Source organism: Rhizobium sp. 11_C7_N12_5, assembly GCF_051811145.1.
GTDB lineage: Bacteria > Pseudomonadota > Alphaproteobacteria > Rhizobiales > Rhizobiaceae > Rhizobium > Rhizobium lusitanum.
Genome location: NZ_JBPWPY010000001.1, coordinates 2,139,646 through 2,254,661 on the forward strand (window position 1 = coordinate 2,139,646; position 115,016 = coordinate 2,254,661).

The 115,016-nt window shown below is 60.0% G+C and carries 104 protein-coding genes, 1 tRNA gene and 2 pseudogenes (2 of these 107 only partly in view); 52 read left to right on the forward strand and 55 right to left on the reverse strand.

All coding sequences use genetic code 11. The features are described 5' to 3' along the window. A protein-coding gene (locus AB8B29_RS10545; RefSeq protein ID WP_037194786.1) for an ATP-dependent Clp protease proteolytic subunit crosses the window boundary here: on the reverse strand, positions 1–183 show its 5' end (the start). It extends 405 nt beyond the left edge of the window; the window shows 183 of its 588 coding nt (coding positions 1–183); it begins with the start codon at positions 181–183; the stop codon falls past the left edge of the window. 230 nt (positions 184–413) lie between these two features. Here AB8B29_RS10545 and AB8B29_RS10550 point away from each other — a divergent pair, with 230 nt between their 5' ends. Beyond that, a complete protein-coding gene (locus tag AB8B29_RS10550) occupies positions 414–1,226 on the forward strand; it encodes a DUF2076 domain-containing protein (protein WP_047562962.1) in 813 nt (270 codons plus the stop codon). A gap of 55 nt (positions 1,227–1,281) precedes the next feature. Here the strand turns inward: AB8B29_RS10550 and queF are convergent, their stop codons facing one another. Then, on the reverse strand, positions 1,282–1,746 hold the full coding sequence (queF, locus tag AB8B29_RS10555) for a preQ(1) synthase (protein WP_037194787.1): 465 nt from the start codon (positions 1,744–1,746) through the stop codon (positions 1,282–1,284). A gap of 1 nt (position 1,747) precedes the next feature. Further along, entirely contained in the window at positions 1,748–2,662 is a 915-nt protein-coding gene (locus tag AB8B29_RS10560) for a cation diffusion facilitator family transporter (RefSeq protein WP_037194788.1), read from the reverse strand. 388 nt (positions 2,663–3,050) lie between these two features. On the opposite strand from AB8B29_RS10560, the gene bluB reads away from it, so the two are divergent. After that, entirely contained in the window at positions 3,051–3,797 is a 747-nt protein-coding gene (bluB, locus tag AB8B29_RS10565; protein WP_234903740.1) for a 5,6-dimethylbenzimidazole synthase, read from the forward strand. Positions 3,798–3,827: 30 nt separating this feature from the next. On the opposite strand, the gene AB8B29_RS10570 is transcribed toward bluB, so the two are convergent. From AB8B29_RS10570 to AB8B29_RS10590, 5 genes are all read right to left on the reverse strand, one after another. After that, positions 3,828–4,463 (reverse strand): bleomycin resistance protein, encoded by a 636-nt coding sequence (locus AB8B29_RS10570; RefSeq protein ID WP_047638669.1) that lies wholly within the window; start codon positions 4,461–4,463, stop codon positions 3,828–3,830. Positions 4,464–4,589: 126 nt separating this feature from the next. After that, entirely contained in the window at positions 4,590–5,324 is a 735-nt protein-coding gene (locus tag AB8B29_RS10575) for a TIGR02117 family protein (RefSeq protein WP_052224170.1), read from the reverse strand. A 105-nt stretch (positions 5,325–5,429) separates the two neighbouring features. Further along, a complete protein-coding gene (locus AB8B29_RS10580) occupies positions 5,430–7,619 on the reverse strand; it encodes an anthranilate synthase (protein ID WP_113118498.1) in 2,190 nt (729 codons plus the stop codon). Between the two features lie 254 nt (positions 7,620–7,873). Beyond that, positions 7,874–9,397 carry an ABC-F family ATP-binding cassette domain-containing protein gene (locus AB8B29_RS10585; RefSeq protein ID WP_047638671.1) on the reverse strand — a complete coding sequence of 508 codons (1,524 nt, stop codon included), beginning with the start codon at positions 9,395–9,397 and terminating at the stop codon, positions 7,874–7,876. Between the two features lie 432 nt (positions 9,398–9,829). After that, positions 9,830–12,049: a TonB-dependent hemoglobin/transferrin/lactoferrin family receptor gene (locus AB8B29_RS10590; RefSeq protein ID WP_112440459.1), complete on the reverse strand. Its 2,220-nt coding sequence runs from the start codon at positions 12,047–12,049 to the stop codon at positions 9,830–9,832. 276 nt (positions 12,050–12,325) lie between these two features. On the opposite strand from AB8B29_RS10590, the gene AB8B29_RS10595 reads away from it, so the two are divergent. Beyond that, entirely contained in the window at positions 12,326–13,144 is an 819-nt protein-coding gene (locus tag AB8B29_RS10595; RefSeq protein WP_047638673.1) for an extensin family protein, read from the forward strand. Positions 13,145–13,179: 35 nt separating this feature from the next. On the opposite strand, the gene AB8B29_RS10600 is transcribed toward AB8B29_RS10595, so the two are convergent. Both AB8B29_RS10600 and AB8B29_RS10605 read right to left on the reverse strand, forming a co-directional pair. After that, positions 13,180–14,028 (reverse strand): protein-L-isoaspartate O-methyltransferase family protein, encoded by an 849-nt coding sequence (locus AB8B29_RS10600; RefSeq protein ID WP_439006478.1) that lies wholly within the window; start codon positions 14,026–14,028, stop codon positions 13,180–13,182. 75 nt (positions 14,029–14,103) lie between these two features. Continuing rightward, entirely contained in the window at positions 14,104–15,783 is a 1,680-nt protein-coding gene (locus AB8B29_RS10605) for a formate--tetrahydrofolate ligase (RefSeq protein ID WP_047638674.1), read from the reverse strand. Positions 15,784–15,954: 171 nt separating this feature from the next. On the opposite strand from AB8B29_RS10605, the gene AB8B29_RS10610 reads away from it, so the two are divergent. Next, on the forward strand, positions 15,955–16,467 hold the full coding sequence (locus AB8B29_RS10610) for a TIGR00645 family protein (RefSeq protein ID WP_080760686.1): 513 nt from the start codon (positions 15,955–15,957) through the stop codon (positions 16,465–16,467). A 19-nt stretch (positions 16,468–16,486) separates the two neighbouring features. On the opposite strand, the gene AB8B29_RS10615 is transcribed toward AB8B29_RS10610, so the two are convergent. Next, positions 16,487–17,440, reverse strand: a complete 954-nt coding sequence (locus AB8B29_RS10615) for a hypothetical protein (protein WP_047638675.1) — start codon at positions 17,438–17,440, stop codon at positions 16,487–16,489. 575 nt (positions 17,441–18,015) lie between these two features. On the opposite strand from AB8B29_RS10615, the gene AB8B29_RS10620 reads away from it, so the two are divergent. Continuing rightward, positions 18,016–18,744, forward strand: a complete 729-nt coding sequence (locus AB8B29_RS10620) for a helix-turn-helix transcriptional regulator (protein WP_037194803.1) — start codon at positions 18,016–18,018, stop codon at positions 18,742–18,744. A gap of 101 nt (positions 18,745–18,845) precedes the next feature. Here AB8B29_RS10620 and AB8B29_RS10625 read toward each other — a convergent pair whose 3' ends face one another. From AB8B29_RS10625 to AB8B29_RS10640, 4 genes are all read right to left on the reverse strand, one after another. After that, the gene (locus tag AB8B29_RS10625; RefSeq protein ID WP_037194806.1) at positions 18,846–19,985 is read right to left on the reverse strand and encodes a DUF2333 family protein; all 1,140 of its coding nucleotides are present in this window, start codon (positions 19,983–19,985) and stop codon (positions 18,846–18,848) included. 198 nt (positions 19,986–20,183) lie between these two features. Then, positions 20,184–21,206, reverse strand: coding sequence for a hypothetical protein (locus AB8B29_RS10630; RefSeq protein ID WP_047638676.1), 1,023 nt, complete (start codon positions 21,204–21,206; stop codon positions 20,184–20,186). Between the two features lie 70 nt (positions 21,207–21,276). Continuing rightward, entirely contained in the window at positions 21,277–21,663 is a 387-nt protein-coding gene (locus tag AB8B29_RS10635) for a c-type cytochrome (protein ID WP_047638677.1), read from the reverse strand. A gap of 85 nt (positions 21,664–21,748) precedes the next feature. Further along, the gene (locus tag AB8B29_RS10640) at positions 21,749–22,330 is read right to left on the reverse strand and encodes a thymidine kinase (RefSeq protein ID WP_047562958.1); all 582 of its coding nucleotides are present in this window, start codon (positions 22,328–22,330) and stop codon (positions 21,749–21,751) included. 233 nt (positions 22,331–22,563) lie between these two features. Here AB8B29_RS10640 and AB8B29_RS10645 point away from each other — a divergent pair, with 233 nt between their 5' ends. From AB8B29_RS10645 to ade, 7 genes are all read left to right on the forward strand, one after another. Then, the gene (locus tag AB8B29_RS10645) at positions 22,564–23,520 is read left to right on the forward strand and encodes a choline ABC transporter substrate-binding protein (RefSeq protein ID WP_037194815.1); all 957 of its coding nucleotides are present in this window, start codon (positions 22,564–22,566) and stop codon (positions 23,518–23,520) included. Between the two features lie 178 nt (positions 23,521–23,698). Next, the gene (gene choW / locus AB8B29_RS10650; protein WP_037194817.1) at positions 23,699–24,544 is read left to right on the forward strand and encodes a choline ABC transporter permease subunit; all 846 of its coding nucleotides are present in this window, start codon (positions 23,699–23,701) and stop codon (positions 24,542–24,544) included. Next, positions 24,541–25,590, forward strand: coding sequence for a choline ABC transporter ATP-binding protein (choV, locus tag AB8B29_RS10655; RefSeq protein ID WP_037194820.1), 1,050 nt, complete (start codon positions 24,541–24,543; stop codon positions 25,588–25,590). Before choW ends, choV begins: the two co-directional genes overlap by 4 nt. Before the next feature lie 36 nt (positions 25,591–25,626). After that, positions 25,627–26,118: a pyridoxamine 5'-phosphate oxidase family protein gene (locus AB8B29_RS10660; RefSeq protein ID WP_047638678.1), complete on the forward strand. Its 492-nt coding sequence runs from the start codon at positions 25,627–25,629 to the stop codon at positions 26,116–26,118. 367 nt (positions 26,119–26,485) lie between these two features. After that, entirely contained in the window at positions 26,486–26,803 is a 318-nt protein-coding gene (locus AB8B29_RS10665) for an ArsR/SmtB family transcription factor (protein ID WP_080760685.1), read from the forward strand. A 354-nt stretch (positions 26,804–27,157) separates the two neighbouring features. After that, a complete protein-coding gene (locus AB8B29_RS10670; RefSeq protein WP_037194824.1) occupies positions 27,158–28,486 on the forward strand; it encodes an aspartate aminotransferase family protein in 1,329 nt (442 codons plus the stop codon). Between the two features lie 94 nt (positions 28,487–28,580). Beyond that, a complete protein-coding gene (gene ade, locus AB8B29_RS10675; RefSeq protein ID WP_047638780.1) occupies positions 28,581–30,278 on the forward strand; it encodes an adenine deaminase in 1,698 nt (565 codons plus the stop codon). Here ade and bglA read toward each other — a convergent pair whose 3' ends face one another. Next, positions 30,279–31,925 (reverse strand): beta-galactosidase BglA, encoded by a 1,647-nt coding sequence (bglA, locus tag AB8B29_RS10680; RefSeq protein ID WP_037194825.1) that lies wholly within the window; start codon positions 31,923–31,925, stop codon positions 30,279–30,281. A 292-nt stretch (positions 31,926–32,217) separates the two neighbouring features. Here bglA and AB8B29_RS10685 point away from each other — a divergent pair, with 292 nt between their 5' ends. From AB8B29_RS10685 to AB8B29_RS10720, 8 genes are all read left to right on the forward strand, one after another. Further along, the gene (locus tag AB8B29_RS10685; RefSeq protein WP_037194830.1) at positions 32,218–33,798 is read left to right on the forward strand and encodes a peptide ABC transporter substrate-binding protein; all 1,581 of its coding nucleotides are present in this window, start codon (positions 32,218–32,220) and stop codon (positions 33,796–33,798) included. Positions 33,799–33,861: 63 nt separating this feature from the next. Continuing rightward, complete coding sequence (locus AB8B29_RS10690) at positions 33,862–34,785, forward strand: ABC transporter permease subunit (RefSeq protein WP_047562602.1); 924 nt, start codon at positions 33,862–33,864, stop codon at positions 34,783–34,785. Then, positions 34,782–35,699: an ABC transporter permease gene (locus AB8B29_RS10695; RefSeq protein WP_034504004.1), complete on the forward strand. Its 918-nt coding sequence runs from the start codon at positions 34,782–34,784 to the stop codon at positions 35,697–35,699. The genes AB8B29_RS10690 and AB8B29_RS10695 overlap by 4 nt, the downstream gene beginning before the upstream one ends. A gap of 1 nt (position 35,700) precedes the next feature. Beyond that, positions 35,701–36,696, forward strand: a complete 996-nt coding sequence (locus AB8B29_RS10700) for an ABC transporter ATP-binding protein (RefSeq protein ID WP_047638679.1) — start codon at positions 35,701–35,703, stop codon at positions 36,694–36,696. Beyond that, positions 36,689–37,675 (forward strand): ABC transporter ATP-binding protein, encoded by a 987-nt coding sequence (locus AB8B29_RS10705; protein WP_037194837.1) that lies wholly within the window; start codon positions 36,689–36,691, stop codon positions 37,673–37,675. The genes AB8B29_RS10700 and AB8B29_RS10705 overlap by 8 nt, the downstream gene beginning before the upstream one ends. 94 nt (positions 37,676–37,769) lie before the next feature. Continuing rightward, a complete protein-coding gene (locus tag AB8B29_RS10710; protein WP_113118520.1) occupies positions 37,770–38,687 on the forward strand; it encodes a sugar kinase in 918 nt (305 codons plus the stop codon). 124 nt (positions 38,688–38,811) lie between these two features. After that, a complete protein-coding gene (locus AB8B29_RS10715; protein ID WP_439006479.1) occupies positions 38,812–39,918 on the forward strand; it encodes a glycosyltransferase family 4 protein in 1,107 nt (368 codons plus the stop codon). A 247-nt stretch (positions 39,919–40,165) separates the two neighbouring features. Further along, entirely contained in the window at positions 40,166–40,606 is a 441-nt protein-coding gene (locus AB8B29_RS10720; RefSeq protein ID WP_037194841.1) for a MarR family winged helix-turn-helix transcriptional regulator, read from the forward strand. A 466-nt stretch (positions 40,607–41,072) separates the two neighbouring features. Here AB8B29_RS10720 and der read toward each other — a convergent pair whose 3' ends face one another. From der to AB8B29_RS10735, 3 genes are all read right to left on the reverse strand, one after another. Beyond that, positions 41,073–42,527, reverse strand: coding sequence for a ribosome biogenesis GTPase Der (der, locus tag AB8B29_RS10725; RefSeq protein WP_051963373.1), 1,455 nt, complete (start codon positions 42,525–42,527; stop codon positions 41,073–41,075). A gap of 15 nt (positions 42,528–42,542) precedes the next feature. Beyond that, entirely contained in the window at positions 42,543–43,226 is a 684-nt protein-coding gene (locus AB8B29_RS10730; protein ID WP_037194843.1) for a tetratricopeptide repeat protein, read from the reverse strand. A 215-nt stretch (positions 43,227–43,441) separates the two neighbouring features. Then, a complete protein-coding gene (locus AB8B29_RS10735) occupies positions 43,442–44,023 on the reverse strand; it encodes an NnrU family protein (protein ID WP_047562594.1) in 582 nt (193 codons plus the stop codon). Positions 44,024–44,200: 177 nt separating this feature from the next. Here AB8B29_RS10735 and AB8B29_RS10740 point away from each other — a divergent pair, with 177 nt between their 5' ends. Next, positions 44,201–45,181 (forward strand): polysaccharide deacetylase, encoded by a 981-nt coding sequence (locus tag AB8B29_RS10740; protein ID WP_439006480.1) that lies wholly within the window; start codon positions 44,201–44,203, stop codon positions 45,179–45,181. Between the two features lie 185 nt (positions 45,182–45,366). Here the strand turns inward: AB8B29_RS10740 and sbmA are convergent, their stop codons facing one another. Then, on the reverse strand, positions 45,367–46,632 hold the full coding sequence (gene sbmA, locus AB8B29_RS10745) for a peptide antibiotic transporter SbmA (RefSeq protein WP_092575796.1): 1,266 nt from the start codon (positions 46,630–46,632) through the stop codon (positions 45,367–45,369). A gap of 418 nt (positions 46,633–47,050) precedes the next feature. Between sbmA and AB8B29_RS10750 the strand changes: the two genes are divergently transcribed. Next, on the forward strand, positions 47,051–47,617 hold the full coding sequence (locus tag AB8B29_RS10750; protein ID WP_037194859.1) for a PadR family transcriptional regulator: 567 nt from the start codon (positions 47,051–47,053) through the stop codon (positions 47,615–47,617). Positions 47,618–47,730: 113 nt separating this feature from the next. On the opposite strand, the gene map is transcribed toward AB8B29_RS10750, so the two are convergent. From map to glpK, 9 genes and pseudogenes are all read right to left on the reverse strand, one after another. Then, positions 47,731–48,483, reverse strand: coding sequence for a type I methionyl aminopeptidase (map, locus tag AB8B29_RS10755; RefSeq protein WP_047562592.1), 753 nt, complete (start codon positions 48,481–48,483; stop codon positions 47,731–47,733). A 211-nt stretch (positions 48,484–48,694) separates the two neighbouring features. Continuing rightward, entirely contained in the window at positions 48,695–49,207 is a 513-nt protein-coding gene (locus AB8B29_RS10760) for a GNAT family N-acetyltransferase (RefSeq protein WP_037194864.1), read from the reverse strand. Between the two features lie 53 nt (positions 49,208–49,260). After that, complete coding sequence (locus AB8B29_RS10765) at positions 49,261–49,689, reverse strand: DoxX family protein (protein WP_113118497.1); 429 nt, start codon at positions 49,687–49,689, stop codon at positions 49,261–49,263. 30 nt (positions 49,690–49,719) lie between these two features. Continuing rightward, positions 49,720–50,189: pseudogene (locus tag AB8B29_RS10770) on the reverse strand (SRPBCC family protein). 99 nt (positions 50,190–50,288) lie between these two features. After that, on the reverse strand, positions 50,289–51,545 hold the full coding sequence (locus AB8B29_RS10775) for an RNA polymerase sigma factor (protein WP_113118496.1): 1,257 nt from the start codon (positions 51,543–51,545) through the stop codon (positions 50,289–50,291). After that, a complete protein-coding gene (locus AB8B29_RS10780; RefSeq protein ID WP_037194880.1) occupies positions 51,542–51,916 on the reverse strand; it encodes a YciI family protein in 375 nt (124 codons plus the stop codon). Before AB8B29_RS10780 ends, AB8B29_RS10775 begins: the two co-directional genes overlap by 4 nt. An 80-nt stretch (positions 51,917–51,996) precedes the next feature. Continuing rightward, the gene (locus AB8B29_RS10785; RefSeq protein WP_439006481.1) at positions 51,997–52,836 is read right to left on the reverse strand and encodes a S66 peptidase family protein; all 840 of its coding nucleotides are present in this window, start codon (positions 52,834–52,836) and stop codon (positions 51,997–51,999) included. A gap of 166 nt (positions 52,837–53,002) precedes the next feature. Beyond that, positions 53,003–53,812, reverse strand: coding sequence for a hypothetical protein (locus AB8B29_RS10790; protein ID WP_047638685.1), 810 nt, complete (start codon positions 53,810–53,812; stop codon positions 53,003–53,005). A gap of 169 nt (positions 53,813–53,981) precedes the next feature. After that, the gene (gene glpK, locus AB8B29_RS10795; RefSeq protein ID WP_037194886.1) at positions 53,982–55,478 is read right to left on the reverse strand and encodes a glycerol kinase GlpK; all 1,497 of its coding nucleotides are present in this window, start codon (positions 55,476–55,478) and stop codon (positions 53,982–53,984) included. Between the two features lie 235 nt (positions 55,479–55,713). On the opposite strand from glpK, the gene AB8B29_RS10800 reads away from it, so the two are divergent. The 3 genes from AB8B29_RS10800 to xdhB all read left to right on the forward strand — a co-directional run bounded on the left by AB8B29_RS10800 (position 55,714) and on the right by xdhB (position 60,495). After that, positions 55,714–56,490, forward strand: a complete 777-nt coding sequence (locus AB8B29_RS10800; RefSeq protein WP_037194889.1) for a 3-hydroxybutyrate dehydrogenase — start codon at positions 55,714–55,716, stop codon at positions 56,488–56,490. 72 nt (positions 56,491–56,562) lie between these two features. Beyond that, positions 56,563–58,029 (forward strand): xanthine dehydrogenase small subunit, encoded by a 1,467-nt coding sequence (gene xdhA, locus AB8B29_RS10805; RefSeq protein WP_047638686.1) that lies wholly within the window; start codon positions 56,563–56,565, stop codon positions 58,027–58,029. A gap of 126 nt (positions 58,030–58,155) precedes the next feature. Next, the gene (xdhB, locus tag AB8B29_RS10810) at positions 58,156–60,495 is read left to right on the forward strand and encodes a xanthine dehydrogenase molybdopterin binding subunit (RefSeq protein ID WP_047638687.1); all 2,340 of its coding nucleotides are present in this window, start codon (positions 58,156–58,158) and stop codon (positions 60,493–60,495) included. A 103-nt stretch (positions 60,496–60,598) separates the two neighbouring features. Here xdhB and AB8B29_RS10815 read toward each other — a convergent pair whose 3' ends face one another. Further along, complete coding sequence (locus tag AB8B29_RS10815) at positions 60,599–60,802, reverse strand: hypothetical protein (protein WP_047638688.1); 204 nt, start codon at positions 60,800–60,802, stop codon at positions 60,599–60,601. Positions 60,803–60,904: 102 nt separating this feature from the next. Here AB8B29_RS10815 and AB8B29_RS10820 point away from each other — a divergent pair, with 102 nt between their 5' ends. Beyond that, a complete protein-coding gene (locus AB8B29_RS10820) occupies positions 60,905–61,801 on the forward strand; it encodes a LysR substrate-binding domain-containing protein (RefSeq protein WP_080760683.1) in 897 nt (298 codons plus the stop codon). A 3-nt stretch (positions 61,802–61,804) separates the two neighbouring features. On the opposite strand, the gene AB8B29_RS10825 is transcribed toward AB8B29_RS10820, so the two are convergent. Next, on the reverse strand, positions 61,805–62,137 hold the full coding sequence (locus tag AB8B29_RS10825; RefSeq protein ID WP_047562946.1) for a hypothetical protein: 333 nt from the start codon (positions 62,135–62,137) through the stop codon (positions 61,805–61,807). Between the two features lie 206 nt (positions 62,138–62,343). On the opposite strand from AB8B29_RS10825, the gene puuD reads away from it, so the two are divergent. Genes puuD through AB8B29_RS10840 form a run of 3 tightly spaced genes read left to right on the forward strand, consistent with a single transcriptional unit; the run spans position 62,344 to position 66,073 of the window. Beyond that, positions 62,344–63,582: a urate hydroxylase PuuD gene (gene puuD / locus AB8B29_RS10830; protein WP_047562574.1), complete on the forward strand. Its 1,239-nt coding sequence runs from the start codon at positions 62,344–62,346 to the stop codon at positions 63,580–63,582. Continuing rightward, the gene (gene guaD, locus AB8B29_RS10835) at positions 63,579–64,886 is read left to right on the forward strand and encodes a guanine deaminase (protein ID WP_113118495.1); all 1,308 of its coding nucleotides are present in this window, start codon (positions 63,579–63,581) and stop codon (positions 64,884–64,886) included. The genes puuD and guaD overlap by 4 nt, the downstream gene beginning before the upstream one ends. A gap of 47 nt (positions 64,887–64,933) precedes the next feature. After that, positions 64,934–66,073, forward strand: a complete 1,140-nt coding sequence (locus AB8B29_RS10840) for an alpha-hydroxy acid oxidase (RefSeq protein ID WP_113118494.1) — start codon at positions 64,934–64,936, stop codon at positions 66,071–66,073. Here AB8B29_RS10840 and AB8B29_RS10845 read toward each other — a convergent pair. From AB8B29_RS10845 to AB8B29_RS10880, 8 genes are all read right to left on the reverse strand, one after another. Beyond that, on the reverse strand, positions 66,070–66,810 hold the full coding sequence (locus tag AB8B29_RS10845; RefSeq protein WP_113118493.1) for a metallophosphoesterase family protein: 741 nt from the start codon (positions 66,808–66,810) through the stop codon (positions 66,070–66,072). The two genes, AB8B29_RS10840 and AB8B29_RS10845, sit on opposite strands and share 4 nt — an antisense overlap. Positions 66,811–66,813: 3 nt before the next feature. Further along, complete coding sequence (gene uraH / locus AB8B29_RS10850; RefSeq protein WP_037194927.1) at positions 66,814–67,170, reverse strand: hydroxyisourate hydrolase; 357 nt, start codon at positions 67,168–67,170, stop codon at positions 66,814–66,816. Beyond that, a complete protein-coding gene (locus AB8B29_RS10855; RefSeq protein WP_113118492.1) occupies positions 67,167–67,667 on the reverse strand; it encodes an ureidoglycolate lyase in 501 nt (166 codons plus the stop codon). The genes uraH and AB8B29_RS10855 overlap by 4 nt, the downstream gene beginning before the upstream one ends. Positions 67,668–67,674: 7 nt before the next feature. Beyond that, positions 67,675–68,037, reverse strand: a complete 363-nt coding sequence (locus tag AB8B29_RS10860; protein WP_113118491.1) for a HepT-like ribonuclease domain-containing protein — start codon at positions 68,035–68,037, stop codon at positions 67,675–67,677. Positions 68,038–68,107: 70 nt separating this feature from the next. Beyond that, positions 68,108–68,605, reverse strand: coding sequence for a 2-oxo-4-hydroxy-4-carboxy-5-ureidoimidazoline decarboxylase (gene uraD, locus AB8B29_RS10865; RefSeq protein ID WP_439006482.1), 498 nt, complete (start codon positions 68,603–68,605; stop codon positions 68,108–68,110). A gap of 1 nt (position 68,606) precedes the next feature. After that, positions 68,607–69,530 carry an allantoinase PuuE gene (gene puuE, locus AB8B29_RS10870; RefSeq protein WP_047638694.1) on the reverse strand — a complete coding sequence of 308 codons (924 nt, stop codon included), beginning with the start codon at positions 69,528–69,530 and terminating at the stop codon, positions 68,607–68,609. Positions 69,531–69,697: 167 nt separating this feature from the next. Beyond that, positions 69,698–70,405 carry a DUF1045 domain-containing protein gene (locus AB8B29_RS10875; RefSeq protein WP_037194932.1) on the reverse strand — a complete coding sequence of 236 codons (708 nt, stop codon included), beginning with the start codon at positions 70,403–70,405 and terminating at the stop codon, positions 69,698–69,700. A gap of 105 nt (positions 70,406–70,510) precedes the next feature. Further along, positions 70,511–71,695, reverse strand: coding sequence for an NAD(P)/FAD-dependent oxidoreductase (locus AB8B29_RS10880; protein ID WP_037194933.1), 1,185 nt, complete (start codon positions 71,693–71,695; stop codon positions 70,511–70,513). Here AB8B29_RS10880 and mnmD point away from each other — a divergent pair. Then, complete coding sequence (gene mnmD, locus AB8B29_RS10885) at positions 71,694–72,428, forward strand: tRNA (5-methylaminomethyl-2-thiouridine)(34)-methyltransferase MnmD (RefSeq protein ID WP_113118489.1); 735 nt, start codon at positions 71,694–71,696, stop codon at positions 72,426–72,428. The genes AB8B29_RS10880 and mnmD overlap by 2 nt on opposite strands. On the opposite strand, the gene AB8B29_RS10890 is transcribed toward mnmD, so the two are convergent. Continuing rightward, positions 72,425–75,673: a response regulator gene (locus AB8B29_RS10890; protein ID WP_113118488.1), complete on the reverse strand. Its 3,249-nt coding sequence runs from the start codon at positions 75,671–75,673 to the stop codon at positions 72,425–72,427. The two genes, mnmD and AB8B29_RS10890, sit on opposite strands and share 4 nt — an antisense overlap. A 215-nt stretch (positions 75,674–75,888) precedes the next feature. Here AB8B29_RS10890 and AB8B29_RS10895 point away from each other — a divergent pair, with 215 nt between their 5' ends. The 3 genes from AB8B29_RS10895 (at position 75,889) to AB8B29_RS10905 (ending at position 79,963) form a co-directional block, all read left to right on the forward strand. Then, positions 75,889–77,475 (forward strand): trimethylamine methyltransferase family protein, encoded by a 1,587-nt coding sequence (locus AB8B29_RS10895; RefSeq protein WP_113118487.1) that lies wholly within the window; start codon positions 75,889–75,891, stop codon positions 77,473–77,475. A gap of 143 nt (positions 77,476–77,618) precedes the next feature. Beyond that, entirely contained in the window at positions 77,619–77,942 is a 324-nt protein-coding gene (locus AB8B29_RS10900; RefSeq protein ID WP_092575842.1) for a hypothetical protein, read from the forward strand. A gap of 380 nt (positions 77,943–78,322) precedes the next feature. Next, a complete protein-coding gene (locus AB8B29_RS10905) occupies positions 78,323–79,963 on the forward strand; it encodes a DEAD/DEAH box helicase (RefSeq protein ID WP_047562555.1) in 1,641 nt (546 codons plus the stop codon). Between the two features lie 49 nt (positions 79,964–80,012). On the opposite strand, the gene AB8B29_RS10910 is transcribed toward AB8B29_RS10905, so the two are convergent. Beyond that, positions 80,013–80,906: a DMT family transporter gene (locus AB8B29_RS10910; RefSeq protein ID WP_113118485.1), complete on the reverse strand. Its 894-nt coding sequence runs from the start codon at positions 80,904–80,906 to the stop codon at positions 80,013–80,015. 399 nt (positions 80,907–81,305) lie between these two features. Between AB8B29_RS10910 and AB8B29_RS10915 the strand changes: the two genes are divergently transcribed. From AB8B29_RS10915 to AB8B29_RS10935, 5 genes and pseudogenes are all read left to right on the forward strand, one after another. Further along, entirely contained in the window at positions 81,306–82,715 is a 1,410-nt protein-coding gene (locus AB8B29_RS10915; protein ID WP_047562550.1) for a circularly permuted type 2 ATP-grasp protein, read from the forward strand. A gap of 7 nt (positions 82,716–82,722) precedes the next feature. Then, on the forward strand, positions 82,723–83,664 hold the full coding sequence (locus AB8B29_RS10920) for an alpha-E domain-containing protein (RefSeq protein ID WP_113118484.1): 942 nt from the start codon (positions 82,723–82,725) through the stop codon (positions 83,662–83,664). A gap of 12 nt (positions 83,665–83,676) precedes the next feature. Further along, positions 83,677–84,495, forward strand: coding sequence for a transglutaminase family protein (locus AB8B29_RS10925; RefSeq protein WP_037194967.1), 819 nt, complete (start codon positions 83,677–83,679; stop codon positions 84,493–84,495). 211 nt (positions 84,496–84,706) lie between these two features. After that, positions 84,707–85,392: pseudogene (gene plsY, locus AB8B29_RS10930) on the forward strand (glycerol-3-phosphate 1-O-acyltransferase PlsY). A 181-nt stretch (positions 85,393–85,573) separates the two neighbouring features. Beyond that, on the forward strand, positions 85,574–87,427 hold the full coding sequence (locus tag AB8B29_RS10935) for an ABC transporter ATP-binding protein (protein ID WP_439006483.1): 1,854 nt from the start codon (positions 85,574–85,576) through the stop codon (positions 87,425–87,427). A 164-nt stretch (positions 87,428–87,591) separates the two neighbouring features. Here the strand turns inward: AB8B29_RS10935 and araD are convergent, their stop codons facing one another. The 6 genes from araD to chvE form a co-directional block, all read right to left on the reverse strand. Then, positions 87,592–89,337, reverse strand: coding sequence for an L-arabinonate dehydratase (gene araD / locus AB8B29_RS10940; protein ID WP_047562535.1), 1,746 nt, complete (start codon positions 89,335–89,337; stop codon positions 87,592–87,594). A 63-nt stretch (positions 89,338–89,400) separates the two neighbouring features. Next, the gene (locus AB8B29_RS10945) at positions 89,401–90,834 is read right to left on the reverse strand and encodes an aldehyde dehydrogenase family protein (protein WP_439006484.1); all 1,434 of its coding nucleotides are present in this window, start codon (positions 90,832–90,834) and stop codon (positions 89,401–89,403) included. 66 nt (positions 90,835–90,900) lie between these two features. Next, positions 90,901–91,899, reverse strand: a complete 999-nt coding sequence (gene araD1, locus AB8B29_RS10950) for an AraD1 family protein (protein ID WP_037195415.1) — start codon at positions 91,897–91,899, stop codon at positions 90,901–90,903. A gap of 117 nt (positions 91,900–92,016) precedes the next feature. Then, the gene (gene mmsB, locus AB8B29_RS10955; RefSeq protein WP_092575856.1) at positions 92,017–93,225 is read right to left on the reverse strand and encodes a multiple monosaccharide ABC transporter permease; all 1,209 of its coding nucleotides are present in this window, start codon (positions 93,223–93,225) and stop codon (positions 92,017–92,019) included. Continuing rightward, complete coding sequence (gene mmsA / locus AB8B29_RS10960) at positions 93,222–94,760, reverse strand: multiple monosaccharide ABC transporter ATP-binding protein (protein WP_047638707.1); 1,539 nt, start codon at positions 94,758–94,760, stop codon at positions 93,222–93,224. The genes mmsB and mmsA overlap by 4 nt, the downstream gene beginning before the upstream one ends. Before the next feature lie 105 nt (positions 94,761–94,865). Next, positions 94,866–95,930, reverse strand: coding sequence for a multiple monosaccharide ABC transporter substrate-binding protein (gene chvE / locus AB8B29_RS10965; protein ID WP_047562528.1), 1,065 nt, complete (start codon positions 95,928–95,930; stop codon positions 94,866–94,868). A 274-nt stretch (positions 95,931–96,204) separates the two neighbouring features. On the opposite strand from chvE, the gene AB8B29_RS10970 reads away from it, so the two are divergent. Both AB8B29_RS10970 and AB8B29_RS10975 read left to right on the forward strand, forming a co-directional pair. Continuing rightward, entirely contained in the window at positions 96,205–97,212 is a 1,008-nt protein-coding gene (locus AB8B29_RS10970) for a LysR family transcriptional regulator (protein ID WP_037194984.1), read from the forward strand. A gap of 79 nt (positions 97,213–97,291) precedes the next feature. After that, a complete protein-coding gene (locus AB8B29_RS10975; RefSeq protein ID WP_113118481.1) occupies positions 97,292–97,753 on the forward strand; it encodes a hypothetical protein in 462 nt (153 codons plus the stop codon). Here the strand turns inward: AB8B29_RS10975 and AB8B29_RS10980 are convergent, their stop codons facing one another. Next, entirely contained in the window at positions 97,754–98,014 is a 261-nt protein-coding gene (locus AB8B29_RS10980; RefSeq protein ID WP_047638709.1) for a hypothetical protein, read from the reverse strand. It lies immediately after the preceding gene. A 234-nt stretch (positions 98,015–98,248) separates the two neighbouring features. Here AB8B29_RS10980 and iolG point away from each other — a divergent pair, with 234 nt between their 5' ends. From iolG to AB8B29_RS11000, 4 genes are all read left to right on the forward strand, one after another. Next, complete coding sequence (gene iolG, locus AB8B29_RS10985; RefSeq protein WP_113118480.1) at positions 98,249–99,241, forward strand: inositol 2-dehydrogenase; 993 nt, start codon at positions 98,249–98,251, stop codon at positions 99,239–99,241. A 146-nt stretch (positions 99,242–99,387) separates the two neighbouring features. Further along, positions 99,388–99,702, forward strand: a complete 315-nt coding sequence (locus tag AB8B29_RS10990; RefSeq protein WP_037194992.1) for an ArsR/SmtB family transcription factor — start codon at positions 99,388–99,390, stop codon at positions 99,700–99,702. Further along, on the forward strand, positions 99,699–100,055 hold the full coding sequence (locus tag AB8B29_RS10995) for an SRPBCC family protein (RefSeq protein WP_113118479.1): 357 nt from the start codon (positions 99,699–99,701) through the stop codon (positions 100,053–100,055). The genes AB8B29_RS10990 and AB8B29_RS10995 overlap by 4 nt, the downstream gene beginning before the upstream one ends. Before the next feature lie 47 nt (positions 100,056–100,102). Beyond that, positions 100,103–100,726: an ATP-dependent Clp protease proteolytic subunit gene (locus AB8B29_RS11000; protein ID WP_037195000.1), complete on the forward strand. Its 624-nt coding sequence runs from the start codon at positions 100,103–100,105 to the stop codon at positions 100,724–100,726. 59 nt (positions 100,727–100,785) lie between these two features. Here the strand turns inward: AB8B29_RS11000 and AB8B29_RS11005 are convergent, their stop codons facing one another. Beyond that, entirely contained in the window at positions 100,786–102,027 is a 1,242-nt protein-coding gene (locus tag AB8B29_RS11005) for an ROK family transcriptional regulator (protein WP_113118478.1), read from the reverse strand. A gap of 222 nt (positions 102,028–102,249) precedes the next feature. Between AB8B29_RS11005 and xylF the strand changes: the two genes are divergently transcribed. The 5 genes from xylF (at position 102,250) to AB8B29_RS11030 (ending at position 107,286) form a co-directional block, all read left to right on the forward strand. After that, positions 102,250–103,290 (forward strand): D-xylose ABC transporter substrate-binding protein, encoded by a 1,041-nt coding sequence (gene xylF / locus AB8B29_RS11010; protein ID WP_047638714.1) that lies wholly within the window; start codon positions 102,250–102,252, stop codon positions 103,288–103,290. A 288-nt stretch (positions 103,291–103,578) separates the two neighbouring features. Then, the gene (locus AB8B29_RS11015) at positions 103,579–104,907 is read left to right on the forward strand and encodes a sugar ABC transporter permease (RefSeq protein ID WP_047562514.1); all 1,329 of its coding nucleotides are present in this window, start codon (positions 103,579–103,581) and stop codon (positions 104,905–104,907) included. 15 nt (positions 104,908–104,922) lie between these two features. Further along, positions 104,923–105,705: an ATP-binding cassette domain-containing protein gene (locus AB8B29_RS11020; RefSeq protein ID WP_034503944.1), complete on the forward strand. Its 783-nt coding sequence runs from the start codon at positions 104,923–104,925 to the stop codon at positions 105,703–105,705. Between the two features lie 163 nt (positions 105,706–105,868). Then, positions 105,869–105,945, forward strand: a tRNA-Arg gene (locus tag AB8B29_RS11025). 741 nt (positions 105,946–106,686) lie between these two features. Beyond that, positions 106,687–107,286 carry a hypothetical protein gene (locus tag AB8B29_RS11030; protein ID WP_439006485.1) on the forward strand — a complete coding sequence of 200 codons (600 nt, stop codon included), beginning with the start codon at positions 106,687–106,689 and terminating at the stop codon, positions 107,284–107,286. 102 nt (positions 107,287–107,388) lie between these two features. Here the strand turns inward: AB8B29_RS11030 and AB8B29_RS11035 are convergent, their stop codons facing one another. After that, a complete protein-coding gene (locus AB8B29_RS11035) occupies positions 107,389–108,240 on the reverse strand; it encodes a hypothetical protein (RefSeq protein WP_439006486.1) in 852 nt (283 codons plus the stop codon). Positions 108,241–108,460: 220 nt separating this feature from the next. Between AB8B29_RS11035 and AB8B29_RS11040 the strand changes: the two genes are divergently transcribed. From AB8B29_RS11040 to AB8B29_RS11050, 3 genes are read left to right on the forward strand one after another with little or no spacing between them, the layout of a single operon-like run. Next, complete coding sequence (locus tag AB8B29_RS11040) at positions 108,461–108,967, forward strand: hypothetical protein (RefSeq protein WP_439006487.1); 507 nt, start codon at positions 108,461–108,463, stop codon at positions 108,965–108,967. A 40-nt stretch (positions 108,968–109,007) separates the two neighbouring features. After that, positions 109,008–109,730, forward strand: coding sequence for an SOS response-associated peptidase (locus tag AB8B29_RS11045; RefSeq protein WP_439006488.1), 723 nt, complete (start codon positions 109,008–109,010; stop codon positions 109,728–109,730). Positions 109,731–109,738: 8 nt separating this feature from the next. Continuing rightward, positions 109,739–110,029 carry a hypothetical protein gene (locus AB8B29_RS11050; protein WP_439006489.1) on the forward strand — a complete coding sequence of 97 codons (291 nt, stop codon included), beginning with the start codon at positions 109,739–109,741 and terminating at the stop codon, positions 110,027–110,029. 58 nt (positions 110,030–110,087) lie between these two features. Here the strand turns inward: AB8B29_RS11050 and AB8B29_RS11055 are convergent, their stop codons facing one another. From AB8B29_RS11055 to AB8B29_RS11075, 5 genes are all read right to left on the reverse strand, one after another. Next, complete coding sequence (locus tag AB8B29_RS11055) at positions 110,088–110,894, reverse strand: DNA adenine methylase (protein ID WP_439006490.1); 807 nt, start codon at positions 110,892–110,894, stop codon at positions 110,088–110,090. 166 nt (positions 110,895–111,060) lie between these two features. After that, entirely contained in the window at positions 111,061–111,711 is a 651-nt protein-coding gene (locus tag AB8B29_RS11060) for a DUF4376 domain-containing protein (protein WP_439006491.1), read from the reverse strand. Positions 111,712–111,729: 18 nt separating this feature from the next. Further along, the gene (locus AB8B29_RS11065) at positions 111,730–112,149 is read right to left on the reverse strand and encodes a hypothetical protein (RefSeq protein ID WP_439006492.1); all 420 of its coding nucleotides are present in this window, start codon (positions 112,147–112,149) and stop codon (positions 111,730–111,732) included. Continuing rightward, entirely contained in the window at positions 112,139–112,570 is a 432-nt protein-coding gene (locus AB8B29_RS11070; RefSeq protein WP_439006493.1) for a hypothetical protein, read from the reverse strand. The genes AB8B29_RS11065 and AB8B29_RS11070 overlap by 11 nt, the downstream gene beginning before the upstream one ends. A 4-nt stretch (positions 112,571–112,574) precedes the next feature. Continuing rightward, a protein-coding gene (locus AB8B29_RS11075; RefSeq protein WP_439006494.1) for a phage tail protein crosses the window boundary here: on the reverse strand, positions 112,575–115,016 show its final stretch. It continues 2,652 nt past the right edge of the window; only the last 2,442 of its 5,094 coding nucleotides appear in the window; the start codon falls outside the window, past its right edge; its stop codon occupies positions 112,575–112,577.

Consider the following 115,016-nt stretch of genomic DNA (forward strand, 5'->3'; position numbering starts at 1 on the left):
GATGCGGATGTCTTCGTCGCTGGCGGCGGCGAGCGCTACGAGCTGCGCGCAGGTCTTCTGCGCCAGTTCCTGCGTGATGCCGCCATAAATGAAGATCGAACGCGACTTGAAAAGATTCGCCTCCGCGTCCTTGCCCAAGGGCAGCTCCGTCTTCTTGTCTTCCTGTTCGTCTTCGTCGTTCATTCAACTCTCCAGCAGATGCGTCGTTCACCGCACATAGTGCGACTCAATCCGTAAAACAATGCCGGAAAAAGACAAGGCGGGAATAGCACCAGGGAACATGGTGTTATGGCTGCGGATTACCGAAATGTAACTTGAAAGGCTTTGAAAAGCCGACATTGGATCCTACGTCAGGTCAGCGCGATGAGGATCGCGTCCCAAATTTGCAGCAACAGATAGCCAAGGAGGCCATCATGTCGCCTGAAGAACGTCAACTGCTCACCTCTCTCTTCGACCGCGTGCGCGCCGCATCCAGCGCTCAACGCGACGCCGATGCGGAGACCTTCATCAACCAGTCGGTTCGCGACCAGCCCTACGCGCCGTATTTCCTGGCGCAGGCCGTTATCATGCAGGAACAGGGCATGAAGGCTGCCGCCGATCGCATCCAGCAGCTCGAAGCGCGCGTGCACGAGCTCGAGCAGCAGGGGGCCGACAGCCATCCGCAGGGTCAGAGCGGCGGTTTCCTCGGCGGGCTCGGTTCCCTCTTCGGCGGTGGCCAGCCGCCGCGCGCGCCGGCGCCTCAGGCCGGATATCCGCAACAGCAGGGTCGTCTCTATGATGATTATGCCCGCAACGCCCAACCGCAGCCAGGCCCATGGGGCGGCCAGCAGCCGCAGCCATCCGGCCCGTGGAGCCAGCAGGCAGCAGCCCCCTCGGCCGGCGGCAGTTTCCTGCGCGGCGCTCTCGGCACGGCAGCCGGCGTCGCCGGCGGCGTGATGCTGGCGGAATCGCTCTCCAGCCTGTTCAGCCCGCATCTGGGCGGCACTGGCGGCGGTCTCTTCGGTGGAAATTCCGGCAGCGGCCTCTTCGGAGGCACGGCGGCCAATGCAGCCGAACAGCCAGTGCAGGAAACGATCATCAACAACAACTATTTCGGCAATGACGATAATAGCGATCCGAATGATCAGAGTGCTGCCGATTACGCCCAGGACGCCGCGCAGGACGCCCAGGACGACGCCAATGACGATTCGTTCGACAATGGCGGCGACGACAGCTCGTTTGCCTGACACCAGGCTACCGTGAGCTCAAAGAAAAAGCCGCCATCAGACGGCGGCTTTTTGTTCAGCCTCGACCACGATAGGGCTGCACGCCCTGATCCGGCAGCCAAACGCCTTCCGGCGGCTTGCCGGTCTGCCAGAAGACGTCGATCGGGATGCCGCCGCGCGGATACCAGTAGGCGCCGATGCGCAACCACTTGGGGTCCAGCAGTTCCACCAGACGCTTGGCGATGTAGATCGAGCAATCCTCGTGAAATGCGCCGTGGTTACGGAAGGAATGGAGGAAGAGCTTCAACGACTTCGATTCCACCAGCCATTCGTTCGGCACGTAATCGATGACGATATGGGCGAAATCCGGCTGACCCGTCATCGGGCAAAGCGAGGTGAATTCGGGCGCCGTGAAGCGGACGACATAATCGGTGCCGGCATGGCCGGACGGCACTTTTTCGAGAACGGCCGCTTCTGGGTTCGCTGCCGTTTCTGTCTGGCTGCCGAGCATCGACAGGCCGGAAACATCGGTATTGGGCATATCAGGCCTCCTTGATCACTTTGACGCGGATGCCGTGGGCTTTCTCGCCCTCGGGCTCCACATGAATGGTTATTTCGGCGCCCGCATGGATCACCCGTATGGCGTCTTCAAGGCGGTCGCAGATGCGATGCGCGTCACGCACCGGCATGGCGGCGGGTACTACCATATGGAAATCGACAAAGGTCACGGATCCCGCCCGGCGCGTCTTCAGATCGTGCACGCCAAGCGACCCCTCGGCATTCTTGGCGATCGCATCCTTGATCGCGCTCTCCTCCTCCGGCAACACGGCCTTGTCCATCAGCCCGTCGATGGAACTGGAGATGACCATCCAGCCCTGATAGAGAATGTTGATGGCGACAAGAATGGCAAGCACGGGGTCGAAGATCGGCTGACCAGTGCCAAGCGCCAGCAGCAGGCCGATCAGCACGCCGATCGAGGTATAGACGTCGGACATGATGTGCTGCCCGTCCGCCAATAACGCCGGCGAGCGATGCGCTTTGCCCGCGCGGATCAGCGTCAAGGCCCAGACACTGTTGATGACGCCGGCGACGACGTTGATCGCAAGTCCGAGCGCCGGAGCCTGCATCGGCTGCGGATTGCCCAAATGCCCCACCGCTTCCTGCACGATCATCAGCGCCGCAACAATGATCATCGCCCCCTCGGTGACGGCGGAAAGATATTCCGCCTTGTGGTGGCCGAAGGGATGATCGTGGTCGGCCGGCTTTTGCGCGTAACGGATGACAAAGAAGGCAATCAAGGCGGCGACGACATTGACGAGGGACTCCAGGCCGTCGGACAAAAGCGCCACGGAGCCCGTCAGCCACCAGGCCAGCATCTTCAACCCCATGACGCCAAGCGACAGCGGAATGCCCCACAGGGCGAGCCGCCTGATCGTGTCGTTTCCTTGCCCGCTCATACCCTTCTCCGATGTCCGCGCGCCATGCATATGCGAATGAATTGCAAAAAACGCGCCGTTGAAATGCAAAACCGCCCGCGCGAGTTTCGCGCAGGCGGTTCATTGACGGGTTATATGATGCAGGACGCCTCATTTGTCAAAGGAGGCGGCACATTTCTCAGCACAATTCCTCCCGAGCGGGCGGTTCAAACGAAGGGCGGAGCATGGGGAGAAATCCACTTGAAACGACGCTTCGCGGCAATTGGAAGCCGATTATATGCTCGCCTGTGAAGAATCGTGCTGGTAGTTTCGCTTGTGATCGCGCACTAAGCTGTGCTTCAGCCCGATATGCGAAGGTGGACGGCATCGACCGACGAACCGCCGCTCCCTCACGAAACCATGGTTGAACATGTCTGCTCTTGACGACCCCACCGACGCCAATCTTGCGCCCTCCATCGCCGATGCTCCGGCAGGCGTATCGGATCATCTGATCGCGGCCGGCGCGTTCTCCGAGGGAGAGCGCAACGCAGTCTATCGCGCCATCGAGACCCGACGCGACGTGCGCGACCAGTTCAGGTCCGACCCGCTGCCGGAGGACCTCGTCAGGCGATTGCTGCAGGCGGCCCATTCCGCCCCTTCGGTCGGCTTCATGCAGCCGTGGAACTTCATTCTGATCCGTCAGCCGGAAACGCGCGAACGCGTCTGGCAGGCGTTCCATCAGGCAAACGAGGAAGCCTGCGCAATGTTCGAGGGCGATCGGCGCGCGCAATATCAGCGGCTGAAGCTGGAGGGCATCCGCAAGGCGCCGCTCAGCATCTGCATCACCTGCGATACCACGCGTGGCGGCCCTGTGGTGCTTGGCCGCACCCATAATCCGGCGACGGATGTCTATTCGACCGTCTGCGCCGTCCAGAATCTCTGGCTCGCCGCGCGCGCCGAAGGTGTCGGCGTCGGCTGGGTCAGCATTTTCCACGAAGAGGCCATCAAGACGATCCTGGGCATACCCGAGCACGTCAAGATCGTCGCCTGGCTGTGCGTCGGTTATGTCGACGAACTCTACGACATGCCGGAACTTTCCGTGAAGGGCTGGCGCGACCGGCTGCCGCTCGACAGGCTGATCTTCGAGGAATGCTGGCAGGATGGCGAGGAGCCCTAAGCTCCCTCACCATCACCGATAGTCCGAATATCACGATTTGAATGCCACAAACGAGATCACGTTCCCGTCCGGATCGCGCACGTGAAAATCGGTGCCGCCCCACGCCTGCTTCGCAAGCGGCTGCGCAAACTCCACGCCCTTGGCCTTGAATTCCTCGAACAGTCCCTGGACATTGGAGACCTCGATCGAAGCCAGGATCAGCGACTTCTCGCGCGCGGCGGCGGCCGCAAAAAATGGCTGATGGACGAGCCGCAAATGCAGGCAGATACCGTCACGCGAAACCGCGCCATAGAAAGGCGGTGCGCCGTGTAGGAAATCCACCAGAAAGCCCAGCCTATCCCCAAAGAAGGCCGCACTCGCGGTCACGTCCCGCACGAAGAGGATCGGAACCACATTCATCATGACAGGCGGCTCCGGCGAAGCGGTCGGCACCTTGGGCGCATCCACTGCCACGGCTTTCAGCTCGGCCCAGCTCTTGTGGCCCGCTTCGATGGCGACGATTTCCTGCGCCAGTGTCAGCGGTAACTTCATCGCCAAGACCTTGCGGTCGGTCAGCGATTTGAAGCGCTCCAGCGTTCTAACTCTTTCTCCGATGGAATAATCGCCGTCACGGTGCCAGCGCAGCAATAGCTTGGCTTGTTTGCGATAGGTATCAAGGGTCGGCATGGGCACATTCCTGCTGAGGGTTGTCAGCGGGCGGGCTTAGCCCTTTCGGCCCCAATGCCGATGTGCCCCACGGGAACGTGAAAAGACTAATTTACAACCATTGGCAAGTCAAACCGGCTCCTACAGCTATTCGGTGGATGAAAGGCTTGCAGCAAAACGATCGCGCGCATTATGCAGGCTGAGCGACAGCCGCAGCATCCACGGCAGCGCAGTCCATAGACCCGAGGTCAATCCCGCCTGCCGCAATCCGGCGGCCGTCCAAGTGTTGCATCCCATCAGTGCATTGAAATATCCCCTCGCTTCGAAGAACGCATCGTTCTCGCCGTAATTGCTGCCCGGCAGGGACACCGGTCCGCTATCAGCCTGCGCAAGGCTGTCGAGGACGAATTGCTTCAACCGCTCAAGGCCGCCGTCATCGATGCTGAGCACGGTCACCGCAGGCGCATTTTCTGGGATGGCGCCCGCCAACTCGGCATGGATGACGGACTGATCCAAGGTGAAACTCTTCAGCACCGGTTCCACCTTCAGGTCCGCCCAGGTCGGCGTCTCAGTATAGAAGCTCCGGCCGCCCCAGCCGAAAACGAGGTAGCGCAGGTTCGGATTGTCGAGATCAAGCCCCGCCGCTCGCAGAAAACCGAAGCGGGCCATGAGATCGTCGTCGACGGGGATGGCGATATCCGTATGAATGGGATTGCTGAGCACGAGGATGCGATGGGAACGTTCGGCCAGCGCAGGCTCGTCATGCCAGAGCGGCCGCGGCACGGCGATTCCGAAAGCGGCAATCGCAACAAGCGCCAGCACGGCGAGTAGAACGCGTTTGAATATTTTCGCAATCGACAACCGGAAGCCCCTACCCGACATGAGATGTCTTCAAGTGCTTGTTGGCTCTTTCAAGGCAAAAAACATCCCCATGCACTTTTTCCGAGTGCATGGGGATGTCTAAATCCGCAGCCGCCGGGCTTCGGGTCAGGCAGCCTTCGTCTTCGCGCGTCGCGCTAGATGCGCCACCACGTTCTCGATCATCCGCATGCCTGCATCGCCGCCGAGCGTCATGATCGATTCCGGATGGAACTGCACGGCCGCGATCGGTTCCTTCACATGCTCGATACCCATGATCGTGCCATCCTCGCTTTCGGCCGTGATCATGAAGTCACGCGGCAGGGTCGAAGGATCGGCAAAGATCGAATGGTAGCGGCCGACGGTGACTTCGCGGCCGAGGCCGGAGAAGACCAGGCCCGGTTCGAGCACCCGGATGCGCGAGGGCTTACCGTGCATCGGCAGTGCGAGGTGGCGCAACTCGCCGCCATAGGCTTCGGCCAGTGCCTGCAGCCCCAGGCAGACGCCGAAGATCGGCAGGTTGCGCGCCCTCGCCTTCTTGATCGTCGCCTTGCAGTCGAAATCCTTCGGATTGCCGGGTCCCGGCGACAGCACGACCAGATCGGGATCCAGCCGGTCGAAAATCTCCTCCGGCACCGGTGTGCGCACGGTCGAAACGGTCGCGCCCGTCTGGCGGAAATAGTTCGCAAGCGTATGGACAAAACTGTCCTCGTGGTCGATCAGCAGGATCTTCACGCCCTTGCCGACGGAGGCAACGTCGCGCTGCTGCTTGCCGGAATTCGCAGCCTTGGCATCACGGATCGCAGACAGCATGGCGGAGGCTTTCAATTCGGTTTCGGCTTCTTCTTCCTCGGGGATCGAGTCGTTGAGCAGCGTCGCGCCAGCCCGCACCTCGGCAATGCCGTCCTTGATGCGCACGGTGCGCAGCGTCAGGCCGGTATTCATGTCGCCGTTGAAGCCGACCATGCCGATCGCGCCACCATACCATGCACGCGGGCTCTTTTCATGGCTCTCGATGAAGCGCATGGCCCAGAGCTTCGGTGCACCGGTGACGGTGACGGCCCATGCGTGGCTGAGGAACCCGTCGAAGGCGTCCATGTCGTCGCGCAGGCGGCCCTCGATATGGTCGACCGTGTGAATGAGGCGCGAATACATCTCGATCTGCCGGCGCCCGATGACCTTGACCGAGCCCGGCTCGCAGACGCGGCTCTTGTCATTGCGGTCAACGTCGGAGCACATGGTCAGCTCGGACTCGTCCTTCTTGGAATTCAACAGCTTCAGGATCTGCTCGCTGTCGGCGATCGGATCGTCGCCGCGCTTGATCGTGCCTGAAATCGGGCAGGTCTCGATGCGGCGGCCGGAGACGCGCACGAACATCTCAGGCGATGCGCCCACCAGATATTCCTGATTGCCGAGATTGATGAAGAAGGAATAGGGCGACGGATTGATCGCCTTCAGCCGCTTGGAAATATCCGAAGGCTTGCTCTCGCAGCGCTCCATGAACTTCTGGCCGGGCACGACTTCGAAGAGATCGCCCTTGCGGAAGCTCTCCTTCGCCTTGACTACCAGCTCGGCATATTCGCCGGGGCGGTGATCGCTCTTCGGCGGGATGGCATCGGTATTGCGGAAGGGCTCGGCGGCGATCTCGCCGGACTTACCCTCGGTCGAAATGCCACCCTTGGCGAAGTCGTAACGGTCGATCCAGGCCTTGGCGGAGTAATTATCGACCACCAGGATCTCGTCCGGCAGGTAGAGCACCATGTCGCGCTGGTCGTCCGGGCGCTTGAGCTTCAGGTTGATGGCATCGAACTGGAAAGCAAGATCGTAGCCGAAGGCGCCGTAGAAGCCGATGCTGGCATCCGCCTGCGAATAGAACAGCTCCGTCACCGCGCGCAGCACGGTAAACACGGTCGGCATCTTCGAGCGTTCTTCCTCGGTAAACACCCGATCCGGCGTCTTGACAGTCAGGTCGAGCCGGCGCGGTGTCGAGGCACCAAGCGTCAGCTCGGAAACGGTCTTCAGCTTCTCGGCGATGAAGCCGAGAATGGCTTCGCCGCGCTCATTATAGGCTTCGATCCAGACGTCGCGGCCAAAGCAGGAAAGGCCAAGCGGCGGGTCGACGATGGCGGTATCCCAACGCGTGTAGCGGCCGGGATATTCGTAGTTCGACGAGAAGACCGCGCCGCGGCGCTCGTCGAGCTTGTCGATATAAGACGAAACAGCATCCGCATAAGGGGTCGGCCGACGCTGCCGGGTAACGGTGATCCCGCCCTTCGTCTCGTAGATTTCCGCACCATCATCCCGAAGGATCGTTACCATTATTCCCACTCCGTTATCGGGCCCGGATGACAGGCAGCCTTTATAACAAAAAAGCCGCCTCGAAATCTCGGGCGGCTCACTCGTGGTCTTTGAACACGATTGGTCGAGGCCGCCTCAGCGAGCCCACCACCAAACTGCAATGTTGTTCAAGGACATGTTCATGGCGTGAATTGTTAGCGTGAGATGCGGTGATGCGCAAGCCGCAATCTCAGCGAATGGGCAGAAACGATTTTCCGTCTCTGCCCACCCTTCCGCTACTCTTGCGCCTGGGCCGCCTCGAAGAACTCTTCCGGTCCCTCCACTTCGATCAACTGCTTCCGCTCGATCAGCCAGAAGCGGTTGCCGATGTTGCGGACGAAGCTGCGGTCGTGGGAAACGAGCAGACAGCTTGCCTCGTTCGCCCTCAGCTCGTCCTCCAATGCCTCCTGGCCGTCGATGTCGAGATGGTTGGTCGGCTCGTCGAGCAGGTAGAAGTTGGGATTGGTCAGCCGCAGCACCAGCATGGTCAGCCTCGCCTTTTGCCCGCCGGAAAGCCTGCCGATGGCGCGGCCCTGCATGTCGATGCCCATGCCAGCGCCGGCAAGCAGTGTGCGTGCCCGTTGCTCGCCGAGTTCGAACAGCCGCGTGATCACGCCAAGCGGCGTATCGTCCTTGCTGAGATCGGACAGAGCCTGATCGGTATAGCCGAGCACCAGCGACGGTGTCACCTTGACCGCTCCCAATGTGATCTGATCAGCAATAGCCTTGCGGATCATCTCGACAAGCCGGGTCTTGCCGGCACCGTTAGGCCCGAGCAGGACGATGCGGTCCCCCTGGCAGATCCAGCGTTTGCCGGTCTTGAACAAAAGCGTTCCATCCGGCGTCTCGACGGAGGCGTCGTCAAGCGTCACCAATATCTTTGCCTGAGTGCCGCGATTGGCGAGCTTGATCGCACCGGCTGAACGCTCCTGATAGCCTGGCCGGGCTGCGTCCTCCAACCGCTCGGCTCGCGCCTTCAACTGCTTCGTCTTCGTGGTCAGCAGATCACTGCCGGAATTGACGCCGATATTGTAGAGCTTGGCCGCCTGCTTGCGCAGCTGCTGTGCCGCCTTCATGTCCTTCTGGTAGCGCCGCTCTTCCGAGGCATCGGCCTCCTCCAGCGCCGCCCGCGCCCGGCTGTATGGCAGCGCGTAGATCTGCGACTGCTCCTGACGCAGGAACAGCGTCCGGTTGCCGACGGCATCGAGGAAGGCGCGGTCGTGGCTTGCGATCAGGACGGCCACATCGCGCGGCAGAGCGTTCAGCCAGTCCTCCAGCAGCGCGATCTTGGCGAGATCGAGATGGTTGGTCGGCTCATCCAGCAACAAGACGTCCGGCTCGGTCACCCAGACGCGCGCAAGCATGGCAAGCCTTTGCCAGCCGCCGCTGAGCTGGGAGAGCGTCCTCTCCCGCATCACCACGGGCACATCAAGCGAATCGAGGGTGACATCGACCCGCCAGCTCTCGCTCGCGGCCTGTTCCGTCGGCAAGGCCTGCAGAATGGCATCGTAGAAGGAAACTTCAGCCAAATCCGCGGGCACATTCTGTTCGACATAGCCAATCCGAAGACCGCGCGAGCGGGTGATGTCGCCGGTCGTGGGCTCCAGCCTGCCCGCAAGAGAGTTGAGCAGCGTGGTTTTTCCACGTCCGTTCGCAGCGACGATCCCGATGCGATCACCGGCATCGACGGTAAGATTGAGGTTGGAAAACAAAGGCGCACCTAGGGTAACGCCAAAATTGCGGAGATTGATCAGAGTCATGGTTTCTTCCGGTCCTGATCAAGCATTCACGAATGCATCGTCAGCGGCTCCTTGCCGCCGTTCCACGCGCACGTCGTCGGCCGTATATCGGCCAATGCTCGAAAACATGTCATGACGCGGCGACACGAGCACGAAGGCGGTGCGCCACGTCTCCCAAAAGGGCAGACCAGAAGAAATGAGTGAGTTACAGCCTCTGATCAGCCCTGCAAACGCATCTGCAGGGCCTGAGTCGGACCGAACTGGCGAATATGCCAGACTATCTTGGTCATACGGTCCTCCTCTCTTTTCTCTCAATAGGTTAAAGACTGCACGCTTCCAATAACACCGAACATTGCGATTTTCAATTACACAACCTCGCGATGCCGCGGCTCAAAGGCAAAAAAAGAGGCGATGCCGAAGCATCGCCTGAGTTTGCTGCCTCGATGTGAAAGCTCAGAACCTTTGCGTCAGCGTCAGCTTGAAGGTTCTGCCGGGCTCGGAATAGTAGGCCGAAGGCTGTGTGAGGCCCGTGGACGCCACATTGAGCGAGTCGTAGTAGGTCTTGTTGAAGATGTTGTAGACACCGGCGCGCAGCGACAACCCCTTCACCTGCTCCGGCTCCCACCAACCCGTCAGATCGAAGATGCCGTAGCCGGGAGTGCGGAAATTATCGCCATCCTTCTTCGGTTCGCTGGTTGCGGTGACGAAGGTAAAGTCCGTACCCCAGACCTCGGTCGCATATCCCACAGTGAAGGCGGCCTTGGCGGGAGCGACGGAATCGATCCATTCGCCGCTGTCGGAGTCCTTGCCGTTGACATAGGCAAGAGAGCCCTTGATATGGATGCCATTGTCGAACTTCTTGTGCGCATTGACCTCGACACCGAACATCCGGACATTGGCGCGGTTGAAGTATTCGGTAATGCCAAGAGGATAGGTGCGCGTCGGATCGGCTGATGTTTCCGAGTCGATGAAGTTCTTGTACTTGTTGTAGAAGCCGCCGATATGGCCGCCGAAGTCGTCGTCGCCGAGATTGGTGCCGATTTCGATGCCGTTGCTGGTCTCCGGCTTCAGGTCCGGATTGCCGTAGCTGACATAGCCGCCGGGCACGCCGTAATTCACGTAGAGCTCGCTGACATTGGGCGCACGGAAGGCCATCGCCCATTGCGCATAGAGCTCGACATTGTCCTGCGGCTGATAGGATGCGCGCAGCTTCGGCGAGAAGCGGCTGTCGGACTGACCGGATGACAGGCCGCTATAATTGGCACTGTCGCGATAGGCATCCGTGTTCTTTGGCGAGTAGTCGTACCAGTCGAAGCGCAGACCCGGCGTCAACGAGACGTTGCTGGAGCCCAGGTCGATCTTGTCGTCGATGAAAGCACCAACACGCTTGCCGTCGACATCAGGCATGTCAGACTGATTGGTATGCAGGAATGCGCAAGTAGCGCGCCAACGGGGAAGAGCGCAGCTATCTTGGCCCGCCGAATATTGATGCACCTTGCTGAACGCAACGTCGAGACCGAAGGTGACCTTGTGATGCAGGCTGCCGGTATCGAAGGATTTCGACGCGTTGCCGTTAAAGCCGATGCTGCGGTCTTCCATTTCATTGCGGCGCCAATAGTCGCCGATGACGGACGTGTAGCGGTAGCCTTCGGCGCCCTCTTCCCGCAGCAGATTTTGCCAATAGAAGACAGCGTTGGCGGTGTCGAGAAGGGAATCGGCGCTCTCGGCGTCGTACTTGTAGTCGAGCGAAACACGGTTGCGTTCGGTATTGTCCGTCGTATCGTAGTTGCCCGGGCGGAAATTTCCGGTCAGGCTCTGCGAGTGCATCGCATCGATGGTCTTGTCTTTGTTGTAGTGCTCCGCCGTGATACCGAAGGTGCCGATGTCTGTATATTGGCGGATCTTGAAGAGGCCGCTTCTCTGATTGTAGTCGGCGGGATCCGCCTTGGTGCGCTTGGTTGAATAGCCGCCGACATCGCCATTGTTTTCAAGCTCGTGACCATGGGTGTAGCCGCCTTCGAAAAGAACGGCCGTGTTGTCGATGCGCTTGGCAACCGCAGCCGAGCCGCCGATGCTTCGGTCATCGCCATTATAGCCGAACTTGAAGACGCCGCCCCAGGTGGAACCGGGGGCTATCAGGTCTTCAGGCTCCAACGTGCGCAGCACGAAGGCGCCACCGAGAGCGCCCGAACCGGCCCGGCTGGAATCGGCGCCGCGCACGATGTCTACACTTGAAAGCGAATTGAAATCGAAGCTGTTGACACCGCCGTCCGCCCCGCGGGCGACATCGAGCATATAGGGGATCTCGATGCCGTCGACCGTCGTCAGCACACGGTCATCACCGAGGCCGCGAATGTTGACACCGCCGGTAGCGCGGTTGAAGCCGACGCCGACCTCGGTGCTGCGGCCAAGATCCTCGATGCGCGTGATCTGGTTGTCGTCGATCTGCTTTGCCGTCGTCTCTGTGGCGGTCGGGGAATCGGCAAGCACATCCTTTGCCGCCTTGCCCTTGACGACGATCGGCTTCAGGTTGGTGACGCGGTCGCTCTTGGCCGCTTCGCCCGTCGCCTCGTCGGTCTGAGTTGCTGTTTGCGCGTAAGATGTCGTTGCCAGCCCTAGAGCCAGAAACGCAGTGCATGCCAAGAGAACCGAGCGGGAGCGCCGGACAACCATAACCGTTCCTTTCGAACTGCTTCACCGGGCTGGCTGGTTGCTGCGACAGAGGCAGACAAGGGGCTGGCTGGGTTAGTTTTGCTAACAAAGCGGAAATATTCCGCCCTCTTTCTGCCGCATAAAAAACATGAGTATTATTGTCAATATATCTAGCGCCCATAATCATGAATAAAATTATCATGTTTAAAGACGAACGGAAAAAGTTGCTGAATTGCAACGAAATGGCCGCATCAAGCGTTCTACCGGCATCATCATTAGTATTGGCTGAATTATTTGATGCTGTTCCGATTCGTTTTCGTAGTCCCTGCCATGATCTTACTGGCAGCCGCCTCTCTTCCGCAGACCGGCCCGATACCGCAACAAAAACCGGATAGCGAACAAGCCCAACCATCCGCTGAACCGCCGATCCCGGCGGAGAAACCCATTGCGCCCGCGGAAAAGCTCGTCACTCCCGTGGAGAAGCCAGCAACCCCAGAGGACGAGCCGACGACCGGCGAGATGCAGGGGCCGCCTCGGCCGCCACTGACCATCGCTTCGGAATCGGACGAAGAACACAAGACATGCCTCTCCGAGCTGAGTGCCATGGGCGCCACTTTCAAGGAGATTCCACGCATTGACGACGGCAATGGCTGCGGCATCGACAAGCCGATCACGCTTTCCTCGGCTCTGCCAGGCATCGAATTCAAACCCGAGGGCAAGATGCGCTGCGAGGCGGCACTGGCGCTTGCCCATTGGGTCAAGGAAAGCGTGATTCCATCGGCTGCTGCACTGGACAATGGCAAGATCGTCACCATCAACCAGGCTTCGACCTATGTCTGCCGCCTGCGCAACAATGCCTCCACCGGCAAGATTTCCGAACATGCCCGCGGCAACGCCATCGATGTCGCCAGCTTCACCTTCGAAAACAGCAAGACCATCGGCATCGAACCGCGCCGCGAAGATCCGACATTGACGGGCGCATTCCAGCGCGCCACGAGCGCGTCGGCCTGCCTCTATTTCACGACCGTCCTCGACCCGGAAAGCGATGCCGCCCACGAAACGCACTTCCATCTCGATGTGCTCGAAAGAAACGGCGGCTTTCGATACTGCCACTAGAAGGCGGTATGGGCGACAATCCTCAGGTCGTAACCCTACCCTTGCGGCACATCGGCGTTCGAGAACCACAGATCCCTGTAGATCGCGACTGCCGTCTCATCCGGGGAGCGATCCTGCGTCAGCCAGACCGATCGGATAGACCGGGCTCCACCGACGGTTGGGACCTTGCTGCATTGCTCTGGATCCGACGCCCCGATGCAGGGAATGAACCAGGCCGGCATTAACGCCCGAGCACTGTATCCATGCTCCGTGCGGGTGATCAAAACGGCGAGACCGATCCTGTCACTGGCTTGCCACGGCACGATGATCCGGCCTTCGGGCCGCAGCGCCTGAAGCCATGATATGGGTGGCGCCACGACGCCCGCATTCACATAAATCAGATCGGCAGCCGGTAGCTCCGCAGAAGTCGCGTCGCCATGGATAACCGAAATGTCCTCGAACGATGCGAGATTTTCGCGCGTGCGGTTCGCCAACGTCTCATCGATTTCGACTGCGTGAACATGGCCGCCGGGTGTGACAAGCGTCGACAGAAGAGCAGTGTAGTAGCCTGTCCCAGTCCCGATCTGGATGACAGTCTCGCCCGGCTTAGGAGCGACAGCACCGAGAAAAGCGGCGTGGAGAAACGGCTCTCCATTGTTGATACCCTTTGACCTGTCCAGACAGACAAGCACGTTCTGGTAGAGAAAGGCGGGATCGTCGCTTGGTGTTTCGAGGTGGCGTCTGTTGACCACGATCTGCCAGGGTCCGGGACCCATGAATGCTTCGCGCCTTACGAGCCTGAAAGCCTGCTCCAGTCTTTCATCCGTCGAGTTGCTGGCCGCCGCCATCATCTTCGCGTGGAAAGCGCGTATATCGTCCAAACTGGCACGGCCATCTGCGGTCATGATCTGCCTCCGCTCTCACATAAGATGATGTCGATACGCACCAAGCCATACGCGCATTTGAATCAGCGTCAGAACTTAAAACAATCCCTCGATGTAGCCCTGATCATTGAGGAAAATCCTCTCCGCCGCCGGCGATTTCGGCAGGCCGGGCATGGTCATGATCTCGCCGGTAATGACGACGACAAAGCCGGCGCCGGCCGAAAGCCGCACTTCGCGAACCTGTACGATATGCCCCTCGGGTGCGCCGCGAACGGTCGGGTCCGTCGAGAAGGAATATTGGGTTTTGGCCATGCAAACAGGCAGGTGGCCGTAGCCCTGGTCTTCCCAGGAACGCAACTGGTCGCGCACGGCCTTGTCAGCCGTGACCTCGCCCGCGTGATAGATCTTCGACGCGACGATCTCGATCTTCTCCAGCAAGGAAAGATTATCGGGATAAAGCGGCTGGAATTTCGCCTGGCCGGATTCGGCAAGTTCCACGACCTTGTGCGCGAGATCCACAATCCCGGCCGAGCCCTCGGCCCAATGGCGGCAGAGGATCGCCTCGGCGCCGAGCCGCGCGACATAATCCTTGAGCGCCTCGACCTCGGCCTCCGTATCCGAGACGAAATGATTGATGGCCACCACGACGGGCACGCCGAACTTTCTGACATTGGCAACGTGCCGGCCAAGATTGGCGCAGCCTTTGACCAGCGCTACGACATTCTCCTTGCCGAGATCGTCCTTCTTGACGCCGCCATTCATCTTCAGCGCCCGGACAGTCGCGACAATGACGGCCGCGTCCGGCGAAAGTCCCGCCTTGCGGCACTTGATGTCGAAGAATTTCTCCGCGCCGAGATCAGCGCCGAAGCCCGCTTCCGTCACCACATAATCGGCAAGTTTCAACGCCGTGCGCGTGGCGATCACCGAATTGCAGCCATGGGCGATATTGGCAAAGGGACCGCCATGCACCAGCGCCGGGTTGTTCTCCAGCGTCTGCACGAGGTTCGGCTGCATGGCGTCCTTCAACAGCACCGCCATGGCGCCGTCAGCCTTCAGATCGCGGGCATAGACGGGCGTGCGGTCGCGACGATAGCCGATGATGATGTTGCCGAGCCGCTTTTCGAGATCCTTGAGATCCGAAGCAAGGCAGAGGATCGCCATGACCTCGGAGGCAACGGTAATGTCGAAACCGCCTTCCCGCGGAAAACCGTTTGCAACGCCCCCGAGCGAAGCGACGATGTCGCGCAAGGCCCGGTCGTTCATGTCCATCGCCCGACGCCAGGTGATGCGGCGGATGTCGATATTCTGCTCGTTGCCCCAATAGATATGGTTGTCGATCAGCGCGGCAAGGAGATTGTGGGCCGAAGTGACGGCATGGAAATCGCCGGTGAAATGCAGGTTGATGTCTTCCATCGGCACGACCTGCGCATAGCCGCCACCCGCCGCCCCGCCCTTGACGCCGAAGCAGGGGCCGAGCGACGCCTCGCGCACACAGACGACTGCCTTCTTGCCGATACGGTTCAAACCGTCGCCAAGGCCGACGGTTGTGGTGGTCTTTCCCTCGCCGGCCGGCGTCGGGTTGATGGCGGTGACGAGGATGAGCTTGCCATCCTTTTTGTCGGCTTGCGCCGCAATGAAACCGGCGCCGATCTTTGCCTTGTCGTAGCCATAGGGCGCGAGATCTTCCGCCGGGATGCCGAGCTTGGCACCAATCTCGATGATCGGCAGTTTCTTCGCAGCGCGCGCGATTTCGATATCGGATGCCACCGTTGCCATAAAACTCGCCCTCGGCCTTAATATGCAGTCATTCCCTTGTCGGGATAGCTCAATAAATATCCACTGTGAATAGCCGCGATTCGCTGTCCCACGCGAAACTAACGAGCCTTGTCGCCGAACCGAGGCGCGCTTATTGTCCGCGCGCCAATGCAGGATAGAAAAGGAAAATATATGAAGTCCCTGGAACTACTGGTCGAGCGCATCATTCTCTCCAGCCGCTGGCTTCTGGTTGTCTTCTATCTTGGGCTAGCAGCCTCACTGGCGGTCTACGCCGTATCGTTCGCCTACAAATTCTACAAGGTCGCCATCAACGTCTTCCAGTATGACGAGGCCGACATGATCCTTGCCATTCTCGGCCTGATCGACGCCGCCCTGGTGGCGAGCCTGATCGTGATGGTGATGATTTCCGGCTACGAGAATTTCGTAAGCCGTTTCGATGAAGCCGAAGACGAAGTTTCCTTCCTCGGCAAGCTCGATTCAGGCAGCCTCAAGATCAAGGTCGCCTCCTCTATCGTCGCGATTTCCTCGATCCACCTGCTGCAGATTTTCCTGAACGCCACGCAGTATGACAACGCCAAACTGATGTGGTTCACGATCATACATCTTGCCTTCGTCGTCTCGGCGCTGCTGCTTGGCTTCCTGGAACAGATCATGTCGAAAGCCAAAAGCAATAAGAACGGCTGAGACCGAACGAAGCGAACGGCTATTTGCCTGCCATCGTCGGCGCGACGGCAACCGGCGGCGGCGGCGATACGGGTGCGGCGCAATCGGCTATCGATTGCTTGTCCTTGCAATCATGCGCCAAGACGAGTTCATCGGCCGCGGCAAGCTCCGTCGTCAGCTTGAGCTTCAGCGCATCCATCTGCGGGATCAGATGGATCCCGTTTGGCTCGGTTCCGAGCATCAGATCGACAAGCGATCTGTCGACGCCCATCTTGTCCAGAAACTTGACCAGCCTCGCCTTCTGGGCCTTGTCGAGCTTGGTCGTGTCGTACTTTCCGACGAACTTGCGCCCGATCTCCCGCTTGGAGATGACCTTTCGCTTGCCGCCTACCATTTCGTATTCGGTGCGATATTGAACGCGCACCTCGCTGTACGTCGTGGTGATCTGATGCACTCCGAGCAGCGCAAAGGGGCTGTAAACGCGCTGGATGCCACCGGCGAAAAATAGTGGACAGGCCGAAAAGCAGATCGCCCCAGCGGAAAACGGCTCGCCCTTGATGGAACCATCCTTTGCCAGGGCAGCCGAGCAAATCGGTTCAGCATAGGGACAAGCGCGCGAACGCGTGCGGCCTACCGCGACCGAAAGCTTCTGCGTGCGGATGGCATAGGCCATCTCCATCGCCGCCCGCACGTCGCCACCCGGCGAATTGACCACGATCGGCAAACTCTGGCCGCCGAGCCGTTTCAGGAGTTTCTGCAGCTTCTTCGGTGAATCCGGCATGATCTGCCCTTCGGCGGAGATCCAATCCGGGCAATTATTCTCGGCGCGGCACTTGGCCATGTCGCCATGAACCAGCAAAAATTCCATCGGCTTGCCGCCGTCAGTGGCTCCGGCGAACGCGGGCGGTGGCACCAGGAGCGATAGAGCTGTCAGGAACCACAGTGCCGTTTGACGGCACCACACGGCAAACTGCGGGAAGAAGCGAAAATTCATGAGATACGCGCCTGGAAGCGATTGCTTTGGCAAGACCGATAGCAACCGCTTTTGGCCTTCGCAAGGCGCGCCTGTGTCCACTTGCGACATTTGCGCAAAGGCACCTTATTTATATGTAACCATGAAGGGCGTCTGTCGGAGACAGGGAGCCTTTGTGATCAGGCTAACCGGCATGCAATACAATGCATACTCATCATACCATATAAACACAAAATCGTACTACGATTAGCACCAGAACGGCCCGGATCAAGCCCAGATTGCCTTAGCGATCGCTTGTGGATGACCTGGAAAACAAGGGCAGACACAGCCTGAGACCAAACGACGATTCTCATCAGATCCCATCTCAGGCTCATCAATCGAAGCAGGCTGTATATCCGCGGCGCAATACGGGCAGCAGGGAAGAAAATTTCGCTTCCAAGGCCGCTTTTCGTAAAAAGTCATACAAATCCGTAGGTTGGTATATTAAAATATATGAAAATAAACTTATTTATGGTCCTGTGATATTTTTGCGTCTAGCATTCACTCATAAATTCGGTATTTGATAACGATAACACGCTGTGGGCTCCTCAACTCATATGTCCTATATCATCACCGCCGAGAGACAACTGTTGCTTTCCGCCGAGTTGGCTGCAGCCCGGACGCAGGCGGCTTTTGCGCATGCATTGGAGCGAACGAGCGCTGCCTTTGGCTTCAGCCATACGGCCTTCATGAATGCTCCGGCTCCCGAAGATTCGATGATGACGCCGCTGCTGATCGAGGGGTCGGTGCCGCTGCAGTTCATGCGTGAGTTTGATCGGCAGCAGTTGGTGCGACGCTGTCCCATGTTGCGTGTGCGCGATACTGTGATGCCGCGCTCGTGGCACTTGTTGGAAAAAGACAACGATCCGGACATGAGTTTGCCGCGCGAACTGCACGCGCTGCTGATCAACTACAACTGCCCTATGAGCATTGTCATACCCATCAACTCCCCGGACGGGCAGCATCTTGTCTTCTGGTTTATGGGCAATCGCAACAGCCTGAGCCAGAGTGAGCTCAACGAGCTCACCATGATTATGCTGCAAGCGCTTGATTCCTATAATAATCTGAGGCGCAACGACGGCTCGGTGCCGCACATGCTTTCGGCCCGTGAGCTCGAAGTGGTTCGCTGGACAGCCCAGGGCAAGACCTCGGTGGAAATCGGCCAGATCCTTTCCCTCTCCGACCATACGGTCAACGCCTATATGATGAACGCGATCAAGAAGCTTGATTGCGTCAACCGCACGCAGCTCGTTGCGAAAGCCATCCGGCTCAAGCTCATCAGCTAGCCGCTCCAATTATCCCCCGCAAGCAGATCCAGCCCTTGCCGATCTTCGATCGATGAGGGTCATCTATCCGTTACAAGCTCAGCGAAGTGCCGACGCCATGCTTAGCGGCCGCCAAGAACCGTGCGGATTTCAACCAGGCTCGAACGCACGCGCAGAATATGGAAGCCCATCGTCGCCAGATGGCTCGGCATGAATGAGCTGTCCTCAGGTCCATTGGATATGATGGCGGGCTGGATACGCAACGCTGCTTGCAACTGCGTTATTGTGCCGGTCCAAAGCGTACCGACATTGCGCTCGGCTATGACCTGTTGAAAATCTGCGCCGGCCGCGCTCAGAATGCCGTAAGTGGCGTAAAGCTGACCGTACGCGAACCAGAAGCGATCGTCCGCACGCGTGTCTAGCCAGCCGTAGCTGTGATCTGCGGCTCGCTTTGCCAATATGTCCGCCGTGCTGCCAAGGTCGTTCGCGATGTGGTCGACAAACTGCAGGAGATTGTCAGCGCGTCCGTCGAAAAGCGCCTTGCAGGTGCCAAGATCGGCATTGAAGCTGCGCAGGTTGGTAATTGCCGCGCGATAGTAGCTCGGCGTCGGTGTCTTCGGCCCGAACGGATGCAGCCCGAAATACCAACTCGACTCGTCGAACTGCAAATTGCCGCGTGCCTTCTGCAGGTCGCTGTTGATGCCGGAGGTACCACGCACGCGGCCGATCGTGTCAACCAGTTCCGCCGAAGTACGGCGAACCACAGAGTTTACGCCCCGTTGGAAGGAGGCCTTGTTGTCGAGAAAAGGCGTGTCGTCCCATGACATGCCGAAGAGCCCCAACTTGTAGAGCACCATCGAGGAGATCCAGGCATTCTGGTTGACGTTGAAATCGGTAAGATCTGCAGCAACATCGACGATTGCCGAGGTTTGGCAGGTCTTCGGCGCGCCGGCGGCGGCTTGTTGTCCGCTTGGTGCTGGAAGCTCCTGCCCGGCAGAGAGCTTGCGGTCCGAAAACTTGTAGACGTCGGGATAAGCGGGATTGAAACCTGTCCAGATCTGCGTCTGCCAGATGAAATAGATGTAGAGAAGTGCCAGCAGCGTCACGAAAGCGACGACCGGCAGCTTGATCAGCCAGTTGCGCTGCCGATACCAGCCATGTGCCGCGAGAAGCGGCCAGGTGATCCAGACGAAGACCAATCCCAGCCACCGCGCAATGGCGCCAACCATTCGCCTGAAAAGTGCTGTGATCGAGTCAAGCATGGACACGTCTCCTAAACCACACCGCGCATCACGCCGACACGCGAACGACGCACTGCACTGAATCCGCGCACCGGCCTTTCCGAAAATCCTTTTCGATTTCCGCACGATAAGGCCTTATCGCCATTCGCATTCCAGCAAATATGTGTTCCTGGGGAAAACAACAACCGTCTGCACCGATATTTCGACTCCGGACAGCAATCAATCCTGTGGTTGCGCTTCATCGGAAACGTCATTCGCATCCACCGGCACAGGCAGAAGATGAGGCTCCAATCGCCTGGTGAATACGCCGTCCGCGCGCGCCTTGCGCGCCGCCAGATCATGTCCCGCCAGCACGTTCATCTCGAAGGCCTCGATCAGCTGCGCAACCGGCGCCGAGCGCGCAACTGCGGGCAATGGAGAATCGATCTCCGACGCCAGCGCCTTCAACAGGGCGATACGCTGTTCGATATCGACCGAGAGCTTGCCCGCCATGGCGTTCACGGCAGCGATCTCGGCATTCAGAGCGCCCGCCAGCCCCTCATAAACGTCGATGAGGCGCTGGTGCGCTGTTCGACCCGACTGCAAGACCCTCTCTTTCTCCCGAAGGCTATCCTGCTCGAGGAGCAATTCACGGTAGGTCGCCTCCGGCTCGGATTGCAAATCGCGAACACGCGCTGGAGAAAGATTGCGGCGGTGATCGTTGGTCTTCACCGCCACGGCATCGGCCTGACGCCGTACTTCCTCGATGTCGAAATCAAGCCTCTGCCGCCGCTCGATCACGCCCTCCAGATGCATCTCGCAATCGTGGAAGGATTGCGACAGAGCGGGGCGAGCCTGCTTGAACAAAAGATCAAGCGTGGCCGAGGCATCCAAGACCGCGTCGAGACCGGTGATGATGGTCTCCGGCTTTACCTGACCGTGCCCCAGCCTTCTGCTCAGCAAGCCGGGCTTTTCGAGACCGGCCTTCTCGTCGTACAGCCGCCGATGCTGCAAATCTGCCTGAGCTGTTGTGAGATCCAGTTCCTTCACCAGCGACAGGCCAAGGAATTTCCAGCGGCCCAGCAACTCGACGGCCTCGCGCACCAGCGCTTCTTCTACCGGGAAATTGACGGCTTCCGCACGCCCCCCGCCCTTCGAATGGCCGGCCAGCAGGGTCACGGCTGCGTTCACGCCATTGATGGCATCGCCTAGCGTGATGCGCAGCTTGTCGATTGCGCCCTCGAAGGAATGAGGCCTGACCATGAAAGCGTCTCTCAATTGCCTTTAAGGCGAGACTAACCGCTTCCGTCGGCAAAGAAAATGCCGAACAAACCTATTGGGCCGCAGCGGGATTCTTCAGATAGGCGATCAGATTGTCGAGATCCCTTTCGTTCTTCAGACCGGGAAACGTCATCCTGGTGCCTTTGACCAGGAACTGCGGACTCGGCAGGTATTTCCGCAGCAAAGCTTCGTCCCAGACCTTGCCGCCGGCTCCGAACGCTGTCATCGCGGGCGAATATTGATAGTCCGGCACGCTGGCGACCGGACGACCGACAACGCCCATCAGCGACGGTCCGACACGGTTCTCGGGTGCGGTTGCCGTATGGCAGGCTCCGCATTTCCTGAAAACGACAGCGCCCGCAACTGCATCGCCATCGGCACTGGCCGCGGAGGCAAAGGCGAAAACGACGAATGCCAATGTCAGACAGAGCAGTTTCATCCTTCCTCCCGATCCGTCATTCCCGTCAACCGGACGATGGGCTGCTTCAGGAACGCCTGCCAGATGATGGAGAGGCATGACTACGTCACTCGCCCGATATCGCCTCTTCCCAATGATGGCGGCATAGCGAGACATATTTGTTGCCACCGCCGATCTCGATCTGTGCGCCTTCGCGCACCACTTCCCCAGCCGAATCCAGTCGCACCACCATTGTCGCCTTGCGCCCGCAATGACAAATCGTCCGCACTTCACGCAGCTCATCAGCAATGGTCAGCAACTCCTGCGAACCTGGAAATAATCTCCCGTGAAAATCCGTGCGCAACCCATAGGCCATGACAGGCAGACCCAGGCGATCGACGATATGGGCGAGCTGCCACACTTGCTCACGCGACAGGAATTGCGCTTCGTCAAGGAAGACACAAGCCAACGGTTCGTCGGCATGCATTCCTTCGACCATTGCATAGAGATCGTCCGTAGCCTCGAACGGTATGGCGTCCATCGTCAAGCCGATGCGGGACGCTATCTTGCCACGGCCCGCGCGATCATCCAGCGCCGCGATGAAGGCTGCCGTGCGCATGCCGCGTTCCTGATAATTGTAGGCGGCCTGCAGCAGCATGGTCGATTTACCGGCATTCATCGTCGAATAATGGAAATAGAGCTTGGCCATGACGTTCTCCTTGAACGCTTCATGAAAGCGCTGACGCAAGAAGGAAAGACGCCTCCGCCGAAAACCACAGGAATTAAGTAGGGATTCACGCAACAGGGCATCGACCTGTTAAACTCGACGGGAAAAATGCATGCGTCGCAATCAGCCCCTCCAAACCGGCGCAAATACACTGTGGTTGCTTGAAAATGTCAGTTATTGGTGATTGCTTGGGAACGTAGACTGGGAGTCACGCAATGATAAAAATGACCTTTACCGCATTTGCCTTCGCTTCAGCTCTCTCGGCACTGACATTCGGCGCTTCAGCCGTCTCCGCCGCCGAGGCGGCCAGCTGTAGCACCGTACATTTCGCCGACGTGGGCTGGACTGATATCACCTCCACCACGGCAACCGCCTCCATACTTCTGAAGGCGCTCGGCTACGACACCGACGTCAAGGTGCTGGCCGTGCCGGTGACCTACCAATCGTTGAAAAACAAGGATATCGACGTCTTCCTCGGCAACTGGATGCCCTCCATGGCCGAGAACATCAAGCCGTTCGCCGCGGACAAATCGGTCGAAACCGTCCGCGCTAACCTGGAAGGCGCCAAATACACGCTGGCGACGAACGAAAAGGGTGCCGCCCTCGGCATCAAGGACTTCAAGGATATCGCTGCTCACAAGGACGAACTTGACGGCAAGATCTATGGCATCGAGCCGGGTAACGACGGCAACCGCCTGGTTATCGACATGGTCGACAAGAACTCCTTCGGCCTAAAGGGCTTCGAGGTGGTCGAATCCTCCGAGCAGGGCATGCTCGCCCAGGTCTCCCGCGCCGACAAGGATGGTAAGCCGATCATCTTCCTCGGCTGGGCGCCGCATCCCATGAACACCACCTATAAGATGACCTATCTCACCGGCGGTGACGACGTCTTCGGACCGAACTTCGGCGGTGCGACCGTCTACACCAACGTTCGGGCCGGCTATCTGCAGCAATGCCCGAACGTCGGCGCCTTCGTCAAAAATCTCGTCTTCTCGCTGCCGATGGAAAACGAAATCATGGGCAAGATCCTGAACGACGGCAAGGATCCGGAAGTCGCTGCAACGGAATGGCTGAAGGCCAATCCGGCCGCAGTCACCCCCTGGCTCGCCGGCGTCACCACCAAGGACGGCGGTGACGGGCTTGCAGCGGTAAAGGCCAAGTTCGGCCTGTAACATCGGGGGGATAAGGGGCGGCTCAACCGCCCCTTTCTCTTCCATGGGACTGCTCCCCTCCTATTGCGCCGCGCATCGGGCAACGCCCCATGTGGCGCCATAGGCCGTTATTCTCCGGCGGCCCTATCCGGAACGACCCAAGACGTCCGGGTTCGCCGCCCCAATAGTGGGCAAAGACGTGAACTGGTTAACCGATTTTCGCATCCCCATTGGTCCATGGGCCAAAGCCGCCGTCGATTGGCTGACGACCAATTTCACATGGTTCTTCGACGGCCTTTCCTTCGTCGTCGCGCATGGGATCAATGCGCTGCTGTTCCTCCTGCAGGCGCCGCATCCGCTGATCGTCGTCGTCTTTTTCGCCGCTGTCGCCTACTGGATGCGTCGAAGCGTTGCAGTCACCGCTCTCACCTTCATCGGCCTGCTCATCACCATCAATCAGGGTTACTGGAAAGAGACGACCGAGACGCTTGCGCTGGTTCTGGCTTCCACTTTCGCCTGCATGCTGGTCGGCGTCCCGCTCGGCATCGCCGCGGCGCGACGTCCCTGGCTCTATGCCATCATGCGGCCGATCCTCGACCTGATGCAGACCATCCCGACCTTCGTCTATCTGGTGCCGGCGATGATCCTGCTCGGCCTCGGCATGGTGCCCGGTCTCGTCGCGACCGTCGTCTTCGCCATTCCCGCCTCGATCCGCATGACACGCCTCGGCATCATCTCGACGCCGCCCTCTCTCGTAGAGGCGGCCGAAGCCTTCGGTGCGACGCCGCAACAGGTGCTCCGTAAGATCGAACTGCCTTTCGCCGCGCCGCAGATCATGGCCGGCCTGACGCAGACCATCATGCTGTCGCTCTCGATGGTCTCCATCGCAGCTCTCGTCGGCGCCCCTGGCCTCGGCGTGCCGGTTCTTCGCGCGCTGAACAGCGTCAATGTCGGCAAGAGCTTCGATTCCGGCGCCTGCATCGTCATCCTGGCGATCATTCTCGACCGCATGTTCCGTGCCCCCGGCGAAGGAGATCGCTCATGACCGTCGCTGTCGGATTCAACAATGTCAGCATCATCTTCGGCGACCGTCCGGACACGGCGCTGAAACTCGCCGACGAAGGCAAGTCGCGCGATGAGATCGGCAAGGCAACGGGCATGGTACTCGGCGTCGCCAACGCGACGCTCGAGATCGAGGAAGGCGAGATCCTCGTGCTCATGGGCCTCTCTGGCTCGGGAAAATCGACGCTGCTGCGCGCCGTCAACGGCCTTGCGCCGGTCGTGCGCGGCGATGTCGTCGTCAACTCGAAGAGCGGTCCCGTCAACCCCTATTCCTGCAGCCCCAAGGCGCTGCGGGACCTGCGCATGCACACCGTCTCCATGGTGTTCCAGCAGTTCGCTCTATTGCCGTGGCGTACGGTTGCCGACAACGTCGGCTTCGGCCTCGAGCTTGCCGGCGTGCCGGAAGCGGAACGCAAGAAGCGTGTCGATGAACAGCTTCAGCTCGTCAATCTCACGCAATGGGCAAGCCGCAAGGTCAACGAACTCTCGGGCGGCATGCAGCAGCGCGTGGGACTGGCGCGCGCCTTCGCCACCGGCGCGCCGATCCTGCTCATGGACGAGCCGTTCTCGGCGCTCGACCCGCTGATCCGCACCCGCCTGCAGGACGAACTCCTGGAATTCCAGCGCCGCCTCAAGCGCACGATCCTGTTCGTCAGCCACGATCTGGACGAGGCGTTTCGCATCGGCAACCGCATCGCCATCATGGAGAGCGGGCACATAATCCAGTGCGGAACACCGCAGGAAATCGTCAAGAATCCGGCCGATCAGTATGTTGCGGACTTCGTGCAGCACATGAACCCGATCAGCATGCTGACGGCGCAGGACGTCATGCAACGGGGCATCGCGCACTCGGCGGCCGGCGGCTCGGTCACCGCGACGGCGAACGCCACCACGCCGCTTGTCGATATCCTCGACGCGCTGACACGCCAGCCGGGCAATATCGGCGTTGTTGACAACGGCACGATTATCGGAACGATCTCTGCGCAAGACGTCGTGGCTGGCCTCACCAGCCACCGGCGCAAGGAGTAGCCGTTCACGGCTGCTCCTCGAACCACGGAGCAGTTCATGAACGACAAGCGATCGGTCACCATGGAAACAGACGAGGATGCGCGCAACCAGGCGCGCACCCTCATGCACAAGGCCGCCCACGCGGCGCTGGCCGTCATCGATCCGGAAACCGGTTTTCCCTCGGTCAGCCGCGTTCTGATCGCCGATGATGCTGATGGCGTGCCGGTCATCCTCGTTTCGGGTCTGGCGACACATACCAGGGCGCTACTGAAAGATGCGCGTGCATCCGCTCTCTTCGGTGAGCCCGGCAAAGGCGATCCCCTTGCCCATCCTCGCCTCACCGTTCGATGCAGTGCCGAGCGCGTCGACCGTCAAAGTGACGCGCACGAGCGCATCCGTGGGCGTTTTCTCGAGCGCCATCCAAAATCGAAACTCTATATCGACTTCCCGGATTTCTGCTTTTTTCGCCTTATTCCACTCGACGCCAGCCTGAACGGCGGCTTTGGAAGGGCCTACATTTTGTCCTCTGAGGACCTTGTGATTCTTTAAGCCGAAAACAAATCGCCGACGCAGTAAGAGCATACAATAGTGCGAGAATTAGTAGCCTGACACCCTGACGTAGCAGAGACCATTACTGGTAGGTTGCAAAGAAATTCTCACGAAAATCGGCATATTTATGGCCTGGAGTTGTCAAGAATCGACCTATTTTGGGGTAATTGGCGCTTCAGGCAGGGAACAGACAACCCCTCTCCCATGTTGTCGCCATCATATATACATGCCTAAAATAGCATACTCGATACCTTAAATTTAGGTATATACAATCTTCGGCCCATATTGGTATTGTTAGATATCGGGTTGGACCGGTTTAGAAATAGCACAATTTCTGATGTACGCTCCACATTAGGAAGTTTAAAACATGAAGACAAGAAATTTGGCCGAACACTCCAATGTTGCGGCAGCGTTACTATCAGCAATGGCGAACCCAAAGCGCCTTTTGATCCTTTGCAGTCTTGTTAAGGGTGAAGTTCCTGTTGGCGTTTTGGCCACTCAGGTCGGACTGAGCCAATCTGCACTTTCCCAGCACCTTTCGAAGCTGCGTGCTCAGAAGCTGGTGAAAACACGCCGTGATGCTCAAACCATTTATTACTCCAGCACATCGGAATCGGTTATTCGAGTTCTCGAAACGCTGGAAGATATTTATTGTGAACCTGAAAAAAGTAGATCGGCTGCTTAGGAGTTGTAACCAGCTCCAAGTCTGCCGACGAACGATCCATGGGCGCGATGCTTTCGAACCTTGAAGATCGACTTGCTTTCATCACCACATGTTTAACTTTTTCAGCTGGCAAATCTTTGGATTTGCCAGCTTTTTCGCGCATGTTCGAGCAATGCTCCTTCGGTGGACAGGCGGCCCGACGCTGTCAACTCGACCCACAGACGCGGCCTCTACATAGAATCCCTCCCCTTTCCCGACGCCATCTTTGCCTTGACGCCAAGAGGCCGATTGATAATTTGACCAGGCAGTAAATATCATCACGCAGCGTAACGCCGCGATCGGGAAATGGCCCCCGAATGGCCGTTGGAGAACAGCATGTCGGACCGTTTGAATGCCACCCCTAATGATTTGCGCGCATTCTGGATGCCGTTTACGGCCAACCGTCAGTTCAAGAAGGAACCGCGCCTCTTCGTCAGCGCCAAAGACATGTACTACACCACCCATGATGGCCGGCAGGTTCTGGATGGAACCGCGGGGCTATGGTGCGTAAACGCCGGGCACTGCCGCCCGAAGATCACCGAGGCCATTGCCCAGCAGGCCGGCGAGCTCGATTATGCGCCCGCCTTCCAGCTCGGCCACCCCAAGGCATTCGAACTGGCGAACCGGCTGGTGGACCTCGCCCCCGAAGGCATGGACCATGTCCTCTACACGAACTCCGGTTCGGAATCGGTCGAAACAGCCCTGAAGATTGCGCTCGCCTATCACCGCGTGAAGGGCAACGGCTCGCGCTTCCGTCTCATCGGCCGTGAGCGCGGCTATCACGGCGTCAATTTCGGCGGCATCTCCGTCGGCGGCATCGTCACCAACCGCAAGATGTTCGGCACGCTTCTGACTGGTGTCGACCATATGCCGCACACGCACGTTCCCGGCAAGAATGCCTTCACGCGCGGCGAGCCCGAGCATGGCGGCGATATTGCCAGCGAGTTGGAGCGTATCGTCACGCTGCACGACGCCTCCACCATCGCCGCCGTCATCGTCGAGCCGGTTGCCGGCTCCACCGGCGTGCTGATCCCGCCGAAGGGCTATCTGCAGAAGCTGCGTGAAATCTGCACCAAGCACGGCATCCTGCTGATCTTCGACGAAGTCATCACCGGCTTCGGCCGCCTCGGCACTCCCTTTGCTGCCCAATATTACGATGTCAAACCGGATATCATCACCACGGCCAAGGGCCTGACCAACGGCGTCATTCCGATGGGTGCTGTTTTCGTCACCTCGGAGATCCATGACGCTTTCATGCAGGGCCCCGAGCACATGATCGAGTTCTTCCACGGCTACACCTATTCGGGCAACCCGATCGCATCCGCCGCCGCGCTTGCCACGCTCGACACCTACAAGGAAGAAGGCCTGCTGACGCGCGCAGCCGAGCTCTCCGACTACTGGGCCGACGCGCTGCATTCGCTGAAGGACTGCCCGAACGTCATCGATATCAGAAATACCGGCCTGATCGGCGCGATCGAGCTCGACCCGATCGCCGGCGAGCCCACCAAGCGTGCCTTCACAGCTTTCCTCAAGGCCTATGAAAAGGGCCTGCTGATCCGCACCACCGGCGACATCATCGCGCTCTCGCCGCCGCTGATCATCGAAAAGCATCACATCGACGAGCTGTTCGGCAAGCTTCGCGAGATCTTGCAGAATAATATCTGAGGCATAGGCTCAGTCACTTCTGCGCCCCTCACGCCCCTTTTTGCACAAGCAGAATGGTTGGGCATGAGGGGCGATCCATATGCGAGGAATGAACATGACCACCAAACTCGAACGCTATATCGATCAAGGCGTGGGCCGAGAGCCGGCGGATATCGTGCTGAAGGGCGGGCGGTTTTTCGATCTGGTGACGGGAGAGCTTGTTGCCTCTGATATCGCCATTTGCGGCGACCGCATCGTCGGCACCTGCGGCGATTATCAGGGGCGCGAAGAGATCGACATATCGGGCCGCATCGTCGTCCCTGGTTTCATCGATACGCATCTCCATATCGAATCCTCGCTGGTGACGCCGCATGAATTCGATCGCTGCGTCCTGCCCTATGGCGTGACGACAGTCATTTGCGATCCGCATGAAATCGCCAATGTGCTCGGTACCGAGGGCATCCAGTATTTCCTGGACAGTTCGCTTGAAACCATCATGGATATCCGCGTCCAGCTTTCCTCCTGTGTACCGGCGACGCATCTGGAAACCTCCGGCGCCGATCTGCCGATCGAAAAGCTGCTGCCCTTCCGCGACCACCCGAAGGTGATCGGCCTTGCCGAATTCATGAATTTCCCCGGTGTGGTCCACAAGGATCCCATCTGCATGGCAAAGCTTGAGGCCTTCCAGGGCGGCCATATCGACGGCCATGCGCCGTTGCTGCGCGGTAATGATCTCAACGGCTATCTCTCAGCCGGCATCCGCACGGAGCATGAATCGACCACCGCCGAGGAGGCGCTGGAGAAGATCCGCAAGGGCATGCAGGTGCTTGTGCGCGAAGGTTCGGTCTCCAAGGACCTGTATGCGCTGATGCCTATCATCACCGAGCGCCTGTCGCCCCATCTCGCACTCTGCACCGACGATCGCAATCCCCTTGATATCGCCGAGCAAGGCCATCTGGATTACATGATCCGCACCGCGATCACACATGGCGTCGAGCCGCTGGCCATCTATCGCGCCGCTTCGATTTCGGCGGCGCGTGCTTTCGGCCTGCGGGACCGCGGTCTGGTGGCGCCCGGCTGGCGCGCCGATCTCGTCGTTATCGACAGCCTGGAGAGCTGCAAGGCCGAGACCGTCTTCTCCGCCGGCCGCCGCGTCACGGCCGAGCTCTTCGCCAGCCGCAAGCTCATCGCTCCCGTCGGCCTCGACAGTGTCAAGGCCCGCCCGATCAACGCCGCCGACTTCGGTGTGCCGGTCAGCGAGGGCGAAAGCTCCGTCATCGGCGTCACCCCCGGCAAGATCATCACCGAACATCGCCGCTATCGCCTGCCCGCCAAGGGCAACCAGACCGATATCGACCTCGGCAACGATATCATCAAGGTCGCCGTCATCGAACGGCACGGCAAGAACGGCAATCATGCCAACGGCTTCGTTCAGGGCTTTGGGTTGAAGAAGGGCGCGATCGCCTCCACAGTCGGTCATGACAGCCACAATATCTGCGTCGTCGGCGTCGACGAGGATGACATGGCGCTCGCCGCCAATCGCCTCAGCGATATCAACGGCGGCTTCGTGGTCGTCGAGAACGGTGTCGTCACCGGCGAGATCGCCCTGCCCATCGCCGGCCTCATGAGCCTCGAACCCTATGAAAGCGTCCGCGACACGCTCCACCACTTGCGCCAGGCAGCCTACGCTCTCGGCGCGACGCTGGGAGAGCCCTTCCTGCAGCTCGCTTTCCTGCCGCTGCCCGTCATCCCGCACCTGAAGATATCGGATAAGGGGCTCGTCGATGTCGACAAGTTCATGCTGATCGGCTGATCAGGCAAGCTCACCGCAATAGACGTCAAGCGCTGAGAGCGTCACCGTCGCCCCTGCGTCGGCGGTCTCGAAACCCGGCATGGCAATGGTCTTTGCCAGCTTGATGCCCTCCGGCAGGGCGACCTTCACCGGCTTGCGGGACAGATTGAAGACGAAAAGCAGCGTCTCGCCATCCTTCGAGCGCGTGAAGGCGAGAACATCTTCCTCGGTGTCAAGGAAGGTCATATCGCCGTCGCGCAAGGCGGCATATTCCCTCCGGAAGGCCAGTGTCTGCCGATAGTGATGCAGCACGGAATCCTCGTCCGCCTCCTGCTTGTCAACGGCAAGGGACGCATGCTGGTAAGGCACCGGCAGCCAGGATTTCTCGGCGGTCGTAAACCCGGCATGGGCACGGCTCGCTTCCCAGGGCATCGGCGTGCGGCATCCGTCACGCCCCTTGAAGGCCGGCCAGAAGCGAATGCCATAGGGATCGCGCAGATCCTCGAAGGCAAGCTCCGCCTCCGGCAGACCCAACTCCTCCCCCTGATACAGGCAGATCGAGCCGCGCAGCGTCGAGAGCAGCGAAATCGCAAGCTTGGCGACGCGCGGCTGCTCTTCCTCCGTCAGCGCGAAGCGGCTGACATGGCGTTGCACATCGTGATTGGAAAAGGCCCAGCAGACCCAGCCGTCGACGACGTTATCCTGAAAGTCGCCGACGCAACGGCGGAAATGCGCGGGGGTAAAATCCGGCCCCAGCAGGTCGAATGTATAGCACATGTGCAGCTTGTCGCCGCCGCTGGTATAGGCGGCCACCGTCTGCAGCGAACGGGCGCCATCGCCCACCTCGCCGACCGTCGCGCGATCCTCATATTGATCGAGCAGCGCACGGAACCGCTTCAGGAAGCCAATATTCTCCGGCTGGGTCTTGTCATAGAGATGGTTCTGCATGCCGTAGGGATTGCTCTCCGGCGCGTCCAGGCCACCCGTCGCAACGAGCGCCGGCGGATTGTCGCGCAGCTCCTTGTCGCAGAAATAGTAATTAACCGTATCCAGGCGGAAGCCGTCGACACCGCGGTCGAGCCAGAATTTCACGGCCGCCAGCACCGCGTCCTGAACTTCAGGATTATGGAAGTTCAGGTCCGGTTGCGAGGTCAGGAAGTTGTGCTGGTAATATTGCCGGCGCACGCCGTCCCATTCCCAGCCTGGCCCGCCGAAGATCGAAAGCCAGTTGTTCGGCGCCGTGCCATCCGGTTTCGGATCGGCCCACACATACCAATCCGCCTTGGGATTGTCGCGGCTTGCCCGGCTCTCCACGAACCAGGGATGCCGGTCCGACGTATGCGAGATGACCTGATCGATGATGACCTTGAGCCCCAGCGCATGCGCCGCCGCCATCATCTCGTCGAAATCGTCAAGCGTGCCGAAAATCGGATCGACGTCGCAATAGTCGGCGACATCGTAGCCCATGTCCGCCATCGGCGAGGTGAAGAACGGTGCCAGCCAGATCGCATCGACCCCGAGTGCGGCAATATGAGGCAGGCGGCGGGTGATCCCCTTGATGTCGCCAAGCCCGTTGGCATCCGTATCCTGAAACGATCGCGGGTAGACCTGATAGATCACGGCGCCGCGCCACCAGTCGGCTCCCGCCGCCTTCCTTGTCGATTTCATCCAACCGCCTCGATATCGCACACGGTCTTTCAATTTGCATACTCGGCCGCAGGCGGCAAGCCGCAATCGGGCGGAGGCGCGAACCCGAGGCCGGAAGCATAAATTCGCAGCATCAATTTTAGCGAATTATCAACATGGATGCCCACACGCAAAGCCTGTGCGTCTTTTTGGGGCTTGAATGCGACGCCGCTTTGGATAACTTCCGACATTGACCTGCACGTACGGGTCACCTGCGGGATCAAAAATATCCTTGTAAAACAAGGACAATAACTCCAGAAAGGTGGGAAAACATATGTCTCATTTGGCCAGAAGATTTATCGCGACGGCGTTCGTCAGCACGATATTGAGCCTCTCCGCTCATGCCGCGACCCTCAATATCCACAACGGCGGCGACCCCACGTCGCTCGATCCGCAAAAAATTTCGGGCGACTGGGAAAACCGTATCGACGGCGATATTTTCGAAGGCTTGGTGACCGAAGATCCCAAGGACAACCCCATTCCCGGCCAGGCGGCGAGCTGGACCATTTCCCCCGACCAGAAGGTCTATACCTTCAAGTTGCGCGACGGCATCAAGTGGTCCGACGGCACGCCTGTCACCGCTCAGGACTTCGTCTTTGCTTTCCAGCGTCTGATGGACCCGAAGACCGCCGCCCAATACGCCTACCTGCAATACACGATCAAGAACGCGGAAAAGATCAACAAGGGCGAGATCAAGGATCCGACCCAGCTCGGCGTCAAGGCGATCGACGACAAGACGCTGGAAATCACGCTCGAGAACCCGACCCCTTACTTCCTCAACGCCTTGATGCACTACACGGCCTATCCGCTGCCGAAGCATGTCGTCGAAGCGAAGGGCGATAGCTGGGTCAAGGTCGAAAACATCGTCACCAACGGCCCTTACAAACCGGTCGAATGGGTGCCCGGCTCGCATGTCAGCAACGTCAAGAACGACCAGTACTATGACGCCAAGGACGTGAAGATCGACAAGGTGAACTTCTATACGCTGGAAGATCAGTCTGCCGCACTCAAGCGCTATCGCGCCGGCGAATTCGATATTCTGACCTCGTTCCCCGCCGATCAGTATGAGTGGATCCAGAAGAACCTTCCGGGCCAGGCGCATGTGGTTCCGTTCCTCGGCACCTACTATTACGTCCTGAACGCCACCAAGCCGCCCTTCAACGACAAGCGCGTCCGCCAGGCTCTCTCGATGGCCGTCAACCGCGAGGTCATCGGCCCGAAGATTCTGGGTACCGGCGAACTGCCGATGTATTCCTGGGTACCGCCGGGCACGGCCAATTACGGCGAGCCGGCCTATGTCAGCTGGAAGGACGAGCCTTACAAGCAGAAGGTCGAAGAGGCCAAGAAGCTGTTGAAGGAAGCAGGCTTCGGTCCTGACCATCCGCTGAAGGCGCAGCTGCGCTACAACACCAACGACAACCACAAGCGCATCGCCGTGGCGATCGCCGCCATGTGGAAGCCGCTCGGCGTCGATATCGAGCTCTACAACACCGAAACCAAGGTGCATTACGATGAAATGCAGCGCGGCCAGGTGGAAATCGGCCGTGCCGGCTGGCTCGCCGACTACAATGATCCGATCAACTTCCTGAACCTGCTGTCGACCGGCGTCGAAATGAACTATGGCCGCTGGAGCAATCCGGACTACGACGCTCTGATCAAGCAGGGCAACGAAGAGATCGATCTGAAGAAGCGCGCCGAGATCTATAAGAAGGCCGAGCAGCTCGCCCTCGACGATAGCGCCGCGATCCCGATCTACTACTACGTTTCGCAGAACATCGTCGCCCCGAAGGTGCAGGGTTTCGTCGACAATATTCAGGACATTCACCGCACGCGCTGGCTGTCCGTCAAAGAATAGGTCCCAAAGAATAGATAGGAAAAGGCCCTGCCCGCTCTTGCCGGGCGGGGCCTCAACGCACCCATGTTTCGCTACGCTCTCCGTCGTCTGCTGTCGACAATCCCCGTACTGTGGATTGCCGTGACAGTGTGCTTTTTCATTCTGCGCCTCGCTCCCGGCGGCCCCTTCGATGGCGAACGGCCATTGCCGCCGGAAGTCAAAGCCAACCTCGCGGCCCACTACAATCTGGATAAGCCGCTGGTCGAGCAATACCTGATCTATGTCGGCGACGTGATGAAGGGCGACCTCGGCCCCTCCTTCGCCAATCAGGACTTCACCGTCACCCAGCAGATCATGTCGGGATTTCCCTATACGCTGACGATCGGCGGCTCCGCCTTCGTGCTCGCCACCATCATCGGCGTTTTCATCGGCTGTCTTGGGGCGCTGTATCAGAACCGCAGCGCCGACTACTGGCTGGGCGGAGGCCTGCTTATCGGCTTGGTCATGCCGAGCTTCCTCATTGCCCCGATCCTCCAGCTTGTCTTCGGCAACGAACTCGGCTGGCTGCCCGTCGGCGGCTGGGGCGATGGTTCGGTCCGGTTCCTGGTCCTTCCCATCATCGTTCTGACCCTGCCGCACGCGGCGCGCATCTCCCGCCTGATGCGCGGCTCGATGATCGAGGTGATGAGCCAGAATTTCATCCGCACCGCCAAGGCCAAGGGTATCGGCCCCAGGCTCACCGTGATGCGCCATGCATTGAAACCGGCGATGATGCCCGTCGTCTCCTATCTCGGGCCGGCGGCAAGTTATCTGCTCACCGGTTCGCTGGTCGTGGAAAGCATCTTCGGCCTTCCCGGTGTCGGCCGCTACTTCGTCGGCGCGGCGCTTAATCGTGATTACGGCATGGTCCTCGGCACCGTCATTTTCTACATGGTCCTGATCGTGGTCCTCAATCTGCTGGTCGACATCGCCTATGCCTGGCTCGATCCGAAAGTGAGAATGCGATGATCCTCAATTCAGCCAAGAGAGAACTGTTGGAAGCGGAGCTGCTTTCGGCAGAAGGGCTCGCGCCCAAGGGGCGCTCCCTCAGCGGCGATGCGATGCGTCGCCTGCTGCGCAACAAGGCGGCGGCACTGTCGCTGATCGTGCTGGCGCTGCTGGTCCTCATCGCCATTTTCGGCCCGAGCTTCCTTCCCTTCAACTACGAGGATCCGGACTGGACCTCCTTCCGAGGTCCCCCGGATTTCGCCGCCGGCCACTATTTCGGCACGGATGGCAACGGTCGCGACCTGCTGGCGCGCACGCTCTACGGCACGCGCGTTTCGCTGACCGTCGCCCTCGTGGCAACCCTCGTCTCGGTGCTCATCGGCGTGCTTTACGGCGCCGTTTCCGGCTATTTCGGCGGTCGCGTCGATGCCATCATGATGCGTTTCGTCGATATCATGTACGCGCTGCCCTACGTCCTCTTCGTCATCCTGCTGATGGTGATCTTCGGCCGCAACGTCTATCTGCTGTTCGCGGCAATCGGCGCGCTCGAATGGCTGACCATGGCCCGCATCGTGCGCGGCCAGACATTATCCATCAAGCAGCGGGAATTCATTGAAGCCGCCCGCGCCTCGGGCCAGCGGTCGTTCAAGATCATCCTCAAGCACATCGTCCCGAACCTCGTCGGTCCGGTCGTCATCTACGCGACGCTCACCATTCCGGAGATCATCGCCACGGAAAGCTTCCTGTCCTATCTCGGCTTCGGCGTACAGGAACCGCTGACATCGCTCGGCACGCTGATCGCCGAGGGCTCGGCCGGCATGGAAACGACGCCCTGGATACTGTTTTTCCCCGCCGGCTTCCTGGTCGCGCTGCTGATGAGCCTGCTCTTCATCGGCGATGGTCTGCGCGACGCTTTCGATCCGAAGGATCGCTGATATGACAGACACGCTTCTTGAACTCAAAGATTACTCGATCACCTTCCGCACACCGGAAGGCGAGGTCGCCGCCGTCTCGAAACTGAATCTGAAGATCGGCCGCGGCGAACGCGTCGCTGTCGTCGGCGAATCCGGTTCCGGCAAGAGCCAGACCTTCCTCGGCCTGATGGGCCTGCTCGCCAAGAACGGCCGCACCAGCGGTCAGGCGCTGCTCGATGGCAAGGACATCCTGAAACTGAAGCCGCGTGAACTCGATCACGTGCGCGGCAAGGATGTGGCGATGGTCTTCCAGGACCCGATGACGGCCCTCAATCCGTCGTTGCGCATCTCCCGGCAGTTGACTGAGCAGTTGGAAGTCCACGGCGGCTTGTCGGCACGGGCGGCATCGACTACGGCGCTGGACATGCTGAAACGTGTCGGCATTCCCGACCCGACGCGCCGCTTCAACCTTTATCCACACGAGCTTTCGGGCGGCATGCGTCAGCGTATCGTCATCGCCATGGCGCTGCTCACCAAGCCGAAGCTTCTGATTGCCGACGAGCCGACAACCGCGCTCGACGTTACCATCCAGGCGCAGATTCTCGATCTTTTCAATGAGTTGACGGCCGAAATGCACACCGCGCTCGTCATGATTACCCATGACCTCGGCGTCGTGGCCGGCCTGGCCGACCGTGTCGCCGTCATGTATGCCGGCCGCATCGTCGAGGAAGCGCCGGTCGACGAACTGTTCGAAAACCCGGCCCATCCTTACACAGCGGCGCTTCACGCCTCGATCCCGCGGCCTGACCAGGACGTCGACGATCTCGCCGTCATCCCCGGCCGGCCGCCAAACCTGATGCACCTGCCGCGCGGCTGCGCCTTCTCGCCGCGTTGCGCCCATGTGGAGGACGACTGTATCGATGCGCCGCCGCCGCTCGATCAATTGGCGCCGCAGCGCTGTGCGGCCTGCTTCCATCCCCTTTCGGCTAATCAGGAACGGAGCTTCGTCCATGGCTGAGCAAACGCTTCTGAAGGTCGAGCATCTGACCACCGAATTCGAACTGCCGTCGAAATCCTTCTTCAAGCCACCGATGATCCTGACGGCGGTCAACGATGTCAGCTTCGAACTGAAGACTGGGCGCACGCTCGGCATCGTCGGCGAATCGGGCTGCGGCAAGTCGACGCTCGGCCGCTCCATCCTGCGGCTGATCCGGGCGCAGAAGGGCCGCATCATGTGGCAAGGCGGCAATCTTCTCGATCTCACCGACGAGGAGATGCGTGCCGCTCGTCGCGACATGCAGATCATCTTCCAGGACCCGATCGCTTCGCTCGATCCGCGCATGACAGTCGGCGATATCATCGCCGAGCCGCTCACCGTGTTCGAGCCGAAACTGACAAGAGCCCAAAGACAGGATCGCGTCCGCGAGATCATGGCGGCGGTCGGCCTGGTGCCCGAGATGATCAACCGCTATCCGCATGAGTTTTCGGGGGGCCAGGCTCAGCGCATCGGCATTGCCCGCGCCGTCATCACCCGTCCGAAGCTGATCATCTGCGACGAGCCGGTCTCGGCGCTGGACGTTTCGATCCAGGGGCAGGTCATCACGCTCTTGCGCCGTCTGCGCAAGGAGTTCGGCCTGACGCTGATCTTCATCAGCCACGATCTTTCCGTCGTGCGCCTGATCTCGGACGACGTGCTGGTGCTCTATCTCGGAAAGGTGGTGGAAGCCGGCGAAGCCGCTACAGTCTTCGACCATCCGGCCCATCCCTATACACAGGCGCTGTTCTCGGCGGCACCCATCCCGGATCCGAAGCTGGCGCGTCGCCGTGAGCGCATCCGCCTGCAGGGCGATCCGCCCTCGCCGCTCAATCCACCGCCGGGCTGCGTCTTCTCGCCACGCTGCTGGAAGGCGACGGACATATGCCGCACGAAGATGCCGCCGACCGAGCAGGTGCGCCCCGGCCAGACGGCCGCCTGCTATCACATGGACCGGCCGTAAGGCCTCAAAGGTAGACGGCGGCAGCCGCCGTCCACCTTGCCCAAGCGGCTGCTTGCGCGTATTCAGCAGCAAGGCAAAAATGCAGGAGGAAGTCTTGGGCGGGCGTTTTCTATCGATCGGCGAATGCATGGTGGAGTTGTCGCAGGCCGACGACGGACACCTGCGCAAGGGTTTCGCCGGCGACACCTTCAACACTGCCTGGTATGCTCGCGCCTGCCTGCCTGCCGATTGGTCCGTCGATTATTTCACCACGCTCGGCGATGACGCCATGTCGGACGAAATGGTCGCCTTCATGCGCGGCGCCGGCATCGGCACCGCGGATATCCGCCGCCTGCGCGGCAAGACGCCGGGCCTCTACATGATCAACCTGAAGAATGGCGAACGCTCCTTCAGCTATTGGCGCGACAGTTCGGCAGCCCGCCTTCTCGCGGCAGATGGCGATGCGCTGCGCGCCGCGATAGAAGCGTCGGACGTGCTATATTTTTCGGGCATTACGCTGGCGATCCTGCCGCGCGAGGATGCCTATACGCTGCTGGCTGAGCTCCGCCGCGCCAAGGCCGCCGGCAAGCCGGTGGCCTTCGACCCCAACCTGCGCCCACGCCTGTGGTCCAGCCTGGATGCCATGCACACCATGATCACGGATGGCGCGCGCGCCTCGACCGTCGTGATGCCGAGCTTCGATGACGAAGCCGCGCATTTCGGCGACGACTCGATTGCGGGCACCATTCGTCGATACCGGCAGTACGGAGCCGATATGGTCGTCGTCAAGAACGGCCCCGAAGGCGCCACCGTCGGCACCGACGCCAATGAAACGCTCGTGCCTGCGGTCGAGGTCGACAAGGTCGTCGATACCACCAGCGCCGGCGACAGCTTCAACGGCGCGTTTCTCGCCCATTACCTGCAGCATGGCGATCCGCTCGCCGCTGCCGCCTTCGCCGCCGAAATCGCCGCGAAAGTCATTCAGGAATACGGCGCCCTCGTCTCGCCCAAGAAGCTGAAAACCGCCAGATAACCACTGTAATATTTCCATCATGGACACCCCCCACAATAAGGTGGGCGCGGGAATCATGTTTGAAGCACCGCAATCGGCTTGCACCGCCATCATGAGGATGCGGCGCGGATGGGCAGTTTTGGGCATGTTACAGCGATTGTCAGACATCGATCACACCATATGGGACCAGGCAGCGACGCCGGTCGCCGTGCCGGAGCGGCTGCTCATCGTCAGCGATGCCTGGCATCCGCAGGTGAACGGCGTCGTCCGCTCGATCGAGAACACCAATCGCGAACTGACGCGCATGGGTGTCGAAGTGTCGATGATCACGCCGGACGGCTTTCGCAACATCCCCTGCCCGACCTATCCGGAAATCCGGCTTTCGATTGCCAGCTATCGCAAGATCGCCGGCAGGATCGAAGCGCTCCGGCCCACCTATGTGCATATCGCCACGGAAGGTCCGCTCGGGCTCACTGCACGGCGCTGGTGCCTCAGAAACGGCATGCCTTTTTCGACCAGCTATCACACCCGGTTTCCCGAATATGTCTCGGCGCGCCTGCCGATACCGCAAAGCTGGCTCTATGCCTTCGTCAAATGGTTTCACAATGCCGGTTTCGGCTGCATGGTGGCAACGCCGAGCCTCGCCAACGAGCTCAAGCAGCGCGGTATTCATAATCTGCTGCCCTGGAGCCGCGGCATCGATTCGACGCTCTTTCGGCCGCAACCGCTCGAAGACAATCCCTTCGGCCTGCCCCGCCCGATCTTCATGACCGTCGGTCGCGTCGCTCTCGAAAAGAACCTGCCGGCCTTCCTCGATCTCGATCTGCCGGGATCGAAAGTGGTCATCGGCGATGGACCCGCGCGCGCGGAACTGCAGAAGCTCTATCCGGACGTGCATTTTCTGGGCGCGAAGTTCGGCGAGGAGTTGGCGCATGCCTATTCTCAGGCCGACGTCTTCGTCTTCCCGTCGAAAACCGATACGTTCGGCAATGCCATTCTGGAAGCTTTGGCGAGCGGCGTTCCGGTCGCCGCCTACCCTGTCACTGGCCCGGCCGACATTCTCGGCGGCAACGAGCCGGCTGGCGTGGTGGATACAGATCTGGCGAAAGCCTGCCTTGCGGCGCTGTCCTGCTCGCGTGAAGCAGCGCGTACCGTGGCGCTCAACTATTCCTGGGAGGCCGCCACCGCCCAATTCATCGGCAACGTCCGCATTGCCATCCATCGTGGCCGGATGAGGATGCGCAGGGATTGAGCCCGCGCCACGGCCAGGCTCGATATTGAATTCTTCAAACCCATCTCCAGATAATTGGTAGCGGCGCGCATATGCGCGGCAGCGGGCATGAGCGTGTCGGGTCCGAACGGCGGCCGAAGTGCTCTAGAGTTTACCTCTCGCGGGTTGGTTTTCCGAAAAGCACAAGAAATCCATAGCCGTCGCGCGCTTTTAGATGTACGATTATTTATCGCACGATTTAGATGCTATTCCCCAGGGAGTATGAGAGATGGCGCACGACCCGTTGAAACTGGACACCTTCATCTGCTTCGCCCTCTATTCGGCGAACCATGCCATGAACCGGCTCTATAAACCCATGCTCGACGCGCTCAATCTCACCTACCCACAATATCTCGTCATGGTGACGCTGTGGGAAGAGGATGGACAGACGGTGGGCCGCATCGGCGAAAAGCTGTTCCTCGAATCGAGCACGCTGACGCCACTGTTGAAGCGCCTGGAAGCGGCGGGCTTCATTCAGCGCATCCGCAGCAAGGAAGACGAGCGTCAGGTGCTGATCCATTTGACCAGCGAAGGCGTCGCCCTGGAGAAGAAGGCGGCGAGCATTCCCGCCTGCATTCTCGATGCCTCTGACAAGACGCTGGATGAACTGATGCGATTGAAGGCGGAGATCACCACATTGCGCGAGGCGCTGAACAAGAACGCAGCCTGACTAGGTGTTCAGTCCCTTCACTTGCGCGTAGGCCTCTGGGGGCGCTCTTTTTCCGCCCCCCAGAAAGCGAGTCGGGCGTCTGGCGCTTCCTTGAGAATAGCAATTTGCATATGAGCCCGAAGTTCACTGCGGAAACGTGAGGCGTTGCGTCCGCCCCATACGCCGACGAAGCATTCCCCAGACGCATCGTTCTTGAAGACCGCCGCCCCACCAAAGACAGAAGACAGGCCGCCTTCGCCAACAACACCTCCGTCACCGTAAACTGCGACAACACACTCCAGTGGCGCAACGCAGACCACCGTGTCGCCGGATGGGGCGAACCCTCCACTTCTGAAAAGGTAGACGGGACAAGGAGAAGTCATCATTCCTTGAGGATACCTCGGTCATCCGGGCGGCAGGCTCTTGATGTAACTTCGTCAATACCGCCTAGATGTGCCTCGACCATCACGCGGTCGGGCAAGGCGTGTCAGGACCGCTTCCTCTTACTTTCGTAAGGATTGTTCTTCTTGTTTTCGAAAGGATTTTCCGACGTGCGGAAATGGATGCGGATCGGCACGCCGGGCATGGCGAAATCCGCGCGCAGACCATTGATCAGATAACGCACATAGGATTCCGGCAGCGCATCCGAGCGTGTGCAGGAAATCATGAAGGCCGGCGGGCGCGCCTTCACCTGCGTCATGTACTTCAGCTTGATGCGCCGTCCGGAAACAGCCGGTGGCGGATGCTGAACCTGCTGTGTCTCCAGCCAGCGATTGAGCTTGGCGGTGGCTATGCGCTTGTTCCAGACCTTGTCTGTATCGACGATTGCCTGCATCAGCCGATCCAGGCCGTCGCCCGTCTGACCGGCAATCGGTATGGCGCGGATGCCGCGCGCCTGCGGCAGCAGGCGGTCGGTCTTTTCACGCAGATCGGCAAGCACGGCCTGGCGATCCTCGATCATGTCCCACTTGTTGAAGGCGATGACTGCGGCTCGGCCTTCGCGAATGACGAGATCGACGATCTGTAGATCCTGCTTCTCGAAGGGGATGGTCGCATCGAAGACGATAACCACGGTCTCGGCAAAGCGAATGGCGCGCAGCGCGTCGGCAACCGAGAGCTTTTCAAGCTTCTCAGTGACCCTGGCTTTGCGACGCATGCCGGCGGTGTCGAACATCTTTACGGTGCGACCGCGCCAGCTCCAGTCGACGGAGATGGAATCGCGGGTAATGCCGGCTTCCGGACCGGTCAGCAGCCGGTCTTCGCCGAGGAAACGATTGATCAGCGTCGACTTGCCGGCATTCGGGCGACCGACGATCGCGATGCGCAGCGGCCGCGTCTCGTCATAGACGGGTTCCTCTTCGATCTCCTCGCCATCCTCGCCGACAGCCGGGCGGGGAATGCTGACATTCGTTTCCGCTTCGTCGTCCGTCTCCGGAAAGGCGCGCTCATGGCCGATCGCGTCGATGATCGCGTCGCGAAGATCCATCATGCCCTGGCCGTGTTCGGCCGAGATTGGGCAAGGCTCGCCAAGGCCGAGCGTGTAGGCATCGTAGAAGCCGCCGTCGGAACCGCGGGCTTCGGATTTGTTGGCGACGAGCACGACAGGCCGGCCGCGCTTGCGCAGCATTTCGGCCAGCGTCTTGTCGACATGCGTCAAGCCCATCTTGGCGTCGACGACGAACAGCGTCAGGTCGGCCTCATCGATCGCCTGCTCGGTCTGGGCGCGCATGCGGCCTTCGAGCGTCTCTTCGTCGGCTTCTTCGAGACCAGCGGTGTCGACGATGCGGAAGCGAAGATCGATCAGCTTGGCATCGCCGGGACGACGGTCACGCGTGACGCCCGGCGTATCGTCGACGAGCGCCAGCTTCTTGCCAACCAGACGGTTGAAAAGTGTGGACTTGCCGACATTCGGGCGACCGACGATCGCGACCGTGAAACTCATTTAGCGATCCGTCCTTCAGCCGTTGGCGACCGGAGCTTTGCCGGTTGCCGTGATGAGATCGAGCAACATTTGCGCGCGGTTGGCAACGTTGCGCGGGCTCTGCGGATCGTCGACGATCGCCTGGAACCACTGCCGGGCCTTGGCGAGATCGCCGGCCTTGTAGGCGGCAAGACCCAGAACGTCACGCGCCGAATGCCGGAAGGCATCGGCCGGCACGGCCAGCTCCTGCGCTTCGGCCGCAACCTGATCGTAGGTGCCGGTGTCGACAAGCAGATAGGCCGCGCGCAAGCGCGCCGCATCGCGGACGACGACCGGAATGTCCGCTTCCTTGCCGATAGCCGAGAAAGCGGCGATTGCGCTTGCCGTGTCACCCTTCTGCGCCTGCAGCGTCGCCGCGCGCAGACGCGCCAGCAACGGATAGGAACCTGGGCCATTCTTCTCGATGGCCGTCAGCGCGGCAAGGGCTTCGTCCGTCTTGTTCTGGTCGGCCAGGGTCAGCGCCGCTAGGAACTGATCGCCACCGCTGCCGGCCTGATTGCCCGCCCAATAGCGATAGCCGCTATAGGCCGCGGTACCGAGAACGATGAGCACGGCTCCCCCAATGATGAGCCGGCCAAAACGGCGCCATACGAACCGCAATTGGTCCGAACGCAGTTCCTCGTTCACCTCACGGATGAAGCTGTCGTCATTGAATGCCATTCTCGTCTCCGGCCCAGGCCAAATCATTCCAAAGAGCTTAGGGGTTAGAGCATGATGCCGAAAAGTGCGAGCGGTTTTCGGGCGACATCATGCTCTACTTCCATGATGCTGGAGCGGATTCGGATTTTAGGTCCATTCGACCTGAAAATCATCCGGCTCTAGTGGGGCCTTCTACTCCATTTTGCGGCTGATGTAAGGGGGAATGGCAGAAATCGTCACATAACCAGCGGCGAAACCCCGATAATCCACGCATGAAGCTTCCAAATGATCAATGCCCAGACGACGACGCCGATGATGATCGCATAGAGATCATATTTCGCCGAGACGAACGGGCGCAGCGTGATTTCCCCAGCGCGCTGACGGCGTTTCAGCGAAATACGCAGGATCACGCCCCAGGCGAGAAAGGCGGCAAACAGCAGGATCGCCGCGCCGTCACCGTTGGAGAGCAAATGCGCCAGCGCCCAGATCTTCACCGAAAGCACCATCGGATGCTTTGTCCTGACCGCGATATGCCCCGCCGGCAGCAGCGAGGCGACCAGACAGATCATCGCAAACAGCATCAGTAGGATGGTGATATGGCTCATCCAGAACGGCGGCGACCAGATGGGCGTCATGTCGCGCGCCTGACCAAACCCATAGATGAGCAGGATCAGTGTCAGGATGCTCGCGACCGAATAGGCGATCTTCCAGCCGGATTCGCCGATGCTCGCGATCATTGACGTTCGCAAGCCCGGAGCAACGACGCGGATCAGATGGACGCCTAGAAAAAGAACAATGCCGAGAATAAGCAATGCCATGAATGAAGCCCCTTCGGTTCGGTAGGCACATCCTTATCGGCTGCTGCAAAAAAATGCCAGCATCACCGCAGCTTCGCCGCATTTGCGCGAAAGGAAGGAACCGACCCCGGAGCATGCCGTCTAAAATCGCCAGATGATCTTTGGCAAGCCATGCTCGATCAAGCAATGTCGGTGCCCATGTTACGCTCAATTTCCTGCCTCTCTCTTGCGCTTTCCCTTGCCCTGCCCGCCGCTGCCCAGGCCCATGGAAAGCCCAAGCAACTCGTGATGATTTCCTTCGATGGCGCTCATGACGTTGCGCTCTGGACCAAGAGCCGCGAAATCGCTTCGCGCAACGGTGCGCATTTCACCTATTTCCTGTCCTGCACCTTTTTGATGAACAAGGCGCAGGCCAAGGCCTATCAGGGACCGATGCAGCGGCCCGGCAAGTCGAATGTCGGCTTCGCCAAGAGCGAGGACGATGTGCGCACGCGCATCGCCAACATCTGGGGAGCCCATCTGGAAGGCCACGATATTTCCAGCCATGCCTGCGGCCATTTCGACGGCAAGGGATGGAGCGCTGCCGACTGGAAGCAGGAGTTCATGAATGCCCGCGTCGCTCTTCGTGATGCCTGGAAGAATGTCGGCCTGGCCGACAAGGAGCCGCAGGGCTGGGAAAATTTCGCCACGCACGACGTCAAGGGATTTCGCGCGCCCTATCTCTCCACCAGCGACGGCCTGGTACCGGCCGAGAAAGAGATGGGCTTCCAATACGATGCAAGCCTCGTCACCAAGGGACCTGCCCTGCCCCAGGTGGTCGACGGTCTCTACCGCTTCGGGCTGCCGCTGATCCCGGAAGGCCCCGAGCATCGCCTGGTCATCGGCATGGATTACAATCTCTACGTCCGCCATTCCAAGGGCGCCGAGGACAAGGCCAATGCGAAGACCTATGAAGACCGCACCTTCGATGCCTTCGAAGCGGCCTTCAACAAGCAATATGATGGCGAGCGCATTCCGCTGCAGCTCGGCTTCCATTTCGTCGAGATGAATGACGGCGCCTATTGGCGCGCGCTCGACCGTTTCGTCAGCGATGTCTGCCACAAGCAGGATGTCGCCTGCGTCAGCTATTCCGAAGCGATCCCGCTGATCGCGGCCCGAGGCAAGCCTCAGCAGGGGTGAGGAGCGCTCGGGTAAAGCCCGAGCAATCGACCCAGTGGGTCGATTGCAGCGACGAACGCCCTGAGCTAGAGAGGCCGGTGGTACGGCTAACGAAGGTCTCTTCGTAACCACACAAGCCCGACGGACTGCGGCGTCCCTGCCATTGGCATCATTGAAAAAGGCCCCGTTTCGGTGGCCTTATTTCGTCAGCCATCGGCGTGAATGACGCCCGGCTCGCGCTCCAGATAGCGCTGGTCGATTGACGGTAAGGGCTCGTCGTCGATCGCTGCTTCGAAAGCTCGCAAACGCTTATAGATCGACAGAAGCTCGATGATCGTCGTCCATGAGCTGACAAGGTACTGAAATGATCCACGCACCTGATCGAAGACATTGGTAATCTGCGTCAAAAGGCCGAGCGTCAACTTGCCGGCAACGATTGACGGAACGAGCACGACGAAGCTGAAGATATTGTCCGCCTGCGAGTAAAAAATACGCGCGACGTTGAAGTAGGTGTAGTGGAAGTAAATGCGGAAATAGTTGCGGCGTACATTAGCAAAGAGTTCTGCTACCGTCGGCGGCGAAGCGCGGTCGCCATGGTCTTCACCATAAACGAGCTCCTTGCGGTAGGACGCTTCCACACGCTGATTAATGAACTGAAGGCCAGGTAGCTTGATGCCGACCGCCGCCAGGAAAACGGTTCCGAAAATCGACCAGAAGATCGCGGCCCAGACGAGCGCATGCGGAATGTTGCCGATAAGTGGCAGCTCCGTAATGTTAGCGCCAAGACGGAAGAGCACGGGCAGGAAGGCAATCAGCGTCATAATGGAGCCGATGAAGCTCACGCCCAGGGATTCAACGGTCTGGGAGAACCGCATCGTGTCTTCTTGCACACGCTGTGAGGCCCCTTCGACATGCCGCAGCTTCTGCCAGTTGGCCATATAGTAGTCATTCATTGCCGTGCGCCAGCGAAACACCCAATGGCTGACGAAGAACAGATTGAACACGCCGACGGTAATGGCCACGAAAGCGATGCCCGCAAAAACGAGCATGTTCATGTAGAACTCGGAGCCAGGCACCGAGCCGACGGTCGTCAGCGCTTTCTGAACGAGATTGTAGAATGGCCCGTACCACGCGTTGACTGCGACGCTGACCTGTACCGAAAAATAAGTATTGAAGATGATGAGAGCTGTGCCGAGCACTGACCAATATTGCCACGGGTGTGGGCTGTAACGGAACCAGAAGAGCGCGAACAAGCCGACAGCCGCAACGTAGTATATGTAAAACCAGATGAACGGCGCGGTCCAAAACACCGAAACGCCCACCGGCGCATCCTGTCCGTCCGCCAGCGGTGACAGGCCGATATAGGCACCGGCCTTCTCTCCGCCGAAATACCAAAGAAATATAGCCACAAGGGACCAGACAGCGGCCGAAATGAAAAAGGGTTTAGGCTTGGGGAAGAATGACAGAAACACGAGAAGCGCAGCTTTCTTAATAGGATTTTCGAACCGTCGTGGCGTTTGTTGATGGCGAACCTAGGACAGTTCGCCAAGAGCGGCAACCTGCAAGCCCGCATTCTTACATAGATGTAATCGCTTATCCCATGATCGTGATGCGACTGTTCAGCTGAGATTTTCCCTCTCGCAGGCATACCGCCCTCTCCTTCTCCGCCGCCGGCTCAACGAAAAAATCATCGGGCATCTTGTATCGCATTATCTTACGATATATATCTTACGACATGACTAACGATACAAACCCTCACACTTCACAAGGAGAAACGATATGAGAGGTTTTAGAGACCGCATGTGCGGCGATGGCTTTGACATGGTCGAGGCTTATATCCTACGACATGGTCGAGGCCGTGAATCACACGGCGAGCACAGGAGAGACTTCATGAGAGGCTTCAAGGGCGGCATGTTCGGCGGCGGGTTCCGCACCGGGCGGAAGTTCGATGCAGCCGATCTGCAGCTCATCATCCTTGCCATGCTGTCCGAACAGCCGCGCCACGGCTATGAATTGATCAAGACTTTCGAGGAACGCTCCGGCGGCTTCTATGTGCCGAGCCCGGGCGTCATCTACCCTGCCCTGACCTATCTCGAAGAAACCGGCCAGGCCGAAGTCGAAGCCAGCGGCACGAAGAAACTCTACCGTATCACCGAAAGCGGCCAGAAACGCGTCGATGATAACCGTGATCTGGTGGAAGCCACTTTCGCCAAGCTTTCAGCAATCGGCGAAAAAATGGCGCGTGTCCGGCAGGTTTTCGGCGGCGAAGACGACGAAGGGCGCGACAGCCCGTTCGATCGTGACAGTGCCGGCGACGTCCATCGCGCCCGCCATCTTCTGCGGTCTGCGCTGCGGTCGAAATTTCCGTGGAACAAGGCCGAGGGTGCGCGCATAGCGGCAATCCTCGAGCGGGCAGCCGCCGATATCATCCGCGGCGAAACGAAGTCCGATGACTAAAGCATGTCACGCAAAACTGTGCGGCGGCTTGCGATAACGACCTGCGAAAAGCCAAGGGTCTAAAGCGCAGCGAGCTGATCTGAAAGATCACGACGCGCTTTGGGCGCAGGCGCTCAATTATCCGGCAATGTCAGGATGACCGGTCCGTTGCGGGTGGCGACGATCGTATGTTCGAACTGAACCGTGGGCGCCTGTGGATCGGCATAAAGCGTCCACGCATCGTCGCCGCCCTCCGCCCAGGTGGCGCCGAGCGACAGGAACGGCTCGACGGTGAAAACCAGGCCGTCCTCCATGATCCGCGTCTCGTCGGGGTCTGCCCAGGTCGAAACCTCGGCGGGCTCCTCGTGCAGCGAGCGCCCGATGCCGTGGCTGGCGAGATTGGCCACCAGCGTGTAGCGGTTCTTTTGCGCGAAGGCGCCGACGGCATGGCCGATCCTCGATAGCGGTGCGCCGCTGCGCACCTGGTTGAGGCCGACCCAAAGCGCCCGCTTGCCGTCCCGGCACAGGCGCTCGATCTTCGGCTTCACCGGCGGCACGGCGAAGGACGCGCCGGTATCGGAAAAGAACCCGTCCTTCTCGGCCGAGACATCGAGATTGACCAGATCACCCGCCCGGATCACACGCGGGCCGGGAATGCCGTGCGCGACCTCCTCATTGATGCTGATGCAGGTCGCACCGGGAAATTTGTAGACCAGTTCCGGTGCGGACTGCGCGCCGGCATCTTCGAGCACCTTGCGACCGATGGCGTCCAGCTCCAGCGTCGTGATGCCGGGTTCCAGCGCGGCCGCCATGGCCTGCAACGCATTGGCGCAGATGCGGCCAATTTCTTTCAGCTTGGTCAGTTCGTCGTCGTTCGAAATGATCATCCACGGCTTCCGGCGATATCGCGCTTGCGGCAACGGCTTGGCGAGAGGTGCAAGTCGTCGCTTTCGCCTCTTCGCCCCGTTCAGTCAATGCCTTTCTCGCGCCGGCGCGATTTTCGCTCTCCAAGACTTAATGCCGCAAGCAAATTTGAATCCGGATTCAACGACATCCCCATATCATTTGAATCATCTGCCGAAGCCCTTATCGTCCTGCTTAAAGACGCGGATCGTCGGCGAGCAATGCCCAGCGCTCGTGATCGCACCAGACGCCACCGATCTTCAGATATTTGGGGGAGAAGCCTTCCTTGCGAAAGCCGAGCCTCTTCACAAGAGCGATCGAGGGATAGTTCGCAGGCTGGATATTTGCTTCCAGTCGATGCAGGCCGACAGTATCGAAGGCATACGCCACGGCCAGCCGCAATGCCTCCGTCATGAAGCCCTGGCCGGCGAAACCCACCATGCCGTGATAGCCGAGAAAGGCGCTGCGGAAGCCGCCCCAAACCATCTGGCTGATGTTGATGACGCCGACGATGCCGCCCGAGCCGGCGTCGCGTGCAACCAGCCCTATGTTCGGCCCGGTGACCGTCTGGCCGAACCAGGCATCGAAACCGTCGCGATCCAGAAAGGGATAGGCCCAGGGCGCATGATGGGCGCGGCTGGCGATATTGGCTGCGATCAGCTCGTCTGCATCCGATTGCTTGACCGGTGCGATGATCACTTGCGGCATGGCTCGCTCCACCCTTGTTCGAGGGAGCGAGCCTTAGCAAATCGAATCCGAAATCAAAAGCTTCGGTGAAAGAACGGAATCATTTTCCGAACGGCTTCATTTCGCAGGTAAAGTCCGCCCCAGGCCATTACGCCGAGATAGACACCGAACAGCAAGTGCGAGAATACCGGGCTGCCGACCCGCAGATGCGCCGCGATCGCCCCGCCGAACAGGCCGGTGAGGAGAATCGCCCCCAGGACCGAGGTCCTTGGGATGGCATAAAGAATGGCGCAGCCAAGCGTGATGACACCAAGCAGCCGCGCAAGCGCCGGATCGGCGGAATAGCCCAGTCCAGCCATCGTCTCCGTGACCACAGGAAGCGGAATGAGCTTGATCACGCTATCGAACACAAGAAAGGCAACGATCAACCCGCTAAGGGTGACACCAGCCGCGCGCTGGGCTCGCGTTACCGCGGGCGAAAGTGAATCTGCTGCATAAGACATCGTCATATCCCCCGGAATTGAATCAGAAATTCAGATCTTTACCGCCAGCGCCGCAAGCTGGTCTGCGCACTGGCCCCACCCCGCATGGAAGCCCATCTTCTCATGTGCGTCGCGATCCTCGGCCGACCAATGCAGGACCGTCGCCGTATAGCGGGTCTTGCCGCCGCCGAGATCGTCGAGCTGGATCGTCCCCACCATGAAGGGTTTTGCCGACGGCACCCAGGCACTGGTGAAGGCATCGGTAAAACGAGACGTTCGTTGGGAACGACCTCCAGATAGATGCCGCTATTCGGATAATCCTCACCCTCTGGGCTGCGCATGGTGATGGAGCTCGAGCCGCCTGCGCGAACATCGAGGGCAGCAGCAGATGTGGTCCAGGGCAGCGGCGCGAACCATTGCTTCAGAAGTTCGGCCTCGGTCCAGCAACGGAAGATCTTCTCGCGCGGCGCGTCGATGATGCGGGTCAGCGAAAGCTCGTGGCGTTGGGTCTGCCCGGTCATGCTCCAGTTCCTTTCTTCAGCTTGAAACGGCCCGATCGGCCTATGCGCCAAGGACGTTGACGGTGGCCTCTTGCCGACAGCCGGAAAGCAAATTTTCGATTATTTTGCGGCAGCCGAGGCGCCCGCGCCCAGGCAGTCGAGCTGATGGCGAATATGAGCCGCCTCGGCCGGCGAGCGGGCGAGCGCAATCGCCCTGTCGAAGGCGACCCGCGCCTCCTGTGGACGGGCGAGCTGCGCCAGCAGACCGCCTCTCAGCCCATGAAAATAGAAATAGCTGTCGAGCTGCCCTTCCAGCGGCATAATCAGCGCCAGCGCCTCCTCGGCTCCCTTCAGCTTGGAGACGGCAACCGCACGGTTGAGCGTCACCACCGGAGATGGCGTCAGCTTCTCCAGCACCTGGTAGAGCAGGTCGATCTCCGCCCAGTCCGTGTCTGCAGCGCGTTTCGCTCGGGAATGCAGGGCGGCGATTGCCGCCTGTACCTGGTAAGGTCCGCGGCGGCGATGACGGATCGCCTTGTCGAGCAGAGCAAGCGCCTCATCGATCGATGTCCGGTCCCAGAGCGAACGGTCCTGCTCCTCCAGCAGAATGATCTGTCCGTCCGCATCGAAGCGCGCCGCCTTTCGCGATTGCTGCAGCAGCATCAGCGCCAACAGCGCCATGGTTTCCGGCTCGCCGGGAAAGATGCGAAGCAACAGCCGGCCGAGCCGGATCGCCTCGTCCGCGAAGGCGGCGGCCTCGCGATGCGTTCCGCCGGCGGAGTAACCTTCGTTGTAGATCAGATAGATCATGGCGCAGACGAGAGCCAGCCGTTCGTTCCGCTCGACGGCATCAGGCGTTTCGAACGGAACGCCGGCGGCCGCAACCCGCGCCTTGGCGCGGGTAATGCGCTGCTCCATCGCGCTTTCGCTGACCAGAAAGGCCCGGGCGATCTGCGGCACCGAAAGACCTGAGACGATGCGCAAGGCCAGGGCGATCTGCTGGGTCGCCGGCAGGTCCGGATGGCAGCAGATGAACAGCAGCCGGAGAATGTCGTCACGGTAACCCGAGCCATCGAGCCGTTCGGCAAGATCGCTCTCGGCGTCGCCAGTATCCGAAATCGTCTCCTCGTCCGGCAGGCTCTGCAGTCTCGCCTGCTTGCGCACCGTATCGATACCGCTGTTGCGGCCGACGAAAATCAACCAGGCAACGGGGTCGCGCGGCGGCCCCTTGTCGGGCCATGTCTTCAAGGCCCTGAGGCAGGCCTCCTGAAAGGCCTCCTCGGCAATATCGAGATTGCGGAAATAGCGCAGCAGTGCACCCAGCGCCTGCGGCCGCGCATTGGTGAGCGCGATGTCGATCCAGCCAATATCCGTCATGTCGCAACCGTCCCCGGCCTGAACACGTAAAGCGGGCGGATCTCGTAGGAGCCTGCACCCGGATTAGCTTCGGCCAATTGTTTCGAGAATTCAATCGCTTCGTCGAGCGTTTCGAAGTCGATGACATAGAAGCCCAGCAATTGCTCTTTCGTCTCGGCGAAGGGGCCATCGATGACGATCGGCTCGTTCTTGCCCTTGCGCAGCGTCGTTGCCGCTGTCGTCGGCATCAAACGCGCTACGGGGCCAAGCTTGCCTGCCTCGGCGAGCGGCGTTTGCACGGCAATCAGCCGCGCCATCGTCGCGTCCTCCTGCTCCTTGGACCAGGCGAATACAGTATCTTCGTCGTTGTAGCATAGGATTGCGTAGAGCATAGGGACCTTCCTCTCCATTAAAGACGAAGAAGTATCACCCGTGCCGACAGGTGACGTCAAAAAATTATCGCGGGAAGAAGCTAGGTATCGCTGCGCTTGATCGTCAAAGTACCCGCTTTTGCGTCAAGCTCCGCAACGGCACCGATCAATGCGCTCACCGGGCTATTCCCATGCCCGAGCGGCAGGCCACCGAGGACCGGCACACCAAGCATATCAAGATGTTCGCGCAGGATATCGATGATCGAGAAATTGCGGTCGAACTCGAAACCGGTGAACTGACCGATGGCGACCCCAGACAGGCCATTCAAATGGCCCGCCTTGCGCAGCATCGTCAACTGCCGGTCAACATGCCCGCGATACACGTTGACCGCTTCAAGAAGCAGGATGGCGCCGCGCAGATCCGGCAATGCCCAGCCGGCCGTCGTAGCGACCATATCGAGATTCCCGCCGATCAATCGCCCGGTAACCGATCCACTCGTCGTAAGATGGGATGTCGGCTCTTCCAGGCGCGAGTTGATGACGATGTCCTGGGTTGTCATCAGCACCCGGCGCAACGAATGGTTCGTTTCCGCACTGACGGTGTCGTCGTTCGGTCCGGCAAAAAACGCTCCGTGAATGCCGATCTGATGACAATGCTTCAAGAAACTGAGGTGCAATGCGGTAATATCGCTGAAGCCGACAACAAACTTCGGATCGCGCCTGGCGGCCGCAAAATCCAATTGATCAGCGATCCGATAGGATCCCTTGCCACCGCGTGTGGTACAGATCGCCCGAATATCGGGATCACGAAGCGCTGCATTGAAATCCGCCAGCCGCTCTTCATCGGTTCCGGCAAGATAGTCCCGCTTACAAAAAGCATGCTCGCCGAAATCGACGGTGAGACCCCAGTCTTTCAGCATTTCAGCATGTCTCAAAACCATGCCTCTATCGGGCGGGCTGGCGGGAGAGACAAAACGTATTCTATCGCCCGGCCTGAGTGGTGGCGGCATCAGCATCTGATTGAAATTTGCGTGATCCAATGATTCCATGCCACGATCTTGGCATGAAACGATGACATTCGTCAGCCTCCAACGAACGGCCAGCCCGTCAACCCAACAACGGGTTCAGGGTCGCTGCCTTTTTCGATGCCGGCCGCCTGGCCTTCACGTCAGCTTCGGACATCTTTGCAGCTTGCGCCCTGCCCTTCCATAGCGGCAGGCCGACGGATTGCGACACGACCGGATCAGCCGTGAAGATGGGATAACCACGCTCCAGCAGCCGCTCGAGAATTTCGCGATCCTTGCGGACATGCAGCCGAGCGAGATTTTCCTGATTGTAGACGTGTCCGCCGGAATCGGGATTGATCCCGGTGATGATCACTTCGGTCGCACCGTTATAGAGCGCGAAGAGCACGGCATTGATGCCATTCGAACATTTGTCGTCGGCGCCCAGCTCGCTGCATTTCACGCCGCCGACCCGGTCCAGAAGCGCCATGCGCTTGTACCGATCGACGATCTCAAGCCTGTCGTAACGGTAGTTGAACGCCTTCAGCCCCTCTTCCAACCGCTGGAGTTCCTTCCGCCACAGCAGGACGTAAAGCATTTTCGTGCGCTCCCCGTTCAGAACGCGGCGCACCTCGACGGCGTTGGTGTTCGTTCCCTCGATCTGGTTGAACTGGACGAGGGTGACGTCGGGGGTCTCGATCCCCCAGGCCTTCGTCACCACCTGCGAGCCATTGATGGTGATCACCCGGAAGGTCTCGTCGAAATCCGCGGGCTTATTAGACACCGGCGCGGATCCGACCACAAGAACAGGCCCCCGAAACGGTTCCGGCAGGACGGGCGGCTTTGGCCGGGACAGATGATACTTGATCTGTCTGTAGATATGCTTCTTCAGTTCCGTAAATTGAGCAGCCATTGCGCGCTTTGTCGTCTCCCAGAAGGCGTTGGTCCGATGAAGGATCTATTCCGCGAAGGGTGACTCGAAGCACCCACGGCGCAAGTATCGCTGCTCTCCCTTATATAAGCAAAATAAAGAAATCTTACACGACATAACCTGCGGTGAGGCATAGCCGGCTAAGATGGCCCTATCGTGTGCTCAAGGTACGCGCTACGGCGTTTTTCCATCCTTTCAGTTTGGCATTTCGCGTCCTGTCGTCCATGTCAGGCTCGAATCGCCGGTCGCGCGCCCAAGCCTTGGCGAAGCCGGCACGGTCCGGCCACACGCCGGCGCGGCTGCCCGCGAGCCACGCAGCACCGAGTGCCGTGGTTTCCAGAATGGTGGGACGGTCGACGGGCGCGTTGAGCAGATCGGCGAGCCGTTGCATCGTCCAATCGGAAGCGACCATGCCGCCGTCGACGCGCAGTACCGTGTCCTGGCCGCTGCCGTTGCGCCAATCCTTGTGCATGGCATCCAGCAGGTCGCGCGACTGGTAGCAGACAGCCTCCAGCGCCGCCCGGACGATTTCCTCAGGTCCGGTATTGCGCGTCAGCCCGAAAATGGCGCCGCGAGCATCCGGATCCCAATAGGGCGCGCCGAGGCCGGTGAAGGCCGGCACCAGATAGACCTCCTGCATCGGATCGGCCTTGGCCGCCAGCTCGCCGGAATCCGAAGCGCGCTGGATCGTCTTCAGCCCGTCGCGCAGCCACTGGACGGCAGCACCCGCAATGAAGATCGAGCCTTCCAGCGCATAGGTCGTTTCGCCGTTCAGCCGGTAAGCGATGGTCGTCAGCAGCCGGTTCCTGGAACGAACCATATCCGCGCCGGTGTTGAGCAGCGCGAAGCATCCGGTACCATAGGTGGATTTCATCATGCCGCGCTCGAAGCAGGCCTGTCCGATCGTCGCCGCCTGCTGGTCGCCGGCAACGCCGAGGATCGGGATCGCCGCCCCGAAAAGCGACGGATCGGTGATGCCGAAATCGGCGGCGCAATCCTTCACGTCAGGCAGCATCGCAGCCGGGACGCGCAGGATGTCGAGCAATTGCCTATCCCATTCGTTGCTGCCGATATTGTACATCAGCGTCCGCGAGGCATTTGTCGCATCGGTGACGAAGCTCTTACCGCCCGTCAGCCGCCAGATCAGGAAGGTGTCGATCGTGCCGAAGCACAGGTTGCCCTTGCCGGCGCGCGCACGGGCGCCCTTCACATTGGTGAGCAGCCAAGACAGTTTGGTGCCGGAAAAATAGGGATCGAGCAGCAGGCCGGTGTGGCGGGTGAAGAGCCTTTCAAGATCCTGGCGCTTCAGCTTCTCGCAATAGCTCGCGGTGCGGCGGTCCTGCCAGACGATCGCATTGTGGATCGGCTTGCCCGTCTCGCGATCCCAGACCACAACGGTCTCGCGCTGATTGGTGATACCGAGCGCGGCGATGTCCTTGGCCGTGATGCCGGCGGCCTCGATCGCCTTGCGGACGGTGAAGAGGACGGATGACCAGATCTCTTCGGGATCGTGCTCGACCCAGCCCGGCTTCGGATAATGCTGGGTGAATTCCTTCTGTCCGACGCCCGCAACCTTCATCTTGCCGTCGAAAACGATAGCCCGCGTCGACGTCGTTCCCTGGTCGATCGCCAAGATATAGCCGCTCATGCATTCCTCCCGCCTGTTGCGTCCCAAACCAACAGATACGCGAGCAAAACGAATGTGAAAAGAAAGCAAAACGAAATTTTTTATCGAAAAATACGCTCTTCCGTTCACGGCATCGTGGTCCTCGGGGACGCAAAAGAGTCTTGCGACGATGCGATTGCCATATCCGCAGGTTTGGGACTAGGCTCAAACCGCTTTTGCGTTGCAGCAAGAAGCTGCGCTGTCCAAGGAGAAGATCATGGCTAGAACAGTTGTCGTCACCGGTTCCACGAGCGGTATCGGCCTCGCCATCGCGACCGCCTTTGCCGCCAAGGGTGAGAATGTCGTCATCAACGGCTTTGGAAAGCCTGAGGAAATCGACGCGATCAAAAACAAGCTTGAGGCGTCCGGCGGCGGCAAAGTGATCTACCATCCGGCCGACATGACCAAGCCCGCCGAGATCGCCGACTTGATCGCCACAGCCAATTCGACCTTCGGCAGCGTCGATGTTCTCGTCAACAATGCCGGCATCCAGCATGTCGAGAAGATCGAGGATTTCCCGATCGAGAAGTGGGACCAGATCATCGCCATCAACCTGTCGAGCTCCTTCCACACGATCCGCACGGCGATCCCGTTGATGAAGGCCAGGAAATACGGCCGCATCATCAATATCGCGTCCGCCCACGCCCTCGTCGCCTCGCCCTTCAAATCGGCCTATGTCGCGGCAAAACATGGTATAATGGGTTTGACGAAGACGGCGGCACTTGAGCTTGCCGAGTTTGGCGTGACCGTGAATGCCATCTGCCCCGGCTATGTCCTGACCCCGCTCGTCGAGGCGCAGATCCCCGACACAGCCAAGGCACGCGGGATGACCGAGGAGCAGGTCAAGAACGAGGTCATCCTCAAGGCGCAGCCGACGCATGAATTCGTCAAAGCCGAAGAGATTGCTGCCTTGTCGATCTATCTCGCCAGCGACGAGGCGCGCCAGGTCACTGGAACACACGTCTCGATTGACGGTGGCTGGACCGCGGAATAACGATAGACGGTTAGGGCCGGTTTGGCGCCTGCGCATCCGGCCCCTGCCAACGAAAGATAATTCGGGAACGACATGAACGACAGCATCCGCTTTATCCTCAACGGCGAGGATATCTCGCTCTCAAATCTGCGCCCCACCGAGACGCTGCTTGATTTCCTGCGCCTCAAGCGGCGCCTGACGGGAACGAAGGAAGGATGCGCGGAAGGTGATTGCGGCGCTTGTACCGTGCTGGTCGGCCGCCTGATCGATGGCGGGCTTCACTACGAATCCGTCAATGCCTGCATCCGCTTCGTCGGCTCGCTGCATGCGACCCACGTCGTCACGGTCGAGCATCTGGCGGCCCAGAACGGCACCCTTCATCCGGTGCAGCAAGCCATGGTCGATTGCCACGGCTCCCAATGCGGCTTCTGCACGCCGGGCTTCGTCATGTCGCTCTACGGCCTCTGGCTGACGACGGAAAAACCGGGCCGGGCGCAGATCGAAAAGTCCCTGCAAGGCAATCTCTGTCGCTGCACCGGTTACGAACCGATCGTCAAGGCGGCCGAGCAGGTCAGCGAGAAGCGACCGAGCGCCCTCTTCGATCCCCTGGAAAAGACCAGGGCCGACATCATCGCCCGCCTCTGGGCCATGCAGAGCGCCGACACCATCACCATAGCCGAGGGCGAGGATCGCCTCATCGTGCCGGGTTCCGTTGCTGCCCTGGCACAGGTGCTTGCCGACGAACCGAAGGCGACCGTCGTCGCCGGATCGACCGATGTCGGCCTCTGGGTGACCAAGCAGATGCGCAGCCTCAACCCTGTCGTTTTCATCAATCATTTGAGCGACCTGCAGAAGATCACCGTTGAAGATACGGGCCTGACCATCGGCGCCGGCGTCACCTACAGCCGCGCCTTTACCGCCATTGCCGAAAAAATCCCCGCGCTTGCAGGCCTCATCAACCGCATCGGCGGCGAGCAGGTGCGCAACATGGGCACGATAGGCGGCAACATCGCCAACGGTTCGCCGATCGGCGATTCACCGCCGCCGCTGATCGCCCTTGGCGCCACCGTCAAGCTGCGCTCGGTGGCCGGCACCCGCAGCCTGCCGCTGGAGGATTTCTTCATCGACTACGGCAAGCAGGATCGCAACCCCGGCGAATTCGTCGAAAGCGTCTTCGTGCCGTACCCGGCTGCTTCAGCGCATTTTGCCGTCTACAAGATCACCAAGCGTCGTGACGAGGACATTACAGCCGTGCTGGGCGCCTTCCACCTGACGCTCGATGATGCCGACAAGGTCGCCGATATCCGCATCGCCTTCGGCGGCATGGCCGGCACGCCGAAGCGCGCCCGCACCGTCGAGGCCGAGTTGATCGGCAAGCCCTGGATGGAAGCGACCGTCACAGCCGTCCGAGCCGCCTTCGACGCCGATTACAAGCCGCTGACCGACTGGCGCGCCACCGCCGAATACCGACAATTGACCGCCAAGAACCTGCTCATCCGCTTCTATCTGGAAACATCGGGTGCATCGCAGGAGCTGAAGCGTTTCGAGGTGCTGGCATGATGAAATGTTTTGCATCCATTCAGCCGCATTTCACACGCTCCGCGCCGATGACGCTATCGGATCGCAGCAGATACCTCTTCGCCCTCCTCCCCGCTGGGGAGAAGGGAAACGGCGGAGGCTTGAACAATGGATAAGTCCACTTTCGAAGAACGCAAGGTCGTTATCAACGGCTCGATGCATGACTCGATGAAGCATGATTCAGCCCATAAGCATGTGACCGGAACCGCCGATTACATCGACGATATTCCCGAACCCGCGGGCCTGCTGCACGGCGCGCTCGGCCTCTCCGACCGTGCGCACGCCGAGATTGCCGCCATCGATCTTTCCGCCGTCAGAGCCTATCCGGGCGTCGTCTGGGTGTTCACCGGCGCCGATGTTCCCGGCGTCAACGACACCAGCTCCAACGGCATGCACGACGAGCCGCTGCTCGCCGAAACCAAGGTCGAGTTCCACGGCCAGCCGATCTTCGCCGTCATTGCGGAAACGCGCGATGCGGCCCGTCGCGCCGCTCGCCTCGCCAAGATCGACTACCGCGACCTGCCGCATTGGAGCGATATCGACGGGGCGCTCGCCAATGGCTCGCCGCTCGTTTACGAGCCGATGACGCTGAAGCGCGGCGAACCGGAAACCGAGATGGCCAATGCCAAGCATCGCATCAAGGCGCAGATGCGCATCGGCGGCCAGGAGCATTTCTATCTCGAAAGCCATATCGCCATGGCAATCCCCGGCGAGGACGATGAAGTCGCCGTCTGGTCGTCCACCCAGCATCCGAGCGAAATCCAGCACATCGTCGGCCATGTTCTGAACATCCCGTCCAATGCCGTCACGGTCAACGTGCGCCGCATGGGCGGCGGCTTCGGCGGCAAGGAAACCCAGGGCAACCAGTTTGCAGCGCTCGCCGCCCTCGCCGCCAAGAAGCTCGGCCGCGCCGTCAAGTTCCGTCCGGACCGGGACGAGGACATGGCTGCCACGGGCAAGCGACACGACTTCCTGCTGGACTACGAGATCGGCTTCGACGATGACGGTCGCATCCACGCCGTCGATGCCACCTATGCCGCCCGCTGCGGCTTTTCCTCCGACCTCTCCGGGCCGGTCACCGACCGCGCGCTGTTCCATGCGGATTCGAGCTATTTCTATCCGCATGTGCATCTGGTCTCGAAACCGCTGAAGACGCATACCGTTTCCAACACCGCCTTCCGCGGCTTCGGCGGCCCGCAGGGCATGGTTGGCGGGGAGCGCTTCATTGAAGAGATCGCCTATGCGCTTGGCAAGGATCCGCTGGAGATCCGCCGCGCGAACTTCTACGGCCAGCCGGGATCCGGCCGGACGCTCACGCCCTATCATCAGGAAGTCACCGACAACATCATCAACCGCATCGTCGACGAGCTGGAAGAGACGGCCGATTATCAGGCGCGGCGCAACGCCATTATCGAGTTCAACCGCTCCAGCCGCTTCATCCGCAAGGGGATCGCGCTGACGCCGGTGAAATTCGGCATCTCCTTCACCATGACTGCCTTCAACCAGGCAGGCGCGCTGGTGCATATCTATCAGGATGGCTCCATCCACCTGAACCATGGCGGCACCGAGATGGGCCAAGGTCTCTATACCAAGGTGGCGCAGGTCTTGGCAGACAGCTTCCAGGTCGATATCGACAGGGTAAAGATCACCGCTACCACGACAGGCAAGGTCCCGAACACCTCCGCAACCGCCGCGTCCTCCGGCTCGGACCTGAACGGCATGGCCGCCTATGACGCCGCTCGTCAGATCAAGGAACGGCTCGTCGCCTTCGCCGTCGAAAAATGGGGCGTCGGTGCCGGGGAAGTGCAATTCCTGCCGAACCACGTGCGCGTCGGCGATGTGGAAATCCCCTTCCCGGATTTCGTCAAGCAGGCGTACTTCGCCCGCGTGCAGCTTTCCGCCGCCGGCTTCTACAAGACGCCGAAAATCCATTGGGACCGCAAGGCCGGCCGCGGCACGCCGTTCTATTATTTCTCCTATGGCGCCGCCTGCTCGGAAGTGTCGATCGATACGCTGACAGGCGAATACCTGATCGACCGAACCGACATCCTCCACGACGTCGGCCGCTCCCTCAATCCGGCGATCGATATCGGCCAGGTCGAAGGCGCCTTCGTGCAGGGCATGGGCTGGCTGACCACCGAAGAACTCTGGTGGGATGCCAAGGGCCAGCTGCGCACCCATGCGCCCTCCACCTACAAGATCCCGCTCGCCTCCGATCGGCCGAAGATCTTCAACGTCCGTCTTGCCGAATGGTCCGAGAATACCGAGGCTACCATCGGCCGCTCGAAAGCCGTCGGCGAACCGCCATTCATGCTCAGTATTTCGGTGCTCGAAGCACTATCCATGGCCGTCGCCAGCGTCGCCGACTATCGCGTCTGCCCGCGTCTCGACGCGCCGGCAACGCCAGAGCGGGTGCTGATGGCGGTAGAACGGCTGAAGGGGATGTGATGCTTTGGGCGGCCGCCTGTTCTCCCTTCTTCGCAGCAAACTCCATTCTATCCTTCGCTCCTGCTCCGGATATTTGCCGCTGAACTTCTGACGGCTTTGCGGCCTATCGTAGCCGATTGTCCTCGTAACGCGGCTCGCGTCCGTCAAGGAAACCCAGATCGCGCTTCAGCCGGTCCGGTATCTCTTCGAGATCCAGGCGCGGCGACGGCTCGGCATGTCTGGCGAACATCTGCGCCAAAGATTCCAGAACGCGCGCCAAGCCCGTTGGTCTAGCTACCTCCATCTGTTCCACAGCATAGCAATCCATGACGACACCTCAATTCAATCAATGATGTGAATTGCACAGTGACGCGAAAAATGCTGGAATTCCAATCGAACTATCATCTGCATACATAAAGAGAACTTATCCATGAAGCTGTCGAAACGCTTCCCGCTGAATGCACTCCGCGTCTTCGAAGCGGCCGCAAGGCTCGGCAGCTTCACCCGTGCCGGCGATGAACTCGGCATGACGCAGACGGCCGTCAGCTACCAGATCAAGCTATTGGAAGAGACCGTCGGCGAGCCGCTGTTCCTGCGCCGCCCGAGGCAGATCGTACTGACCGAGACCGGAGAGCAGCTGGCGCCGAAGGTAGCCGAGGCCTTTGCCATGCTGCAGGACGCCATGGCTTCGATCAGCGGCGACGCCGAAACCACGCTCCTCATCCATTCGACACCAACCTTCGCATCGCAATGGCTCGCTCGGCATCTCGGCTCGTTTCAGCTCAAACATCCCAAAATTGCCGTTCGACTGTCCACCTCAGGCTCGATCATCGATTTCGCCCGTGAGCCGTCCGATATCGCCGTCCGTGCCGGATTGGGCACATGGCCGGGCCTGCGTGCGCACCTGCTGATGAAGATGACCTTCACGCCAATGCTGAGTCCGGCACTGGCCGAGACGATCGGAGGCGTGCACGAGCCTGCCGATCTGCTGAAGCTACGCATCATCGATGCCGGCGATCCATGGTGGGTTCAATGGTTCCAGGAGGCCGGTGTTCCCGACCCCGGCCTTCAGGGCAGACCGCGAAGCAGGCTGGGGGCGCAATCCTTCGAGGCAAGCGCTGCCCTGGCCGGCCAGGGCGTCGCAATTCTGACCCCGGAATTCTACGCGGAGGAGCTTGCCTCCGGACGGCTGATACAGCCTTTCGATATCCTATCAACCGACGGCGCCGACTACTGGGTCGCCTACCCGGAAAACAGGCGTCATACGCCGCGCATCCGTGCCTTTAGGGACTGGCTCCTCGCCGAATTCGGCCGGCCGCTCGAATAGAGCTCAATAAGCCATATCAGGCGCGTAGAAACAGCGCGGCGTGTTTTCGTCCGGAAACAGGCAGAGATGATAGGCGCCGTCGGGTGAGCGCATCGTCTTGCGCTGCGGCAGCGTGAAGATATGTGCATGCGTCACATAACGATGGTCGCCGGGATTGAGCGTCACTCGATAGCCGCCCGGAATGACGGTGACGGTGCGCGAAGGGATCATCTCGCAATCACCGCTCTCGCCGTCGCCGTTGCAGCAATAGGGATCGTACCTCCAGCCGGAAGGCGCATCATGCGCCAGGGCGGCAGCTGCAAAGAGAAAAAATACGAACGCCAGAACACCACGCATGGGCAATTCTCCGTCGAAATGGACGGCTGCCGCGGACACGGCCCGCTCCAAGCAGCCGAGGGCGTTAAAAACCGCCATATTCTGATCTAATGCGAACCGGACGCTCGACAAGGCCATGGCTTTTGACCGACGCGTCAAACTCTCCCCTTCCATCCGCCCCCAACATTTTGCAAGGTATCGAGTCGAAAGAGAAAAAGGGGAACTGAATGTATGAATACGCCATAGCGTGGGAATGGCTGGCCTTTGCCGCCCGCTGGTTCCACGTCATAACCGCGATTGCCTGGATCGGCTCGTCCTTCTATTTCATCGCGCTCGATCTCGGGCTGGTGAAGCGCCCGCATCTTCCGCCCGGCGCCTATGGCGAGGAGTGGCAGGTGCATGGCGGCGGATTCTATCATATCCAGAAATATCTCGTGGCTCCCGCACAGATGCCGGAGCATCTGACCTGGTTCAAATACGAGAGTTATTTTACCTGGCTTTCCGGCTTCCTGATGATGTGCATCGTCTATTATGGCGGCGCCAATCTCTTTCTCATCGACCGACATGTGCTTGACGTCAGCGTCCCCGTTGCCATCCTGATCTCGCTCGCCTCGCTTGTCGGCGGCTGGATCGTCTACGACCTGCTCTGCAAATCGCCGCTCGGCAACAATACCTGGGGCCTTATGATCGTGCTCTATGCCGTCCTCGTCTTCATGGCCTGGGGCTATACGCACCTCTTCACCGGCCGCGCCGCCTTCCTGCATCTCGGCGCGTTTACCGCGACGATCATGTCCGCCAACGTCTTCATGATCATCATCCCCAATCAGAAGATCGTCGTCGCCGACTTGATCGCCGGCCGCACACCGGACCCGAAATACGGCCGTATCGCCAAGCAGCGCTCACTGCACAACAACTACCTGACGCTGCCCGTCATCTTCTTCATGCTGTCGAACCACTATCCGCTGGCCTTCGGCACGGCCTATAACTGGATCATCGCGGCGCTGGTGTTCCTGATGGGCGTCACCATCCGCCACTGGTTCAACACGACGCATGCCCGCAAGGGCCGCCCGACCTGGACCTGGATCGTCACGCTCGTCCTCTTCATCGTCATCATGTGGCTTTCGACCGTTCCGAAGGTGCTGACCGGCGAAAAGGATGCCAATGCGGTCGCGCCCGCCTTCCAGCAATTCGCCTCGGACGCGCATTTTCCGGCCGTCAAGCAGATGGTCTCGACGCGTTGTTCCATGTGCCATGCGGCCGAGCCCGTCTATGAGGGAGTTGTCCGGCCGCCGAAAGACGTGAGGCTGGAAAATGACGCGGAAATCGCTATGCATGCCCGGGAGATCTATATCCAGGCCGGCCGCAGCCATGCCATGCCTCCCGGCAACGTCACCGAGGTGACGCCGGAGGAGCGCAAATTGCTGGTCGCCTGGTTCGAAAGCTCCGTCGGAGAAAAAAGCCAATGACCACCCTTCTGCGCGGCCGCCTGCTTTCCTTCAAGCGCGCACCGCAAGGCCTTGATGACACGGACAGCTATACTTACGAAAGCGATGGCGGCCTCCTGATCGAAAACGGCATCATCGCCGCGATCGGCCCTTACGCTACCATCAAGGCGCAGGCACCGGACGACGTGACCGAGGTCGATCACCGGCCGTACCTGATCCTGCCCGGCCTCATCGACATGCACCTGCATTTCCCGCAGATGCAGGTGATCGCCTCCTATGCCGCCAACCTGCTCGAATGGCTGAACACCTACACCTTTCCCGAGGAATGCCGCTTCGTCGAAAGCGCCCATGCAGAGCGCATCGCCACGCATTTCTATAACGAACTGATCCGCCACGGCACGACCACGGCCGTTGCATATTGCTCCGTGCACAAGACCTCAGCCGACGCCTTCTTCTCCGAAGCCATGCGCCGCAACATGCGCATGGTCGGTGGCAAGGTCATGATGGATCGGCATGCGCCGCAGGGGCTGCTCGACACGCCGGAGACGGGCTATGACGAGACCCGCGAAGTGATTGCAGACTGGCATGGCAAGGGCCGCAACCACGTCGCCATCACGCCGCGCTTCGCCATTACCTCTACACCGGCACAGATGGAGGCGACGGCCGCCCTCGCCCGCGAATTCCCGGACCTGCACATCCAGACGCACCTTTCCGAGAACCACGACGAGATCAAGTTCACGGGTGAACTCTACCCGGAAGCGATCGACTATACCGATATCTATGCCCGTTACGGGCTGCTCGGCCCAAAGAGCCTGTTCGGCCACGCGATCCATCTTTCCGAGCGCGAGGCGGACGCCATGAGCGAGGCCGGCGCGGTCGCCGTACACTGCCCGACCTCGAACCTCTTCCTCGGCTCCGGTCTCTTTCCGCTAAAGGCACTGGCACGCCGCGAAAAGCCCGTCCGCATCGGCGTCGCTACCGACATCGGCGGCGGCTCCAGCTATTCCATGCTCAGAACCATGGACGAAGCCTACAAGATCCAGCAGCTCCTCGGCGAGCGCTTGAACCCGCTGGAAAGCTATTACTATATGACCCGCGGCAACGCCGAGGCCCTCTCCCTCGTCGACAAGATCGGCACGCTGGACACCGGCACGGAGGCAGACCTCATCATCCTCAACGCCGCCGCCACGCCCGCCATGGCGCTGAAGATGGAAGTGGTGAAGAGCCTGGCCGAAGAACTGTTCCTGCTGCAGACGATGGGCGACGACCGCGCTATCGCCGAAACCTATGTCGCCGGGAAGCCTATGAAGTCAATCCTGCAATAAGGCACTCCGAACCCGCCGCAACACAATCCTCGAGAAGGCAGAGAGCTATGACCGCGCCGCTTACCATTGCCGAACTGAAGAAGCTCGCACAGCGGCGCGTGCCGAAGATGTTCTTCCAATACGCCGATTCCGGTTCTTGGACGGAGTCGACCTACAACGCCAACGAGGCGGACTTCGCCAAGATAAAGCTGCGCCAGCGCGTTCTCGTCGATATGTCCGATCGTTCGCTGGAAACGACCATGGTCGGCCAGAAGGCCTCCATGCCGGTGGCGCTGGCACCGACGGGCCTCACCGGCATGCAGCACGCCGACGGCGAGATGCTGGCGGCGCGCGCGGCAGAGGAATTCGGCATTCCATTCACGCTGTCGACGATGAGCATCTGCTCCATCGAAGACATCGCCTCCGTGACGAAGCAGCCTTTCTGGTTCCAGCTCTACGTCATGAAGGATCGCGACTTCGTCCTGAACCTCATCGGTCGTGCCAAGGCGGCAAAATGCTCGGCGCTGGTGCTGACGGCCGACTTGCAGATCCTCGGCCAGCGCCACAACGATATCCGCAACGGCCTCTCCGCGCCCCCGAAATTCACGGCGAAAAACGTCTGGCAGATGGCGACGCGGCCGGCCTGGTGCATGGAGATGCTGAAAACGAAACGTCATTCATTCGGCAATATCATCGGTCATGCCAAGGACATCTCCGACATGACGACGCTGTCACATTGGACGCATTCGCAGTTCGATCCCAAGCTCTCCTGGAGCGACGTCGCCTGGATCAAGGAGCAATGGGGCGGCCCGCTGATCATCAAGGGCATTCTGGATGTCGAGGATGCGAAGGCAGCCGTGGATACAGGAGCGGACGCCATCATCGTTTCCAACCATGGCGGTCGCCAGCTCGACGGCGCCCCCTCTTCCATCAGCATGCTGCCGAGGATCGTCGATGCCGTCGGCGACAGGATCGAAGTGCATATGGATGGCGGTATCCGTTCGGGTCAGGACGTGCTCAAAGCCGTCGCCCTCGGCGCCAAGGGCACCTTCATCGGCCGGCCCTTCCTCTACGGCTTGGGCGCCATGGGCAAGGAAGGCGTCTCGCTGGCGCTCGAGATCATCCGCAAGGAGCTGGATATATCCATGGCGCTTTGCGGCAAGCGCGATATCAAGACGGTGGATCGGACTGTTATCGCCGAGGTCTAGCGCAACCAGCCCGTCGCCAAGCCGACCGCCCATTCCTCGCGGCCTCTTTCCGCCGCGAGTTGGGCCATCACCCCGTGATCATAGGCCACCTGCCGGAAGATCGGCAGCCAGGTATCGCCCGTCTTTTCCAGAATGGCGTAGGAGGCAAAGGGATGGCCGGCCTCGACCTTGTGATAATTGGGCAGATCGTCGTCATAGGCCGGGCAGCCGACGCTGCCGGGGTTGACGATCAGGCGCCCATCGAAAAGCCGGACGGCTCGCGGAATGTGGCTGTGACCGCACAGGATCAACGGAAAATCGATGCCGGCAGCCAGCGCTTCGATCTCCTTCAGCGGCTTCAGATAGACGTGACCGTCCGGCGAGACGGATTCCAGCCAATAGACGTTATCATCGGCGGGGGTGGCATGGCAGAGATAGGCATCGTTCCGGTAGACCATGCTGAAAGGCAGGTTGCGCAGCCAATCGAGATGATGCTCAGCCAGCTCCGCATGAGCGGCCCGATCCGAAACATGCATCTTTTCCGGCTGCTGTTCGATCAGATACCGATCATGGTTGCCGCGAACCGTCACGGCGCGCAGCTCCAGCAGGATATCGGCAGTCTTTCCCGCCGTCAGTGGCCCGCTGAAGCAATCGCCGAGATTGACGATCTCGGCGATGCCTTGCCTGCGGATATCCTCGAGCACCGCCTCCAGCGCCAGATGATTACCGTGGACATCGGCAATAACAGCAAAACGCAAGTCTTAGCTCCCGCGATAGGTGGAATAGCCGTAAGGCGAGATCAGCAGCGGCACGTGATAATGCGCAGTCGTATCGGCAATACCGAAACGGATCGGCACGAGATCGAGGAAAGCCGGATCAGGTAACCTGGCCCCAGTTGCCCGCAAATAGTCCCCAGCCCGGAAAAGTAGTTCGTAAGTCCCGACGACGAAACTATCGCCGATCAGGATAGGTCCGCCGTCCACGCGCCCGTCCGAATTGGTGGTCACCGTCTTCAGATGCGTGCGGGTATCCCCCTCGATCCTGAAAAGATCGATGATCAAGCCTTCGGCCGGCTTGCCGAGAGCTGTATCGAGCACATGGGTCGTCAGTCCGGTCATAGGGTCGGCGCTCCGATGGTGAAGGGGGTGTCGAAAAAGAATTCGACCAGATTGTTTCCCGGCCCGTCACGGTCGACCACGAGAAAATCGCTCTGCTCGCCGAGTGCCATCAGGGGATAATGCCAGGTATTGACCCGATAGTTCACACCTTGATCACCCCGCGCCATGAAGACCTGCGGCTTGCCGGGCCTGCCGTCTTCGTCCTGCGCGACGACCACCAGAAATGGCCGGCCGTTGAGCGGCACGAAACATTGACTGCCGAAAGGATGGCGCTCCATCATCTCGATTGTAAAGGGAAAGGCACGCGGTTGACCGCGAAACAGGTTCAGGATTACCCGAGCGCCGTCACCAATGGCTTCGGCGGTGGACAGCGCGTGGAAACGCTCCGTCGTACCGCCGTTGATGAAGCGCATGGTCGCCGGATCGGCCTCGATCACGTCGCCGAATGGCGCAAATGCCGCCTTCGTCAGAGGAAGAATGTCCAGATGCTGTGTCATTCTATGATTATTCGCCTTCCGCTCGCCAGTGGCGAATGGAGTCCAGTTGTGAGAGCAATTCCGGAACGGATGTTTGCGCCATATTCCACAAGGCCGTCAGCTCGACATCGAAATAGCCCTGCGCAATTCGATTCCGGAGGTCGCCTAGCGCATGCCAAGGCAGATTCGGATGGTCAACGACAAATTCGGGATATTCCTCCGAAATGCACGCAGCCGCTTCGCCCAGCAACACGAGATTCATACCGACGGCACGTTGCTTCTCAGCATTCGTGAAAAAGCTGTCTCGACCAATGCCTTGAAGAAACCGGCCTATTTCGGATCCGGCCTGCTGCATGCGATCGAGATGCGTAATCAGCCGATCCAAACTCATGTCATGCAGCTCCCTTGGCCAGATACTAAGCCATCAGCGGAATGGGAAAGATAGCAGCGCTTTCCGCACATCAGCTTTCCGGAAGCATGGATTTTAGGCGCAACAGGGCGATCTTCTCAACCTGCGCCGTTGCCGTCGCAAACTCCGCCTCACGGCTATTGTCGACCCGCGTCTCGAAGGCAGCCAGAATATCGTCCTTGCCGAGGCCCTTGACCGCAATAATGAAGGGAAAGCCGAACTTGGTCACATAGGCGTCGTTGAGTTCCGTGAAGCGGGCATGTTCCGCCGGGCTCAGCCGGTCGAGCCCGGCGCCGGCCTGCTCCTTGCGGCTGTCCTCGGTAAGCTCGCCGGCAATTGCCAGCCGGCCGGCCAGATCAGGGTGAGCGCGCAGGACGCCAAGCCGCTCCTCCGCGCTCGCCGCACGGAAAATCTTGGTCAGGGCACTGTGCACGCCACCCGAGGTCAATGGTTCGACAATGAACCCTGCGTCATAGGCGCGCTCGGCGATGAAGGACGAATGCTCGAAAACACCACCGAAACGGCTCACGAATTCGTCGCGCGATATCATCTCAGCGCTCGCCCCCGTGAAGATGATGCTGGTACCAGTGGTTGGCGATCTCGATACGCCGGGGGATCCAGACCTTATCGTGCTTCAGCACATACTCCATGAACCGCCGCAGCGCCGCAGCGCGGCCCGGACGGCCGACGAGGCGGCAATGCAAGCCGACGGACATCATCTTCGGGCTGCCCTGCTTGCCCTCCTCGTAAAGCGTGTCGAAGGCATCCTTGAGGTAGGTGAAGAACTGGTCACCCGAGTTGAAGCCTTGCGGCGTGGCAAAGCGCATGTCGTTGGTTTCGAGCGTGTAGGGAATGATCAGGAACGGCTTGCCATTCAAGCCATCGACCCAATAGGGCAGATCGTCGGCATAGGAATCCGAGGAATAAAGGAAGCCGCCCTCCTCCATGATAAGCCGCAGCGTATTGTCTGACGGCTTGCCCTGATACATGCCCAAGGGCCGCTCGCCGGTGATCTCGGTGTGCAGCCGCACCGCCTCGAGAATATGCTTGCGCTCCAGATCCTCCGAAAAATCCTTGTATTCCAGCCAGCGGTAGCCGTGGCTGGCAATCTCCCAGCCGGCTTCCTTCATGGCGGCGACCGCTTCGGGGTTGCGCGCCATGGCAAGCGTTACGCCATAGACCGTCGCCTGGACCTTGAGTTCGGTGAACATGCGCCACAGTCGCCAAAAGCCGGCGCGCGCGCCATATTCGTAGATCGATTCCATGTTGAGGTTGCGCTGGTTCGGCCAGGCCGCAGCGCCGACAATTTCGGACAGCAGGTTTTCCGAAGCCGGATCGCCGTCGAGAATACAGCTCTCTCCGCCCTCTTCGTAATTGATCACGAATTGCACCGCGACGCGAGCATCGCCCGGCCATTTCGGATCCGGCGTGTTGCGGCCGTAGCCGATGAGATTGCGGGAGTAGTTTTCCGACATTGAAGCACCTTCTCGAACAAGCCGAACGGTAGCATCCATGCAGGGAAAGTCGAGACGGAAAGTGCGAAAATCACTTTCCTTTCAATCGCAAGCCGCTAGCAGGTGAACGATGCGCCTTGGAGCCGATACGTCAGTCCAATGCCTGGGCTGCGACAATACCTGGCGTTTCAGGCGATCTTACGGGCGCTGACCTTGCCCATCGGATGCAGGGAATGCACCCGGAAAGGACCGCCGGAACCGTCCTCCATCATCAAGGCAATGTTGGATACGGGAAGCGGCGCGGCGAGCGCCGGCTCGAAAAAGTCGCGCAGTACCCGTTCTATGCGTTGGATGTCGCTGGGACTGACGGTGCCGGTCAGCATCATCTGAAAGCGGAACTCATCCATCACATGCGGATGGCCCCAACGGTGCAGGTTGGCAAATTGCGTCGCCGAAAGACCATCCGGATCGATACGTTCGAACTCGGCTTCGGTCAATGGCGCGCGATAGTGATCGAAAGCCTGAACCAGGGACGCTGCGAGAAAATTCATCTGCTGGCTTGGCGCGGAAGGAACCAGGCCCAGCGCGCCGCCAAGCCGCGCGACCTCGAGCTTCGGGATCTCGAACGGTGCGACCGTGCCGGAAAACCGCATGAGCTCGCGCAGCAACGCCGCTTCGGACATATCGTCTGCTAGGCGGAAAGGCGCCTTCAGGAGACCCATGAAACCATAGCGGCGGGGAACGGCGGTGTAGAAAGCAATCTCGTGGATGCCAAGCCCGCGAATGGCAGGCGGGTCGACCATCTCACCGGAATAGACGTTACGGCCGAGCCAATTTGCGGCCACGAGCGTCAGCGGATCGCTCGCAGACGGCGTGAAGCAAATGGCGTAGCGCATAAAATCTCCTCCAGGGCGCAATAAACCGGCTGACCGAGCCGGGTGCTAACGGCCAAGGAGATAGGTGATTTGCGTGACAGATTGACGACCTGAAGGGGCGTATATTCACGTTTTACGTGATACGATGGCAATATGGCTCGCTAACGTGAATGTCTGCGGCAACTTGAAGCAACAGGCCATATCCGCCGCCTCCCGCACCGCCGCCTCGGCCAGCCGGTGTGCCAGTCCGAAGCTGACCTTGAAGCCGCCGGTCAATGCGATCAGGGACAGATGGTCGGGATGCGCGCCCACCATCGGGTCACGATCAACCGCCTTCGGCCGCAGGCCCGCCCAGCGTTCGAGGACCTCCGCATCGGCCAGAATCGGCGCCATGGCGCGGGCCGCGATCAGCAAGTCATCCAACTGGCCGTCCGTCGACAGTGGGTCGTCGAAGCGATTCTCGCTGGTGCTGCCGATCGCCACGAGCCCGCCCTCATGCGGGACGATATAGAGACCGTCGCGAAAGATCACCGGAAGGCTGCCGTCGACATTCGTCTTCAGCAAGGCGGCCTGACCCTTTACTGGCTGGCCCAGAGACGATTGACGGCCATGCGTCAGCCCGTCCAATATCGGGAAGGAATCATGCCCGGCCGAAAGGATGCAGCGTCCGAAGCGGATATCGCCCTCGCTCGTGGTCGCCACACCCCTCTCCGGATCGATGCCATCGATGCGCAAGCCCTCCATCAGCCGCACATGCCTGGCCCCGGCAAGAAAGTTCACCAGGACTTTCAGCAGGGCCCGCGGGGCAACACGGGCTGCGAGCGTATCGAAGACAAAACCGCTTCCGCCAGCCGACGGATCGATCCAGCCCTGAACGGGTGCAGCGCCCAGCACATGCCAGTGAAACTCACGCCCATCCTGATGCCAATGCGTTTCGGCATCCCGCGAATGACCGCGCGCGATCTCCAGCAAATGCGGCTTCGGCAGCGGGATCAGCCGACCGGCCCTACGGTACCCGGCAGAAAGCCCGGTCGCCGCCTCCAAGGCCGCAATTTCCTTTTCCAGAGATACGAGCGCATCGAATTGAAACTGCTTCTTCACGGACCATTTGTCCGGCATATGCGGCATCAGCGCGCCGAGCAGGCCGCCGCTTGCGCCCTGCCCGAAGCGGCCGGCATCGACGAGCAGTGTCTGCATGCCGAGGCGTTCGGCATGAACAGCCGCCCACAGGCCCATAATGCCGCCGCCGACGACCAGCAGATCGACGGATGATTGACGGGCTGGTCTTGGGGGATTATCGGCTCTTTCCATGACAGATCCAGTTTCCGATCGGACGCAGGCGTCCGAAACCAATGCGGCAAGCCCGGAGCTCGAATGGCGCGACGGCGATATGCCCTATTCGACGGCTTTTGGCGACCATTTTTATTGCCAGACCGATGGCCGGCTGGAATGCGGCCATGTCTTTCTGGCCGGCAACGGCTTGCCGGCCCGCTGGCAGCAGGCACGGAACTTCCTCATCGGCGAATTGGGCTTCGGCACCGGCCTGAACTTCTGCGAGACATGGCGTCAATGGCGCCAGCAGGCGACATCGGGCTCTGAACTGCATTTCATGTCCTTCGAGCTTTACCCGATGCGGGCGGAGGAGATCGATCGCGCCCTGTCGCATTGGCCTGAGATCGACAGCGAACGCCAGGCCCTCGTTGCCGGCTGGCCAAGCGATCCACAAGGCATGGTATCGCTGAGGCTCGACGCACACACGCGCCTGACTGTCGCCTGCGGCCCGGCGCTCGATGGCGTGGGCAACGCGCAACCAGGCTTCGATGCCTGGTATCTCGACGGGTTCGCGCCCTCGCGAAATGCCGACATGTGGTCGCCGGAACTCATGCAGGAGCTCTATGGCAAGACGGCTGCGAACGGCACTTTCGCCACCTACGCGGCCGCCGGTTTCGTACGCCGCAATCTGCAGGCGGCAGGCTTCGTCGTGGAGCGGCGGCAGGGCTTTGCCGGCAAGCGGGAAATGCTCTGCGGGGTCAAGCCGGCTTAACTGCTGGAGCGATCGGCCTGAAGAGCCGCATCGCCAAGCCAACGCTGCATCTTGGCCTCGAGAAGCTCGGGGCTGATCGGTTTCGACAGGCAGTCGTCCATGCCCGCTTCCATGCACATCACGCGATCCACATCCAGCGCATGCGCCGTGACCCCGATGATGGGCACGTGCCAACCCTGCCCGACTTGCGCCTCGACCTGCCGGATCATTCGCGTCGCCTGATGGCCATTCATGACGGGCATGGTGACGTCCATCAGGATCATCGACGGCCGCAACTGGCGCCATGCATCTACAGCCGCCTGACCGTTCTCTACGACGAGGAAGCGCAGGCCCGTCGCCTGCAGAATTTGCGTGAACACGATCTGATTCACCTCATTGTCCTCGGCGACGAGAACGTCGATGGCATTGCCGGGTTTTGGCGAGGCCATCTGTTCGGTTGTCCCGATCGCGGCAGCGGCTTCAGCCTCCAGCGGCGATGATCTGACACCGGCGCTTGTCTGGCCGTTGGTCTTCCGCCTGCGCGATGTGCGCACGACATCGATAATCGTGCTGCGCAACACGTTGGCGCGCACCGGCTTCATCAGATGCGCCTGGCCGTTGACGGCGGTGAACTCCTTGTCGTAACCGACAACACCCATCGATGTGAGAAACATCATGGGCACTGAGTCGAAGCGCGAATCGGCGCGAACGGCGCGCGCGACCTGATAGCCGTTCATGCCGGGCATACTGTAATCGATGATCAGGGCATCGACAGGCACGCCCATGTCGAAAGCGGCGTCCAGAATGGCGAGCGCGGTCTTGCCGTCCTCGGCCGCGTAGCCGTCGAACCCCCATTGCGCCAATTGCCCGGTCAATATGCGCCGATGGATCTCATTGTCTTCCACGACCAGGATGCCGGCGCCCATGACGTTGGCCGGCAGATCCGGTGATTTGCCACGCTCGGCAACCAGCGGCATAGGCAGATCGACGGTGAAGACCGATCCCTTGCCCCATTCGCTTTCGATTGAGAGCGAACCGCCGAAAAGATCGACCAGACCGGCCGTGATAGAGAGACCGAGACCGGAGCCCTCGAGACGGCGCGCGAAGGATGAATCCGCCAGCGAGAACTTCTCGAAAATGGTATCGAGCTTTTCATCGGGAATGCCTATGCCCGTGTCCTCGACGCGCAGCGTCAGCACCGGGTCGCTTCCGGGGGACGACTGGCTATCCAGTTCGACCAATACATGGCCGCGCTCGGTAAACTTGATCGCGTTGCCGACGAGGTTGGTGACGATCTGGCGGAAACGCCCGGCATCCCCAAGCATCGCGGCAGGCACGCCGGGCGCTGTGCGCACCAGCAATTCGATATGCTTCTCCGCCGCGGCAGCCGCCATCAGCGTCGCAACATCCTCGACCGCCTCCACCGGATCGAATGCCACCTTGCGCAGATGCATTTCGCCGGTGTCGATCTTCGAGAAGTCGAGAATATCGTTGATAATGGTCAGAAGGGCGGTACCCGACTTGACGATGATGTCGACAAACGTCTTCTGCCGGGCATCGAGATCGGTCTTGCCAAGCAATTCCGCCATGCCCAGAACTCCGTTCATCGGCGTGCGGATTTCATGACTCATATTCGTCAGGAATTCGGACTTCGCACGATCCGCCGCATTGCTGCGAGCCAGCAGAAGCTGCAGATCCGCTTCGCGCTCCTTCATTTCGGTGACATCTGTCAGCACCACGATCCAACGGCGATGCTCGCCGACCGCGGCATCGAGCTGCATCCACCGGTCGCCGACGACCTGGAACACGGCAGAGATCGGCTTGCCGGCCGCGATGCTCTCGCCCCAGCACTGTCGCAGGGTCTCCGGATCGTCGCCGAAATCGCCCCGTCCGGCGCAATAATCGAACGCGACCGACCAGTTCCTGCCGACCTCCAGGCTTTCCGCCGGCAGCTTCAGCATGTCCTTCAGCGTTTCGTTTGCCAGCACGATCACGCCGTCCTGCACGATCAGAAGCCCTTGACACATGGCCTGCATCGCATCGGCCATCAATCCTCCAAGGCGCTCCAGCGCCAGGCGGGTCTCGGTGATCTCCTGGGATTGCTGTCGCACGGAGGAAATATCCGTATAGGACACCAAGGTCCGGCCATTCGAAATACGGCGTGCATCGATGATGACGGACTTGCCGTCGGCAAAATTCACTTCCGTCTGCAGATGCGGCCCTGCCTTGCGCAGGGCGGCCAGGCGCGCCTCATAGATGTCGTCGACGCTACGGTAGTCGGAGCCGAAGCGCTCGAGCTCGAAGTGCTTGGCGATGAGATCGCGATAAGGCCGGCCTTCGAAACGCTCGTCCTTGGAGAACCCCCAAATGTCGTAGCAGGCATCGTTGACGTATTCCACGATGTAGTCGCTGTTGTGGATCAAAACCCCGATCGGCATCGAACGGAGAGTATTGTCGAGATCCTGATGCAGCGCCTCGGCGCGGGCTTGCGCCTCCATCAATTGCGTTTCTCGCTGCCTCAGCGCCGACGTATCGGTTATGGAGCCAACGGCATAGTGGCCGCCATCGGATGTTACGGCGCGGTTGACGCGGATCTTGACAGGATGCTTGATCTGCTGCCGATCCACCATTTCGCTTTCGAATTCGTGCCCACGCCCGTCCTTCAGCGCGACCTCGTTTTCGGCAAAGAAGTCATCCGCGCCGACATCGAACATCTCATGCTCGGTCTTGCCAAGCATTTCCTCGCGGTCGATCCCGGTGATGGCGGCATGAGCCGCGTTGGCATAGATCAGCCGGTGGTTGGCATCGCGCACGAAGGTCGCAACCGGCAGATCCTCCAGAACTGTGCGGAAAAAACCGACCTCATCGAGGCTCCCACCCTCTTTCCCGTCAGTCGACATATCGTCGGATGCGGCCGGCGCGTCGACAGACATGCCGAACACATAGACGCGGTCTTCCGAAGGTGAAAAGCTTTCGATCTGCATGCGGGCGCGCTGACGACCCGTGGGATCGAAGCAGAGCGCCGTCTCCTCGGAGCCGAAGACGAGCGCACGCCGCTCCCTGTCTTCCCGGTCGGCGCTTTCGACGGCGTCGAGCACATCGTGGCTGCGGTTGCCGATGAAATCGGAGATATCGCGCTGGAAGAAGCGCGCATAGGCCTCGTTGACGGCGACGTAGCGCAGCTCGCTGTTCTTGATATAGGCCGGCCTATCCAGATTGGCGATCCGGCGGCAGGCCATCTCCAGCAGTTCACCGTCCAGATTCAACGGGATCTCTCTTCTCACCGCACACGATAGTTCATGAAACGACGCTCTATCACAAATCGCTTTAACAACGCGTTAACCATATTTAACCCGGCATGCAACGTCGCGTTCAGACCATGCACTATCCTATAACGGTCATGCCTTCGTCGCAAACGACGGCGGCACGGCGCTCTAAACTCTGCCAAGAATCCTCCGGCGGACAATTGGGAGCGAGCATTATGAGCGACGAAGACAGCCTGACCCTGAACGAATCGGAGACCGCGACGGCTCCAGTCGAACGGCGAAGACGGACAGGCGGGCGCGGCGGCGAACGCAGCCGCAAGCCGAGCGGCGCGAAGTATCTCAATCTCGTCAACAATCTCGCCCGCACGGAGCTTCTGTCGCCCGAAACCCTGGACGACATTCACGAGGCATCGCTGACCATCCTCGAAGAGATCGGCATGGATATCATCCTGCCGGAAGCGCGAGACCGCATGAAGGCGGCCGGTGCCGACGTCACGCCGGGCAAGGAGCGCGTCCGCTTCGACCGCAACCTGATCCTTGAGCTGGTCGCCTCCGCGCCCTCGACCTTTACCCTCCATGCCCGCAACCCCCTTAGAAACGTCGAGATCGGCGGCCGCAACCTCGTCTTCGCCCAGGTCGCTTCGGCTCCCTTCGTCGCCGATCGCGAAGGTGGCAGGAGAGCCGGCAATCAGGAAGACTTCCGCAAGCTGATCAAGCTTGCCCAGTCCTTCGACATCATCCACATGACCGGCGGCTATCCGGTCGAGCCCATCGATATCCATGCATCGGTGCGCCATCTCGACTGCCTGTCCGACATCGTGAAGCTCACCGACAAGGCCTTCCACTGCTATTCGCTCGGCAAGCAGCGCAATCTCGACGCGATCGAGATCGCCCGCATCGGACGCGGCATTAGCATGGAGCAGATGGAGCGCGAGCCGTCGCTTTTCACCATCATCAACTCCTCCTCGCCGCTGCGCCTTGACGGGCCGATGCTGCAGGGCATCATCGAAATGTCGTCGCGCGGACAGGTGGTGGTCGTCACGCCGTTTACCTTGGCGGGTGCGATGGCGCCGGTGACGATTGCCGGCGCGCTGGTGCAGCAGAATGCCGAAGCACTGTGCGGCATCGCCTTCACCCAGATGGTACGCAAAGGCGCGCCGGTCATGTACGGCGGCTTCACCTCGAACGTCGACATGAAGACGGGCGCGCCTGCTTTCGGCACGCCGGAATACATGAAGGCTGTCATCTGCGGCGGCCAGCTCGCCCGCCGCTATGGCATCCCCTACCGAACCTCGAACACCAACGCTTCCAACACGCTCGACGCCCAAGCGGCCTACGAATCGGCGCTTTCTCTCTGGGCCCTGACCCAGGGCGGCGGCAATTTCGTGCTGCATGCCGCCGGGTGGAGCGAAGGTGGCCTGACGGCTTCGTTCGAGAAGTTCATCCTCGATGTCGATATGCTGCAGATGGTCGCCGAATTCCTGACGCCGCTGGATGTCAGCAGCGACGCCCTGGCGCTCGACGCCGTGCGCGACGTCGGCCCCGGCGGACACTATTTCGGCACAGCGCACACGCTTGCCCGCTATGAGACCGCCTTCTATTCCCCGATCCTCTCGGACTGGCGAAATTATGAGACCTGGACCGAAGCCGGGAGGCCGACAACCTACGATCATGCCAACCGCGTCTTCAAGGAAACGCTCGCCCGCTATGAGCGTCCCCCGCTTGATCCGGCAATCGAGGAAGAGCTCGACGCTTTCGTGGCCAGGCGCAAGCAAGAAGGCGGCGTTCCCACAGATTTCTAAAGGGAAATCAATAGGTTTACCTATTCCATCATGAACAAAATTTAATGTCGCGGCCGTCTTTTTAGCCGCGACTTCGCCCCGTTTCCCGCGCACCGTCAAGCTCGGCTTCGGCTTGGAGGCCTCTTTTTGGGAAAGGGATTTCGATGTCTTTGCTTCGCACTTTAACCACGGCCGGCATGATCGCGCTGACGCTCGGCAGCGCTGCCGCCGTAACCGCCACCAATGCCAGCGCCTCCGATCGCGGCGCATTCTTCGGCGGCCTTGCCGCCGGTGTCGTCGGCGGCGCTCTGGCGGCCGAAGCGGTACGACCGGCATACCCGGCCTATCCCGCCTACTATTCTGAATATCCGGCGTATTACGAAGGCCCAGCCTATGAACGGGTCTATGTGCGCCCCTATCCGAGCTGCTATTGGGCATGGCGTCACGATGGCTGGGGCCGTGCCTACCGTGTGGAGGTCTGCCGTTGAGGCTTGAAACGCCACCGCGCCAAGAATGCGCCTATCAGAATTCCAGAGCCGAAGATGCCGCCGGATTTCCGGCGGTATTTGTATGTCCATGAAGGAAAGCTTCCGGCGCCCTCTTGACTTTGGCCGGGAATAAGACCAAATGCCGCTCAGCTTTCACCTTCCGGCCGCCGCGTGAGCGTGCCCTGCGGGACTTAGACGTACGCAAGAGAAGGACAAAAGCGCTTTAGATAACGAGACCGCACCCAAGGCGGTCAGATGCGCTGGAAAGCTTTTTCCAACTTACAAGTTCCCACTTCACGCGGGGTTCTTGACGCCAGAGACAGACCGGACCGCATGGTGCGATCCGGCCTATTTGCTTTGGCGCCCCGAAAGGTACTGAATTGACCGATTTTAACTCGCTTGGTCTCTCCAAGCAGATCGTCGATACGCTGTCGCAGAACAATTTTACGACGCCGACGCCAATCCAGGCTCAGGCTATCCCGCTTGTTCTCCAGGGCCGCGATCTCATCGGCCTCGCCCAGACTGGCACCGGCAAGACTGCCGCCTTCGGCCTGCCGATCATCGAAATGCTGTTGAAGGACGCCAAGCGCCCCGACAACCGCACCGTCCGCACCCTGATCCTCGCCCCCACCCGCGAACTGGTGAACCAGATCGCCGACAACCTGAAGCTCTTCGTCCGCAAGACGGCGCTCAGGATCAACGTCGTCGTCGGTGGCGCCTCCATCAACAAGCAGCAGCTCCAGCTCGAGCGCGGCACCGATATTCTCGTCGCCACCCCCGGCCGCCTGCTCGACCTCATCAGCCGCCGCGCCCTGTCGCTCGGCCAGGTCAGCTACCTCGTCCTTGACGAAGCCGACCAGATGCTCGACCTCGGCTTCATTCACGACCTGCGCAAGATCTCCAAGATGGTCCCGGCAAAGCGCCAGACCATGCTGTTCTCGGCCACCATGCCGAAGGCAATCGCCGATCTCGCTTCCGAATACCTGACCAATCCGGTCACGGTCGCAGTCTCGCCTCCCGGCAAGGCCGCCGACAAGGTGGAGCAGTATGTCCACTTCGTTTCCGGTCAGAACCATAAGACCGAGATCCTCAAGGAAACGATTTCCGCCAACCCGGATGGCCGCGCCATGGTCTTCCTGCGCACCAAGCATGGCGCCGAGAAGCTGATGAAGCATCTCGAACATGTCGGCTTTGCCGCCGCCTCCATCCACGGCAACAAGAGCCAGGGTCAGCGCGAGCGTGCCCTCAAGGGCTTCCGTGACGGCGAAGTCCGCGTTCTCGTCGCCACCGACGTCGCTGCCCGCGGCATCGACATCCCCGGCGTCACGCATGTCTACAACTACGATCTGCCGGAAGTGCCTGACGCCTACGTCCACCGCATCGGCCGCACGGCGCGCGCCGGTCGCGACGGCATCGCCATCGCCTTCTGCGCTCCGGATGAAATCCGCCTGCTGCGCGACATCGAACGCCTGATGGCCATCGATATCGCCGTTGCCAGCGGCGAGGCTCCGGCCGATCGCGGCCGCCCGGTTCGCGCCAACAACCGCGCAGGCGGTCGTGGCGGTCAGGCCCCGGGCCAAGGTCGTGGTGGTGCGGGTCAGGGACGTCCCGAAGGCCGTCCCGCACGTCCGGCTCGCCGTCCTCATCGCGAGGGCGAAGCCGGCGAAGCCCGCGCCCATAACGGCGAGCGCCAAGAACGTCGTCCGCAGCGCGAAAACAATCGCAATGCCGACTTCCGCGGCCAACGTCGTGACGAGCGCACGCCGCGCCCGGAAGTGGACAATGATCTCACGTCGACGTCCGATTTCCGTCCGGCCAAGAAGCCGCAGCACAATGGCCACGCAAATGCCAATGGCGCAGCCCACGAAGCCGGCGCCCATCGCGGTCCCCGCCACGCGCACGGCCGCCCCACGGGTCGCCACGACGATCGTGGCCAGAACGCTCAGGGCGAACAGCGCAAGGACGGCGGCATGAAGCGCCGCGGCCCCGGCAACGGCGGCCAGCGCCGCGAACGCGCTTGAACGAATACAAAGGGGGTCGATCGGCCCCCTTTTTTGTAACCTATGATGCCTATTCCGGCACAACATCCGCTGTACGCCGGTTGGTCAGGTAGACGCCGATCACCACGACGGCCGTACCGATGATGATCTGCAGGGTCAGCGGCTCGCCGAAGGCGATCGCCGCTTCGATGGCGACTGCCGGCGGCATCAGATAGATCAGCGATGCGGCGCGCGAGACCTGGCCTCGGCGGATGAGATAAAGCAGCAGGCCGACCCCGCCCATCGACAGACCGAAGACCGACCAGAGAAGAGACAGAATCGCCGTCTGCGTGCCGTCAAAATGCAGGCCCTCGAATATGAAGGCCAGCGGCACGGTGACGATCAAAGCGCCGACATATTGCAACGTTGCAATGGTGCGAAGATCGCCGGTCTGCAGATAGCGCTTCTGGTAAAGGGTGCCGTAGGTCACCGATGCCATCGCCAGTAGATTGACTGCAAGCGGAACCACGGCCTGCCAGAGATTGGCCGTCTCCGGCGTCAGCAGCTTCGGCGAGATGGCGATCGCAATACCGATAAACCCGAGCAGCAGGCCAAGGCGCTGGACAGGCTGCAGGCGCTCGCTGACGAGAAACGGCGCCGCCATGGCCGTCATCAATGGCTGCAGGGCCGCGATGATGCCGGCCATGCCGGCCGGCACGCCCTCGGCGATCGCCCACCAGAGGCCGCCGAGATAGATGCCGTGCAGGAAGATACCGGAATAAACAGCCCGAAACACGCTCGACCAATCGCGCGGCCACCGGGCGCCGGTAACCGAACAAAGCAGCACGAAGGCAAGCGCCGACAGGCTGTAGCGGATCATCAGAAAGGTGAACGGACCTGAATGCAGCGAGGCGTATTTGGCAACGATCCAGCCGGTGGACCAGAGAACGACGAAGATCGCCGGCGCGAATTTATCGAGGGACATGGAAGGCTGACCGATGTGCGTTTGATGCGCTGAAGCCGGAATCGGAGTCGAATTCGGAGTGCCGCGCGGGGAGCTAAAGGCTGATAGACGATGGCGGCGGAACCGTCAAAATCCATCTGCTGAAAGCAGTCATCAATTTTTCTTCACCCCGCGCTCACGATCGCCCACGCTTAGGAAACCTCATCTGCCACCTAGGCGTTCAGTCTTCGAATGAAGCAGATGCTCAAATTTTGATCTGAGTCCTGCGACAAGGTTCGACGAATAACTGCCGCGCCACCCTTAAATGCCCGCAAATCCGGCATTTTTCCGCGCTGCGAAATTTGTATCGGTAACTGCGCATACTTCTTGCATTGTAAAAACCGTTGTATTCAAATGGGTAAAAACACGGGGACCGCACCTTTGGCATTTGATGAAATGATTACTGCGGATGAAAGTCCGCGCGAACCTTACCAAAAATACTTCGAATGGTACTCCGGCCAGGACAGAGGCCATCTCATTGCCAAATCCCGAGATGCGGAAAACATATTCCGAAAGACGGGAATTACCTTCGCAGTCTACGGACACGCAGACTCTTCGGAAAAGCTCATCCCCTTCGATATCATCCCCCGCATCATCTCCGGTCGCGAATGGCGTAAGCTCGCCCAGGGCATCGAACAGCGGGTCATCGCCCTCAACGCTTTCCTCCATGACATCTATCACAAGCAGGAAATCATCCGCGCCGGGCGCATCCCGCGCGAGCTGATTGAGAAGAATGACGCCTTCCTGCCCGAGATGATCGGCTTTCGCCCGCCGGGCGGCGTCTACACGCATATCGTCGGCACGGACATCGTGCGCACGGGCGAAGACCAGTTCTACGTGCTTGAGGACAATGCCCGCACGCCGTCTGGCGTCAGCTACATGCTGGAAAACCGCGAAACGATGATGCAGATGTTCCCCGAGCTGTTTCACCAGAACAAGGTGCAGCGCGTCGAGGACTATCCGCTGCTGCTGCGCCAGAGCCTCGCCTCGCTCGCCCCTCCCGGCTGCAAGGGCAAGCCCCGCGTCGCCGTGCTGACGCCCGGCATCTACAATTCGGCCTACTACGAGCACTCCTTTTTGGCCGACATGATGGGCGTGGAGCTGGTCGAAGGTTCGGATCTGCGCATCATCGACGGCAAGGTGAAGATGCGCACCACGCGAGGCTATGAAGCCATCGACGTGCTCTACCGCCGCGTCGACGACGATTTCCTCGATCCCCTCACCTTCCGTCCGGAATCCGCACTCGGCATTCCCGGCATCATGGATGTCTATCGCGCCGGAGGTATCACCATCGCCAATGCGCCTGGCACGGGTATTTCCGACGACAAGGCAATCTATTCCTACATGCCGGAGATCGTCGAATTCTACACCGGCCGCAAGCCGATCCTCGAAAACGTGCCGACCTGGCGCTGTTCGGAGCCCGACAGCCTGCAATACGTGCTGGACAATCTGGCCGATCTCGTCGTCAAGGAAGTGCACGGCTCCGGCGGCTACGGCATGCTTGTGGGACCGACCGCCTCGAAGAAGGAGCGGACGGAATTCGCCGAGAAGCTGAAGAGCAGGCCGAACAATTACATCGCCCAGCCGACCCTTTCCCTGTCGACGGTGCCGATCCTGGTCAACAAAGGCATCGCGCCCCGCCATGTGGACCTGCGCCCCTATGTTCTCGTTTCCGACAAGGTGCGGATCATCCCCGGCGGCCTGACCCGCGTGGCGCTGAAGGAAGGCTCGCTGGTGGTCAATTCCAGCCAGGGCGGCGGCACCAAAGATACCTGGGTTCTGGAGGACTGAAACGGACATGCTTGGAAGAACCGCGAATGGCCTCTACTGGATGTTCCGTTACATCGAGCGAGCCGAAAACATAGCCCGCCTCGTCGATGCCGGCCAGCGCATGTCGCTGACGCGCAGCGGCGCAGTGGAAGACGACTGGGACGGCGTCCTGCAAAGCGCCGGCGTGCGCGAAGCCTATGACGAAGTGCACAGCAAACTCACGGGCGCCGACGCGATCGACTATCTGATGCGCGACCGCTCCAATCCGTCGAGCGTCATGTCCTGTATCGAATATGGCCGCAACAATGCCCGCATGGTGCGCACGGCGCTGACCCGCGACACCTGGGAGGCGACCAACGAATGCTGGATCGAGCTTAAGGCCTTGCTCGGCAAGCGGCTGAAAACAGCCGAACTGCCGGAGACGATCGACGTCATCAAGCGCCGTGCCGGATTGATCCGCGGTGCCTTCCACGGTTCGATGCTGCGCAACGAGCTCTATAACTTCGCCCGCATGGGCACCTTCATCGAACGCGCCGACAATACGGCCCGCATCCTCGACGTAAAATATTACGTCCTGCTGCCGTCGGTCTCCCATGTCGGCTCTTCGCTCGATAACGCGCAGTGGGAATCGATCCTGCGATCCGTCTCGGCGCACCGGGCCTACAAATGGGCCTACGATCCCGAATACAAGCCGGCCAACATCGCCGACTTCCTGATCCTGAACGGTCAGATGCCGCGGTCGCTCGCCTATTGTTATGAGAAGATCGTCGGTAACATCAGCTTTCTCAGTGCCGAATACGAGACGAGGCTGCCTGCAAACGATACTGCCGAAGCCATTCGTCAGTTGCTGCAGAACCTCACGATCAAGAACATCATGGATCAGGGGCTGCATGAATTCCTGGAGGATTTCGTCGCGCGCAACAACAAGCTCGGCGCCGAGATTTCCAACGGCTACCGGTTCTATGAGTAAGCGGGCGACATTATGAAACTGACGATCAGCCACATCACGGAATATCGCTACGACGAACCGTCGCAGTTCTCGCTGCAGCGCCTGCGGCTGACGCCGCTGACCGGCATCGGCCAGACGGTCCATGACTGGAAGCTCACAGTGGAAGGCGCGCGTCCGGAAGTCGAATATGATGACCAGTTCGCCAATCGCGTAACGCTCGTCTCGCTCGACGGCGAGCAGGATTCGACCAGGATCGTCGCTACCGGCGAGATCGAAACGCAGGACGTGAACGGTGTTATCGGCCCGCATAGCGGCTTCGGCCCGCTCTGGCTCTTCCTGCGGGACACGCCGCGCACCAAGGCCGGCAAGCTGACGAAGGAGATGCTGCGAGGCATCTCCGGAGACAATGAACTCGGCAAGATGCACGCGCTGATGAGCGCAATTCATCAGACGGTCGAATACAAGCCCGGCACCAGCGACACCGAAACAACAGCCGAGCAGGCGCTGGAAAGCAAGAGCGGCGTCTGCCAGGACCACGCCCATATCTTCATCGCCGCCGCACGCGCATTGCGCATTCCGGCGCGCTATATTTCCGGCTATCTCATGATGGAAGGCAAGAACGAACAAGCCGCCACCCACGCCTGGGCCGAAGCGCATATTCCCGGCCTCGGCTGGGTCGGCTTCGACCCCGCCAACGACGTCTGCCCGGACGAACGCTACGTCCGCATAGCCACCGGCCTCTGCTACCGCGACGCCGCCCCCGTCTCCGGCATGCGCGTGGGCACGCCGGGCGAAAGCCTGACGGTGAAAGTAACGGTCGCGAGCCAGGGGCAGAGCCAAAGCCAGAGCTGATAGGGCGCAGTTCGGCTTGCGGAGAAAGCCTTGACGTGACTTCCATCCCGGTAGCCAAAGATCGCGCGATTCACCGAAAAATTTAGTTGCAGAATTCTCGATCCAATTGGGAGTTTCGCGGCGACGCTATCTCGGCTCGCAACCCACAGCGGTCGAAGTGGTAGACGACTACATGATGATTGCCTGATATTCGAGCGTCGAGGTCGATCCCATGATTTTCTGGTTGGCGAGTCTGGTTGGATTGGCGATCGCCTATCTCTTCGGTTCCATCCCCACGGGCTATCTGGCAGGGAGATTGCTGAAGGGCATCGATATCCGAGAGCATGGCTCTAAATCCACTGGAGCAACGAACGTGTTGCGAACCCTGGGGAAATGGCCTGCGTTGGCGGTGCTCCTGATGGATGTGCTGAAAGGTGCCGGGGCGATCCTCTTTGCCGGCTGGTTTTATCCTTGGCTTTATACGTTGCCTTCCGTCATGCCACCGGCAGCGCTCGATCTGCAAACCTGGGTGTGTTGGACTACCTGTCTGGCAGGACTCGCCGTGTTGTTAGGTCATGGCCGTTCGATTTGGTTGAATTTCACAGGCGGCAAATCCGTTGCGTCGGGGCTCGGCGTACTGCTCGCGATATCTTGGCCAGTGGGCTTAAGTGCTGTGATGGTTTTTGGCGTCGCGCTGGCTGCTTTTCGGATTGTTTCTCTTGGTTCGATCCTGGCAGCGCTGACCGCGATCGCCCTCATCTGCGCCTTGGAGCAACCGTCACCCATCGATTGCTGGTGATCGCAGGCGGCATTTACGTGATAGTCCGCCATCGTGCCAATATTCAGCGACTACTGGCAGGGAGGGAACCACGCCTGGGGCAAAGTAGCCCAGAATCGAAAACGGGATTGCAAATTTAGCGCACATTCTGGAACTGGCGAGATCGTCGGCCCAGGCGGCTTGCGACCCAAGGCGACTTGAAGTTGTCGCGAAAGTCCTGACCTTTGCTAAGATGTTCTAATTGAGATTGCAGCCGGAAGGTGATCCTATTCCTTCTAACTGAGTCCTCGCCCTCCTTTCCATTTAGAGCCCGAGCGAGCCATGTCGATTTCAGATGCGATCTACCGCCCCTTCGAAAGCCTGATCCGCCCGCTCGACATCCCCTATCGGCCGTTGCCGTCGAAGGGGCCGGTCGCCGTTCTCCTGCACTTCATCTCTATGTTTCGCGGCATCCTGATCACGCTCGCCCTCTGCACCATGGTGATTGAGGTCATGAGTCTGACGATAGTCTGGGGCCTGTCTGTTATCGTCGACGGCGTCACGCAGCAGGGCGCTGTCGCCTTCCTGCACAACGACCGGATGCTGCTGATCCTCCTTGGCCTGATGCTTTTCCCCTGCATCCCGATTGGCTCTTTCCTCGTCAATACGCTGAACTCGCATACGCTTGGCATCGGCATGCCGGCCGCCATTCAATGGCAGGGCCACAGGGCGGTGGAGCGGCAGGACCTCGCGTTCTTCCACGATCTCTATGCCGGCCAGGTCGCCTCGCGCCTGCAGCAGGTAGCGTCAGCCGTGCAGCAGCAGGTGATCTCAGCATTCCAGTCCATCCCGCGCTTTATCATGCAGATGGTTGGCTCCGTCATTCTCCTGAGCGCGCTCTCCTGGCAGCTCGCCCTGCCGACCATCGTCTGGATCACGCTCAACGTCCTGCTCGCCGTCAGGCTGGCGCCTGTCTTCACCGAGCGCTCGCGCCGCTCCGCCAAGCGCCGCAGTCTGATTTCCGGCGCCATCACTGATGTCTACGCCAATATGCAGATGGTGAAACAATTTGCCGCCGAAGACAGCGAGGCCGGCGCTATCCGCGGCATCATCGGTAAGGCCATCGAAGCGCAGCAAAGTGAGCAGCGCATCTATCGCATCTCGGAGGTCATCGTCGTTATTCTCAACATGATGCACTGGCTGGCAATCCTGTGGATCGGCTTCACCGGGCTCGTCGATGGTTTCGTCACGATCGGCGAGTTCACTGCCGCTGTTTATGTCCTCAACCGCTTCTCCGGTCACACATTTACATTCCTGCAGATGGGCCAGCAGATCTTCCAGGCGATCGGCACAATCAAGGACGCCATGCCGGTCATGACGACACCACCCACCATCACCGACGGGTCGGACGCACAGGACCTTGTCGTCCCGAACGGCGAAATCCGCTTCGACCAAGTTCGTTTCGCCTACAAATCTGGCAAGCCCGTCATCGACGACCTTTCGCTGACGGTGCGGCCGGGCGAAAAGGTGGGCCTCGTTGGCCTTTCCGGAGCTGGCAAGACGACGCTCGCAAACCTGCTTCTGCGCTTCTACGATATCAAGGACGGCGCGATCCGGATCGACGGGCAGGATATCCGGGCGGTGACGCAAGCAAGCCTTCGCCGCTCGATCGGCGTGATAGCCCAGGACGTCGCGCTGCTGCACCGTTCCGTCGGTGACAATATCCGCTACGGCCGGCCGGAGGCGACGCAGGAAGAGATCGAAAGGGTCACGAAGATGGCGAGCGCCGACGGCTTCATCGTCGATCTTGCCGACAGCGAGGGCCGCAAGGGCTATGACGCCTTCGTCGGTGACCGCGGCATCAAGCTCTCCGGTGGTCAGCGGCAGCGCGTAGCGATCGCCCGCGTTTTGCTGAAAGACGCGCCGATCCTCGTGCTCGACGAGGCGACCTCCGCCCTCGACAGCGAATCCGAGGCCGCCATCCAAGAAAAACTCAACCTCGTGATGGAGGGAAAGACGGTGATTGCCATAGCACATCGCCTTTCGACCATTGCCATGATGGATCGGATAGTCGTGCTCGACCAGGGTCGTGTCCTGGAAGAAGGTAGGCCGGACGAACTGGTCGAGCAGGATGGCTTGTTTGCCCGCCTGTGGAAACGCCAGACAGGCGGCTTTATCCCTGAAGAAATTAGCTAGCTATGCTTTCGCTGCGAAACTCCCAATCTACGCAACAAAATCACCACCTTTGAAAGCCCGACATTTCCTGTCGCAAAACTCAAAGTTATGCGACAGGAAATATTCCACATATCAAAAAGGGGCGGAACTTGCGTCCCGCCCCTCCCAAATTCCAAACAGCAATCTCAGTGACTGTCGCGATTGTTCGGGATTTCCGAGCCGCGTGCGCCAACCAGGAAGTCCAGGTCAGCGCCGGTATCGGCCTGCATGACGGTCTTCACATAGAGGCCGCCGTAGCCGCCGGTGAGCGGCTTGACCGGGGAGACCCAGGCAGCGCGGCGCTTGGCCAGTTCTTCGTCGGAAACCTCGAGCTGGATCGTGCGGGCCGGCACGTCGACCGATATCAAGTCGCCGTTCTGAACCAACGCCAGAGGTCCGCCATCGGCGGCTTCCGGAGCTGTGTGCAGGATGACCGTGCCGTAGGCGGTGCCGGACATGCGCGCATCGGAAATGCGGATCATGTCGGTGATCCCCTTTTTCAGCACCTTCGGCGGCAGGCCCATGTTGCCGACTTCGGCCATCCCCGGGTAACCCTTCGGGCCGCAATATTTCAGCACCATGATGCAATTCTCGTCGATATCGAGATCGTCGCGGTTGATGCGGGCGTGGTAGTCCTCGATGCTTTCGAAGACCACGGCGCGGCCCTTGTGCTGCATCAGATGCGGCGAAGCAGCGGATGGCTTCAGCACCGCACCCTTCGGCGCGAGATTGCCGCGCAGAACCGCGATACCTCCCGATTGCGTCAGCGCCTTTTCTCTGGGAACGATGACATCGTCATTGTAGTTGACGACATCCTTGACGCCGGCCCAGATCGTATCGCCGGTGACGGTGATGGCGTCCTTATGCAGCAGGCCCATGTCGCCAACCGCCTTGATGACGACGGGCAGGCCGCCGGCATAGTAGAACTCTTCCATCAGATGCTTACCCGAGGGCTGCAGGTTGACGATGGTCGGCACTTCGCGGCCCAGGCGATCCCAGTCGTCGAGCGACAGGTCGACACCGATGCGGCCAGCGAGCGCCAGAAGGTGCAGCACCGCATTGGTCGAACCGCCGACGGCACCGTTGACGCGGATGGCGTTCTCGAAGGCTTCCTTGGTCAGGATGTCGGAAGGCTTCAGGTCCTCCTTGACCATGTCGACGATGCGACGGCCCGAAAGCTGCGAAATGACGCGACGGCGGGCATCGACCGCCGGGATGGCGGCATTGCCAGGCAGCGTCATGCCGAGCGCTTCGGCCATCGACGCCATGGTCGAGGCCGTGCCCATGGTCATGCAGCTGCCGGCCGAGCGGGCCATGCCCTGCTCCGCGTCCATGAATTCCTCCAGCGACATCTCGCCGGACTTGACCATTTCCGAGAACTGCCAGACCGCCGTGCCGGAGCCGACATCCTTGCCGCGCCATTTGCCGTTCAGCATCGGCCCGCCGGAAACGAGGATGACCGGGATATCGACGGAAGCCGCACCCATCAAGAGGCTCGGTGTGGTCTTGTCGCAGCCGCCGAGCAGCACGACGCCATCGACCGGATTGCCGCGGATCGCCTCTTCGACGTCCATGGCCGCGAGGTTGCGGAACATCATCGCCGTCGGCCTCAGCGTGCTTTCGCCGACGGAGAAAACCGGAAATTCGACCGGGAAGCCACCGGCTTCATAGACGCCGCGCTTCACGCGCTCGGCAAGATCGCGTAAGTGCGCGTTGCAGGGCGTCAGCTCCGACCAGGTATTACAGATGCCGATGATCGGACGGCCGTCGAAGGTGTCGGCCGGCAGGCCCTGGTTCTTCATCCACGAGCGATGCATGATCGCGTTCTTGCCGGTGCCGCCGAACCAGTCATAGGAGCGCAGTCGGCGCGGCCATTCAGCTTTTTTCTTCATAGTCTTGGTACCTTTTGCGTCGCCCGGGCCGCCTCGTTCGCGCCCGGGCTTTGAAGTCGGCGGTCAAGCCAGCGTGTAGGCGGTCTTGACCGTGGTGAAGAACTCGGCGGCATATTTGCCCTGTTCGCGCGGACCGAAGGACGAGCCCTTGCGGCCGCCGAACGGCACATGGAAATCGACGCCCGCCGTCGGCAGGTTGACCATCACCATGCCGGCTTCGGCATTGCGCTTGAAATGCGTTGCGTATTTCAGGCTTGTCGTTGCGATGCCGGAAGACAGGCCGAATGGCGTGTCGTTGGCAACGGCAAGCGCTTCCTCGTAATTCTTCACCCGGATAACCGAGGCGACCGGCCCGAAGATCTCTTCGCGGCTGATGCGCATCTGGTTCGTCGCTTCCGTAAACAGCGTTGGCTGCAAGTAGAAGCCGGGCGTGTCGCGGCTGATAAGCTCGCCGCCGAAGGCGAGCTTGGCGCCTTCTTGTTTGCCGATCTCGATATAGTCGGTGTCGGTCTTCAGCTGCTTGGCATCGACGACCGGGCCGATATGCGTGCCGGCCTTGGTGGCGTTGTCGACATTCAGCGTCTTCAGCTTCTCCGTCAGCGCCGCCACGAACTTGTCGTGAATGCCCTCGGTGACGATCAGGCGCGACGAGGCCGTGCAGCGCTGGCCGGTCGAGAAGAAGGCGGAGTTGCCGGCCGCCTCGACGGCAACCGTGAGGTCCGCATCGTCAAGCACGACCATCGGGTTCTTGCCGCCCATTTCGAGCTGGTACTTGCGGCCGTGCTCGACGGAGGCGAGTGCCACGCGCTTGCCCGTGCCGACCGAACCGGTGAAGGTGATACCGGAGAGAACCGGGCTATCCAGCATCGCCTGGCCGACGACCGAGCCCTTGCCCATGACGAGGTTCAAGACCCCCTTCGGCAAGCCGGCGCGATGAAGGATATCGACGATAGCCCAGGAGCAGCCGGGGACGAGATCGGCCGGCTTGAAGACGATGGTGTTGCCGTAGCAGAGCGCCGGCGCGATCTTCCATGCCGGAATGGCGATCGGGAAATTCCAGGGCGTGATGATGCCGATGACGCCGAGCGGCTCGCGGGTGATCTCGACGCCGATATTCGGGCGAACGGAGGGAAGCACCTCGCCCGCAAGACGCAGCGCCTCGCCGGCAAAGAAATCGAAGATCTGCGCGGCGCGAATCGTCTCGCCGATCGCCTCGGGCAAGGTCTTGCCTTCTTCGCGGGCGAGCAGCGCGCCGAGTTCGTCCTTGCGCGCAAGGATCTCGTCGCTGGTTTTTCTCAGGATGGAGTGGCGCTCGAGAATGCCGGAGCGCGACCAAGCCGAAAACGCTGCCTTCGCGGCGGCGATGGCATCGGCGACATCCTGAACGCTGGCGCTGGCATAGAGGCCGACGACCTCGTTGGTGTCTGACGGATTGATGTTTTCGGCGCCGGTCGTGCCGGTCCACTCGCCGGCGATCAGATTCTGATGAATGGTCATGGCTTCATGCCTTCCTAGATCGTGTTAGAGATGCCCGGCCGATCCTTTGCGGCCAGGCTCGACGACTTACAGCTGGCGAACAGCCACATTCTCTTCGGCGGCAACCGCGAGCGGATTGCGCAGCGGCAGGCCAAATTCGGCGACTTCGATTTCGAACACATCGCCCGCCTCCGGCTTGATGCCCTCGGCAAAGGAGAGTGTCGCAGTGCCGAACATGTGCACATGCACATCGCCGGGGGTGCGGAACAGGCCGTACTTGAAGTGATGATATTCGAGATTTGCGAACGTGTGCGACATGTTCGCCTCCCCCGAAAGGAAGGGCTTTTCGAAGATCACCTTGTCGCCGCGCTTGATGCGCGACGTGCCGCGGATATCTTCAGGCGCTGCACCGATGCGGATTTCCGGCCCGAAGCTCGCCGGGCGCAGCTTGGAATGGGCAAGATAGAGATAATTGATCCGCTCGGTAACGTGATCGGAAAATTCGTTCGAGAGCGCAAAGCCGATGCGGAACGGCGTGCCGTCCTTGGCGATGATGTAGATGCCAGCCATTTCAGGCTCTTCGCCGCCGTCAAGCGCGAAGGACGGAGATACGAGTGCAGCGCCCGGCGCAGCGGCACCATAGCCATTGCCCTTGTAGAACCATTCCGGCTGCACGCCCTTCTCGCCGGCTTTCGGCTTGCCGCCCTCGATGCCCATTTTGAACATCTTCATGGAGTCGGTCAGCGTCTCCTCAGCGGCTTCGGTCGTCTTCTTGTGCATGGAGTCGCGGGTGGCGGCCGAGCCGAGATGCGTGAGACCGGTGCCCGTCAGATGCAGGTGGGCAGCGTCGGGATGGGTGATCGGCGCCAGGAAGCGACCTTCGGCATAGGCTTTTTCCAGATCGATCGTCTCGCCGAAGCCATGTGCTTCAATGACGGAGACAAGCGACTTGCCGCTATCGGCAGCTTCCATTGCCAGTGCGTAGACGCTGCCGGCATTGGCGACAGCCTTGGCAGCATCGCCCGGCCCGTTGCGGACCGCAACGACGATCTCGCCGTTCGAACCCTTGATCTGCGAGATGAGCATATCTTTCATCCTTTCCTATCAGACAGAGAACGGATGCAATTTACCGTTCCGGCTCTCAGCGAGAGCCGGACTCTGTCATGGATTTGGTTTTAAAGTTTCGGCCGGTCGCTTAAGCGATCAGCCCTTGTTCTTGTTGTAGACGTCAATGAACACGGCAGCGAGCAGGACGGCGCCCTTGATCATCTTCTGCGAGTCCGTCTGGTAGCCAAGGATCGACATGCCCTGGTTCAAGACACCCATGATCAATGCACCGATGACGGCACCCGTTACCTTGCCGACGCCGCCGGAAGCCGAGGCACCGCCGATGAAGCAGGCCGCGATCACGTCGAGCTCGAGACCGTCACCGCCCTTGGCCGTTGCCGAGTTCAGGCGCGTAGCGATGATAATACCGGCGATGCTGGCAAGAATGCCCATGTTGATGAAGGTGTAGAACGTCAGGCGGCGGGTATCGATACCCGAAAGCTTCGTCGCCTTCTCATTGCCGCCCATGGCATAGATGCGACGGCCGATCGTGGTGCGCTGTGTGGCGAAGGCGTAGAGCGCGATCAGCAGCAGCATGAGGATCAGAACATTCGGCAATCCTCTGTAAGAGGAAATCTGGTAGCCGATGAAGATGGCCGCAGCTGCAACCACCAGATTCTGGCCGACAAAGAAGCTGAATGGCTCGACATCGATACCGTGCTGCTCATTCACGCTGCGGCGACGCCACGACAGAAAGAACATGACAATCGGGATGGCGACAGTCAGCAAAATCGACGTGGAGTGGATGCCGCCCATATCGGCGAAGTCGGGAATAAAGCCGGTTGCGACGATCTGGAATGCCGGCGGAAACGGACCGATGCTGCTGCCGTTGCCGGTCGTGTTGATGATCGTGTAGGTCAAGCCACGGAAAACCAGCATGCCCGAAAGCGTCACGATGAATGACGGAATACGGTGATAGGCGATGAAATATCCATGCCAGGCACCGACCGCGGCCCCCATCAAAAGACAAATGACCGTCGCAAGTGCAAGATTCATATGCATCTGCACGACAAGCACACCGGCCACGGCGCCGACGAAACCGACCACGGAGCCGACGGACAAGTCGATGTGACCCGCCACGATGACCAGCAGCATGCCGAGCGCCATGATGACGATGAACGAATTTTGCAGCACGATGTTGGTCAGGTTTTGCGGCCTGAACAGAACGCCATTCGTGAGATATTGGAACAGCAGCATGATGACGACGAGCGCGATCAGCATGCCGTATTCGCGAATATTGTTGCGGATATGGTCGCCGATGGAAACGACGTGGCTGCTTTCCGTGGCTGGGTTGGCCGAACTCATTGATGCTTCTCCCCTGAGCGCATGATAGCGCGCATGATACTCTCCTGGCTCGCCTCTGCCTTTGGCAGTTCGGCGACGATGCGACCCTCGTTCATGACGTAGATGCGATCGCAAGTACCGAGAAGCTCGGGCATTTCCGATGAGATCATCAGAACGCCCTTTCCGTCGGCGGCAAGCTGGTTGATGATGGAATAGATTTCGTATTTTGCGCCGACGTCGATGCCGCGCGTAGGCTCATCGAGTATCAGGACGTCCGGATCGGAGAACAGCCACTTCGACAGCACCACCTTCTGCTGGTTGCCACCGGAAAGGTTGCCCGCCTCCTGGAACACGCCGGCCGAGCGAATGCGCAGCTTGGAGCGATAGTTCGTCGCCACCTGCAGCTCCCGCACATCGTCGATGACGGTCGCCTTGGACACGCCAAGCAGATTGGCAAGCGTCGTATTGTGGAGAATGCTGTTCGACAGAACCAGACCAAGTTGCTTGCGGTCCTCGGTCACATAGGCAAGACCGGCATCAATCGCCTTCCGCACCGTGCTGGTATCAACCAGCTTGCCTTCGAGGAAGACTTCGCCGCTGACCTTGTGGCCATAGGATCTGCCGAAGACGCTCATGGCGAATTCGGTGCGTCCCGCACCCATCAGGCCAGCGATGCCGACCACTTCGCCCTTGCGCACATGGACATTGATGTCGTGCAGGATCTGGCGGTCGCGATGCTGTTGATGGAAGGCATTCCAGTTCTTCACTTCGAAGATGGTCTCACCAATCGGAACCGAGCGAGGCGGATAGCGGTCGGCCAGCTCGCGTCCGACCATGTTGCGGATGATGATATCTTCGCTGATCTCTTCTTCGTGACAGTTCAGCGTCTTTACCGTCATGCCGTCGCGCAGCACCGTGATCTCGTCGGCCACCTTGCGCACTTCATTGAGCTTGTGCGTGATGATGATCGAGGTGATGCCCTGATTGCGGAACTCGATCAGGAGATTAAGGAGCGCATCGGAATCGCTTTCGTTTAGCGATGCCGTTGGCTCATCGAGAATGAGCAGCTTGACGCTCTTCGAGAGGGCTTTGGCGATCTCGACGAGCTGCTGCTTGCCGACGCCGATGTCGGTCACGAGCGTGTTCGGAGATTCCTTGAGACCTACCTTGGCAAGGAGCTTTTTGGTGCGGGTGAAGGTTTCCTGCCAATTGATCATGCCATTGGCGACGACTTCATTGCCCAGGAAAATGTTTTCGGCAATCGACAGCAACGGCACGAGCGCCAGCTCTTGATGGATGATGATGATGCCGATCTCTTCGGAGTCCTTGATGGTCTTGAACTGCCGAACCGCGCCGTCATAGTAGATGTCGCCGTCATAGGTCCCGGCCGGGTAGACGCCCGAAAGCACCTTCATCAGGGTGGACTTGCCTGCCCCATTTTCACCGACAAGGGCATGAATTTCGCCCTGGCGGACCTTCAGATTGACATTTTCCAAGGCGTTCACACCGGGGAACGACTTGGTGATTGTCCGCATTTCGAGGATGGTATTGTCCATTGTCTATATCCAACGCCGCGATCCAACATAGCAGACCGGGCGACCGTCTTAAATATCAGAGTCAGGGCTCGCGTTTCCGCAAGCCCTGACCGGTATATCGGAAAATTACTTCAGCTGATCAGCCTTGTAGTAACCGCCCTCGACGAGAACCTTTTCATAGTTGGTCTTGTCGACTGCAACCGGAGTCAGCAGGTAGGACGGAACAACCTTGACACCGTTGTCGTAGGTCTTGGTGTCGTTGACTTCAGGCGTCTTGCCTTCCATCAGAGCGTTGACCATGCCGACGGTGACCTTTGCGAGGTCACGGGTGTCCTTGAAGATCGTGGAGTGCTGCTCGCCAGCGATGATGGACTTGACCGAAGGAATTTCGGAGTCCTGGCCGGTAACGATAGGCAGTTTCACGCCACCAGTGCCGTAGCCAACGCCCTTGAGCGAAGACAGGATGCCGATGGAGAGACCGTCATAAGGCGACAGAACGGCGTCCACATGCGAATCGGTGTAGTAAGCCGACAGCAGGTTATCCATACGAGCCTGGGCCGTTGCCGGATCCCAACGCAGCGTGCCGACCTTGTCCATCCCCATCTGACCGGACTTCACGACCAGCTTGCCGCTGTCGATGTAAGGCTTCAGAACCGACATCGCGCCGTCATAGAAGAAGAAGGCGTTGTTGTCGTCCGGCGAACCGCCGAAGAGCTCGATGTTGAACGGGCCCTTGCCGTCCTTGAGGCCGAGGGCGTCGACGATCGAGCCAGCCTGAAGAACGCCGACCTTGAAGTTGTCGAACGTAGCATAGTAGTCGACATTGCCGCTATTGCGGATCAGGCGGTCATAGGCGATGACCTTGATGCCGGCATCATGAGCCTTCTGCAGAACGTCAGACAGCGTGGTGCCGTCGATCGAAGCAATGACGAGGACCTTGTCGCCCTTCGTAACCATGTTTTCGATCTGCGAGAGCTGGTTCGGAATGTCGTCGTCGCCATACTGCAGGTCGGTGCCGTAACCGGCAGCCTGAAGCTGCTTGACGATGTTGTTGCCGTCATCGATCCAGCGAGCCGAAGCTTTGGTCGGCATCGCGATGCCGACGGTGCCCTTGTCTGCCGCGAAGGCAGGCGTGACCAGCGTAGCGACGCCGAGCGCAACGCCGGTCATCAATGAGATAATGGATTTCATTACTCTCTCCCTTGTTAATAGTGTGGCGGACGAAAAAACGCCCGCCCGAAACTGCGGCAGGTTCCGTAGAAGGAATGGTTTACTTCTAATTGTGAGAAACGAAGTAGGTCTCCTCCACGCTCTCACGTGTTATGAGCTGCAACCAGCGCACGATCGGCAAACTCGTACGATTTCGTATAACTGTCAAATAGAATAACTGGCAAAACACATATCAAGTTTGGTATAATGTTAAAAAATAGTACTTTTTTGCCGACGAATGGGAAATTTGGCCGCCATGGAGAAAATATATAACGACTATTTGAGCGATGGCATTGAGATTCATTCCGACAATTTTCGCGACGACACGCTGCTGAAAGCCGGTCTGAAGCTCAATCACCTGCGCATGATCGTCACGATCGAGGACCACGGGCAGATTTCCGCCGCCGCTGAGTCTATGAACATGTCACAACCTGCGGCTTCGCGCATGCTGTCCGAAATGGAGTCGATTGTCAAAAGTCCTCTCTATGAGCGCGTCGCCCGCGGCGTCGTGTTGACGCCCTTCGGCCTTGCATTGGCAAAGCGGGCACGCAAGATCCTGCTCGAACTGCGTGAGGCGGGCCGGGAGATCGGCGCATTGCGCACCGGCAAGGGCGGCTCCGTTTTCCTCGGCGCCGTCACGGCCCCGGCGATCAGCCTTGTTGTGCCGGCGATCCAGCGCGTCACGCGCACCTATCCCGGTATCGAGATCAATATCGAGGTGGAAAACAGCAACGTGCTCGCTCGCGAGCTGCTGGCCGCCCGTCACGATTTCATCATCAGCCGTATTCCTGACGATCTCAATCCGCGCCTGTTCACGGCGCATGAGATCGGCATCGAAAAGGCCTGCCTCGTGGTCCGCAACGGGCATCCGTTGCTTGCAAAGGGCGTCGCCAGCCTGGAGGACCTTGCGGCTTATGATTGGGTCTTCCAGCCGCCGGGCACATTGCTCCGCCGCAAGGTGGAGGACATCTTCCTTGCCGCCGGCGTGCCCCTGCCAGAAAACATCATCAACACATCCTCGCTGCTGCTGACCCTTGCCGTAGTCTGCAAGACGGAGGCCATCACTCCCATAGCGCTCGATATGGCGCAATTCATCTGCGGACAATCATCGCAGGCCGGCGAATCCTGCATCCTGCCGATCGATTTCGATATCGATGTGAAGCCTTACAGCCTCATCACCGCCCGCGAGCGCGCCATGCCGCCGAGCGCCAGGCTGCTGCACGATATGATCCTGGAAGAGAGCCGGAACCTCGCGCTGATATAAGGCGCACCTGGAATGCGACCGCTACTTCATAAGCTCCACGCCAACTTCCAGCGTTATGGACGTTGGCGTGGAGGCCCGCATGCTGTTCAAGCAATCATTGTTTCAATCCGTTCTCGATCGCCTCGATTCAGAAGAGGACCTTTCCGAGAATGAAGAGGCCGGGCATCGCATCCGCGGCCTCAATGTGAGCTTTGCCGCAACCGTTCCCGGCGGCGAAACGCCTGAGGCATCCCATCTCGACGAGGCCTATCGCGACAATCTTGGCGAGCCGATCATCCCGCCGGAGCCGGCACCCACACCGAGAGAGCCGGAGCCGCCTGTCATGCCGAAGCATCTCGCGCGGACCTCGCGGGAAGAAGTGGCGGCGGAACTGGCAATCACTTCCGACAGCACCCTCCAGTCCCTGCATGAAAAACGCCGCAGCTTCGCCAAGGCCAACCACCCCGACAGTGTGGCCGCCCTCTTCCGGGAGCAGGCAACGGCCCGCATGACGCTCGCCAATCAGCTGATCGATGAAGCCATACGCCGCCTCACGCGATGATCACTTCTTGTCGTCCGCCGACGTGTCGTCTTCGCCCGTATCGTCCTGCAGCGGCGCTTCGACATTCGCAGCGGGTGGCTGCGGCTTGAAATTCAAGAGCAGCATCCAGGCCGCATAGGCACCAAGCGCGCCGGAAAGAAGGGCCCAGAAAGGCTGCGAACCAAGGGTCTCGACGATTGCCCAGCCAAAACAGACAGCAACGATCAGGATCCGCACCCAAAGCGGCTTGTAGATGGGGTGGCTGGGGTCGATCAGTTGCATGAGTCTCGTTCGCCTGTTCAAGGAGACTTGTCTTTAGCGCATCATCGGGAAAACTGTGAAGCGGTTTGAATAAAATAAGCTGGTCTCGGCAAATTCCGGACAAGCCGATATGGCATGATGATTTTCGGAATTGTGAAGGACAGGCGGCTTGACGTCGCCTTCGGAAAATGGAATGAAAATTCCATATAGATCATTATTCGGCTCATTTGTTCCGAATCCAGGGAGGTAAAAAAAATGACTGTCAGATTTGGCCTGCTCGGCGCAGGACGCATTGGTAAAGTACATGCGAAAGCCGTGAGCGCCGACGCCAATGCCAAGCTCGTGGCTGTCGCGGATGCGTTTCCGGCGGCCGCGGAAGCGATCTCCGCGGCCTATGGCTGCGAAGTGCGCACCATCGAGGCGATCGAAGCCGCTAAGGACATCGACGCTGTCGTGATCTGCACGCCGACCGATACCCACGCCGATCTCATCGAACGCTTTTCCCGCGCCGGCAAGGCGGTCTTCTGCGAAAAGCCGATCGATCTCGACGTTGCCCGGGTCAAGGCCTGCATCAAGGTTGTCGATGAGGTCAAGGGTAAGCTGATGGTCGGCTTCAACCGCCGCTTCGATCCGCATTTCATGGCGGTCAAAAAGGCGATCGACGACGGCCGCATCGGCATCGTGGAGATGGTGACGATCACCTCGCGCGACCCGGGCGCCCCGCCCGTCGACTATATCAAGCGCTCCGGCGGCATTTTCCGCGACATGACCATCCACGATTTCGACATGGCCCGCTTCCTGCTCGGCGAAGAGCCGGTGGCCGTTACCGCAACCGCCGCCGTGCTGGTCGACAAGGCAATCGGCGAAGCCGGCGACTACGACAGCGTTTCCGTCATCCTGCAGACTGCATCGGGCAAACAGGCCATCATCTCCAACTCCCGGCGCGCCACCTACGGCTACGATCAGCGCATCGAGATCCACGGCTCGAAGGGAATGGTCGCCGCCGAAAACCAGCGCCCCTTCTCCATCGAAGTCGCCAACGGTGACGGCTACACCCGCCCGCCGCTGCATGATTTCTTCATGACCCGCTATACCGAAGCCTATGCCAACGAAATCGCCAGCTTCATCGCCGCCGTCGAAAAGGGCGGCGCCATCACGCCTTCGGGCGCCGACGGCCTCGCAGCCCTGACGCTCGCCGACGCCGCGCTGCAATCCGTTAAAGAAGGCCGGCTGGTGAAGATCGGCTGAGCGACGGCTCGGCCTCGATCAAAGTATGAATACATTGCAAAAGCCCGTCGCAAATCGTTTGCGGCGGGCTTTTGCAATGAGCCCGCCTGCAGGAGCCCGAGCGAATAGTTCTTGCGAATCAGATAAGTGTATGCTTATCTGTCAGCATGATCGAAAATGAGATATTCCGAGCCTTGGCCGACCCGACCCGCCGCGCGATCTTCGAGAAGCTGGCGGCAGGCGGCATGAACGCCAGCGCCTTGCGCGAGGGTATGGAGATCAGCCAGCCGGCAATGTCTCAGCACCTCTCTGTTCTTCGCAGCGCCGGGCTTATCAGAGAAGAACGACAGGGGCGCTTCGTGAATTACGAGGTCGATCCGGAAGGGCTGGCGCTCATCGCGCAATGGCTGGCGAAGTACCGCGCCTATTGGCCCGCTCGCATCGAAGCTCTCAAGGTCTTGCTGAAGGATATGGATCAATGAACGACGTGAAGACCAAAAACCACAAGGACGGCATCGAGCTCGAATACGACTTCGACGAGCCGCCGCAGAAGGTCTGGCGCGCGATCAGCATTCCGGAGTTTCGGGAAAGCTGGCTTCCGAGCGACGCATTGGCCGATCCCGAGGCGACGTCGGTCACACCCGGTCAGGAAGTTCGCTACAGGATGAGGGACAATGCCCCGCCATTCCTTGAAAGCACCGTGACGTTCACGGTCACCCCGAACGCATCAGGCGGAACCATCTTGCGGATCATCCACAAGCTTACCGACGCAAGGTTCGACCGGATGACGGATACAGCCGCAAACAATAACGGCCCGCTTATGCTCGCCGCCTGACGCGGCGACGCCCCCACACCATAAGTCAACAAGATTGGAGTTCGCCGATGCGCGAAGCGATGCAACTCGTCCCTATGGTCGTTGAGCAGTCAAACAGTGGAGAGCGCTCTTTCGACATCTATTCCCGGCTGCTGCGCGAAAGAATCATCTTTCTCAACGGCGAGGTCAACGATACCGTCTCTGCCCTCGTCTGCGCGCAATTGCTGTTTCTCGAAGCGGAAAGCCCGAAGAAGCCGATCAGTCTCTACATCAATTCGCCGGGCGGTGTCGTGACCAGCGGCCTCGCAATGTATGACACCATGCGCTATATCCGCGCGCCGGTGCATACGCTCTGCATGGGGACTGCCCGCTCGATGGGTTCATTCCTGCTGATGGCTGGCGAGCCTGGCCAGAGGGCCGCCTTACGCAATGCCAGCGTCCACATCCACCAGCCGTTGGGCGGCTTCCAGGGGCAGGCTTCGGACATGTTGATCCATGCCGAGGAAATCAGGCGCACCAAGCATCGCATGACCCGGCTCTATGCCGAGCATTGCGGACGCTCTTACGAAGAATTCGAGCGCGCCATGGACCGCGATAACTTCATGACCACGGAGCAAGCACTCGAATGGGGATTGATTGATCGAATTCTGGATATTCGCGAGGAAGATCGAGACCTTGGCACACCGGGTTGATCTGAAGGCCTCAGCCCGACAGGATGCCCATTCCGTTTCTGGGCTGCTTTATTCCCTGCTCAACCAGCCTGGCCGCGCAGCTCCACGACGGAAGCTCCCCTCCTCACCACATCGTTGTCGATGATCGAAAGGGCGCGGTTCAAATGCCCTTCGAAAACCAGCGTTTGCTCGTCGGCAATGACGCGCAGCTCCGGCATGCCCTCCATGCGCACGACATGCGACTCCGCCAACCCCTCCTCTATGCCTTCGATCAGCAGGTCGTGGTAGCGCACCCCCGGGCCGGTGATGACGATCGGCATGTGCTCATGCAGGCTCAGCACCCGCGAAAGGCCGTTGCCGAGTGCCAGCCCTGCCTGTCGAAAGGCCAGTTGGTTGCGGCGCCCGCCGTGTCGTGCGCTGGCCGAGATCTTGTCCAGCTCCGCGATGGGAACGAACTTTGCCGGGATGGTATCGAGCGGCACGTCGAAGGCCGTGCGCAGCATGGCATAAAAACCCGCATAGGCCTCGATGCAGCCGCGCGCGCCACAGCGACAGAGGCCGCCGCTAGGCACATGCATCATATGCCCGAAATTCGGCGCCGATATATGATGACCGCCTTCTTCATCGCGGCGCACGATGCCGAGACCGATGCTGTGGCCCAGCGACAATGCCGCCAATGCCCGGAAATCGGAACCCTTCCGGTTTTCCTCCTGCCGTCCGAGCGCCGAGGCGACGAGCAGGGTCTCGTTGCCGAGGATGATCTTCGCCGGCCATTCATCGCGAAGCATGGCTGCAAAATCGATCTCGTCACGCCCGAAGATCGGCGACCAGCGCAGCACTGGCTCGGAGGCATCGACAAGCCCTTTGCTGCTGATCGAAATCATCAGGACCTTGTCGCGAGACAGCTGTGAACGCGCAACGATTCGGCTCAATGCGTCGCGCAGGCCGGCCACGAACGAACCGACGCCGGAACCCTCCTGCGGCCGGTCCTCGGTGAAACGGTCGATCAGCCGTCCGCTATAGTCGACGAGCGAATATTGCACGGCATCCGAGGAGATGACCACGACGATGAGATAGCCGCAATCGCGCCGTTGCGAGAACAGCACGCGCGGCCGTCCACGACCGCTGGCCGCCTGCTGCTCGGCCTTCTCGATGATCTGCGCCCGCTCCAGATCCGCTGTTATGACCGATACGGTCGCAGACGAAAGCTTCGTGAAATCAGAAAGTTCGGTATGGGCGAGCGGGCCGTGCCGGCGCAGCGCCGACAGCACCAAGGCGCTGTTCCTTTGACGGACCAATTCGGTGCTCGATTTGGCCAACATCGTCAAGCCTCCCGCTCATTCCACCCTCCCCTCCGCATCTCCCGATGGCTCTTCCGGATGGCCGATGAAACCTGGCAGTGCGGGTGTTGACAGTTGAAAAAATCTCTGACACTAAATTTCTCGACTGTCGAGAAAAAAATCCAAGCCTTTTCTCGTCAGCGATATCGCGGCGGCCAACGGGAGTTCAGGACACGTGCGGTCGCATTCACTCGGGAGGATAATATGAAAGCTTTTATCAAGCTGGCTGCGGGCGCGGCCATCGTTTTGACCATGCAGACGGCTGCCTTCGCCAAGGATCTCGTCGTTGGCGTTTCCTGGTCCAACTTCCAGGAAGAGCGTTGGAAGACCGACGAAGCCGCCATCAAGAAGGCGCTTGCAGCAGCGGGCGCGAAGTATATCTCCGCTGACGCCCAGTCTTCCGCTTCCAAGCAGCTGACCGACGTCGAATCCCTGATTTCCCAGGGCGCCAACGCTCTCATCATTCTCGCTCAGGACTCCGACGCCATCGGTCCGGCCGTTGAAAAGGCCGCCGACGAAGGCATTCCGGTCGTCGGTTACGACCGCCTGATCGAAAATCCCGCAGCGTTCTACATCACCTTCGACAACAAGGAAGTGGGCCGCATGCAGGCTCGCGAAGTCCTGAAAGCCAAGCCGGAAGGCAACTACGTGTTCATCAAGGGCTCGTCATCCGACCCGAATGCCGACTTCCTCTTCTCCGGTCAGATCGAAGTGCTGAAGCCAGCCATCGACGCCGGCAAGATCAAGAACGTCGGCGAAGCCTATACGGACGGCTGGCTGCCGCAGAACGCGCAGCGCAACATGGAACAGTTCCTGACCGCCAACAACAACAAGGTTGACGCGGTCGTCGCCTCCAACGACGGCACCGCCGGCGGCGCTGTCGCCGCTCTCGACGCCCAGGGCCTCGCCGGCTCCGTACCGGTTTCCGGCCAGGACGCCGACAAGGCAGCCCTGAACCGCATCGCGCTCGGCACGCAGACGGTTTCCATCTGGAAAGACTCGCGTGAACTCGGCAAGCGCGCCGCTGAAATCGCCCTGTCTCTTGCCGGTGGCAAGACCCAGGACCAGATCGACGGCGTCCAGACCTTCAACGGCGGCCCGAAGCACGTGCCGATGAAGTCGGTGTTCCTGACCCCGGTCGCAATCACCAAGGACAATCTGAACGTCGTCATCGACGCCGGCTGGATCTCCAAGGCTGAAGCTTGCCAGGGCGTCAAGGCCGGCGCCGTCGCGGCCTGCAAGTAAGCCGTCCTTGAACGACTGACCCATCGACATACCGACGCCGCAGCGGCATCCCGTTGCGGCGTCGAATGCGGATTGGAAGCCGACAACTCCCCCTTGCAGTTGGAGACGGAGCTTCCCGCAGCGTGCTGCGCCATCGCACACCTCTTGGCCTGCCGGATGGCGGTCATCGGGTCCGGACGAAGTCCGGCTGGACAGGCGATGATGCATTTTTTTGAGATTGGCGCGGTTGCCAGCGATAGCCCAGCATGCATCGCAGGCCGCGCCCGATAGAGGGAGAACGGCAAAGCGATGGCCGACATGACACAGTCCACCACATCGAGCGGCCCCCGGAGCGCAGATGCCGGCCCAATCACCCGCTTCCTGCGGGCCACGGAAATCGATACCCGCCTGCTCGGTATGATCGGAGCGCTGCTGATCATCTGGATCGGCTTCGATCTTTACCTGCGGATATTCGACGGCCGCGAATTCCTGACCGCCAGAAACCTTTGGAACCTCTCGGTGCAGACCTGCGAAATCGCGGTTCTCGCCACCGGCATGGTACTGGTCATCGTTACACGCAACATCGACCTGTCAGTTGGCTCGGTGCTTGGCTTCGTTGCCATGATCATGGGCGTCATGCAGGCCAAATGGCTGCCGCAATATCTAGGCTTCGACAGTTCATGGACCTGGATCATCACGCTCATCTGCGGCCTGGTGATCGGTACGGCGATCGGCGCCTTCCAGGGCGGGATCATCGCCTTCATGAATGTCCCCTCCTTCATCGTCACGCTCGGCGGCCTTCTCGTCTGGCGCGGCCTTGCCTGGTACGTCACCAGCGGCCAAACCGTTGCGCCGATGGACTCCACCTTCGTCATCATGGGCGGCAGCGGTGCCACCGGCTCGATCGGCGCCACCTGGAGCTGGGTCGTCGGTGTGCTTGCCTGCGTGATGATCGTCGCCAGCATCGTCGGCTCGCGCCGCCAGAGGAAGCGCTTCGGCTTTCCGCGCCGCCCGCTCTGGGCGGAATATTTCCTGGGCTGCCTCGGTTCGGTCTTGGTGCTCGGCACCATCTATCTCTTCAACAGCTATAACTGGCCCGTTGGCATCGCCAAGCGCTACGCCACGGAACACAATATTACCTGGCCGGAAGCGGGCCTCGACATTCCCTACGGCATCGCCGTTCCGGTTCTCATCGCCGTGCTCATCGGCATCGTCATGACCTTCATCGCCACGCGCCTGCGCTTCGGCCGCTATGTCTTCGCGATCGGCGGCAATCCGGAAGCGGCCGAGCTTGCCGGCATCAAGACCCGCTGGGTCATCGTCAAGATCTTCGCGCTGATGGGCCTACTCGCCGCCGTCGCCGCCGCGATCTCGACAGCCCGCCTGAATTCGGCTGTCAACTCGCAGGGCACCACCTACGAACTCTTCACCATCGCCGCCGCCGTCATCGGCGGCACGTCGCTTGCCGGCGGTAGCGGCACGGTCGCCGGCGCCATGCTCGGCGCGCTGGTCATGCAATCGCTGCAATCGGGCATGGGCCTCGCCAATGTCGATACGCCAATTCAGAACGTCGTCGTCGGCATAGTCCTGGTGGTCGCCGTCTGGCTCGATATCGTCTACCGCTCGCGCGCCAAGTAAAAGGAATTCTGAACCATGACGGATCAAACCACTCCGCTTGTGGAAATGAAGAACATTTCCATCTCCTTCGGCGGCATTCACGCGGTCGACAATGCCTCGGTGGACCTCTACCCCGGCGAAGTCGTGGCGCTCCTCGGCCATAACGGCGCCGGCAAGTCGACGCTGATCAAGATTCTCTCCGGCGCCTATAAGCGCGACAGCGGCGATATCCTGATCAACGGCGAACCCGTCGATATCCGCACCCCGCGCGACGCCAAGAAATACGGCATCGAGACGATCTACCAGACGCTGGCTGTCGCCGACAATGTCGACGCCGCCGCCAACCTCTATCTCGGCCGCGAGCTGCAGACCCGCTGGGGCACGCTCGACGACGTCGCCATGGAAGCCAAGGCCCGCGAAGTGATGGGGCGCCTCAACCCCAATTTCAAGCGCTTCAAGGAGCCGGTGAAGGCGCTCTCCGGCGGCCAGCGCCAGTCGGTGGCGATCGCCCGCGCCATCCTCTTCGACGCCCGCATCCTGATCATGGACGAGCCGACCGCGGCACTCGGCCCCCAGGAGACGGCACAGGTCGGCGAGCTGATCAAGCAGCTGAAGAAGGAAGGCATCGGCATCTTCCTCATCAGCCACGACATCCATGACGTGTTCGACCTCGCCGACCGCGTCTCGGTCATGAAGAACGGCCAGGTCGTCGGCCACGCCCGCACCGAAGACGTCACCAAGGACGAAGTGCTCGGCATGATCATCCTCGGCAAGGTTCCGCCAAAAGCCATCCCCGGCCCCGGCGCGATGCGCGAATAGGCCGAAACCGCCACCCACAACACAAGGCCGCGCGCCAAAAGCCCGCGGCCTTTCTCATTCAAAACCGCCGATATGCGCTTTCCTGAATTTTCCGCATTGAAGCCAAACGCTTCCTAGGCTAAGAACCAGCCATCGGACAGGCGATTCAACCCGCCTCAGGCATGCACCCGTAGCTCAGCTGGATAGAGTGTTGGATTCCGATTCCAAAGGTCACAGGTTCGAATCCTGTCGGGTGCGCCATATTCCGCCGATTCCACGCTATTATACGCGATTACCACCTGTTATGCGCTGGACGGGACATGCAGTGCCAAACTTCCCCGCTGTGGCGCGGCGCGACCTTTGGCGCAGATCGGCGTTAGCTTTGGCACGGCAAAACTGAATCAATACCCGCTCACCTCGACTCTTAAAAAAAAGCAGATAGTCTCTCCTGAGTTGTTGGAGAACCTCTATGCGTGCATTGCTCCTCCTGATCATGATCCTGCTTACAGGTTGTCAAACGTCCGAACAAATGGCTGCCCGTAAAGCTCGCATCGACGCGGCCGAGGATGCTCAATGTAGGTCATGGGGAGCGAAACCGGGGTCGTCGGACTATCTGCATTGCCGAGAGAACCTGAACGCTCAGGATGGCGCGAGGAGACAAGCTGCTCTCGCATATCTGGCGAGCCGTCAAACAGCGACGCCTCAACCATACTATATACCCACGCCAGCTGCGCCACGTCCGACTTACATCCCAATGCGGCCGACGTCCTGCAGTTCAATGGTCATGGGATCGAACATCAGCACGAACTGCTATTGATCGGCGGGAGCGCTGTTTGAACAAAAGGGCCATCTACCTAGGAGACTGAGTTGGAAGAAAGCCCCATACCTCCACGCAGTTCACTCCCTTTGCCTCCGCCAGAAATAAGCATTCGCGACAGCGTTGCACGCCAATGGGCTGTCATCATCAAGACTTGGCAGCGGGGATGGGCGCAGGAATCGCAGATGACGAACCTCGATAACTATGTCGAGTTCGAGCGCCAGCGGATTTTCGAGCGAAAAGAGCACGACTCCATTTACGATTGGCAAGCGGACTGGCTGAACGCGAGGCACCTCCATGACTTTAATTCCGATTTCGTTAGGAACAGGCGTGTCCACGCAGACGACGTCAAGCTACTGTGGAGAGAGTGGCATGAACAGACACGGAAACACATGGGCGATCTATCGCTCGAAGCGCTGAGAAGCATGGTACTATTGAACGGCGCGGCGGTCTTGGCGAGCCTCGCAGTTCTCACCGGCCAAATTACGGCGCCGACCCACGGAGCAAGGATCGCCGCTAGCTGCACGATACTCTTCTCTATTGCCAGCATCATCATGCTGGCTCTCGGGCACCTACTACAGTTCATGCGAACCAACGTCATTCAAGCCGAGATAAGAGGAGTTCTGGTCGGACACGTGAAGCACTCGAAGCTCTACGCAATAGGGCGCTATACCCGCCGATTTCTCGATCCAATAGTGAACATCGGGAATATCCTGATCTATAGTTCGATCTTCGCGTTCGCGTTCGGTTCAGCGCTTGCTGCGATCGTGTTGATTTCGACGTAGCACCTAACATCATGTCGCCCGACGATGGCGTGACTTCGGCCGGACTGGACTTTCTGACATTTTGACAAAAAGGTTCCGGAACCTACCAATTCTGAAGGCAGGCTAGTAACGTGCCCACACGTTTACAATTCCGACAACTTGCCTGAGTGCGTCTGCCACGACCTTGATTTCATCGTCCGGCGTGTCGCTCGGGAGCGCGATAAATATCGAGGTGTCTTCCTGATAGACTTGGCACCATACCCCATGCGTCGGCGATGTAGCTGCAACTACGGTTCTAATGTCTGTCTCCGGCCGATACACCAGAGGATTTATCCGAACCTCCAGATTCTTGGATGCCACCCTCAGCCGTCGAGATGGGCTCAAGACGTTTTGATCGCTGACTAGGCGTCGCAGTTCGGCTATCTCATCCCACAGTAACTGCATTTCCGGCGTCGCGGTTGTCTCTAACTTCTTCACTCCGAGTGCCCGAGTCACCGGGTTAACCACCGTGAATCCTGGTTTGATAGCTTCTGTTACAGCGCTCTTGAGGGCGGCACTTGCCAGCTCTAATTCATCGAACTGGTCGATGGAAAACTCGATGGCTCTGTGCGGAGCAACGTCGAATGGAATCTTGGTGTCTCGCGCGTACATGTGAACGACAGGCTTAGAGAGGGCGTGTCGAATTCCCATTTCGTAAAATGCATTCGCGTTGGTTTCGGACATATCGACAATCACGAGATCGGCTTCAAAAAGCATGTCAATTAGCTGAACATCAATCATGCCGGGCGACGAGATCGTGTCCGCTCGCGTAACCTTAAAATCCTCGAAATGCTTAGTAAAAGTGGGAATTATAACCCCCTTGAAGAGCCAATCAGCACGCCGCCGCGTCTCAGATCCAGATTGACCGATCGGACCAACGACGAAACAAGCACGTCCAGGCTTATCTTTCTCTTCGTTCTGCACAGTCTTGGTCACAATTTCCTCCTTGGCACTCTCGCAGGCAGTCACTTTTGTGCGCGGGCTTCGAAGACCCCCCATCTCACCACCTTGTCCCGCGCCTTATCTAAATTGCAACTGAAATTGGCGTTTGAAGGCCGCTTGAAACAACCTTTAAACTGCACCATTTTCCTCTGCGCTGGCGGGCGGGCCAGCGTGGCATGCGAAACACGAGAACCTTTGCCGAGGGTGCGTTCGCATGGAAGTATGGACCAAATGGTCAGATGGCATCGATTGGCTGTCATATCATAAAGACGAGATCGCCTGCTTTTCCTGTCCCAAGTGTGGCAAAGCAAAGAACTACGACGTTAATTCGATGCTCAACGTCCTTGGCGATATCAGCGTCAAGAGTCTGCCCGATGTCGTCTCAAAGGCCGTTGGCTGCCGAGACTTCGCAAAGGTCGGATGGGATCGGTGCAAGATGGCACCGCAATGGCCCGCATTTCAAAAGATCGAATGGACGCCTGAAGTTAAGGTGCCGATCGGATATTTAGAGCTTGGAGATACGACGTTAAGTCAGATCTCAGAGTGGCAGATTCTCCACGTCAAATGTCGCTGTGGCTGGCTGAGATACATCAATCGACTGGACCTGCTCCGCAAATACGGTGCTGAGGTCAAAACGAAAGATCTCGAAAAGAGGCTCAAGTGCCGGCGCTGCGAGAAGCGCGGACGGGCCATCTTCATTTTCAGGATGGAACGGCGTTAATCTGTTCCACAACTTTGGAACGGGCGAAAAGGTACGAGGAATGTGCAATCTCTACAATATCTCGACCAACCAAGAGGCTATCCGGCAGATCACCCGGGCACTGATCGATAGCGTCGGAAACCTCGAACCGGAGCTGGACCTCTATCCGGACCGGTTCGGGCCGATCGTCCGGAACACGCCGGCCGGCCGAGAATTGGCAAAGGTGCGGTGGGGATTGCCGTCGTCGAAAGAAGCTCTTTTTCAAGCTGCGCAGAAGCGCGCCGACAAGCTCAGAGCCAAAGGCAAAGAGGTCAACTTTGAAGAACTCCTGAGGATGGAGCCCGACGGCGGAACAACGAACGTCCGCAACCTCAAGAGCAAGCACTGGCGGAGATGGTTCGGTGTCGAAAACCGTTGCGTTGTGCCCTTCACTCGATTTGCAGAGCCAGATTATCGGGATACCAGCGGGGGCAGAGTTCCGAACGCCTGGTTTGCAGGCGGAGAAGAGGAGCCGCTGCTATGCTTTGCGGGCCTCTGGGTGCCGCAATGGACGTCAGTTCGGAAGATCAAAGAGGGGGAGACTACGATTGATCTCTATGGCTTCCTGACGACGGACGCCAATGACTTCATGAAGCCGATCCACAAGAAGGCGATGCCCGTCATCTTGCGCGACCGGGATGAAATTGAAACGTGGATGACTGCACCGTGGGAGGAAGCTCGCTTGCTCGCCAAGCCACTACCGAATGACGCCCTCGTCCTCTTACCCAACCAACAACCCATCTGAGGTGAACCATGCTGAAAGACCGCGTCGATCAACTTGAAGAGATAGTCTATGAGTTGGAGGGCCGCTGCCTGATGCACGAGGTCTTCATCGGGCAACTGCTCGGCCGCGCCGGGATGGCTTCAGGCAATATGGATTTGTTCGTCAACGGTGTGCTGACGTTGGTCGGCAATGATCTTGAGACCAATGCAATGAAAGTGACTGATAAAGAAGGCGCGCGGCGCTTTGCGAGCGCGCTAGAGTCCTTCGCGCAGTTCGCCGAAGTCATGCAGAACGCCTTGAAGGCAGACAGATTGAACTGACGTGCACGGACCCAGCGGAGGCGCGGAGGGGGCAAGCCTCCGCGCCTCCCTCGGAAAACTATGTGTTGCTAATGATCAGCTCGCTTGCCGGAGTGCCAACACCGCCGCCTACCGAATAGGTAAGATCGACGCCACGCATCGGGAACGCTTTGAATAAGGCCCTGATCTCAAGGACGTCATTGATCGACATGATGAACCGTCCTTTCAGTCGCCCGAGGCGCTCAGCCATCAACGCGAACTGTTCACGGCCGAAGAGCGCCTTTCCATAGTCGCCCTCGCTCCCGAAATATGGCGGGTCGAGATAGAAAAGCGTTTCCGGCCTGTCGTAGCGGTCAATGAAATCCATCCAGTCGAGGTTCTCTATGACGACGCCGGCAAGCCGCTCATGAACTTCCTCCAACAACGGAGCTAGACGTGTAAGGTTGAACCGCGCGCCGCCCTTGTGTTGAACGCCGAAGGTCCGACCTGCGACCTTCCCTCCGAATGAGAGCTTTTGCAGATAGATGAAGCGTGCGGCCCGCTCCAGATCCGTCAGCGTTTCCGGATCGCAGGCCTTCAGGCGCTCAAACTCGCGCCGGCTGGTGATCTGGAATTTCAGCGTGTCCATGAATTGCGGATAATGCCGCTGCAGGATGCGGAAGAGATTGACTACTTCGCCGTTGCGATCGTTTACAACCTCCGCAGCAGGCGCCTGCCGGCGACGAAAGAATACGCCGCCCATCCCCACGAACGGTTCCGCATAGGTGCGGTGCGGAATGCCGGCGATCATCCCGACGAGCTGCGGCGCGAGTGTCCTTTTGCCACCGATCCATGCGGCGGGTGGCTGAGTGTTGGGTACATCTTTGTAATCGTGTGCGAATGCCATTTGAAATCTTCTGAGAATCGGTCACGAAGAGCCCGCCCTGCAGGGTACGGGTGTGACAGTTATCTCTTTGCGCTGTCGGACGGGTTAGGTCGCCAAACTTAGGCCCGTCGTCGTTGCGGTTTTCGCCGCAGCGGCCGCCCGTTTTGGGCGGCCGGGATGATGTGATCTAGGCGTTAGAGGGCCACGCAAAGGCGTCGATTTCCGCCGTCGTGGTGATCGTGCCAGCGATGATCTGCTTGTCGACTTCACCTTCAGCGGCAAAGCTCGCCTGGACGTGAGCGCCGACCGCATTGGCAATCGCCGTCATCTGTGCCGCCGTCAGCTCGACAAAGCCGGCCGCCGTCTTGAACTTCACCGTTACCTCCGGGTTCGCCTGCACATAGTTGTAGGCTCCAGTGATCAGCGATTGGCTCTGCCGATCGGTCATGACACGCATAGTGTCGATGACGACGCCGCCCGTTTCGACGGCATAGCGCTTGGTCGCCGCATAGGCGTAGAGATCGACAGGGATCGGTTCCGGAGACCAGCCGGCAACAACGGCTTGAAGGCTCGACGGCATTTCCGGCCAATCGCCGGCCGCGCTGACCAGGGCGGCTTCCTTGTTGCTCAGTTGATCGAGGATAGCGTTCTTATCGGCGGCATCCAGTCCGGATGTGATCTTGGCGGCAAGTGCGAGCCAGTAATCCGGCACGTTATAAATCTGCTGTCGGCCGAGCCAGAAGGCGGCGCACGCCATCCAGCGATCGGCCCGGTTTTCGGAGCGAGCGGAAAGCAGCGCCTCGACCATCGGTTCATACATGCTGTCAATGCGGTACATGGCAGTCCTTTCCTGTGTTTAAGCTTGGGCATAAGCGCGGACGTCCTGCCAATCGATGTCGGCGGCGGCGCGGATTTCGGGAGCGGATTTGGCGGCGGCAAGAACGGCGTTTGCCGATCGGCGGACGGCTTCGATCATCTGCGATCCGATTGCCCAATGCTGATCTCGCGTCAGGATCTCGACAGCCTTCTCGAAGCGGCTAACGCCATGCTCTGCGGCCTCGGCCGTGATGTGCGGCGTCTCGCTCTCGGGCACATTCGCGCCCTGTTGCCGATCGGCGGCAATCAGCAGCGCCTCGCGGCGCTTCAGCGCATAGACGGCCTCCTGACCGGGAATGACGGTGATGAACATCATGCGCGCCATCCTGACCTGACGATCGATGTCGGTCTGCGCTTGGAGACGTTCCAGAGTAAGATCAGCCGGAATGTTAAACAGCATGGATGGTCACCTCGAAATGATGGAAACCTGCTCGGGCGATGAAGGAAAAACGGTGGTCGCCAAGAACGTCGGTCGTAAACTCGAAGACGTTGTCCTCGATCGCGACGATCTCGCCGGCATGAAGGACCGAGGTGCCAGCCGGCAACGCAAGGCGCACCGTGTCAAAGCCATCTGCCCGGACGGTGTATTCGGTGACATCGAGCACGATGCTTTTGGAGGTGATGACGCCGTCCAGTACATAGCAGTGCGCGTCGATGTCTCGGCGATATTGGTCGGCCGGTACTTCAATTGCCTTGAAGCCCTCGCCGTAGATGCCGGCATAATGCGGCAACAGGCTCAAAGCGCAATCGCCGCTCTGGCGGATTGCGCCGTCTGGGCCATGGACGATGTAGTGGATTGTTCTGTCTTCTAACGCTGTCATGGAGTTACCTCTTGAGAGCTGTGGCGGTGATGTTGCTTTCGTTCCAGCCGATGGTGTTGCTGGGGCAATAGAGCTGCAGGATGTAGGTGTGATTGCCGGGACCGGGGGCGTCGTAGAGGCCAGAGACGGCGACGAGGCCCGCCGTATAGGTGGTTTGTGTCGTCGTGCCGTTGCTGCCTCCTGTTCCAGAGACAACGGTTTGGACCACGCCAAGATAGTAGGTCTGGCTGAAAATCGCCGTACCGTCGCGGAAGATGTTGCAGCCAATCGGCTGTGAGTTCTGACTGCCGCCGTTCTGGTTGAACTGACCGAGCGTCATGGCATCGATCACCACGCGGCCATCGCCGGCAACATTGACGACGCAGCTTACGAGATTGGCCGTGCCGTTTGCTCCGATGGTCTGCGTGCCGGCGACACGCCCAGCGCCCACTCCCGTAACAGCGCCACCCTGAATATTGGACGTGCCGACCTGCAGCGAGCCGATGACGGCCGAGCTGATATTGACCGCGCCGAGATTGGCGGTGATGGCGTCGAGGCTGTTGACCGAGATCTTATTGGCGGTCACGGCACCGTCAACGATCAGCTCGGCCGAGACGGCGCGGCGCATGACCGGCTTCGACCAGTAGCAGGAGGTTCCGGTGCCTGCCGTCTTCAAGCAAGCCAAGTCCATGGCGAGCTTGGTCATCCCACTGGGGACGGTGTATCTGACTTGCAGCCTTACCCAGGCATTCTTCGTCGCTGTGGTGATCAACTGCACCGGTATGCCCGCGCCTGTAGGCGATAAACCGATCGCGTAGATAGCAGCCAAGTTGCTATCGGTATTGTAGACCCAGACGTCGAAGGCATAGGTCTCGCCGGCCGTGACAGCGATGTAATTCGAGACCGCACAGTTGCGGCCGAGCGACTGCAAGACATAGCCAGCGGCGTCACCGCCACTATTGTCGTTGTAAAAGGCCTGCAAATTCTCGGTAACCCAGCCGTCGATGCTGCCGGTCTGCCAGCCGTTGTCGGCGATATTGCTGAAATCGGTGAGCACAAGTTGCTTGGCCGTGATCGAATCGGCGGCGATCTGTCCCGCGCCGATCGTGTTGGCCGCCAGCTTGTCGCCGGTGATCGTGCCGCCCGCGATCGTTGTGGCAGTAACCGCGCCGGCCGCGATCGTGCCGGCCGTGACCGCATTGGCAGCGATCTTGCCGGCCGTCACAGCATTCGCGGCGATCTTGTCAGCAGTCACCGCGTTGGAGACGATGTTGCCACCGGCAATCATCGTGATGCCGCCGTCGCTCCATGGGCTCGGTTCTGTCTGATTGGGATTGGCCTCACCGAAATACATGCGCGTCAGCCAAAGAAAGCTGTCGTTCTGACCGGCAACGGTCCCCTTCATTCGGAAGAACACTATGGCCCTGGCTGCGTTCGCCGGCATCTGAACCTTGGCCCAGAACCGCTGATAATTGGCGAGGTTCTTTTGCGGATCGATGCCCTGTGCTGCAGGGAAAACTCCCCAGTTGATATAGCTGATCAGATTGCCATTCGCGTCCAACACCGCAAGGTAAGGCTGCACGCCGTTGCAGCGATGGCCGAGATAGTAAACGGACAGCTCGTACCAGCCGTTTGGCTTGACGGCGAACTGCTGACCGCTGCCATCCGCATTGTAGGATGTCACGCCGTACTCGATCCCCTGATCGCCGCTGATCTGCCGAATTTCGATGGCGCCAGGAATGGGCGCGTAGGTGTCCGTGCGCAGTGAAAGCGTGAACTTGGAGGCAGAATTCGACCATTCAGGCCCCCATCCGGTGAGGCCCGCAGACAGGTCCGAGTTCGAGAGATAATTGCCACCGTTGCCGACAGCAAGCGCTTGGCTGGAGATAGACCCAGCAGCCAGCTTATCCGTCGTGATGGCCCCGGCCGCGATCTGAGCAGCCGAGACCGCACCGGCCGCGATCGTACCGGCCGTCACGGCATTCGCGGCGATTGTTCCAGCCGTAACCGCGTTTGCGGCCACCTTGCCTGCTATGACCGCATTTGTCGCAATCTTATCGGCGGTGATTGCGCCATCAATGATCAGGCTGGCCGAAGCCTTTCGCAGGATGCTGATGCCACCAAACGAGATGTTACCATCCGTTTGCGTGGAGAGGGTCTGAACGTAGATGCGCACAAGTCCGCCAAATGCATTTGCCGGGGGGGTGACTGTGCTCGAGAAGGTCTGAACGCCGCCAACAGCGTTGGGGCCGCCAGTATTGGCGATGTCTCCCCAGACGTCAGGGCTGAGTGTCAGTCCATCAACTCCCGTCCAGTGGATGCGTGCCCATACGTTCAGCTTAGTGCCCGAGGTGCGCACCATCTGGATTGAGGCGAGGTACTGCTGACCTGCCGTGACAGGGAAGGATGTCGACTGAGCCGCGAGCTGATAGCCTCCGTTGCTGGCGTATGTGAACTCTAAGGAACC

Excerpts from the sequence above, each read along its gene's own strand:
- bglA (WP_037194825.1), bottom strand. The coding sequence starts at position 31,925 with ATGAAATCGACAAGGAAGGCGGCGGGAGCCGACTGGTGGCGCGGCGCC.
- AB8B29_RS10790 (WP_047638685.1), bottom strand. The coding sequence starts at position 53,812 with ATGGCTGCTCAATTTACGGAACTGAAGAAGCATATCTACAGACAGATC.
- xylF (WP_047638714.1), top strand. The coding sequence starts at position 102,250 with ATGAAAGCTTTTATCAAGCTGGCTGCGGGCGCGGCCATCGTTTTGACC.
- AB8B29_RS10615 (WP_047638675.1), bottom strand. The coding sequence starts at position 17,440 with ATGAATTTTCGCTTCTTCCCGCAGTTTGCCGTGTGGTGCCGTCAAACG.
- AB8B29_RS10715 (WP_439006479.1), top strand. The coding sequence starts at position 38,812 with ATGTTACAGCGATTGTCAGACATCGATCACACCATATGGGACCAGGCA.
- AB8B29_RS10800 (WP_037194889.1), top strand. The coding sequence starts at position 55,714 with ATGGCTAGAACAGTTGTCGTCACCGGTTCCACGAGCGGTATCGGCCTC.
- AB8B29_RS10895 (WP_113118487.1), top strand. The coding sequence starts at position 75,889 with ATGAGCGACGAAGACAGCCTGACCCTGAACGAATCGGAGACCGCGACG.
- AB8B29_RS11040 (WP_439006487.1), top strand. The coding sequence starts at position 108,461 with ATGGAAGTATGGACCAAATGGTCAGATGGCATCGATTGGCTGTCATAT.
- AB8B29_RS11015 (WP_047562514.1), top strand. The coding sequence starts at position 103,579 with ATGGCCGACATGACACAGTCCACCACATCGAGCGGCCCCCGGAGCGCA.
- AB8B29_RS10995 (WP_113118479.1), top strand. The coding sequence starts at position 99,699 with ATGAACGACGTGAAGACCAAAAACCACAAGGACGGCATCGAGCTCGAA.
- choV (WP_037194820.1), top strand. The coding sequence starts at position 24,541 with ATGACCGTCGCTGTCGGATTCAACAATGTCAGCATCATCTTCGGCGAC.
- AB8B29_RS10970 (WP_037194984.1), top strand. The coding sequence starts at position 96,205 with ATGGAGAAAATATATAACGACTATTTGAGCGATGGCATTGAGATTCAT.
- AB8B29_RS10825 (WP_047562946.1), bottom strand. The coding sequence starts at position 62,137 with ATGCGTGGTGTTCTGGCGTTCGTATTTTTTCTCTTTGCAGCTGCCGCC.
- AB8B29_RS10980 (WP_047638709.1), bottom strand. The coding sequence starts at position 98,014 with ATGCAACTGATCGACCCCAGCCACCCCATCTACAAGCCGCTTTGGGTG.
- glpK (WP_037194886.1), bottom strand. The coding sequence starts at position 55,478 with ATGAGCGGCTATATCTTGGCGATCGACCAGGGAACGACGTCGACGCGG.
- AB8B29_RS10665 (WP_080760685.1), top strand. The coding sequence starts at position 26,486 with ATGAAGACAAGAAATTTGGCCGAACACTCCAATGTTGCGGCAGCGTTA.
- AB8B29_RS10820 (WP_080760683.1), top strand. The coding sequence starts at position 60,905 with ATGAAGCTGTCGAAACGCTTCCCGCTGAATGCACTCCGCGTCTTCGAA.
- mmsB (WP_092575856.1), bottom strand. The coding sequence starts at position 93,225 with ATGAGTTCGGCCAACCCAGCCACGGAAAGCAGCCACGTCGTTTCCATC.
- iolG (WP_113118480.1), top strand. The coding sequence starts at position 98,249 with ATGACTGTCAGATTTGGCCTGCTCGGCGCAGGACGCATTGGTAAAGTA.
- AB8B29_RS10975 (WP_113118481.1), top strand. The coding sequence starts at position 97,292 with ATGCTGTTCAAGCAATCATTGTTTCAATCCGTTCTCGATCGCCTCGAT.
- guaD (WP_113118495.1), top strand. The coding sequence starts at position 63,579 with ATGACCACCCTTCTGCGCGGCCGCCTGCTTTCCTTCAAGCGCGCACCG.
- AB8B29_RS10640 (WP_047562958.1), bottom strand. The coding sequence starts at position 22,330 with ATGGCCAAGCTCTATTTCCATTATTCGACGATGAATGCCGGTAAATCG.
- AB8B29_RS11005 (WP_113118478.1), bottom strand. The coding sequence starts at position 102,027 with ATGTTGGCCAAATCGAGCACCGAATTGGTCCGTCAAAGGAACAGCGCC.
- xdhB (WP_047638687.1), top strand. The coding sequence starts at position 58,156 with ATGGATAAGTCCACTTTCGAAGAACGCAAGGTCGTTATCAACGGCTCG.
- AB8B29_RS10860 (WP_113118491.1), bottom strand. The coding sequence starts at position 68,037 with ATGAGTTTGGATCGGCTGATTACGCATCTCGATCGCATGCAGCAGGCC.
- AB8B29_RS11060 (WP_439006491.1), bottom strand. The coding sequence starts at position 111,711 with ATGTACCGCATTGACAGCATGTATGAACCGATGGTCGAGGCGCTGCTT.
- AB8B29_RS10585 (WP_047638671.1), bottom strand. The coding sequence starts at position 9,397 with ATGACTCTGATCAATCTCCGCAATTTTGGCGTTACCCTAGGTGCGCCT.
- AB8B29_RS10600 (WP_439006478.1), bottom strand. The coding sequence starts at position 14,028 with ATGACCGCAGATGGCCGTGCCAGTTTGGACGATATACGCGCTTTCCAC.
- AB8B29_RS10560 (WP_037194788.1), bottom strand. The coding sequence starts at position 2,662 with ATGAGCGGGCAAGGAAACGACACGATCAGGCGGCTCGCCCTGTGGGGC.
- bluB (WP_234903740.1), top strand. The coding sequence starts at position 3,051 with ATGTCTGCTCTTGACGACCCCACCGACGCCAATCTTGCGCCCTCCATC.
- AB8B29_RS10780 (WP_037194880.1), bottom strand. The coding sequence starts at position 51,916 with ATGCTCTACGCAATCCTATGCTACAACGACGAAGATACTGTATTCGCC.
- AB8B29_RS10720 (WP_037194841.1), top strand. The coding sequence starts at position 40,166 with ATGGCGCACGACCCGTTGAAACTGGACACCTTCATCTGCTTCGCCCTC.
- AB8B29_RS10775 (WP_113118496.1), bottom strand. The coding sequence starts at position 51,545 with ATGACGGATATTGGCTGGATCGACATCGCGCTCACCAATGCGCGGCCG.
- AB8B29_RS10705 (WP_037194837.1), top strand. The coding sequence starts at position 36,689 with ATGGCTGAGCAAACGCTTCTGAAGGTCGAGCATCTGACCACCGAATTC.
- uraH (WP_037194927.1), bottom strand. The coding sequence starts at position 67,170 with ATGACCGGACTGACGACCCATGTGCTCGATACAGCTCTCGGCAAGCCG.
- AB8B29_RS10630 (WP_047638676.1), bottom strand. The coding sequence starts at position 21,206 with ATGGTCAGGCCTCATTCCTTCGAGGGCGCAATCGACAAGCTGCGCATC.
- der (WP_051963373.1), bottom strand. The coding sequence starts at position 42,527 with ATGAGTTTCACGGTCGCGATCGTCGGTCGCCCGAATGTCGGCAAGTCC.
- AB8B29_RS11055 (WP_439006490.1), bottom strand. The coding sequence starts at position 110,894 with ATGGCATTCGCACACGATTACAAAGATGTACCCAACACTCAGCCACCC.
- AB8B29_RS10625 (WP_037194806.1), bottom strand. The coding sequence starts at position 19,985 with ATGCTTGACTCGATCACAGCACTTTTCAGGCGAATGGTTGGCGCCATT.
- puuD (WP_047562574.1), top strand. The coding sequence starts at position 62,344 with ATGTATGAATACGCCATAGCGTGGGAATGGCTGGCCTTTGCCGCCCGC.
- AB8B29_RS11030 (WP_439006485.1), top strand. The coding sequence starts at position 106,687 with ATGACGAACCTCGATAACTATGTCGAGTTCGAGCGCCAGCGGATTTTC.
- AB8B29_RS10785 (WP_439006481.1), bottom strand. The coding sequence starts at position 52,836 with ATGGTTTTGAGACATGCTGAAATGCTGAAAGACTGGGGTCTCACCGTC.
- AB8B29_RS10855 (WP_113118492.1), bottom strand. The coding sequence starts at position 67,667 with ATGACACAGCATCTGGACATTCTTCCTCTGACGAAGGCGGCATTTGCG.
- AB8B29_RS10730 (WP_037194843.1), bottom strand. The coding sequence starts at position 43,226 with ATGGCATTCAATGACGACAGCTTCATCCGTGAGGTGAACGAGGAACTG.
- chvE (WP_047562528.1), bottom strand. The coding sequence starts at position 95,930 with ATGAAATCCATTATCTCATTGATGACCGGCGTTGCGCTCGGCGTCGCT.
- AB8B29_RS10925 (WP_037194967.1), top strand. The coding sequence starts at position 83,677 with ATGAAACTGACGATCAGCCACATCACGGAATATCGCTACGACGAACCG.
- AB8B29_RS10695 (WP_034504004.1), top strand. The coding sequence starts at position 34,782 with ATGATCCTCAATTCAGCCAAGAGAGAACTGTTGGAAGCGGAGCTGCTT.
- AB8B29_RS10660 (WP_047638678.1), top strand. The coding sequence starts at position 25,627 with ATGAACGACAAGCGATCGGTCACCATGGAAACAGACGAGGATGCGCGC.
- AB8B29_RS10670 (WP_037194824.1), top strand. The coding sequence starts at position 27,158 with ATGTCGGACCGTTTGAATGCCACCCCTAATGATTTGCGCGCATTCTGG.
- AB8B29_RS10620 (WP_037194803.1), top strand. The coding sequence starts at position 18,016 with ATGTCCTATATCATCACCGCCGAGAGACAACTGTTGCTTTCCGCCGAG.
- AB8B29_RS11065 (WP_439006492.1), bottom strand. The coding sequence starts at position 112,149 with ATGCTGTTTAACATTCCGGCTGATCTTACTCTGGAACGTCTCCAAGCG.
- AB8B29_RS10605 (WP_047638674.1), bottom strand. The coding sequence starts at position 15,783 with ATGGCAACGGTGGCATCCGATATCGAAATCGCGCGCGCTGCGAAGAAA.
- AB8B29_RS10945 (WP_439006484.1), bottom strand. The coding sequence starts at position 90,834 with ATGACCATTCATCAGAATCTGATCGCCGGCGAGTGGACCGGCACGACC.
- AB8B29_RS10920 (WP_113118484.1), top strand. The coding sequence starts at position 82,723 with ATGCTTGGAAGAACCGCGAATGGCCTCTACTGGATGTTCCGTTACATC.
- AB8B29_RS10910 (WP_113118485.1), bottom strand. The coding sequence starts at position 80,906 with ATGTCCCTCGATAAATTCGCGCCGGCGATCTTCGTCGTTCTCTGGTCC.
- AB8B29_RS11070 (WP_439006493.1), bottom strand. The coding sequence starts at position 112,570 with ATGACAGCGTTAGAAGACAGAACAATCCACTACATCGTCCATGGCCCA.
- map (WP_047562592.1), bottom strand. The coding sequence starts at position 48,483 with ATGATCATTTCGAACGACGACGAACTGACCAAGCTGAAAGAAATTGGC.
- xdhA (WP_047638686.1), top strand. The coding sequence starts at position 56,563 with ATGAACGACAGCATCCGCTTTATCCTCAACGGCGAGGATATCTCGCTC.
- AB8B29_RS10900 (WP_092575842.1), top strand. The coding sequence starts at position 77,619 with ATGTCTTTGCTTCGCACTTTAACCACGGCCGGCATGATCGCGCTGACG.
- AB8B29_RS10750 (WP_037194859.1), top strand. The coding sequence starts at position 47,051 with ATGAGAGGCTTCAAGGGCGGCATGTTCGGCGGCGGGTTCCGCACCGGG.
- AB8B29_RS10760 (WP_037194864.1), bottom strand. The coding sequence starts at position 49,207 with ATGCCGCAAGTGATCATCGCACCGGTCAAGCAATCGGATGCAGACGAG.
- AB8B29_RS10550 (WP_047562962.1), top strand. The coding sequence starts at position 414 with ATGTCGCCTGAAGAACGTCAACTGCTCACCTCTCTCTTCGACCGCGTG.
- AB8B29_RS10880 (WP_037194933.1), bottom strand. The coding sequence starts at position 71,695 with ATGGAAAGAGCCGATAATCCCCCAAGACCAGCCCGTCAATCATCCGTC.
- queF (WP_037194787.1), bottom strand. The coding sequence starts at position 1,746 with ATGCCCAATACCGATGTTTCCGGCCTGTCGATGCTCGGCAGCCAGACA.
- uraD (WP_439006482.1), bottom strand. The coding sequence starts at position 68,605 with ATGATATCGCGCGACGAATTCGTGAGCCGTTTCGGTGGTGTTTTCGAG.
- AB8B29_RS10990 (WP_037194992.1), top strand. The coding sequence starts at position 99,388 with ATGATCGAAAATGAGATATTCCGAGCCTTGGCCGACCCGACCCGCCGC.
- AB8B29_RS11000 (WP_037195000.1), top strand. The coding sequence starts at position 100,103 with ATGCGCGAAGCGATGCAACTCGTCCCTATGGTCGTTGAGCAGTCAAAC.
- mmsA (WP_047638707.1), bottom strand. The coding sequence starts at position 94,760 with ATGGACAATACCATCCTCGAAATGCGGACAATCACCAAGTCGTTCCCC.
- AB8B29_RS10570 (WP_047638669.1), bottom strand. The coding sequence starts at position 4,463 with ATGCCGACCCTTGATACCTATCGCAAACAAGCCAAGCTATTGCTGCGC.
- AB8B29_RS10645 (WP_037194815.1), top strand. The coding sequence starts at position 22,564 with ATGATAAAAATGACCTTTACCGCATTTGCCTTCGCTTCAGCTCTCTCG.
- AB8B29_RS11050 (WP_439006489.1), top strand. The coding sequence starts at position 109,739 with ATGCTGAAAGACCGCGTCGATCAACTTGAAGAGATAGTCTATGAGTTG.
- araD1 (WP_037195415.1), bottom strand. The coding sequence starts at position 91,899 with ATGCTCATCTCGCAGATCAAGGGTTCGAACGGCGAGATCGTCGTTGCG.
- AB8B29_RS10765 (WP_113118497.1), bottom strand. The coding sequence starts at position 49,689 with ATGTCTTATGCAGCAGATTCACTTTCGCCCGCGGTAACGCGAGCCCAG.
- AB8B29_RS10700 (WP_047638679.1), top strand. The coding sequence starts at position 35,701 with ATGACAGACACGCTTCTTGAACTCAAAGATTACTCGATCACCTTCCGC.
- AB8B29_RS10590 (WP_112440459.1), bottom strand. The coding sequence starts at position 12,049 with ATGGTTGTCCGGCGCTCCCGCTCGGTTCTCTTGGCATGCACTGCGTTT.
- AB8B29_RS11045 (WP_439006488.1), top strand. The coding sequence starts at position 109,008 with ATGTGCAATCTCTACAATATCTCGACCAACCAAGAGGCTATCCGGCAG.
- puuE (WP_047638694.1), bottom strand. The coding sequence starts at position 69,530 with ATGTCGGAAAACTACTCCCGCAATCTCATCGGCTACGGCCGCAACACG.
- AB8B29_RS10635 (WP_047638677.1), bottom strand. The coding sequence starts at position 21,663 with ATGAAACTGCTCTGTCTGACATTGGCATTCGTCGTTTTCGCCTTTGCC.
- AB8B29_RS10575 (WP_052224170.1), bottom strand. The coding sequence starts at position 5,324 with ATGTCGGGTAGGGGCTTCCGGTTGTCGATTGCGAAAATATTCAAACGC.
- mnmD (WP_113118489.1), top strand. The coding sequence starts at position 71,694 with ATGACAGATCCAGTTTCCGATCGGACGCAGGCGTCCGAAACCAATGCG.
- AB8B29_RS10815 (WP_047638688.1), bottom strand. The coding sequence starts at position 60,802 with ATGGATTGCTATGCTGTGGAACAGATGGAGGTAGCTAGACCAACGGGC.
- AB8B29_RS10740 (WP_439006480.1), top strand. The coding sequence starts at position 44,201 with ATGTTACGCTCAATTTCCTGCCTCTCTCTTGCGCTTTCCCTTGCCCTG.
- AB8B29_RS10685 (WP_037194830.1), top strand. The coding sequence starts at position 32,218 with ATGTCTCATTTGGCCAGAAGATTTATCGCGACGGCGTTCGTCAGCACG.
- araD (WP_047562535.1), bottom strand. The coding sequence starts at position 89,337 with ATGAAGAAAAAAGCTGAATGGCCGCGCCGACTGCGCTCCTATGACTGG.
- AB8B29_RS10610 (WP_080760686.1), top strand. The coding sequence starts at position 15,955 with ATGAAGTCCCTGGAACTACTGGTCGAGCGCATCATTCTCTCCAGCCGC.
- AB8B29_RS10840 (WP_113118494.1), top strand. The coding sequence starts at position 64,934 with ATGACCGCGCCGCTTACCATTGCCGAACTGAAGAAGCTCGCACAGCGG.
- AB8B29_RS11020 (WP_034503944.1), top strand. The coding sequence starts at position 104,923 with ATGACGGATCAAACCACTCCGCTTGTGGAAATGAAGAACATTTCCATC.
- AB8B29_RS10690 (WP_047562602.1), top strand. The coding sequence starts at position 33,862 with ATGTTTCGCTACGCTCTCCGTCGTCTGCTGTCGACAATCCCCGTACTG.
- AB8B29_RS10735 (WP_047562594.1), bottom strand. The coding sequence starts at position 44,023 with ATGGCATTGCTTATTCTCGGCATTGTTCTTTTTCTAGGCGTCCATCTG.
- AB8B29_RS10580 (WP_113118498.1), bottom strand. The coding sequence starts at position 7,619 with ATGGTAACGATCCTTCGGGATGATGGTGCGGAAATCTACGAGACGAAG.
- AB8B29_RS10875 (WP_037194932.1), bottom strand. The coding sequence starts at position 70,405 with ATGCGCTACGCCATTTGCTTCACGCCGTCTGCGAGCGATCCGCTGACG.
- AB8B29_RS10935 (WP_439006483.1), top strand. The coding sequence starts at position 85,574 with ATGTCGATTTCAGATGCGATCTACCGCCCCTTCGAAAGCCTGATCCGC.
- AB8B29_RS10595 (WP_047638673.1), top strand. The coding sequence starts at position 12,326 with ATGCTGTTCCGATTCGTTTTCGTAGTCCCTGCCATGATCTTACTGGCA.
- ade (WP_047638780.1), top strand. The coding sequence starts at position 28,581 with ATGACCACCAAACTCGAACGCTATATCGATCAAGGCGTGGGCCGAGAG.